102 protein-coding genes, 2 tRNA genes, 1 rRNA gene and 1 other RNA gene (1 of these 106 only partly in view) are annotated in these 114,549 nt (G+C 62.7%); 65 read left to right on the top strand and 41 right to left on the bottom strand.

Annotated features, from left to right (window positions below; all coding sequences use genetic code 11):
- From nuoL to nuoN, 3 genes are all read left to right on the top strand, one after another.
- Positions 1 to 1,308, top strand: partial view of an NADH-quinone oxidoreductase subunit L gene (nuoL, locus tag BLR92_RS13820; protein ID WP_089729743.1) — the 3' portion only. Its footprint begins 552 nt before the window's first position; the window shows 1,308 of its 1,860 coding nt (coding positions 553–1,860); the start codon falls outside the window, past its left edge; its stop codon occupies positions 1,306 to 1,308.
- Between the two features lie 98 nt (positions 1,309 to 1,406).
- Positions 1,407 to 2,963 carry an NADH-quinone oxidoreductase subunit M gene (gene nuoM / locus BLR92_RS13815; RefSeq protein ID WP_089729556.1) on the top strand — a complete coding sequence of 519 codons (1,557 nt, stop codon included), beginning with the start codon at positions 1,407 to 1,409 and terminating at the stop codon, positions 2,961 to 2,963.
- Entirely contained in the window at positions 2,964 to 4,406 is a 1,443-nt protein-coding gene (gene nuoN, locus BLR92_RS13810) for an NADH-quinone oxidoreductase subunit NuoN (protein ID WP_089729554.1), read from the top strand. It abuts the gene before it with no gap.
- An 87-nt stretch (positions 4,407 to 4,493) separates the two neighbouring features.
- Here the strand turns inward: nuoN and BLR92_RS13805 are convergent, their stop codons facing one another.
- From BLR92_RS13805 to BLR92_RS13780, 6 genes are all read right to left on the bottom strand, one after another.
- Positions 4,494 to 5,606 (bottom strand): TRAP transporter substrate-binding protein, encoded by a 1,113-nt coding sequence (locus tag BLR92_RS13805; protein ID WP_089729552.1) that lies wholly within the window; start codon positions 5,604 to 5,606, stop codon positions 4,494 to 4,496.
- A gap of 108 nt (positions 5,607 to 5,714) precedes the next feature.
- A complete protein-coding gene (locus tag BLR92_RS13800) occupies positions 5,715 to 7,121 on the bottom strand; it encodes a TRAP transporter large permease (RefSeq protein ID WP_089729550.1) in 1,407 nt (468 codons plus the stop codon).
- A complete protein-coding gene (locus tag BLR92_RS13795; protein ID WP_089729548.1) occupies positions 7,121 to 7,678 on the bottom strand; it encodes a TRAP transporter small permease subunit in 558 nt (185 codons plus the stop codon). The genes BLR92_RS13800 and BLR92_RS13795 overlap by 1 nt, the downstream gene beginning before the upstream one ends.
- 155 nt (positions 7,679 to 7,833) lie before the next feature.
- A complete protein-coding gene (locus tag BLR92_RS13790) occupies positions 7,834 to 8,643 on the bottom strand; it encodes an endonuclease/exonuclease/phosphatase family protein (RefSeq protein ID WP_089729545.1) in 810 nt (269 codons plus the stop codon).
- Between the two features lies 1 nt (position 8,644).
- A complete protein-coding gene (locus BLR92_RS13785; protein WP_089729544.1) occupies positions 8,645 to 9,277 on the bottom strand; it encodes a thiol:disulfide interchange protein DsbA/DsbL in 633 nt (210 codons plus the stop codon).
- Positions 9,278 to 9,456: 179 nt separating this feature from the next.
- Positions 9,457 to 10,071, bottom strand: a complete 615-nt coding sequence (locus BLR92_RS13780) for a c-type cytochrome (protein WP_089729542.1) — start codon at positions 10,069 to 10,071, stop codon at positions 9,457 to 9,459.
- Positions 10,072 to 10,368: 297 nt separating this feature from the next.
- Here BLR92_RS13780 and yihA point away from each other — a divergent pair, with 297 nt between their 5' ends.
- A complete protein-coding gene (gene yihA / locus BLR92_RS13775; RefSeq protein WP_089729540.1) occupies positions 10,369 to 10,980 on the top strand; it encodes a ribosome biogenesis GTP-binding protein YihA/YsxC in 612 nt (203 codons plus the stop codon).
- A gap of 160 nt (positions 10,981 to 11,140) precedes the next feature.
- Here the strand turns inward: yihA and BLR92_RS13770 are convergent, their stop codons facing one another.
- The 7 genes from BLR92_RS13770 to argH are packed head-to-tail and all read right to left on the bottom strand — an operon-like array spanning position 11,141 to position 17,321.
- Entirely contained in the window at positions 11,141 to 11,902 is a 762-nt protein-coding gene (locus tag BLR92_RS13770) for an HAD family hydrolase (protein ID WP_089729539.1), read from the bottom strand.
- Between the two features lie 2 nt (positions 11,903 to 11,904).
- Positions 11,905 to 12,837 carry a tyrosine recombinase XerC gene (locus tag BLR92_RS13765; RefSeq protein WP_370659227.1) on the bottom strand — a complete coding sequence of 311 codons (933 nt, stop codon included), beginning with the start codon at positions 12,835 to 12,837 and terminating at the stop codon, positions 11,905 to 11,907.
- Positions 12,821 to 13,537 (bottom strand): DUF484 family protein, encoded by a 717-nt coding sequence (locus tag BLR92_RS13760; RefSeq protein ID WP_089729535.1) that lies wholly within the window; start codon positions 13,535 to 13,537, stop codon positions 12,821 to 12,823. The genes BLR92_RS13765 and BLR92_RS13760 overlap by 17 nt, the downstream gene beginning before the upstream one ends.
- 26 nt (positions 13,538 to 13,563) lie before the next feature.
- Positions 13,564 to 14,397 (bottom strand): diaminopimelate epimerase, encoded by an 834-nt coding sequence (gene dapF, locus BLR92_RS13755; protein ID WP_089729533.1) that lies wholly within the window; start codon positions 14,395 to 14,397, stop codon positions 13,564 to 13,566.
- The gene (gene lysA / locus BLR92_RS13750) at positions 14,397 to 15,665 is read right to left on the bottom strand and encodes a diaminopimelate decarboxylase (protein ID WP_089729531.1); all 1,269 of its coding nucleotides are present in this window, start codon (positions 15,663 to 15,665) and stop codon (positions 14,397 to 14,399) included. Before lysA ends, dapF begins: the two co-directional genes overlap by 1 nt.
- Positions 15,666 to 15,667: 2 nt before the next feature.
- A complete protein-coding gene (lptM, locus tag BLR92_RS13745; RefSeq protein ID WP_089729529.1) occupies positions 15,668 to 15,904 on the bottom strand; it encodes an LPS translocon maturation chaperone LptM in 237 nt (78 codons plus the stop codon).
- 1 nt (position 15,905) lies between these two features.
- Positions 15,906 to 17,321: an argininosuccinate lyase gene (argH, locus tag BLR92_RS13740; protein ID WP_089729526.1), complete on the bottom strand. Its 1,416-nt coding sequence runs from the start codon at positions 17,319 to 17,321 to the stop codon at positions 15,906 to 15,908.
- 177 nt (positions 17,322 to 17,498) lie between these two features.
- On the opposite strand from argH, the gene hemC reads away from it, so the two are divergent.
- The 5 genes from hemC (at position 17,499) to BLR92_RS13715 (ending at position 23,520) form a co-directional block, all read left to right on the top strand.
- Positions 17,499 to 18,440: a hydroxymethylbilane synthase gene (gene hemC, locus BLR92_RS13735; RefSeq protein ID WP_089729740.1), complete on the top strand. Its 942-nt coding sequence runs from the start codon at positions 17,499 to 17,501 to the stop codon at positions 18,438 to 18,440.
- On the top strand, positions 18,440 to 19,228 hold the full coding sequence (locus BLR92_RS13730; RefSeq protein ID WP_089729524.1) for a uroporphyrinogen-III synthase: 789 nt from the start codon (positions 18,440 to 18,442) through the stop codon (positions 19,226 to 19,228). The genes hemC and BLR92_RS13730 overlap by 1 nt, the downstream gene beginning before the upstream one ends.
- A 6-nt stretch (positions 19,229 to 19,234) precedes the next feature.
- The gene (locus BLR92_RS13725) at positions 19,235 to 20,746 is read left to right on the top strand and encodes a uroporphyrinogen-III C-methyltransferase (protein WP_089729522.1); all 1,512 of its coding nucleotides are present in this window, start codon (positions 19,235 to 19,237) and stop codon (positions 20,744 to 20,746) included.
- A complete protein-coding gene (locus tag BLR92_RS13720) occupies positions 20,743 to 21,966 on the top strand; it encodes a heme biosynthesis HemY N-terminal domain-containing protein (protein ID WP_089729520.1) in 1,224 nt (407 codons plus the stop codon). The genes BLR92_RS13725 and BLR92_RS13720 overlap by 4 nt, the downstream gene beginning before the upstream one ends.
- 189 nt (positions 21,967 to 22,155) lie before the next feature.
- Positions 22,156 to 23,520, top strand: a complete 1,365-nt coding sequence (locus BLR92_RS13715; RefSeq protein ID WP_089729518.1) for an NCS2 family permease — start codon at positions 22,156 to 22,158, stop codon at positions 23,518 to 23,520.
- Positions 23,521 to 23,651: 131 nt separating this feature from the next.
- Here BLR92_RS13715 and ybiO read toward each other — a convergent pair whose 3' ends face one another.
- The 4 genes from ybiO to smpB form a co-directional block, all read right to left on the bottom strand.
- Positions 23,652 to 26,069, bottom strand: coding sequence for a mechanosensitive channel protein (ybiO, locus tag BLR92_RS13710; protein WP_245704213.1), 2,418 nt, complete (start codon positions 26,067 to 26,069; stop codon positions 23,652 to 23,654).
- Positions 26,070 to 26,384: 315 nt separating this feature from the next.
- Complete coding sequence (locus tag BLR92_RS13705; protein WP_089729516.1) at positions 26,385 to 26,600, bottom strand: hypothetical protein; 216 nt, start codon at positions 26,598 to 26,600, stop codon at positions 26,385 to 26,387.
- A gap of 535 nt (positions 26,601 to 27,135) precedes the next feature.
- Positions 27,136 to 27,515: a transfer-messenger RNA gene (gene ssrA / locus BLR92_RS13700) on the bottom strand.
- Positions 27,516 to 27,560: 45 nt separating this feature from the next.
- Positions 27,561 to 28,046 (bottom strand): SsrA-binding protein SmpB, encoded by a 486-nt coding sequence (gene smpB, locus BLR92_RS13695; protein ID WP_089729514.1) that lies wholly within the window; start codon positions 28,044 to 28,046, stop codon positions 27,561 to 27,563.
- 129 nt (positions 28,047 to 28,175) lie between these two features.
- Here smpB and BLR92_RS13690 point away from each other — a divergent pair, with 129 nt between their 5' ends.
- Together BLR92_RS13690 and BLR92_RS13685 are read left to right on the top strand one after the other, a co-directional pair.
- Positions 28,176 to 28,610 carry a type II toxin-antitoxin system RatA family toxin gene (locus tag BLR92_RS13690; protein WP_089729512.1) on the top strand — a complete coding sequence of 145 codons (435 nt, stop codon included), beginning with the start codon at positions 28,176 to 28,178 and terminating at the stop codon, positions 28,608 to 28,610.
- Between the two features lie 2 nt (positions 28,611 to 28,612).
- On the top strand, positions 28,613 to 28,936 hold the full coding sequence (locus BLR92_RS13685) for an RnfH family protein (RefSeq protein WP_089729510.1): 324 nt from the start codon (positions 28,613 to 28,615) through the stop codon (positions 28,934 to 28,936).
- 27 nt (positions 28,937 to 28,963) lie between these two features.
- Here BLR92_RS13685 and BLR92_RS13680 read toward each other — a convergent pair whose 3' ends face one another.
- Entirely contained in the window at positions 28,964 to 29,401 is a 438-nt protein-coding gene (locus tag BLR92_RS13680) for an outer membrane protein assembly factor BamE (RefSeq protein WP_089729736.1), read from the bottom strand.
- Between the two features lie 72 nt (positions 29,402 to 29,473).
- On the opposite strand from BLR92_RS13680, the gene fur reads away from it, so the two are divergent.
- The gene (gene fur / locus BLR92_RS13675) at positions 29,474 to 29,917 is read left to right on the top strand and encodes a ferric iron uptake transcriptional regulator (protein WP_089729508.1); all 444 of its coding nucleotides are present in this window, start codon (positions 29,474 to 29,476) and stop codon (positions 29,915 to 29,917) included.
- An 89-nt stretch (positions 29,918 to 30,006) separates the two neighbouring features.
- Here the strand turns inward: fur and recN are convergent, their stop codons facing one another.
- Entirely contained in the window at positions 30,007 to 31,680 is a 1,674-nt protein-coding gene (gene recN, locus BLR92_RS13670) for a DNA repair protein RecN (RefSeq protein WP_089729734.1), read from the bottom strand.
- A gap of 202 nt (positions 31,681 to 31,882) precedes the next feature.
- On the opposite strand from recN, the gene grpE reads away from it, so the two are divergent.
- From grpE to BLR92_RS13610, 12 genes are all read left to right on the top strand, one after another.
- The gene (gene grpE, locus BLR92_RS13665; RefSeq protein ID WP_089729506.1) at positions 31,883 to 32,506 is read left to right on the top strand and encodes a nucleotide exchange factor GrpE; all 624 of its coding nucleotides are present in this window, start codon (positions 31,883 to 31,885) and stop codon (positions 32,504 to 32,506) included.
- Positions 32,507 to 32,617: 111 nt separating this feature from the next.
- Positions 32,618 to 34,543 (top strand): molecular chaperone DnaK, encoded by a 1,926-nt coding sequence (gene dnaK / locus BLR92_RS13660; protein ID WP_089729504.1) that lies wholly within the window; start codon positions 32,618 to 32,620, stop codon positions 34,541 to 34,543.
- 94 nt (positions 34,544 to 34,637) lie between these two features.
- Complete coding sequence (gene dnaJ, locus BLR92_RS13655) at positions 34,638 to 35,777, top strand: molecular chaperone DnaJ (RefSeq protein ID WP_089729502.1); 1,140 nt, start codon at positions 34,638 to 34,640, stop codon at positions 35,775 to 35,777.
- Between the two features lie 191 nt (positions 35,778 to 35,968).
- A complete protein-coding gene (locus BLR92_RS13650) occupies positions 35,969 to 36,604 on the top strand; it encodes a glutathione S-transferase family protein (protein ID WP_217636591.1) in 636 nt (211 codons plus the stop codon).
- Between the two features lie 232 nt (positions 36,605 to 36,836).
- Positions 36,837 to 46,313, top strand: a complete 9,477-nt coding sequence (locus tag BLR92_RS13645; protein WP_175488819.1) for a scabin-related ADP-ribosyltransferase — start codon at positions 36,837 to 36,839, stop codon at positions 46,311 to 46,313.
- A gap of 283 nt (positions 46,314 to 46,596) precedes the next feature.
- Positions 46,597 to 46,797: a hypothetical protein gene (locus tag BLR92_RS13640; RefSeq protein ID WP_089729498.1), complete on the top strand. Its 201-nt coding sequence runs from the start codon at positions 46,597 to 46,599 to the stop codon at positions 46,795 to 46,797.
- A gap of 151 nt (positions 46,798 to 46,948) precedes the next feature.
- Positions 46,949 to 48,127 carry a SctD/MshK family protein gene (locus tag BLR92_RS13635; protein WP_175488818.1) on the top strand — a complete coding sequence of 393 codons (1,179 nt, stop codon included), beginning with the start codon at positions 46,949 to 46,951 and terminating at the stop codon, positions 48,125 to 48,127.
- A gap of 19 nt (positions 48,128 to 48,146) precedes the next feature.
- Positions 48,147 to 48,545 (top strand): hypothetical protein, encoded by a 399-nt coding sequence (locus BLR92_RS13630; protein WP_089729494.1) that lies wholly within the window; start codon positions 48,147 to 48,149, stop codon positions 48,543 to 48,545.
- Positions 48,542 to 48,874 carry a tetratricopeptide repeat protein gene (locus tag BLR92_RS13625; RefSeq protein WP_217636590.1) on the top strand — a complete coding sequence of 111 codons (333 nt, stop codon included), beginning with the start codon at positions 48,542 to 48,544 and terminating at the stop codon, positions 48,872 to 48,874. Before BLR92_RS13630 ends, BLR92_RS13625 begins: the two co-directional genes overlap by 4 nt.
- Complete coding sequence (gene sctV / locus BLR92_RS13620; RefSeq protein WP_089729492.1) at positions 48,871 to 51,060, top strand: type III secretion system export apparatus subunit SctV; 2,190 nt, start codon at positions 48,871 to 48,873, stop codon at positions 51,058 to 51,060. Before BLR92_RS13625 ends, sctV begins: the two co-directional genes overlap by 4 nt.
- Positions 51,061 to 51,127: 67 nt before the next feature.
- On the top strand, positions 51,128 to 52,480 hold the full coding sequence (locus BLR92_RS13615; RefSeq protein WP_089729490.1) for a type II and III secretion system protein family protein: 1,353 nt from the start codon (positions 51,128 to 51,130) through the stop codon (positions 52,478 to 52,480).
- 17 nt (positions 52,481 to 52,497) lie between these two features.
- A complete protein-coding gene (locus tag BLR92_RS13610; RefSeq protein ID WP_089729488.1) occupies positions 52,498 to 52,935 on the top strand; it encodes a hypothetical protein in 438 nt (145 codons plus the stop codon).
- Positions 52,936 to 52,968: 33 nt separating this feature from the next.
- On the opposite strand, the gene BLR92_RS13605 is transcribed toward BLR92_RS13610, so the two are convergent.
- Positions 52,969 to 53,766 carry a tetratricopeptide repeat protein gene (locus BLR92_RS13605; RefSeq protein WP_089729484.1) on the bottom strand — a complete coding sequence of 266 codons (798 nt, stop codon included), beginning with the start codon at positions 53,764 to 53,766 and terminating at the stop codon, positions 52,969 to 52,971.
- A gap of 318 nt (positions 53,767 to 54,084) precedes the next feature.
- Between BLR92_RS13605 and BLR92_RS13600 the strand changes: the two genes are divergently transcribed.
- The 15 genes from BLR92_RS13600 (at position 54,085) to BLR92_RS13535 (ending at position 64,859) form a co-directional block, all read left to right on the top strand.
- Positions 54,085 to 54,648 (top strand): hypothetical protein, encoded by a 564-nt coding sequence (locus tag BLR92_RS13600; protein ID WP_089729483.1) that lies wholly within the window; start codon positions 54,085 to 54,087, stop codon positions 54,646 to 54,648.
- Positions 54,649 to 54,754: 106 nt separating this feature from the next.
- Positions 54,755 to 54,964: a hypothetical protein gene (locus BLR92_RS13595; protein ID WP_089729481.1), complete on the top strand. Its 210-nt coding sequence runs from the start codon at positions 54,755 to 54,757 to the stop codon at positions 54,962 to 54,964.
- 84 nt (positions 54,965 to 55,048) lie between these two features.
- Positions 55,049 to 55,477: a hypothetical protein gene (locus tag BLR92_RS13590; RefSeq protein ID WP_217636589.1), complete on the top strand. Its 429-nt coding sequence runs from the start codon at positions 55,049 to 55,051 to the stop codon at positions 55,475 to 55,477.
- Positions 55,478 to 55,501: 24 nt separating this feature from the next.
- Positions 55,502 to 56,284: a type III secretion system inner membrane ring lipoprotein SctJ gene (sctJ, locus tag BLR92_RS13585; RefSeq protein WP_089729479.1), complete on the top strand. Its 783-nt coding sequence runs from the start codon at positions 55,502 to 55,504 to the stop codon at positions 56,282 to 56,284.
- The gene (locus BLR92_RS19770; RefSeq protein WP_175488817.1) at positions 56,281 to 56,955 is read left to right on the top strand and encodes a type III secretion protein; all 675 of its coding nucleotides are present in this window, start codon (positions 56,281 to 56,283) and stop codon (positions 56,953 to 56,955) included. Before sctJ ends, BLR92_RS19770 begins: the two co-directional genes overlap by 4 nt.
- Positions 56,952 to 57,542, top strand: coding sequence for a type III secretion system stator protein SctL (gene sctL, locus BLR92_RS13580; protein ID WP_175488816.1), 591 nt, complete (start codon positions 56,952 to 56,954; stop codon positions 57,540 to 57,542). The genes BLR92_RS19770 and sctL overlap by 4 nt, the downstream gene beginning before the upstream one ends.
- Positions 57,539 to 58,888 carry a FliI/YscN family ATPase gene (locus BLR92_RS13575; RefSeq protein ID WP_245704212.1) on the top strand — a complete coding sequence of 450 codons (1,350 nt, stop codon included), beginning with the start codon at positions 57,539 to 57,541 and terminating at the stop codon, positions 58,886 to 58,888. Before sctL ends, BLR92_RS13575 begins: the two co-directional genes overlap by 4 nt.
- On the top strand, positions 58,885 to 59,370 hold the full coding sequence (locus BLR92_RS13570; protein ID WP_089729475.1) for a hypothetical protein: 486 nt from the start codon (positions 58,885 to 58,887) through the stop codon (positions 59,368 to 59,370). The genes BLR92_RS13575 and BLR92_RS13570 overlap by 4 nt, the downstream gene beginning before the upstream one ends.
- A gap of 17 nt (positions 59,371 to 59,387) precedes the next feature.
- Positions 59,388 to 60,467: a type III secretion system cytoplasmic ring protein SctQ gene (gene sctQ, locus BLR92_RS13565; protein ID WP_175488815.1), complete on the top strand. Its 1,080-nt coding sequence runs from the start codon at positions 59,388 to 59,390 to the stop codon at positions 60,465 to 60,467.
- A complete protein-coding gene (gene sctR / locus BLR92_RS13560; protein ID WP_089729471.1) occupies positions 60,460 to 61,116 on the top strand; it encodes a type III secretion system export apparatus subunit SctR in 657 nt (218 codons plus the stop codon). Before sctQ ends, sctR begins: the two co-directional genes overlap by 8 nt.
- A gap of 6 nt (positions 61,117 to 61,122) precedes the next feature.
- Positions 61,123 to 61,392, top strand: coding sequence for a type III secretion system export apparatus subunit SctS (gene sctS, locus BLR92_RS13555; protein WP_089729470.1), 270 nt, complete (start codon positions 61,123 to 61,125; stop codon positions 61,390 to 61,392).
- Between the two features lie 15 nt (positions 61,393 to 61,407).
- Positions 61,408 to 62,223 carry a type III secretion system export apparatus subunit SctT gene (gene sctT, locus BLR92_RS13550; protein ID WP_089729468.1) on the top strand — a complete coding sequence of 272 codons (816 nt, stop codon included), beginning with the start codon at positions 61,408 to 61,410 and terminating at the stop codon, positions 62,221 to 62,223.
- An 18-nt stretch (positions 62,224 to 62,241) separates the two neighbouring features.
- The gene (locus BLR92_RS13545) at positions 62,242 to 63,291 is read left to right on the top strand and encodes an EscU/YscU/HrcU family type III secretion system export apparatus switch protein (RefSeq protein WP_089729466.1); all 1,050 of its coding nucleotides are present in this window, start codon (positions 62,242 to 62,244) and stop codon (positions 63,289 to 63,291) included.
- A gap of 94 nt (positions 63,292 to 63,385) precedes the next feature.
- Positions 63,386 to 63,904 (top strand): MarR family winged helix-turn-helix transcriptional regulator, encoded by a 519-nt coding sequence (locus tag BLR92_RS13540; protein WP_089729464.1) that lies wholly within the window; start codon positions 63,386 to 63,388, stop codon positions 63,902 to 63,904.
- Positions 63,897 to 64,859 carry a DMT family transporter gene (locus tag BLR92_RS13535; RefSeq protein ID WP_245704211.1) on the top strand — a complete coding sequence of 321 codons (963 nt, stop codon included), beginning with the start codon at positions 63,897 to 63,899 and terminating at the stop codon, positions 64,857 to 64,859. Before BLR92_RS13540 ends, BLR92_RS13535 begins: the two co-directional genes overlap by 8 nt.
- Here the strand turns inward: BLR92_RS13535 and BLR92_RS13530 are convergent.
- The gene (locus BLR92_RS13530) at positions 64,798 to 65,790 is read right to left on the bottom strand and encodes an esterase-like activity of phytase family protein (RefSeq protein WP_089729462.1); all 993 of its coding nucleotides are present in this window, start codon (positions 65,788 to 65,790) and stop codon (positions 64,798 to 64,800) included. The two genes, BLR92_RS13535 and BLR92_RS13530, sit on opposite strands and share 62 nt — an antisense overlap.
- Positions 65,791 to 65,914: 124 nt before the next feature.
- On the opposite strand from BLR92_RS13530, the gene dapB reads away from it, so the two are divergent.
- From dapB to greA, 4 genes are all read left to right on the top strand, one after another.
- The gene (gene dapB, locus BLR92_RS13525; RefSeq protein WP_089729460.1) at positions 65,915 to 66,736 is read left to right on the top strand and encodes a 4-hydroxy-tetrahydrodipicolinate reductase; all 822 of its coding nucleotides are present in this window, start codon (positions 65,915 to 65,917) and stop codon (positions 66,734 to 66,736) included.
- 156 nt (positions 66,737 to 66,892) lie between these two features.
- Positions 66,893 to 68,038, top strand: coding sequence for a glutamine-hydrolyzing carbamoyl-phosphate synthase small subunit (gene carA / locus BLR92_RS13520; RefSeq protein WP_089729458.1), 1,146 nt, complete (start codon positions 66,893 to 66,895; stop codon positions 68,036 to 68,038).
- A gap of 72 nt (positions 68,039 to 68,110) precedes the next feature.
- Complete coding sequence (gene carB / locus BLR92_RS13515) at positions 68,111 to 71,341, top strand: carbamoyl-phosphate synthase large subunit (RefSeq protein WP_089729456.1); 3,231 nt, start codon at positions 68,111 to 68,113, stop codon at positions 71,339 to 71,341.
- Entirely contained in the window at positions 71,338 to 71,814 is a 477-nt protein-coding gene (gene greA / locus BLR92_RS13510; RefSeq protein WP_089729454.1) for a transcription elongation factor GreA, read from the top strand. Before carB ends, greA begins: the two co-directional genes overlap by 4 nt.
- 160 nt (positions 71,815 to 71,974) lie before the next feature.
- On the opposite strand, the gene yhbY is transcribed toward greA, so the two are convergent.
- Entirely contained in the window at positions 71,975 to 72,301 is a 327-nt protein-coding gene (gene yhbY / locus BLR92_RS13505) for a ribosome assembly RNA-binding protein YhbY (RefSeq protein WP_089729725.1), read from the bottom strand.
- 233 nt (positions 72,302 to 72,534) lie between these two features.
- On the opposite strand from yhbY, the gene rlmE reads away from it, so the two are divergent.
- The 15 genes from rlmE (at position 72,535) to pnp (ending at position 87,917) form a co-directional block, all read left to right on the top strand.
- Complete coding sequence (rlmE, locus tag BLR92_RS13500; RefSeq protein ID WP_245704210.1) at positions 72,535 to 73,164, top strand: 23S rRNA (uridine(2552)-2'-O)-methyltransferase RlmE; 630 nt, start codon at positions 72,535 to 72,537, stop codon at positions 73,162 to 73,164.
- 90 nt (positions 73,165 to 73,254) lie between these two features.
- A complete protein-coding gene (gene ftsH / locus BLR92_RS13495) occupies positions 73,255 to 75,243 on the top strand; it encodes an ATP-dependent zinc metalloprotease FtsH (protein WP_089729450.1) in 1,989 nt (662 codons plus the stop codon).
- Between the two features lie 95 nt (positions 75,244 to 75,338).
- Positions 75,339 to 76,205, top strand: a complete 867-nt coding sequence (folP, locus tag BLR92_RS13490; RefSeq protein ID WP_245704209.1) for a dihydropteroate synthase — start codon at positions 75,339 to 75,341, stop codon at positions 76,203 to 76,205.
- Positions 76,202 to 77,551 (top strand): phosphoglucosamine mutase, encoded by a 1,350-nt coding sequence (gene glmM / locus BLR92_RS13485; RefSeq protein ID WP_089729447.1) that lies wholly within the window; start codon positions 76,202 to 76,204, stop codon positions 77,549 to 77,551. Before folP ends, glmM begins: the two co-directional genes overlap by 4 nt.
- Before the next feature lie 82 nt (positions 77,552 to 77,633).
- Positions 77,634 to 78,383 (top strand): triose-phosphate isomerase, encoded by a 750-nt coding sequence (gene tpiA / locus BLR92_RS13480; RefSeq protein ID WP_089729445.1) that lies wholly within the window; start codon positions 77,634 to 77,636, stop codon positions 78,381 to 78,383.
- 4 nt (positions 78,384 to 78,387) lie between these two features.
- Entirely contained in the window at positions 78,388 to 78,750 is a 363-nt protein-coding gene (secG, locus tag BLR92_RS13475; RefSeq protein WP_089729443.1) for a preprotein translocase subunit SecG, read from the top strand.
- 145 nt (positions 78,751 to 78,895) lie between these two features.
- A tRNA-Leu gene (locus BLR92_RS13470) sits at positions 78,896 to 78,982 on the top strand.
- A gap of 99 nt (positions 78,983 to 79,081) precedes the next feature.
- Positions 79,082 to 79,158 (top strand) — tRNA-Met (locus BLR92_RS13465).
- 168 nt (positions 79,159 to 79,326) lie between these two features.
- On the top strand, positions 79,327 to 79,788 hold the full coding sequence (gene rimP / locus BLR92_RS13460; protein ID WP_089729441.1) for a ribosome maturation factor RimP: 462 nt from the start codon (positions 79,327 to 79,329) through the stop codon (positions 79,786 to 79,788).
- Positions 79,789 to 79,815: 27 nt separating this feature from the next.
- Positions 79,816 to 81,309 carry a transcription termination factor NusA gene (gene nusA / locus BLR92_RS13455; protein WP_089729439.1) on the top strand — a complete coding sequence of 498 codons (1,494 nt, stop codon included), beginning with the start codon at positions 79,816 to 79,818 and terminating at the stop codon, positions 81,307 to 81,309.
- A gap of 27 nt (positions 81,310 to 81,336) precedes the next feature.
- Positions 81,337 to 83,871 (top strand): translation initiation factor IF-2, encoded by a 2,535-nt coding sequence (gene infB / locus BLR92_RS13450; protein WP_089729438.1) that lies wholly within the window; start codon positions 81,337 to 81,339, stop codon positions 83,869 to 83,871.
- Positions 83,872 to 83,892: 21 nt separating this feature from the next.
- The gene (gene rbfA / locus BLR92_RS13445) at positions 83,893 to 84,297 is read left to right on the top strand and encodes a 30S ribosome-binding factor RbfA (RefSeq protein ID WP_089729436.1); all 405 of its coding nucleotides are present in this window, start codon (positions 83,893 to 83,895) and stop codon (positions 84,295 to 84,297) included.
- Positions 84,297 to 85,211 (top strand): tRNA pseudouridine(55) synthase TruB, encoded by a 915-nt coding sequence (gene truB / locus BLR92_RS13440; RefSeq protein WP_089729434.1) that lies wholly within the window; start codon positions 84,297 to 84,299, stop codon positions 85,209 to 85,211. The genes rbfA and truB overlap by 1 nt, the downstream gene beginning before the upstream one ends.
- Before the next feature lie 107 nt (positions 85,212 to 85,318).
- Positions 85,319 to 85,588, top strand: coding sequence for a 30S ribosomal protein S15 (gene rpsO, locus BLR92_RS13435; RefSeq protein WP_089729432.1), 270 nt, complete (start codon positions 85,319 to 85,321; stop codon positions 85,586 to 85,588).
- Positions 85,589 to 85,793: 205 nt separating this feature from the next.
- Positions 85,794 to 87,917 carry a polyribonucleotide nucleotidyltransferase gene (pnp, locus tag BLR92_RS13430; RefSeq protein WP_089729430.1) on the top strand — a complete coding sequence of 708 codons (2,124 nt, stop codon included), beginning with the start codon at positions 85,794 to 85,796 and terminating at the stop codon, positions 87,915 to 87,917.
- Positions 87,918 to 88,014: 97 nt separating this feature from the next.
- On the opposite strand, the gene BLR92_RS13425 is transcribed toward pnp, so the two are convergent.
- The 12 genes from BLR92_RS13425 to dksA all read right to left on the bottom strand — a co-directional run bounded on the left by BLR92_RS13425 (position 88,015) and on the right by dksA (position 101,380).
- Positions 88,015 to 89,022 carry an acyltransferase family protein gene (locus BLR92_RS13425; protein ID WP_089729427.1) on the bottom strand — a complete coding sequence of 336 codons (1,008 nt, stop codon included), beginning with the start codon at positions 89,020 to 89,022 and terminating at the stop codon, positions 88,015 to 88,017.
- A gap of 173 nt (positions 89,023 to 89,195) precedes the next feature.
- A complete protein-coding gene (locus tag BLR92_RS13420) occupies positions 89,196 to 90,374 on the bottom strand; it encodes an acetyl-CoA C-acetyltransferase (RefSeq protein ID WP_089729426.1) in 1,179 nt (392 codons plus the stop codon).
- 95 nt (positions 90,375 to 90,469) lie between these two features.
- Complete coding sequence (panD, locus tag BLR92_RS13415; protein WP_089729424.1) at positions 90,470 to 90,850, bottom strand: aspartate 1-decarboxylase; 381 nt, start codon at positions 90,848 to 90,850, stop codon at positions 90,470 to 90,472.
- Positions 90,851 to 90,882: 32 nt separating this feature from the next.
- Positions 90,883 to 91,734, bottom strand: coding sequence for a pantoate--beta-alanine ligase (panC, locus tag BLR92_RS13410; protein ID WP_089729422.1), 852 nt, complete (start codon positions 91,732 to 91,734; stop codon positions 90,883 to 90,885).
- Complete coding sequence (panB, locus tag BLR92_RS13405) at positions 91,734 to 92,525, bottom strand: 3-methyl-2-oxobutanoate hydroxymethyltransferase (RefSeq protein WP_089729419.1); 792 nt, start codon at positions 92,523 to 92,525, stop codon at positions 91,734 to 91,736. Before panB ends, panC begins: the two co-directional genes overlap by 1 nt.
- 119 nt (positions 92,526 to 92,644) lie before the next feature.
- Positions 92,645 to 93,142: a 2-amino-4-hydroxy-6-hydroxymethyldihydropteridine diphosphokinase gene (gene folK, locus BLR92_RS13400; RefSeq protein ID WP_089729417.1), complete on the bottom strand. Its 498-nt coding sequence runs from the start codon at positions 93,140 to 93,142 to the stop codon at positions 92,645 to 92,647.
- Positions 93,135 to 94,556: a polynucleotide adenylyltransferase PcnB gene (gene pcnB / locus BLR92_RS13395; protein WP_089729415.1), complete on the bottom strand. Its 1,422-nt coding sequence runs from the start codon at positions 94,554 to 94,556 to the stop codon at positions 93,135 to 93,137. Before pcnB ends, folK begins: the two co-directional genes overlap by 8 nt.
- An 849-nt stretch (positions 94,557 to 95,405) precedes the next feature.
- Positions 95,406 to 96,785, bottom strand: a complete 1,380-nt coding sequence (locus BLR92_RS13390; protein WP_089729413.1) for a sigma-54-dependent transcriptional regulator — start codon at positions 96,783 to 96,785, stop codon at positions 95,406 to 95,408.
- Positions 96,763 to 99,723 (bottom strand): ATP-binding protein, encoded by a 2,961-nt coding sequence (locus tag BLR92_RS13385; protein WP_089729411.1) that lies wholly within the window; start codon positions 99,721 to 99,723, stop codon positions 96,763 to 96,765. The genes BLR92_RS13390 and BLR92_RS13385 overlap by 23 nt, the downstream gene beginning before the upstream one ends.
- A complete protein-coding gene (locus BLR92_RS19765) occupies positions 99,713 to 99,889 on the bottom strand; it encodes a hypothetical protein (RefSeq protein WP_175488814.1) in 177 nt (58 codons plus the stop codon). The genes BLR92_RS13385 and BLR92_RS19765 overlap by 11 nt, the downstream gene beginning before the upstream one ends.
- A gap of 83 nt (positions 99,890 to 99,972) precedes the next feature.
- Positions 99,973 to 100,866 (bottom strand): tRNA glutamyl-Q(34) synthetase GluQRS, encoded by an 894-nt coding sequence (gluQRS, locus tag BLR92_RS13380; protein WP_089729409.1) that lies wholly within the window; start codon positions 100,864 to 100,866, stop codon positions 99,973 to 99,975.
- Positions 100,867 to 100,942: 76 nt separating this feature from the next.
- Complete coding sequence (gene dksA, locus BLR92_RS13375) at positions 100,943 to 101,380, bottom strand: RNA polymerase-binding protein DksA (protein WP_089729407.1); 438 nt, start codon at positions 101,378 to 101,380, stop codon at positions 100,943 to 100,945.
- Positions 101,381 to 101,637: 257 nt separating this feature from the next.
- On the opposite strand from dksA, the gene BLR92_RS13370 reads away from it, so the two are divergent.
- The 3 genes from BLR92_RS13370 to BLR92_RS13360 are packed head-to-tail and all read left to right on the top strand — an operon-like array spanning position 101,638 to position 104,511.
- Complete coding sequence (locus BLR92_RS13370) at positions 101,638 to 102,798, top strand: aminotransferase class I/II-fold pyridoxal phosphate-dependent enzyme (protein WP_089729406.1); 1,161 nt, start codon at positions 101,638 to 101,640, stop codon at positions 102,796 to 102,798.
- Between the two features lie 13 nt (positions 102,799 to 102,811).
- Positions 102,812 to 103,615 (top strand): DNA/RNA nuclease SfsA, encoded by an 804-nt coding sequence (gene sfsA, locus BLR92_RS13365; protein WP_089729404.1) that lies wholly within the window; start codon positions 102,812 to 102,814, stop codon positions 103,613 to 103,615.
- A 2-nt stretch (positions 103,616 to 103,617) separates the two neighbouring features.
- A complete protein-coding gene (locus BLR92_RS13360) occupies positions 103,618 to 104,511 on the top strand; it encodes a ChaN family lipoprotein (RefSeq protein WP_089729401.1) in 894 nt (297 codons plus the stop codon).
- Positions 104,512 to 104,668: 157 nt separating this feature from the next.
- Here the strand turns inward: BLR92_RS13360 and BLR92_RS13355 are convergent, their stop codons facing one another.
- From BLR92_RS13355 to BLR92_RS13330, 6 genes are all read right to left on the bottom strand, one after another.
- Positions 104,669 to 105,112 carry a DUF4426 domain-containing protein gene (locus BLR92_RS13355; protein ID WP_089729399.1) on the bottom strand — a complete coding sequence of 148 codons (444 nt, stop codon included), beginning with the start codon at positions 105,110 to 105,112 and terminating at the stop codon, positions 104,669 to 104,671.
- Positions 105,109 to 105,747, bottom strand: a complete 639-nt coding sequence (metW, locus tag BLR92_RS13350) for a methionine biosynthesis protein MetW (RefSeq protein WP_089729723.1) — start codon at positions 105,745 to 105,747, stop codon at positions 105,109 to 105,111. Before metW ends, BLR92_RS13355 begins: the two co-directional genes overlap by 4 nt.
- Positions 105,747 to 106,904 carry a homoserine O-succinyltransferase MetX gene (gene metX / locus BLR92_RS13345; protein WP_089729398.1) on the bottom strand — a complete coding sequence of 386 codons (1,158 nt, stop codon included), beginning with the start codon at positions 106,902 to 106,904 and terminating at the stop codon, positions 105,747 to 105,749. The genes metW and metX overlap by 1 nt, the downstream gene beginning before the upstream one ends.
- A gap of 76 nt (positions 106,905 to 106,980) precedes the next feature.
- Entirely contained in the window at positions 106,981 to 107,571 is a 591-nt protein-coding gene (locus BLR92_RS13340; RefSeq protein ID WP_089729396.1) for a YggT family protein, read from the bottom strand.
- Positions 107,572 to 107,764: 193 nt separating this feature from the next.
- A complete protein-coding gene (gene proC, locus BLR92_RS13335) occupies positions 107,765 to 108,592 on the bottom strand; it encodes a pyrroline-5-carboxylate reductase (RefSeq protein ID WP_089729394.1) in 828 nt (275 codons plus the stop codon).
- A gap of 116 nt (positions 108,593 to 108,708) precedes the next feature.
- A complete protein-coding gene (locus BLR92_RS13330) occupies positions 108,709 to 109,407 on the bottom strand; it encodes a YggS family pyridoxal phosphate-dependent enzyme (RefSeq protein ID WP_089729392.1) in 699 nt (232 codons plus the stop codon).
- A 55-nt stretch (positions 109,408 to 109,462) separates the two neighbouring features.
- Between BLR92_RS13330 and BLR92_RS13325 the strand changes: the two genes are divergently transcribed.
- Positions 109,463 to 110,500: a type IV pilus twitching motility protein PilT gene (locus BLR92_RS13325; RefSeq protein ID WP_089729390.1), complete on the top strand. Its 1,038-nt coding sequence runs from the start codon at positions 109,463 to 109,465 to the stop codon at positions 110,498 to 110,500.
- A gap of 34 nt (positions 110,501 to 110,534) precedes the next feature.
- Complete coding sequence (locus tag BLR92_RS13320; protein ID WP_089729388.1) at positions 110,535 to 111,668, top strand: PilT/PilU family type 4a pilus ATPase; 1,134 nt, start codon at positions 110,535 to 110,537, stop codon at positions 111,666 to 111,668.
- A 21-nt stretch (positions 111,669 to 111,689) separates the two neighbouring features.
- On the opposite strand, the gene BLR92_RS13315 is transcribed toward BLR92_RS13320, so the two are convergent.
- Positions 111,690 to 112,823: an anhydro-N-acetylmuramic acid kinase gene (locus tag BLR92_RS13315; RefSeq protein ID WP_089729386.1), complete on the bottom strand. Its 1,134-nt coding sequence runs from the start codon at positions 112,821 to 112,823 to the stop codon at positions 111,690 to 111,692.
- A gap of 122 nt (positions 112,824 to 112,945) precedes the next feature.
- On the opposite strand from BLR92_RS13315, the gene tyrS reads away from it, so the two are divergent.
- Positions 112,946 to 114,145, top strand: coding sequence for a tyrosine--tRNA ligase (gene tyrS, locus BLR92_RS13310; protein ID WP_089729384.1), 1,200 nt, complete (start codon positions 112,946 to 112,948; stop codon positions 114,143 to 114,145).
- A 308-nt stretch (positions 114,146 to 114,453) separates the two neighbouring features.
- Positions 114,454 to 114,549 (top strand): 16S ribosomal RNA (locus tag BLR92_RS13305); the annotation flags it as partial.

Below are 114,549 nucleotides of genomic sequence, written 5' to 3'. Positions count from 1 at the left end.
GGCATGTTCTTGATCTTCCTCGAACTGGGCACGCTGAACATCGCCGAAATCCTCCAGCGTGCGCCCGAGGTCTGGGCGCGTGGCGACACCATGGTCGAGCTGGCCGCGCTGCTGATCCTGGGTGGGGCGATGGGTAAATCGGCGCAGTTGCCGTTGCATACCTGGTTGGCCGATGCCATGGCCGGCCCTACGCCGGTTTCGGCGCTGATCCATGCGGCAACCATGGTCACCGCCGGGGTTTATCTGATCGCGCGCATGAACGGCATCTTCACGCTGGCCCCGGACGTGCTCTACCTGGTCGGCGTGATCGGCGCGCTGACGCTGCTGATGGCCGGTTTCGCCGCGCTGGCGCAGACCGACATCAAGCGCGTACTGGCCTACTCGACGATGAGCCAGATCGGCTATATGTTCCTGGCGCTGGGCGTGGGCGCCTTCGATGCGGCGATCTTCCATCTGATGACCCATGCCTTCTTCAAGGCGCTGTTGTTCCTCTCCGCCGGCGCGGTGATCGTCAGCTGCCATCATGAGCAGGACATGAGCCGCCTGGGTGGGTTGTGGCGGCGCCTGCCGCTGGCCTACGCCGGTTTCGTGATCGGTGGCGCGGCCCTGGCGGCACTGCCGCTGATTACCGCCGGCTTCTACAGCAAGGACGAAATTCTCTGGCAGGCGCTGGCCTCGGGTAATGGTGGGCTGTTGCTGGCCGGTTTGATCGGGGCGTTCCTGACCTCGCTGTACACCCTGCGGCTGATCATCGGCACCTTCCATGGCGAAACGAAAAGCGACAACGCACGGCATGCCGAAGCGGGGCGCGGCTTGGTGCATGGCCTGCCGCTGGTCGTGCTGGCCGTGCTGTCGACGTTCCTCGGTGCCTGGCTGCAACCGCCGCTGGCGGACGTGCTCCCGGCGAGCCCCGGCGAAGGCGTGCACGCCTGGCATACCGCGTTGGAGATCATCGCCTCCGCGACCGCGCTGGCGGGTATCGCTCTTGGGGCCTGGCTGTTCCTGCGCCGGCGCGAGTGGCTGGCGCGCCTCGCCGGGCAGGGCTGGGGCGCGCGGCTGTGGACGCTATGGAATCACGCCTGGGGCTTCGATGCCTTCTTCGACCGGCTGCTGGTGCGTCCTTATCGTGGCCTGGTCAGGCTGCTGAGCGGCGACCCCCTCGATGGCTTGATTGGTCTTTCCACGCGCCTGGCCTGGCTATTCAACGCGGGGCTTACACGCACGCAGACCGGCAAGATGCGCATTTATGCCACCTCGATGGTGTTCGGCGCGACGCTGGTGCTGCTGGTGCTGGTCCTCGGGGCCTGACCACGCCATGAATAACGTATGACTAAGGGATTCGACATGACGAGACGTCGATCGAGGCAGGCGGTGACGCCGGAATATTCACAGGGAACGCAAGGCTTATGACGCTGGTCTGGTTGATCCTGATCCCATTTATCGGCGGGCTGTTGTGTTGGCAGGCGGAGCGTTGGGGAGAGATGGCCCCGCGTTGGATCGCACTCGGCACCATGCTGCTCGAACTTCTGATTACCCTGGGGCTATGGTGGAGCGGCGATTACCAGCTGCCGGCCGGCGCCATGGCTGGCGCGGCCGACGGCGCTGCCTGGGCCATGGAGTGGCGGGTGCCGTGGATCCCGCGCTTCGGCATCGACGTGCATCTGGCGCTCGACGGCCTGTCGCTGGTGCTGATCGCGTTGACCGGTTTCCTCGGCGCGCTGGCGGTGCTGTGTTCGTGGACCGAGATCGTGCGCCGGGTGGGCTTCTTCCACCTCAACCTGCTGTGGATTCTCGGCGGGGTGGTCGGGGTGTTCCTGGCCATCGACCTGTTCCTGTTCTTCTTCTTCTGGGAAATGATGCTGGTGCCGATGTACTTCCTGATCGCGCTGTGGGGGCACAGCGGTTCGGACGGCAAGACGCGCATCGCCACGGCGGCCAAGTTCTTCATCTACACCCAGGCCAGTGGCCTGTTGATGCTGGTGGCCATCCTGGGCCTGGTTTTCATTCATTACACCAATACCGGCGAGTACTCGTTCAGCTACGAGGTACTGCGTAACACGCCGCTTTCCGACGGCGTGGCGATGTGGTTGATGCTGGGCTTCTTCATTGCCTTCGCGGTCAAGCTGCCGGTGGTGCCGCTGCATGGCTGGCTGCCCGATGCGCATGCCCAGGCACCCACCGCGGGTAGCGTGGATCTGGCGGGTATTCTGCTCAAGACCGCGGCCTACGGCATGCTGCGCTTCGCGATCCCGCTGTTTCCCGAGGCGTCGCAGGCCTTCGCGCCGATCGCCATGGGCCTGGGGCTGGTGGGGATTTTCTACGGCGCGGTGATGGCTTGCGGCCAGCATGACATCAAGCGCCTGATCGCCTACACCAGTATTTCGCACATGGGCTTCGTGCTGATCGGCATCTACTCGGGTTCCAAGCTGGCTCTGCAGGGCGTGGTGGCGCTGATGGTCGCTCACGCCTTCTCGGCGGCCGCTCTGTTCATCCTCAGCGGTCAGATCTACGAGCGCCTGGGTAGCCGCGACATGCGCAAGATGGGCGGGCTATGGGGACGCATGGGCAGCCTGTCGGGCTTCTCGCTGTGTTTCGTCATGGCCTCGTTGGGCATGCCTGGAACGGCCAACTTCGTCGGCGAGTTCATGGTGCTGTTCGGCACCTTCGGCGTGGCGCCGTGGGTCGTGGTCATCGCCAGCGCCGGGCTGGTGCTGGCGGCAGTCTATTCGCTGATATTGATGCAACGAGCGCATTACGGGCCATCGCGGGATGAGCAGCGTTTCGCCGATTTCGACCGGCGTGAATACGCCATGATGCTGAGCCTGCTGGCCCTGGTGCTGTTCTTTGGGCTTTATCCCCAGCCGCTGCTGGATACCACGGCTTCAGCGATGAGCCAAGTGCAGCAGATATTCAGCGTGGCCGACGCCAACGCCGCGACCACTTTGCTGACGGGGGCTCGATAAATGCTGACCATGACGCACCTCGTGGCCCTCACGCCGCTGATCCTGGTTTGCATCACGGCGGTCGCGGTGATGCTGGGTATCGCCTGGCAACGCCACCATGCCGGAACGGCGATTGCCTCCGCCGCCGGCCTGAATATTGCGCTGCTGTCGGTACTGGTCATCTGGCAGATGGGCCCGGTCGAAACGCCACTGCTGGTCATCGACGGACTGGCACTGTTTGCCGCGATACTGATCCTGATCTCGACCTTGGTCTGCGTGACCCTGGCGCACGCTTACCTGGAGAAGTACCCCGGCCCCCGCGAGGAGTTTTATCTACTGCTGCTGTGCGCGGCGGCGGGCGGTATCGTGTTGGCGGCGAGCCGGCACCTGGCGACGCTGTTCTTCGGCCTCGAACTGCTGTCGATGCCGCTGTACGGCATGCTCGCCTACGCGTTTCGCGAGCGGCATTCCCTGGAAGCCGGCATCAAGTACCTGGTGCTATCGGCGGCGGCCACGGCCTTTCTGCTGTTCGGCATGGCATTGTTGTATGCCCAGACCGGACGACTGGATCTGGCCGGGCTGGCGGTGGCGCTTACCGAGGACCCCAACGCCTGGGCGCTGGCCGGTGCCGGGTTGATGCTCGTCGGCCTGGGCTTCAAGCTATCCATCGTACCCTTCCATCTGTGGACGCCGGATGTCTACGAGGGCGGCCCCGGGCCCGCCGCGACCTTCCTGGCGTCGGCGAGCAAGGTCGCGGTGTTCGTCGTGCTCCTGCGTCTGGTGCTGGTGGCGCCGGCCTTCCAGGGCGATTGGCTGCATGGCCTGCTGGCGGTGCTGGCGGTAGTCACCATGCTGGTCGGCAATCTGTTGGCACTCGCCCAGTCCAATCTCAAGCGCCTGCTCGGCTATTCGTCGATCGCGCACTTCGGCTACCTGATGGTGGCGCTGGTGATCGGCGACGGACTGGCGGTGGAAACCGTGGGTGTCTATCTGGTGACCTATCTGGTGACGACGCTGGGCGCCTTCGGCGTGGTTACGCTGTTGTCGACGCCCTACAGCGGCGAGGACGCAGCGGCGCTGCACCACTATCGCGGCCTGTTCTGGCGGCGGCCCTATCTCACGGCGGTGCTGACCGTATCGATGCTGTCGTTGGCCGGCATCCCCTTCACGGCGGGTTTCATCGGCAAGTTCTATATCATCGCGCTGGGCGTGGAGGCCGAGCGCTGGTGGCTGGTCGGCGGTATCATCATGGGCAGTGCCATCGGGCTCTTCTACTATCTGCGGGTGATGGTCACGCTGTTCCTGGTCGAACCGGGCATGCAGCGTCGCGACGCGCCCCATGATTGGGGCGTGCGCGCCGGTGGCGTGGTGGTGCTGGGTCTGGCGCTGCTGGTGCTGTTGCTGGGCGTTTACCCGTCGCCGATGATCGAATGGGTCAAGCTGATGGCGGTCGCCGGTAGTTGAGTCGGACTCTACGCCAGCGGTAATAGGGTAAAGGTATCGGTAAAAAACGGGCTCGCCAATGGCGAGCCCGTTTCGCATTACCGCGTGTTATTCCGCAGCGGTAGTGTCGCCCTCCGGGTTACGCGCATTGTAGTAGGCCTGTTCGGAGATGGCGTGGTAATTGACCACCTTGTCCTGGAAGGCACTGTAGGAGTCGTAGATCTTCTGCGCCATGGGGCTGGAGGCGGCCAGCTCCTGGGTGACCTTGGCGGAGATCTCCTTGGCGCGCGCCAGCACATCGTCGGGGTAACGCCGGAGCTTGACGCCGTGCTCGTCGATCAGCGTCTGCAGGGCGTCGTTGTTGCGCGCGGTGTACTCGTCGATGACATCCTGATTGACGTCGCGAGCGGCGGTCTTGACGATCGCCTGCAGATCCTCGGGCAGCGATGACCAGGCTTCGTCGTTGATGATCAGTTCGAACATCACCGTCGGCTCGTGCCAGCCCGGATAGTAGTAATACTCGGCGGCCTGGTGCAGGCCGAAGGCCAGGTCGTTGTACGGGCCGATCCAGTCGGTGGCATCGATGGCGCCGGACTGCAGCGAGGTGAAGATTTCACCGCCCGGCATGTTGACGATCGCCACGCCCATGCGGCTCATGACCTCGCCGCCGAGGCCCGGCATGCGCATCTTGAGACCTTCGAGATCGGCGACGGAGTTGATCTGCTTGTTGTACCAGCCACCCATCTGCACGCCGGTGGCGCCGGCCGCCATGACTTGCAGCCCGAACTGGTCGTAGAGCTCGTTCCATAGCTCGATACCGTCGCCATAGTGCAACCAGGCATTCATTTCCGTGGTGTTCATGCCAAACGGCACGGCAGCGAAGAACTGCGCGGCCGGCGCCTTGCCCTTCCAGTAGTAGGAGGCGGAATGGCCCATCTCGGCGGTGCCTGCGGAAACCGCGCCGAAGACCTCGAAGCCGGGAACCAGTTGACCGGCGCCATAGACCTTGATGGTCAGACGTCCATCGGACATCTTCTCGACCAGGTCGGCGAGGCGCTCGGGGCCCTGACCGACACCGGGGAAGTTCTTCGGCCACGAGGTGACCAGCTTCCATTCATAGGTTTCCTGAGCGTTAGCGGTATTATCGACCACCGTGGCAAGACCGAGGCCGGTAGCGGCGGTGGTCATGGCGATGGCTGCTGCAAGAGACTTGAATTGCATAGCGCGTTTCCCCTTGTTATGTAGTTGAGCGCTTAGGGTTACTGCTGCGTGATTCAGGCGGGCTTGTGGCCCGCCCTGAGCACCTGGTGAATCTGTCGAAGTCGTCGTTTATTTGAACTGCGCGGGCAGCCAGGTCGCGAGCTCGGGAAAGAAAGCCAGTGCGATGAGCATGCCAAGCTGGATGAGAATGAACGGAATCACCCCGCGATAGATCGCCGTGGTGGGTATCGAAGACGGAGCCACGCCGCGCAGGTAGAACAGCGCGAAACCGAATGGCGGCGTGAGGAACGAGGTCTGCAGGTTGATGGCGATCATGATGCCCAGCCAGACCGGATCGAGACCCATGGCCAGCAGCGCCGGGCCGACGATCGGCACCACCACGAAGATGATCTCGATGAAGTCGAGAATGAAACCGAGCAGGAAGATGACCAGCATGACGATGATCGTCGCGCCGATCACGCCGCCGGGCATCTTCTCGAACACGCTATTGACCAGTTCCTCGCCGCCATAGGCGCGGAAGACCAGCGAGAACAGCGCCGCGCCGATCAGGATCAGAAACACCATGGTGGTGACATGCGTGGTCGAGCGCACCGCGTCCCTGAGCATGGCGAAATTCAGTCTGCCGTAGGCCAGGGCGAGGATCATCGCGCCGAAGGCGCCCACCGCCGAAGCCTCGGTGGGCGTGGCGAAGCCACCGAGGATCGAGCCAAGCACCGCGATGATCAATATCAGCGGCGGCACCAGGCCCCTGAGCAGCAGCATGCCCAGGCCGCTCTTGTGGCCGAGTTCGGCCATCAATTCCTTGCGGTTGGCCGGCGGCGCCGAATCGGGCTTGAGCCAGGCGACAGCGGTCACGTAGGCGGTATACAAAAATACTAGCAACAGGCCGGGGATCATGGCGCCGATGAACAAATCGCCCACCGAGACGGTCTTGGGGCTGAAGATGCCCATCGAGAGCTGGGCCTGCTGGTAGGCCGAGGACAATACGTCGCCGAGCAGTACCAGCACGATGGAGGGCGGAATGATCTGGCCGAGCGTGCCGGTCGCGCAGATGGTGCCGGTGGCCAGCGCTGGGCTGTAACCGCGCTTGAGCATGGTCGGCAACGACAGCAGACCCATGGTGACCACGGTGGCGCCGACGATGCCCGTCGAGGCCGCCAGCAGCATGCCGACCAGGGTCACCGAAATGGCCAGCCCGCCGCGCAGCGAGCCGAACATCAACGCCATGGCGTCGAGCAGCGTTTCGGCGATCTTGGACTTCTCCAGCAGTACGCCCATCAGCACGAACAACGGCACGGCGAGCAGCGTGTTGTTGCTCATGATGCCGTAGAGGCGGTTAGGCAGCGCCGAGAGGAAACTGGCATCGAAATGCGCGTTGATACCCAGCGCCTCGAGGCCCATTCCGAGACCGGAAAACGCCAGGGCGGTGCCGGCTAGCGATAGCGCGACGGGGTAACCCAACATCAATACCAGACAGATAACGACGAACAGTACGAGGGGCATGTACTCCAGCATCAGAGAAGTTCCTCGGCATGATCGCTATCGCTGGGCGGTGCCAGGCGGCCGGAGATGATCAGGGCATTGCGAATGATTTCGGCAACCCCCTGCACGATCATCAGGATGGCAAAGGCGGGAATCAGGGTCTTCAGCAGGAAGATGGCGGGAATGCCGCCGGTTTCCGGCGACCCCTCGAGAATCGCCCAGGATCTCGCGACATAGCCCCAACTGGAGACGAGGATGAAGCTCATGAACGGAATCAGCAGTAGTAGGGTGCCGAGCAGGTCGGTCCAGGCCTTGCGACGTACCGATGCGGCCCGATAGAAGATGTCGACGCGTACATGGCCCTCGTGCTTGAGGGTATAGGAGGCGGCGAGCAGAAACACCGTCGCATGCATGTACATGATCGATTCCTGCATGGGGATGCTGTTGACGTTGAAGGCGTAACGCAGCACCACCACCAGGAATTGAATCAACATCATAACCAGGACCAGCCAGGCGACCGCCCTGCCCAGCCGTTCGGTGATGCTGTCGATCCAGGCCAGGGGTGCCGGCATGGACGAAGCATGTTTCATGGGAGTTCTCTCTCCAATAAGGCGTTTTGCGCCGTTCTTTTTTGTAACTCGCCACCATCGATTATCCGAAGCCTGGGGTATTGGCGGACTTCGATGGCGGTGTCTCATGTAAAAGCCACGTTAATCTGAACGTTTGCGGCGCGGGGGGCAATCGATCATTGGTCTGACAAACTTTCCATCGCTCGGTGACAAGCCGCGGGCAAATGCAGGTCCACCGCCAGCGGTAGGTGGTCGGAAAACAATTGCTCGAGCGTTTGCAGCTTGCCGGCCTTGAGCGAGGATGACAGCAGGATGTGATCCAGCGCTCGGCGAGGTTGCCAGGACGGATAGCTCAGCAGCGGACGCACCGGATGCAGGGGCAGCGACGTGCAAAAGCGCGAATGGGCGTGCAACTGATCGGGCGTGCAGTTCAGATCGCCCATCACCACCACGTGCCTGAGCGGCGCAATCAACTCGCTGAGATAGTCGAGTTGGCGTACCCGGCCACGATGGCTGAGTGCCAGATGCGCGACGAACACATGCAGTGCATCGGGGCCGTCGCCATAACGCGCATGGATGGCACCGCGTCCGGGCAGCGTGCCGGGTAGGCGATGCACCTGAACCTGGCCGGGGGCCGGACGCGAGAGCAGGCCGTTGCTGTGCTGGGCCACGCGGCCCAGGTTGCGGTTGAGCTGTTGGAAGTGATGCGTGAAGCCGGCGCTGCGCGCCAGGTATTCCACCTGGTTGACATTCCCCGAGCGGAAACTGCCGCCATCGACCTCCTGCAAGCCGACGATATCGAACTGGCTCAACACCTCGCCGATCATGTCCAGGCGCCCCTGGCGCCTGGGATGAGGCAAGAAATGCTGCCAACTGCGAGTCACGTAATGGCGGTAGGACGAGGTCTGTATGCCGACCTGCAAGTTGAAGGTCAGCAGCCGCAACGTGGCGGCGTGGGACTCAACGCCGGCGTGCGCGGTACTCACATCACTCGGCCTGTTCGCTGCGCACCTTTTCGATCAGCGCGCCGGCAATCTGCGGCATGTTGTCGAGGCTGCCGGCGCTACTCGGCGTGATCACGTAGCGCCCATCGACGATCAGCGCCGGCACCCCCATCAACTGATAGGCGCGCATCTTGGCATGGGCCTGGTTGATCTGGCTCTTGACGCCGAACGAGGTCAATGCCTCCTTGGCCTGTTCTTCGCTAACGCCATAGTTACTGAAGAAGGCCGCGATATCGTCGACATCGGTCAGTCGCTTGCCATCCTGGTGAATGGCATCGAAGAAGTCGCTATGCACTTCATCGAGAATGCCCAGTTGCTTGGCGGCGAAGAATGCCGTGGCATGATCGACCCAGGTCTGGCCCATGGTTGCCGGGATGCGCTGGAAGGTGACGTCCTCGGGCAGCTCGGCGACCCAGGCATTGAGCGGCTCTTCCAGGTTGTAGCAGTGCGGGCAGCCGTACCAGAAGACTTCGGTGACTTCGATCTGGCCCTCGTCCACGCTGGTTTCCACGGGCGTGTCGAGCACCGTGTAGTGTTCTCCCGCCACGGGTGGGGCGGCCATGGCCAGTGTCGACAGGCCAAGGCCGGCGGCAACGGCAATCCATTGTTTCAGCATGCGCCAATTCTCCTGGGAAGGTTGATTTCATGAAGTAAAGGTAACAGAAAAGCCCGCACGAGGCGGCTCTAGCGACGAGGCCTTTGAGCGCTCGCAGCGTCAGGGTTCCGCGCGGCCCCAATGACGCAAGGCGGCCGGGGCCGCCTTGCTTGCAGGTCGTATGCGGCAGGCGTCATCGCTCAATGCAGGCCGTAGACATAATTCGCCACGGCTTGCATTTGCTCGTCGCTCATCTTGGACGCGATATCGCGCATGATGGCGTTGGGATCGTTGCTGCGCGCGCCGGAAGCGAAGTCCTGCAGGGTGGCGACGGTATACTCGGGGTGCTGCCCCGATAATGCCGGGTATCCGGCGGTGCCGATACCCTGGCCAGTCGGGGTATGACAGGCTGTGCAGGCGGGGATGCCCTTGGCCAGGTCTCCCGCGCGGTAAAGCTTGCGGCCCTGCTCGGCAAGCGCGGGATCGGCCTGACCCAGGTTGGGGTCCAACTCGGCGTAATAGGCGGCCAGGTCGGCAAAGTCCTGATCGCTCATGTTGGCGACGATGCCGGCCATTTGTGGCACGGCGCGCGTGCCGTCGCGGATATCGATGAGCTGCTGGGTCAGGTAGCTGGCCTGCTGCCCCGCCAGGTTAGGGAACATCGGCACCGCGCTGATGCCGTTGGCGCCGTGGCAGGCGGCACAGACCTGCGCCTTCTCACGGCCGGCGGCCGGGTCGCCCTCGATTTCCTGTTGTGCGTGGGCCATGCCCGCGACACCCATGGTGATTGCCAAGCTTACCAGTAACTTTCTCATCGCTAATCCACTATCCCGTTTCGTTGTGTCTGGTGCGAAGCACCCGGGTGCCGGGGCTGCCGATAGGCAGGTTCACGCCGTTCATGCCAGCCATCGGTGCTTGGCCGGTTCGCTGTCGGCGAGAGCTGGGTGGTACACTAGCCTGCCTCGGGCGGAAGATAAACGTTTTCGCATTATATAGAATACCGCCAGTCGCGTGAATGTGGCCCTGACGCCGCAGCGTAAACGCGGCTTGCTTGACCGCCGTATGCCGCTTGCTACCCATGGCGCCGCCGCCATCGCCAGACGAGACCCGCCGTGACACGCCTCAATTACCATACCGCCCGTTTCATTATCAGCGCGCCGACCCTGGCGCTGTGCCCGCCCGATAATGGCCGGGAAGTCGCCTTCGCCGGTCGTTCCAACGCCGGCAAATCGAGCGCGATCAATGCCCTGACCCAGCAGAACGCCCTGGCGCGCACCTCCAAGACGCCCGGGCGTACCCAACTGATCAACTTCTTCAATGTGGGTGGTGACGATGGGCGACGGCTGGTGGACCTGCCCGGCTATGGCTTCGCCAAGGTGCCCGAGAAGGTCAAGCTCGAATGGCAGCGTCATCTCGCCGAGTACCTGCAGCGGCGCGCCTCGCTGCAGGGGCTGATGCTGATGATGGACGTGCGCCACCCGCTGAGCGAGTTCGACGAGATGATGCTGGGCTGGGCCGACGAGCAGGATATGGCGGTGCATATCCTGCTGACCAAGGCCGACAAGCTCAAGCCCGGCGCGGCCAAGAATAGCCTGCTCGAGGTGCGTCGGCGCCTGCGCGAATGGGAGGACCTAGTCAGCGTGCAGCTGTTCTCGGCGCTCAAGCGTCAAGGGTTGGACGAAGCCCAGGCCCGCCTGGATAGCTGGCTGGCCGAGCCAGCCTGAGAGGGTGTTTACAAATTGCTGCACTCGGCCATGCGGCGTTGAAAACTGCCTCGGGCGCGAGTCCGATCAAAATGCTCATTTACGTCATGTAAACTGCGCTTTTTTGGCCGATTTCGCCTTGCCTGACCGTCGCTCGCGACTTTTGTAAACACCCTCTGATCTAGGCCAGGCTATCCAGCAGCGCCGGCAGGTCGCGGATATGCGCCAGCCGATACACGCCCGCCGGTAGTGCGCTCGGTCGCTCGTCGTGCTTGTCGATCCACGCGACGCGCATACCCAGGCGCAGCGCCGGCAGCACATCCTCCTGCCAGGAATCACCGACATGCATGGCCCGCGCCGGCGTGCTGCCCAGGCGCGCCAGGGCGGCGAGGAAAGGGCGTGCGTCGGGCTTGGGCGCGAGCAACTCGCCAGCGGCAATCACCACCGGAAAATGACTGGCCAGTTCCAGCCGCTCGAGGTCGGCGTTGCCGTTGGTGATCGCCGCCAGCGCATAGCGCGGGCACAGCGCTTCGAGCAAATCCACGACCTCGGCATAGGGCGTCAATTCATGGCGCAGCGCCAGGAAGCGTTCGATAGCCGCTGCGGCCCACAGGAAGGCCGCGCTGCGCGGTAGGCCGAACTCCTCGAGTAGCTCGACCAGGGCGCGCTCGCGCAGCCAGGTGAAGTCGCCGCGTCGCAAGGGATGGCGCCGGGCCATCGCAAGACGCCGTTCGACATAGGCATCGAGCGGGAAGCGCTCCCCGTAACGCCCCAGATCGTCGCGCAGCTGCTCGACGATGCTGGCATCGAGCTCGCTTGCCAGCGCATCGTCGAGCCAGGTGTAGTGGCCCTGCTCGGCGTGCTCCATCACCGGGCGGTTGTCCCATAGGGTGTCGTCGAGGTCGAACGTCAGGGCGTCGATAGGCAGCCGCTGTAAAGACATGGTCAAGGCGTCGAGTCGTTGGCGCTGCCGCGATCACGGCGGCGTGCGCGAGGGTGGGAGGCATCGTAAGCGCTGGCCAGGTGCTGCCAGTCGAGACGGGTGTAGATCTGCGTGGTCGACAGGTTGGCGTGGCCGAGCAGTTCCTGCACCGCGCGCAGATCCTGGCTGGATTCCAGCAAATGACTGGCGAAGGAGTGGCGTAGACGGTGCGGGTGCAAGTGTTCAGGCAGGCCGCGAATTTTCGCGAGCTGCGCGAGGCGTAGCTGGATCGCGCGATGGCCCAGCCGCGCGCCCCGGTTGCCCACGAACAGCGCCGCTTGCCCTGCGCTGGCCAACTGGCCACGCACCGCCAGCCAGGCATCCAGCGCCTGGCGCGCGCGCCGGCCCACGGGAACCTGGCGTGGCTTGCTGCCCTTGCCGACCACGCGTACGCGGCGGCTATCGAGATTCGTCGTATCCAGCGCGGCCAGCTCGGCCAGGCGCAGGCCACACGAGTACAGCAATTCGAGTATCGCCTGATCGCGCAGCGCCAAGGGCGAGCCGTCATGCGGGGTGTCGAGAAAGCGCGCCAATTGGTCGATATCGACCGGGCGTGGCAGGTGCTGCGGTTGGCGTGGGGTGCGTATCAGCTTGACCGGGTTGTGGCTCAACACGCCCTGCTGAACCAGCGCTTCGGCGAAACGCGACAGCGCGGCACGCCGCCGCGCCAGGCTGCGTGACGCCAGACCACGGCTGCGCTCGCGGCCGAGAAAACGCCGCACCAGATCGCTGTCGAGGGCTTGCCAGCCAGCCACGGCGTGTTCGTCGGCAAAGGTCAGCAGCGCAGTGAGATCGCGACGGTAGGCTTCCACGGTGGCCGGGCTGGCGTGACGTGCCAGCTCCTGCAGGAAGCGCGTGACGCTGGCCTGCATGGCGGCTTCATTCGCGGTGGGCATGACGCACCAGCAGGCGGGCGACGACCTCGCCGAGATACTCGGTGAACAGGGTATCGAGACTGGCGCGAAAATGCTCGACATCGTGACTCGCCAGGATCAGATAGCCCAGTGGCTCACCCACGGTCAGCCGCGTCAGCGCGCAGGAGCCGGACTGCTTGGGCGGCTCGATATGCGGCAGCAGGCGCTGCCAGTCCTTGCGCGAGAGCCGCCGGCAGCGGCTGACGCGACCATCGAGCAAGGCACCCAGGCGCGCGCCGCTGGCCTCGTCGAGCACGAAGCGCGGCGCCTGGGGCGGGTGCGGCTCGACATCGGTCAGGCTCGGCGCGCACCACAGCGCGACCGCCTGGGTGCGAAAGCGCTCCGAAAGCTGAGTGACCAGCGCCTGGCCCAGCGCATCGCTGTCTTCGGCTTCGAGCAGCGCCAGCATCAGCTCGCGAGTGCGCCGGTACTGGGACTCATTGTGGCGCGCCGACTCCAGCAATTGCTCGAGGCGCCATTCGGCACTCTCGGCGCGTTCGCGCAGGTCGAGGACCAGGCGTTCGAGCAGCGAGATCGCGCCCTGGGCTTCGGGGTGCGGCACCTTGAGCTGTTGCAGAAGCCCCTCGCGGCCGACGAAGAAATCGGGGTGCCGGGCCAGCCAATGGGCGACCATTTCCGGGTCGAGGGTCTGGCGAGGTTCGGGGGCGGGAGCTTGGGACATGTTGTCTTCCTCTTGTCGCGCAACGATCAATTCAATGACACACGGCCATCGAAGACCCGCTCGGTGGGGCCGGTCATGAATAGCGGGGCGCCGTCGCCGGCCCACTCCAGAGTCAGCCGCCCACCGGGCAAGCGCACGGTCACCGGGCTTTGCAGCAACCCCTGGCGAATGCCGCTGGCCACCGCCGCGCAGGCGCCGGTACCGCAGGCCAGCGTTTCACCGGCGCCGCGTTCGAAGACGCGCAGGCGAATCTCATGCGCCGATATCACCTGCATGAAGCCGGCGTTGACCCCGCGCGCAAAGCGCGGGTGGCTCTCGATGGCCGGGCCCAGGCGTGCCACCGGGGCGCTGTCGATGTCATCGACACGCAGCACCGCGTGGGGGTTGCCCATCGATACCACGCCCACCTCGAGGTGCTCACCGGCGACGTCGAGGGCGTGCAGGGGCAGGTCGTGCTCGGCATCGAAGGGTACGTCTTGCGGGGCGAAGCGAGGCGCGCCCATGTCGACACGCACCCGGCCGTCGCCTTCGACGACCAGGTGCAATGGGCCACCCAGCGTCTCGACGCGAATCTCACGCTTGTGGGTCAGCCGCTGGTCGAGCACGAAGCGCGCGAAACAACGCGCGCCGTTGCCGCAATTTTCCACCTCGTTGCCATCGGCGTTGTAGATGCGATAGCGAAAGTCCATGTCGGGGTCGCGTGGCGGCTCCACGAGCAGTAGCTGATCGAAGCCGATGCCCAATTGGCGATGGGCCAGCGCGCGAACCCGCTCGACGTCGAAGCGCGCACGCTGGGTGACCAGGTCGACCACCAGGAAGTCGTTGCCCAGGCCATGCATCTTGGTGAAGTGCAGCAGCATCAGTGGCTCTCCGAGGCATCTTCCGGCAACAGCGACTCGCCGGCCCATAGCGCTTCGATGCCTTCACGGCGGCGCACCAGATGCACCCGGTCGCCATCGACCATGACCTCCGGCGGACGCGGGCGGCTGTTGTAATTCGAGGCCATGACGAAGCCGTAAGCGCCCGCCGAACGCACCGCCAGCAGGTCGCCGGGGGCCAGCGCCAGTTCGCGATCCTTGCCGAGAAAGTCGCCGGTCTCGCAGACCGGGCCGACCACATCGTAGCGGGCGGTGTCGCGGGGCTCGCGGGTGTCCACCGGAATGATCGCCTGCCAGGCCTGGTATAGCGAAGGGCGGATCAGGTCGTTCATGCCGGCGTCGACGATCGCGAAGTTCTTGGCTTCGCCGGGCTTTAAGTATTCGATGCGGGTCAGCAATACCCCGGCATTGGCGGCGATCGAGCGACCCGGCTCGAACAACAGGGTGAGGTTGCGCCCTTCGAGGCGCTCGAGCAATGCCCGCGCGTAATCGAACGGCGCCGGCGGGCGTTCGCCCTGATAGGGCACGCCGAGACCGCCGCCCAGATCGAGATGTTCGATATGGATGCCGTGTTCCTTGAGCCGGTCGAGCAGCACCAGCAGGCGGTCCAAGGCATCGAGAAACGGCGCGAGTTCGGTGAGTTGCGAGCCGATATGACAATCGATGCCCACCACGCGCACGTGGCTCATTTGCGCGGCGCGCGCATAGACGCCGAGAGCCTGCTCGACGGGAATGCCGAACTTGTTGTCCTTGAGTCCGGTAGAGATGTAGGGGTGCGTCCTGGCATCAACGTCGGGATTGACGCGCAGCGACACCGCGGCGACCTTGCCGAGCCGCCCGGCGGTGTCATCGAGGCGTTCGAGTTCGGGCAGCGATTCGACATTGAAGCACTTGATGCCGACATCCAGCGCGCGGGCCATTTCGTCGGCCTGCTTGGCGACGCCCGAGAACACCACCTTGGCCGGGTCGCCGCCGGCGGCCAGCACGCGCTCGAGCTCGCCGACCGAGACGATATCGAAACCCGCGCCCAAACGCGCCAGCAGGTTGAGCACCGCCAGGTTGGAATTGGCCTTGACCGCGTAGCAGATCAGGTGCGGATGACTGCCCAGCGCTTCGCTGTAGGCGCGATAGTGGCGCGCCAGGGTGGCCTTGGAATAGACGTAGCAGGGCGTGCCGAAACGTTCGGCGATTTGCGTCAGCGGCACGTCCTCGCCGTACAGCACGCCGTCACGGTAGTCGAAATGATCCATCGTCAGCCCTCGCCATCGGACGCCGGGGGCGGGGTCCCGGCGTCGTCGTCATTGCCATCCTGGGCGTCCTGGTCTTCATCACCGTCGTCGTCGGCTTGCTCGTCGGCATACTCATTGCCGGGGTCGTAGGTGGCGGCGGCTTCCTCATCACCGGGCAGATAAAGCGGGCCCTTCTGCCCACAGCCGGCGAGCATGGCGAGCATCAGCAGGGCGAGGCCTAGGTTCGTCAGGTGACGCATTTCAGTGGCCTCCTGCGGCGGTGCTCGTCAGCACGGCCAGCGCATCGCGGGCGCGCTGGGCGGCGGCGCGAACCTGATTGGGCGCGGTGCCGCCGATATGGTTGCGCGCGGCCACCGAGCCCTCCAGGGTCAACACCTCGAAAACGTCATCATCGATGGTGTCGGAGAACTGGCGCAACTCGTCGAGGCTCATCTCGGCAAGATCCTTCTTTTGTGCGATGCCGTAGGCCACCGACTGGCCGACGATCTCGTGGGCGTCGCGGAAGGCCACACCCTTGCGTACCAGGTAATCGGCCAGATCGGTGGCGGTGGAGAAACCGCGTCGCGCGGCTTCACGCATGTTGTCGGCCTTGGCCTCGATCGCCGGCACCATGTCGGCGAAGGCCTTGAGGCAGCCCTTGACGGTGTCGAGGGTGTCGAACAATGGCTCCTTGTCTTCCTGGTTGTCCTTGTTGTAGGCCAGCGGCTGCGATTTCATCAGCGTCAGCAGGGACATCAGGTGGCCATAGACACGCCCGGACTTGCCGCGCACCAGCTCGGGCACGTCGGGATTCTTCTTCTGCGGCATGATCGACGAGCCGGTGCAGAAACGATCGGGCAGGTCGATGAAGTCGAACTGGGCGCTGGTCCACAGTACCAGTTCCTCGCTCATGCGCGACAGGTGCATCGCAAGCAGGCTGGCGAAGGCGACGAACTCGATGGCGAAATCGCGATCGCTGACCGCGTCCAGCGAGTTCTCGGCGGGGCGCTCGAAACCCAGCAGCTCAGCGGTGACGTGGCGATCGATGGGATAGGTGGTGCCGGCCAAGGCGGCGGCACCCAGCGGCATCACGTTGACCCGCTTGCGGCAGTCGCGCAGGCGTTCGTGATCGCGGGCGAGCATCTCCTGCCAGGCCAGCAGGTGATGACCGAAGGTGACCGGCTGAGCGGTCTGCAGGTGCGTGAAGCCGGGCATGATGGTATCGGCCTCGTTGGCGGCCAGCTCGATCATGCCGCTGCGCAGGCGCGCGAGTTCGGCATCGACGACATCGATCTCGTCGCGCAGATAGAGGCGGATGTCGGTGGCCACCTGGTCGTTGCGCGAGCGCCCGGTGTGCAGTTTCTTGCCGGTGATGCCGATCTTCTCGGTCAGCCGCGCCTCGATGTTCATGTGCACGTCTTCGAGCTTGACCGACCACGGAAACTGGCCGGCTTCGATCTCGCGCTCGACTTCGGCGAGGCCGGTGACGATGGCGTCGCGCTCCTCGGCGCTCAACACGCCGATGCGCTCGAGCATGGTGGCGTGGGCGATCGAGCCGCGGATATCGTGATGATAAAGGCGGCGGTCGAAATCCACCGAGGCGGTGAACTTCTCGACGAAGGCGTCGGTGGGCTCGCTGAAGCGGCCTCCCCAGGACTGGTTGGTCTGCTGGCTCATCGGGCGAAGGCGTCCTGCATCGTAACGTTTAAAGGGTTGTCATGGAGTGTACCAGAGTCGGCGCCACGGGCGAGGCCGGCTTGAACCGATCGATGCGTGCACGGCGGCGATTTTTCCTGGCCCGGCGACTGCTTTATGATGGTGCCAACCCGCCCACTCCATCACTGGGAGAATCACGTGCCCGCCATTCATACCCTGCGCATCGCCACTCGCAAGAGCCTGCTCGCCCTGTGGCAGGCCGAACACGTGCGCGACCGACTGATGGCGCTGCACCCCGGGCTTACGGTGGAACTGGTGGCAATGGCCACCCGTGGCGACAAGATTCTCGACACGCCGCTGGCCAAGGTCGGCGGCAAGGGGCTGTTCGTCAAGGAGCTCGAAGAGGCGATGCTCGATGGCCGCGCGGATATCGCCGTGCACTCGATGAAAGACGTGCCCATGCATTTTCCCGAGGCCCTGGGGCTGTCGGTGATTCTCGAAGGCGCCGAAGCCACCGATGCCTTCGTCTCCAACGACTATGCCGGCCTCGATGCGCTGCCCGAAGGCGCTCGGGTGGGCACATCGAGTCTGCGCCGCGGTCTGCAAATCAGCGAGGCGCGCCCGGACCTACAGATACTCAACCTGCGCGGCAACGTGCAGACACGGCTGGGCAAGCTCGATGCCGGCGAGTTCGAGGCGATCATCCTCGCCACCTCGGGGCTGCGTCGCCTGGGGCTCGGCGAGCGGATTACCATGGAACTGCCGCCGGAGATCAGCCTGCCGGCCTGTGGCCAGGGCGCGCTGGGCATCGAATGCCGTACCGACGATCCGGCGTTGCTCGAGTTGCTGGCGCCGCTCGATCACGCCGAGACGGCCACCCGGGTGCGCGCCGAGCGCGCCATGAACACGCGTCTGGAGGGGGGCTGCCAGGTGCCCATCGCAGGCCATGCACTGCTTGAAGATGACGGACGCACGCTGTGGCTGCGCGGCCTGGTGGGCAACCCCGATGGCTCGCAGGTGCTGCGTGCCCAGGGGCGCGGCGCGGCCAGCGAGCCCGAATCGTTGGGGGTGCGCGTCGCCGAGGAGCTGCTCGATCAGGGTGCCGGCGAGATTCTGGCGCAGGTCTACGGCGACGTCTGATGGACGAGCGCCCCAGGGTGTTGATCACCCGGCCGGGCGAGCGTGCCGGGCCGTTGCGTGAAGCGCTCGAAGCGCTGGGTGCCGATGTCGTGACGCTCGAGGCGATGCGACTCGAAGTCTTGCCGGAAACGCCGGCAACGCGCCAGGCGTGGCTCGATTTCGATCGTTATCAGCGGGTCGTGGTGGTCAGCCCATTCGCCGCCGAGTGCCTGGCCGCAGGGCTCGAAAACTACTGGCCACAATTGCCGCTGGCGCCGCATTTTTACGCCGTCGGCGTGGGCACGGCGCAGGTATTGCACGATAGACTGGGCGTGCGCGTGCATCTGCCACCGGCCAGCCACGGCGATACCAGCGAGGCACTGCTACGCTTGGCTTCGCTGCAACGCCTCGATGAGCAGCGTGTATTATTGGTGGCGGGTGAAGGCGGACGCGCCCTGCTGGCCGAAAGCCTGGAGCATCGAGGCGCGCGGTTGACGCGCCTGGCGATTTATCGGCGCAAACTGCTGTCGCCGACAGGTATGCCAGCGGCTCATCTGGCGGACGGAAATTTTTCCGCGCTGGTGGTGACTAGCGGCGAACTGCTCGAACATCTGGCAGGATGGTGCTCCAAGGCGGCGTTGAACCAACCGCTAATCGTTTCAAGCCAGCGTTTGGCTACACTGGCCCAAACCCTGGGCTACTTGCGCCCTCTGGTAGCACAAGGCGCCACACCGCCTGCCCTGGCGGCGGTAGTGGCCGATGTTTGTGACCTCAATGGCGCCGATCATGACGATCTTGAAAAGGGCTAGCGACAGATGAGCAAGCAAGAACACGATCAGGACGAGCCGCGCGCGCCATCCGGCGCGGGCAAAAGCGACGCCCCGACCGATGCGTCGCAGGCTTCGACGACGGACGACGAGTCCCGTTCGACGGACCAGGATGCCGCGTCGCACCGCGCTGGCCAGAAAGCGGCGGATAGCGACAAGCGCGCAGCGCCGGGCGCCAAAGGCGAGGAAGACAGCGCTAAATCCACCGACGGCAACGCCGACAGGCCGGCGAGCAAGGGCGAGGCGGCGCCGGGCGGTGAGTCAGCGAGTGCGAGCAAGTCAACGACTCAGCCCGAGGCGCCACGCAGCGCGGCCAAGCGTGACAGCGCCCAGGGCAAGGACGATGCGCAAGGTAAAAAGGCTCAGGGTGATAAGCGGCAGGATAAGACGCCCTCTGCCGCGTCAGGTAGCGCCAAGTCGTCAACGACTACACCCGGTGTAACGAGCGGGAGTGGCGCGGCAAGCGCTGGCACCAGTACGACGCGTGGTGGCCAAGGCGACGGTGGCAAGGCCGGCAAGATTGCCCTGGTGCTGGTCGTACTGCTGGCGCTGGTGGTGCTGATCGGCGGCTGGTGGGGCTGGCAGATGCTGGCCGACCAGCGCCAACGCCTGGCGCAGGTCGAGAGCAATGCCAGTGCCATCGCCGAGATCGAATCGCAACTCGACCAGCGCGACCGGCAGCGTGAGCAGGCGCTGCAAGGCATGCGCGATGAGTTGCAGCAATACCGCGAAAGCGTCAACCAGACCCTCGACAAGGTGCTTGCCAAGCTCGCCAGCGAGCAGCAGGCCGACCCCAGCGACTGGATCTACGCCGAGGTCGAATACCTGCTGCGCCTGGCCAATCAGCGCCTACAGCTCGAGCGCGACGTGGAGGGCGCCGAGGCGCTGCTGCGCAGCGCCGATGAACGCCTGGCGCAAGCCGACAACCCGGCGCTGACCCCGGTGCGCCGCGCCATTCAATCCGAACTGGCGGCGCTGGCGTCGGTGCCGCGAGTGGATAGCACCGGGCTGTATCTGACACTCATGGCCCAGCAGGAGCAACTGGCGCAATTGCCGCTCGAGCAGGACGTCAAGCAAATTGCCGCCAAGGGTGGCGATACCTCGCCGGTCAGTGGCGGCTGGCGCGACCAACTGACGCGCTTCGGCCAGGAGCTCAAGGACCTGGTGGTGGTGCGCAAGCACGATCAGGCGCTGGAAGCGCTGTTGACGCCGGAGCAGGAAGCCTATCTGCGCCAGAATGTGCGGCTGCAACTCGAACAGGCACAGTTGGCGCTGCTCAATGCGAATCCCCAGCTCTATCGGGCCAGCCTGGAGAAGGCCGTCACCCTGATCGAGGATTACTACGATACCGACAACCAGGGCGTTGCCGAGTCGCTCGAACAGTTGAGAACGCTGGCCGACAAGACCATTCGCCCCGAGTTGCCGGATATCAGCGGCTCGCTGCAGGCGCTGCGTGACTTCATGGAGCGGCGGCGCGACGCCGGGAGCGCTGACGCATGAGAAAACTCATCCTCATCGTCGTTTTCGGGCTGGCCATCGGCGCGCTATTCGGCCAACTGATGCAATCGCTGCCCGGCTACTGGTTGGTGCGCGTCGGCGACACCTCGTACCAGACCTCGTTCTGGTTCGGCCTGATACTCCTGCTGGCCCTGTTCATGGTGGTGCATTTCGTGCTGCGCTTGTTGCTGCGCATGCGGCGCCCGGTCAGCCGACTGAAGGTATGGAATAGCCGCACGCGTAACCGTAACGCCATGCGGCGCACGGTGCGTGGGCTGGTAGCGCTGGCCGAGGGTCGCTGGAAGCGTGCCGAGAAGGCCCTGACCAAGGCCGCCGACGATTCCAGCACGCCGCTGGTCAATTACCTCTCGGCAGCGCTGGCGGCACATTACCAGGGCCGCTACGATCAGGCCGATACTCTGTTGCGCCGCGCGCATCTCAGCACCGAGGGTTCCGATACCGCGGTGGGCATGGTGCAGGCTCAGTTGATGCTCGACCGCCAGCAGTTCGAGGAGGCATTGGCCACCCTGACGCGGCTCGAAAAGCAATTGCCGGAACATCCCCAGGTACTCAAGCTGCTCAAGCAGGCCTACCTTAGCGTCAACGACTGGGACGGCCTGCGCCGGCTGATGCCACGGCTGGCCAAGCAGCAACTGGTCACCGAGGAAGAGCGTCACGAACTGGAGCAGCGCGCCTACCGTGAGCTGATCGTGCAGGCGGCACGCAACCCGGACGACGTCGAGCGCGTGCGTAACTTATGGGCGGACATGCCCGATCATCTGCGCGGCGATGTCGAACTGGTGGGCCTGTACACCGAATCGCTGGTGCGCGGTGGCGAGGAAGGCATCGCCGAGCGCCTGCTGCGCCACTCGCTCAAGGAGCGCTGGGACACCCGGCTGGTGTTGCGCTATGGGTTGCTCAATGTCGATGCCGGCCGCCAGCTGGCTTACGCCGAAAAGTGGCTGCAGGAACGCCCCAACGACCCCGATCTATTGCTGACACTGGGTCGTTTGTCGCTACGCAACGCTTATTGGGGCAAGGCGCAGGAGTACTTCGAGGCCAGTCAGCGCCAGCGGCCTAGCGGCGTGGTCTGCGCTGAACTGGCGCGGTTGTTCGCCAACCTCGGCGAGCATAACAAGAGCCAGCTCTATTACCGTCAGAGCGTGGAACTACTCGACAAATCGCTGCCAGCGCTGCCGCAACCCAGCGATCGCAACCTCTAACACCCACTATTCTTTTGCTCTCCTGGGCGCCCTGTGGGGTGCCCTTTTTTATTGGCGGACAAGTCGATATCCAGTTTTTCCATCTTTTGTATACATCAATGTGCCCAATAGGTTGTCCAATCGGTCAATTTTTGCATACTCTGTGGGTTGAGATTTGCAACTGCCCGACAACAACAATGGGACAACACCATGGAACAGACCTCCACGGAGCGCTTTGATGCGTCCACGACTGCCGAACGTGACGAATCCTGGCTAAGCCGTTACTTCGGCGTGCGTCGGCGCGGCTCGACGATGCGCACCGAAATACTCGCCGGGGTGGCGACCTTCCTCGCCGGCATGTACATCATCGTGGTCAACCCGGCCATCCTGAGCGACGCCGGCATTCCTTTCTCGGCGGCCCTGTCGGCCACCGTGCTGATCAGTTTCATGAGCAGCCTGGCGATGGGCCTATACGCCCGTAACCCGATCCTCGTCGCGCCGGGCATGGGCATGAATGCGCTGTTCACCTACACCCTGGTACAGGGCGCCGGCCTGCCCTGGCAGACCGCCCTGGGCTGTGTGTTCTGGTCCGGCGTGCTGTTCGCCGTGTTGGCGGTGCTCAACGTACGCAAGGCGATCATCGAGGCGATCCCCGACTCGCTGCGCTTCGCTATCACCTGTGGCATCGGCTTGTTCATCACCTTCATCGGCTTCAAGAACGCCGGCTTCGTCGTCGCCAATCCGGCCACGCTGGTGTCGTTGGGCACGATCGATCCGGCACTGGTGACGTTCTTCATCGGCCTGACGGCGACGGCGGTCTTCTCCATCCTGCGCATGAAGGGGGCGCTGATCATGGGTATCGCCCTGACCACGCTGCTGGCGCTACCCATGGGGCGGCTGTGGGGCGATGAGGTGATCGTACAGTGGAGCGGCCTGGCGGCCTGGCCCGATTTCAGCGCGGTCATGCAGATCGACGTCTGGGGAGCGCTGAAGGTCGCCTATCTGCCGTTCATCTTCGTCATGCTGTTCACCAACTTCTTCGACTCGCTGTCGTGCTTCCTCGGCCTGGCGGAAGCGGCGGATCTCAAGGACGAAGACGGCAGCCCGCGCAATCTCAAGCGTTCGATGACCGTCGATGCCTTCGCCTCGATGATCGCCGCGCCGTTGGGCACCAGTGCCGCCCAGACCTTCATCGAGTCCGGTGCCGGGGTCGCCCAGGGTGGGCGCACGGGGCTGGTGGCGGTGGTGATCGGGCTACTGTTCCTGCCGTTCCTGTTTCTGTCGCCGTTGTTGTCGCTGGTGCCGGGCATCGCCACGGCGCCGGCGCTGGTGCTGGTCGGGCTGTTCATGATGGCGCCGGTCGGACGTATCGACTGGAGCGACCTGAGTCAGGCGTTTCCGGCTTTTCTGGCGATCATCCTGATGCCGCTGACCTACTCGATCACCCTGGGTATCGCCTTCGGCTTCCTGAGCTTCGTATTGGTCAAGCTGTGTACCGGTCGCTTGGCCGAGATCAAACCGGCCATGTGGGTAACATCGGTGATGTGCGCGATCATGCTGGTGAGCACGCAGTAGGTCGAGAAAAGGACCGCGCTGATGCGAAAGGGGCTGCCGAGATGGCAGCCCCTTTGCTTTGTTAGCCCCTCTTGTTGCCAAGAATGGCTGACTTGTTGGAATGGCGCTGTCGTGGACGGCGCCGGTGATGCTTAACGTTCGTCAACCTCATCGCTGTCAGGCTGGGTATGCGCCTTGGGTATCGCGGTATCGTCGTGCGGGTCCAGCGCCTCGGGTGGCTCGATGTCCCGGGGCTTCGGCTGACCCGCCGGGCTGCCGTCGATGGTGAAGTCCTGTTGCATGATGCGCAGGTTGGCGGGCGGCGCGGAGCCGGTCTTGTCCTGGCCAAAGTACAGCGTGGTATGCGGGAACGGAATCTCGATCCCGGCGGCCTCGAAGTACATCTTGACCAGGCGATTGTAGGCTCGACCCACGCCCCATTGATCGCCCGGCGTGGTCTTGAGGATCACGCGGATATTGACCGAGTTGTCGGCGAGTGCAATCACGCCGGCCACGCTGAGCGGCTCCAGTAACTTGTGGCCATGCTCCTCGCTGGCCTTGAGCTCCTCGAAGGCCAGTTCGAGCTGGGCGATGGCTTCGTCGATATTCTCGCGGTAGGAAATGCCATATTCGCCGACGTGATTACCGAAGCCGCGCATGTAGTTGGAGACGGTATCCACGCTGGAGAACGGGATGATGTGGTAGGTGCCCGCCAGGTCGCGGATGCCCACCGAGCGAATGCTCAAGCGCTCCGCCGTGCCGGTAATACCAGCCAGGGTGACCACGTCGCCGGTATTCATGGCGTTTTCAACCTGTATGAATACGCCAGTGATAATGTCCTGAACCATTTTCTGGGCGCCGAAACCGATCGCCAGGCCCAGCACCCCGGCACCGGCGATCAATGGGCCGATATTGACGCCGATCTCGGCCAGCACGATCATCGCCGTGATGGTGATCAGGGCGATGGCCAGTGCATTGCGGAACAGGCTGAGCAGGGTCTTGGTGCGTGCGCTGGGTTCGCCGATGCCGGTTTCCGGACTGAGGCGGTGCTCGATAAGGCTGGCCAGGGCGATCCACAGCGCGGCGGCGACGATCAGGATCACCAGTACATCGATCAGCTTGCCGACCGTGGCGCTACCGGCTTCGGTGGCGTACCAGGCGGCCAGGTCGAAGGCCCCCCAGGCGTTCAACACCAACATGACCACGGCGATCAGGATGATCGCGCGAATCACCTTCAGGAAGGTGGGAATGTACGAATTGAGGCGTGTTTCGAGCTTGGGCAGCTTGCGTCGCAGGTCGTCGGATAGCCGAATGCGCTTGCCGATGACCTGCGTCAGCACGCCGGAGATCAGCAGCCCGACGCCGATGATGATCAGCGTTTGCAAGGTTGCCAGCATCACATAGGGCAGTGCTTCCTCAGGGCGCGTGACGCCGAGCACCAGCACCAGCAGAAAGTAGGCGATGGCCAGTAGATGCCAGCATTTGCCAAGCAGTACCAGCGCCATGCGCGAGGCGCTCATGCTGGCATTGGCCGCCCTGGCTTCCAGGGCACCGCGCAGCTTGAGGCGATTCTTGAGTACGAAGGTGGTGGCGTAGATGAACGCCAGTAGCATGACGACAAAGCCCGTGGCTTGGCCGAGGGCCGGTGATACGTTGAAGTTGACGATGGGCACCAACACCAGCATGCCATAGCCGACGAAGCCGGACAGGCTGGCTAGCCAGCGGTTCCAGGAAGCCGCTTCGTCGGCACTGATCGGTAGCAGGCGCAGGCCCTCGTAGCCTGACGAGAAGAGCATGCGAATCGCCGCCTTGAACAGCTCGACGATCAGGAAGGCGTTCAAGAACAATGCCGTGTAGGCAGGCAGCTCGCCGCTACCCCCGACGGCGAAGGTCGCGAGCAGGTTGCCGCCGATATAGGCCAAGGCAACGACGGCGACATCCACCGCCGCGGCCAGCGCCACGGCAACAATGACCCGTAGCAACGCACTGCGGCTGTCGCCATGCATCGACCAGTGACTGAGGCGGGTGAACAAGGGGCGGGCCAGGCGGCGCAATATGAAGAAGGCGACGAAGGTGGCGACGATGATCAGCGCTAGCTCGATGGCGGCGCTGGTGAAGGCGGTCATGTCGAACTCAGGGCCCGTTGCAGTGTCACCCTCGGTGGCTTCATCGGGAGCGACCAGCGCGCCTAGCACGCTCATCAGATTGGTGAATTGGCCGCCGATATTGCCGGCGATGTTGCTGGTGGCCGCGGCGAGGCGACGCGCCAGGGATACCTGCTCGGCACTCTGGCCGCTAGGAGCTTGCTCGGCGATGGTCGCCGGTGTTTCTTCACCGGCCAGGCCGAGTTCGCCTTCCTGGGGGGCGGCCAGGCTACGTAGTTCCTCGATCAAACGCTGGCGTGCCTGGTCATCCTCGAGCAGGTCCGCCAGCGTGGAGTAGGCTGGCGCCCCATCGGCGGTATCCTCTGGTGGGGTTTCACCCTGCTGGGCGAACACCGGTAGCGCGATCGTCATCAACATGATCGCAAGCCAGTAGCCCAACCAGGTATTCAGGCGCGATGTCAGCACTCTACGACCTCCCTGTTGTGGCGAGCGGGACTCCCGCCGTTGCCGAGTCGATTCAGGATAGCACCCGATAACATAGCGTGATCTTCAGCCACTAGGCGGATATTCATCACGTTTTCATGCATCGAGCCTATCGATACGCAGCATAGTTTGACGTTTTATGCGCGATGATGAAAGTTTGCTTGTACACGGATTGTACATAACTGGCACTTCTGGATAGCTATAACTCCACCATGCTAACGCTGCCCGGCTTGCAGGGAGAGCGATGGGCATGCTGGAGGCCGTCGGGCGAATGGTGTTCGGCTAGAGAAGTGGCGCTCAGCCGTCGGCGGGATCGGCGTCCTGCTTGCGATTTCTCTCGTTCAGGCCTTCGACGTCGGAGCGATTCATGCTCTCCACCTCGGCTTGTGCGGCTTCTCGACTATCATAAATGCCGAGCGAGGTTCCCGTATCGCTATCGTAAACCTCGAACTGGGAGCGGGACGTGTCCTTGGGATCCGGCACTTCGCGTAACGTGATCGTCTGCTTGAGCATGCCTGACTCCTTGCTGGTTGGGGCGCACAGCTAGGCAGTGTGGCACATATCGCAAGGCAGCATGAACCAGCCGAGGCGAGATGTAAGACGATTCTGGCGGGAGAAAATGGGTTCGCGGGTCATTCGTACGGCTGGTTTTTTTCATGTGGACGATTAGATAAAGCGAGTGACAAGCTATCGACTGGACGCAGTGACGACTGCTGGGAAAGGGACTTCCATTTCGATGAGGTGGTGAGATGTCTGAAAAGAATCGGGCGCTGTATGTTTGCCGCCATTGTCAGACGATGGTCTATGTGGAGATAGCCTCGGCAACGAAGCCGCCTTGCCCGAGATGCTTGCACAAGGAATACGAGAGCGTAAGCGTGCCGGTCTATGCGCAGGCCGCTCAGGTCGTACGTTACATGCTGGGGGCGCGAGCGGGCTGACGCCAAGGTGGCAGGCGAGGCCGCCGGGAAACGCAAGAACACAAAAAAGGGCCGTGAGGCCCTTTTCAGTGCGATATCAGGAAATATGCGTAACACCTGAAGTCGCTTGTTGGTGGAGGCGGGGGGAATTGAACCCCCGTCCGCCGATACTCGCTCTTCGGCTCTACATGCTTAGGTCCGTTTTTTGATCTAACGCTACTGGCTCCAACGGGCAGGATCCAGCAGCGCGATTCCTCGAAGGTTTAGCGATTGACGTGAGGACGCCGCCAACCGCGATCCCATCAGCTTTCGCTCATATCCCCGCCGCGATGAATGGGCACATCGCTTTGGGGCCAGGCTAACTGCTAACAGCGTTTAAGCTGCCAGAGCGCCCTGAGCGTAGTTGTCGTCGTTTGCGACTATTTAGTCGTGATGTTGGATTTACGAGATACATCACGCTCTCGGCATGCACCTAGGAGGTTGTCACCGGCGTCGAAGCCATGTCGCCCCCGTAAAACGCGTTCAGAATACCAGATAAGGCCTGGCGGGCGCTAGTTCAAGCCTTGTTCTGATCGCGCATGATGCGCCCTTTCTGGCGTTCCCAGTCGCGGTTCTTCTCGGTGGCGCGCTTGTCGTGTTGTTTCTTGCCGCTGACCAGCGCCAGTTCGCACTTGATCAGGTTTTTCTGCCAGTAGAGCTTGAGCGGCACGCAAGTGTGGCCCTTGTCCTGGGTGCGCGAGAAGATCTTGGCGATTTCCTTGCGATGCAGCAGCAGTTTGCGCGTGCGCGTGGGGTCGGCCACCACATGGGTGCTGGCGGTCTGCAGGGGAATGATATGACTGCCCAGCAGCCACGCCTCGCCCTGCTTGATCAGGATGTACGTATCGGTGAGCTGGGCCTTGCCGGCACGCAGGCTTTTTACCTCCCAGCCCGCCAGGGCCAGTCCGGCTTCGAAGGTTTCTTCGATGTGGTATTCGAAGCGCGCCTTCTTGTTCTGGGCGATGACGCCACCGCCTGCCTTGTTGGCTTTTTTCGTAGCCATGAATCCTCGTATCTTTATACTGCCGTGTCGCTAGCACGCCGATATGGGGTGAGGCGTGATACCATTCAAGGCGTTGGCGAATAACCCGCCATGATACGCCCCTAGCCCAGTGAAGTCAGCGGAGAGTCAATGCCGACGGTTAATCGGTCCGCCCTGGTGCGGCATACCAATCAAGCCATGTTCGACCTAGTCAACGATTTCGAGCGTTACCCCGAATTTCTGCCGGGATGTCGGCGGGCGCGACTACTGGAATACGATGAGCATCATTTGGTGGGCGAGTTGACGTTGGCCAAGGCCGGTGTCGAGCAGAGCTTCACCACTCGCAACGAGCTTTACGCGCCGGATCGCATCGAGTTGTCGCTGGTCAGTGGCCCGTTCAAGCGCTTGCAGGGGCAGTGGCTGTTCACGCCGATGGGCGAGACGACCTGCAAGGTCAGCCTGGAAATGAACTTCGAGTTCTCCAATCGCCTGCTGGGCATGGCCTTCGGCAGGTTGTTCAGCCAGGTGGCGGGGCAGCTGGTGAGTTCCTTCTCGAAGCGGGCCGACGAGGTTTATGGGCGCTAGCCATGGGCCGCGATGAGCAAGTTCCCCCCGAACTGACGATCGAAGTCGCCTTTGCGCTGCCCGAGCGTCAGAAGATCGTCACCCTGGCGGTCCCGCCGGGGACCACCGCGCGCCAGGCGGTGCGCCAGGCGCGCCTCGATGAGCATTTTCCCGAACTTCCCGCCGCAAGCTTCGAAGACGCCGAACTGGGCATCTTCGGCAAGCGCCTGCCTGCCCCCGAGCGCCACGTGCTGCGCACGGGCGATCGGGTCGAAGTCTATCGGCCGTTGCGCATCGACCCCAAGCAGGCGCGGATCGAACGTGCCGCCAGAAGATCGCGTGACTAAACCCGTAGCGCCGCGCTCGATGCGCTATTAGCGTGGCGTATCGGGTCCGCGCCGTGGCGTGGTATCGAGAAGATTGCCGGGCAGCGGCTCGACCTGAGGCGTCGGGCCGATCTGCGCGTCGGTCTCGAGCTCGATATCGGCGTCGATATCGCCCGAGGTCTGGATATCGGCTAGCCTGTCGTTGGCAAAGGTCAGGGTCAGGCGCTTGTAGACCTCACCGCCATAGGCTTCATCGAGATAGAAGACATAATCCCATTGGTTTGGATTGAAGGGCGCCTGAAGCAACGGGCTGCCCATCACGTATTCGACCTGCTCGCGGGTCATGCCGGTTTCGAGCTGAGCGACCATCTCCGGCTTGATCAGGTTGCCTTGGGGTAGATCGCGCTTGTAGACGCCGAAATAGCTGCAGCCGGAGACGAGTGTCAGGGCGAGCGAAAAGGTGACTGTTTTGATCAGGTTTTGCATTTGGTCCCGTTCTTCACTATCGTTGCTTTGGTCGATCATAACCGACCTAACACGATACTGCGAAGAGCAACCATGGCCGATCAGAACCATGAACTACGCAGGGCGGGACTGAAAGTCACACTGCCTCGCGTCAAGATACTGCAAATCCTCGAGAACGCCACCGGTCAGCATCACCTGAGTGCCGAGGATGTCTACAAGGCCTTGCTGGATGCCGGCGAAGACGTTGGGCTTGCGACCGTTTACCGTGTGCTGACTCAATTTGAGTCCGCCGGGTTGGTGATCCGCCACAATTTCGATGGCGGGCATGCTGTGTTCGAGATGTCCCAAGAAGAGCATCACGACCATATGGTGTGTCTGGAGAGCGGCGAGATCACTGAGTTCTTCGATTCGACCATCGAGCACCGTCAGCAGGAGATTGCCGAGGAGCACGGTTATGAGCTCGTCGACCACGCATTGGTGCTCTATGTTCGTCCCAGAGGCTCCAAGGCGACCCGCCAGGAAGGCATCAAGAAATAACGCGCTCTGCTGACCGAATCCATGACGCCGGCCCGGTTCAACTCGGGCCGGCGTCGTCGTTTGCGATGTCGCTTGTGGCGAATGAAAGTCTAGTGGTGCGCGCCTTGGCTGGCGCTAAGCATCTCGCGGGCATGTGCCAGCGTACGGTTGGATAGATGCACGCCGCCCAGCATGCGTGCCAACTCGCGTACGCGCCCGGCTTCGTCGAGCAACGCCATCTGCGTCAAGGTCACGTCTTCCTCGGCCTGCTTTGCGATATGCAGATGCTGGTGGGCCTGGGCTGCCACTTGTGGCAGGTGGGTCACGGTCATCACCTGACCGGACTGTCCAAGGCGCCGCAATAACTGGCCGACGATCTCCGCCGTGGCGCCGGAAACGCCGACGTCCACTTCGTCGAAGACCAGCGTGGCGATGGTGCTATGGCTGGCGGCGACGACCTGGATCGCCAGGCTGATGCGCGACAGTTCGCCGCCCGAGGCGACCTTGGTCAGCGGCCGGGCCGGCTGACCGGGGTTGGCGCTGATCAAGAAGCGCACCGCATCCATGCCATCGGCCTGCGGTGTGTCGCGCCCCGTGACCTCGACCTCGAAGCGTGCCTTGTCCATCGCCAGAAAGCCCAGTTGATCCTGAACTTCCTTGCCGAAGGCGTCGGCTGCCTGGCGACGTGCCTCGCCGATGGATCGCGCGCATGAGCGATAAGCGTCGCGCGTGGACTCCACCTCGGCGGTCAGCGCCTCGAGATCGTTCTCGCCGCCCTCCAGCGAATCGAGTTCTGCGCGCAGGCGGGCGTGAAGGTCGATCAGTTCCTCGGGCATGACGTGATGCTTGCGGGCGATACGGTGCACCTCGCCCAAGCGTGCTTCGACCTCGGCCAGGCGCTCGGGGTCGAGTTCGGTGTGCTCGGCGAAGTGATGCAGCTCGCGCGCCGCTTCCTCGATCTGGATTTGCGCCTCGCCGAGCATGCCGCGCGCTTCGGCCAACGGGCCATGGTTTGCCCCCGGCAGATTGCCGAGTCGTGCCAGCGCCTGATGCAACAGGCCGAGCGCGCCGCCTTCGTCGCTATCGCAGCAATCGGCGGCGAATTGGGTTTCTTGCAGTGTCTCCTCGGCGTGCGCCAGCGCCTCCTGTTCCTGCTCCAGCGACTGGAGTTCGCCGTCGGCCAGCGCCAGTTGGTCGAGCTCCTCGACTTGATAACGCAACAACTGGCGGCGCGCCTGGATCTCGTCGCCGCTGTCGGCAAGGCGCTTGAGGCGCCGACGCAAGCCTTGCCAGTGGCGAAACATTTCGCCCAGCTCGGCGATCGCCTGGCCCTGGCCGGCGAAATCGTCGAGCAGGCGCAGGTGGGTATCCTCGCGCAGCAGCGCCTGGTGGGCATGCTGGCCATGAATCTCGATCAAATGCTCGCCGAGTGCCTTGAGGTCGCTCACCGTGCAGGGCTGGCCGTTGATCCAGGCCTTGGAGCGACCGTTGGCGGCAATCACCCGGCGCAGCAGGCAATCGTCGCTGGGCAGCTCGCGGGATTCCAGCCAGGCGCGGGCGGTGGGCAAGGAGGCGATATCGAAGCGCGCGCTAAGATCGGCACGCTTGGCTTCGTGGCGCACGCTGCCAGCATCGCCACGCTCGCCCAGGCACAGGGCGAGTGCGCCGAGCAGGATCGACTTGCCCGCCCCGGTCTCGCCGGTAATGGCGGTCATGCCGCCATGCAGATCCAGGTCGAGGCTATCGACGATAGCGAAGTCGCGAATCGCAAGCTGTACCAGCATGACCACCTCCAGATGTGCTTGGCCTTGAGCGGTGACATTCTTCATTCTGTGTGTTTATACAGTAGTCGACATCGACTCTTCAATCCTCTTTGCACGGCATGCGTCAACGCATGACTTGAGATCGCTCGCGATATCCCCATATAGGGTGCAAACCGCCAACCATCGCGGCCTGTGGGCCGTTCGACGATTCAGGAGAGCGACAATGGCCAAAGAGCCACAGACCCCGCTGGAGGAAGAGATGGAGCGCGCCGAGCACGACGCCGAGCCGCAGCAGGAGCCCATCGAAGGCCAGCTCGACGAGGCCGATGCGGCCGAAATGGCGGAAGCCGAAGCGGATGCCGAGAATCTGGACAACCCCGAGGCCGAGGTGCTGGCCGCCAGGGTGGAAGAACTCGAGCAGGCCGTGGCCGAAGCCAAGGATCAGGCGCTGCGCGCCGCCGCCGAAGTGCAGAACGTGCGCCGGCGCGCCGAGCAGGACGTCGACAAGGCGCGCAAGTTCGCCCTCGAGAAGTTCGTCAAGGAGCTACTGCCGGTGATCGACAGCCTGGAGAAGGCGTTGGATGCCATGGGCGAAGATGCCAGCGAGGTGCACCGCGAAGGGGTATCGATGACGCTCAAGCTGCAACTCGACACCCTGGGCAAATTCGGCGTCGAGGCGGTCGAGCCGCAGGGTGAACCGTTCGACCCGCAGTATCACGAAGCCATGGCCATGGTGCCCAATCCCGAGCTCGAGCCCAACACCGTCATGGATGTGATGCAGAAAGGCTACCTGCTCAACGGACGCCTGGTGCGCCCGGCCATGGTGGTGGTCAGTCAGGCGGCGTGAACCATCCGGGCACCTAGCCCTTGAAAGGCGCGGCGCTGCCCCAAGATAGACGACAAAGACGCGGCGCGAGCCGCAATGTATAGACTAGCAACGATTCTTAGAGGTATTCACATGGGACGCATCATCGGTATTGACCTGGGGACGACCAACTCCTGTGTTGCCGTGCTCGACGGCGACAAGCCGAAAGTCATCGAGAACGCCGAAGGCGCTCGTACCACGCCGTCGATCATCGCCTACACCGATGACGGCGAAACGCTGGTTGGCCAGGCGGCCAAACGCCAGGCGGTGACCAACCCGAACAACACACTATATGCGATCAAGCGCCTGATCGGTCGTCGCTTCAAGGACGATGTCGTGCAGAAGGACATCAAGATGGTGCCTTACACCATCACCGAGGCCGACAATGGCGACGCCTGGGTCCAGGTCAATGGCAAGAAGCTGGCACCGCCGCAGGTCAGCGCCGAGATTCTGAAGAAGATGAAGAAGACCGCCGAGGACTACCTGGGTGAGACCGTCACCGAGGCAGTCATCACCGTGCCGGCCTACTTCAACGATTCCCAGCGTCAGGCCACCAAGGATGCCGGGCGTATCGCCGGTCTCGAGGTCAAGCGCATCATCAACGAGCCGACCGCGGCCGCGCTGGCCTACGGCATGGACAAGTCGCGTGGCGACAAGACCATCGCCGTCTATGACCTGGGCGGCGGTACCTTCGATATCTCGATCATCGAGGTGGCCGATGTCGACGGCGAGACCCAGTTCGAAGTGCTGGCCACCAATGGCGACACCTTCCTGGGCGGCGAAGACTTCGATCTCAAGCTGATCAATTACCTCGTCGATCAGTTCAAGGCCGACAGCGGGATCGACCTCTCCGGCGACAACCTGGCCATGCAGCGCCTCAAGGAAGCCGCCGAGAAGGCCAAGATCGAGCTGTCCAGCGCGCAGCAGACCGAGGTCAACCTGCCGTATATCACCGCCGACAACACCGGTCCCAAGCACCTCAACGTCAAGATCACCCGTGCCAAGCTCGAATCGCTGGTCGAAGATCTGGTCAAGAAGTCGCTGGGGCCGTGCAAGACCGCGCTGGCCGATGCCGGGCTGTCCAACTCCGAGATCGACGACGTGATTCTGGTCGGTGGCCAGACGCGCATGCCGCTGGTGCAATCCAAGGTTGCCGAGTTCTTCGGCAAGGATGCCCGTAAGGACGTCAACCCGGACGAGGCCGTGGCCGTCGGCGCGGCGATTCAGGGCGGCGTGTTGGGCGGCGACGTCAAGGACGTGCTGCTGCTCGACGTAACTCCGTTGACCCTGGGCATCGAGACGCTGGGTGGCGTGATGACTCCGCTGATCGAGAAGAACACCACCATCCCGACCAAGAAGACCCAGACCTTCTCGACCGCGGATGACAACCAGACCGCCGTGACCATCCACGTGCTGCAGGGCGAGCGCAAGCAGTCGGCGCAGAACAAGTCGCTGGGGCGTTTCGACCTCGCCGACATTCCGCCGGCGCCGCGCGGCGTGCCGCAGGTCGAAGTCGCCTTCGATCTCGATGCCAACGGCATCCTGCACGTGTCCGCTAAGGACAAGGCCACCAACAAGGAACAGTCGATCATCATCAAGGCCTCCAGTGGCCTGAGCGATGAAGAGATCGAGCAGATGGTTCAGGACGCCGAGGCGCATGCCGCCGAGGACAAGAAGTTCGAGGAAATGGTGCAACTGCGCAATCAGGCCGATGGCATGATTCACGCCGCACGCAAGACCCTTTCCGAAGCGGGCGACAAGGCCTCCGCCGAGGACAAGGAGAAGATCGAGAGCGCCATCGGCGAACTCGAGGAAGCGCTGCAGGGCGACGATCAGGAAGCCATTCAGGCCAAGCTCGATGCCCTGACCGAGGCATCCGGTGGCCTGGCGCAGAAGATGTACGCCGAGCAGGCCGACGCTGCCCAGGGCGGCGAACAGGCCGAGAGCGACACCAAGCAGGAAGACGACGTGGTTGACGCCGAGTACGAGGAAGTCAACGACGACCAGAAGAAGCAATAACCACGACGTCTGACACGGACGGCGGCGGCGCGGGGGCGTAACACGACTCCCGCGTTGCTGTTTCCGTGGACTCGACACGGAGGCGGACAGATCCATGTCCAAGCGTGACTATTACGAGGTGCTGGGCGTCGAGCGCGGGGCCGACCAGAAGGACATCAAGAAGGCCTATCGCCGGCTTGCCCAGAAATACCATCCCGACCGCAATCCGGATGACGAAACCTCGGCGGCTAAATTTCGCGAGGTATCCGAAGCCTATGAAGTCCTGACCGACGGCGAGAAGCGCGCGGCCTACGACCAGTTCGGCCATGCCGGCGTCGATGGCCAGGCCGGCGGCTTCGGTGGCGCGGGTGCCGGTGCGGGCGGATTCAGCGACATCTTCGGCGATGTCTTCGGCGACATCTTCGGCGGTGCCGGCGGCGGTCGGCGCAATCCCAACGCCCCGCAGCGCGGCTCCGACCTGCGTTACAACCTCGAGCTCGATCTCGAGGACGCCGTGGCGGGTACGTCGGTCGACATTCGCGTGCCACGCCATGTGGAATGCGGCCACTGCGACGGCAACGGCGCCGAGCCCGGTTCCAGCAAGGATACCTGCCCGACCTGCCAGGGCATGGGCCAGGTACGCATGCAGCAGGGCTTCTTCGCCGTGCAGCAGACCTGCCCGACCTGTCACGGCCGCGGCGAAGTCATCAAGGTGCCGTGCCGCGAGTGTCACGGCGAAGGCCGTGTGCGCGAGACGCGCACGCTATCGGTGAAGATTCCCGCTGGCGTCGACACCGGCGATCGCATTCGCCTCAACAACGAGGGCGAAGCGGGTGCCAATGGCGGCCCACCGGGCGATCTCTACGTTCAGGTGGCGATCAAGGCGCACTCGATCTTCGAGCGCGATGGCCGCCACCTGCATTGCGAAGTGCCGATCAACTTCGTCGATGCCGCGCTCGGTGGCGAGCTAGAGGTGCCGACCCTGGAAGGCCGGGTCAAGCTCAAGATTCCGCCCGAGACGCAGACCGGCAAGCTGTTCCGGCTGCGCGGCAAGGGCGTCAAGCCGGTGCGCGGCGGCCCACCTGGCGATCTGCTGTGCAAGGTCGCGCTGGAGACCCCGGTCAACCTGACCGAGCACCAGAAGGAGTTGTTGCGCCAGTTCCAGGACAGCCTGGGCGATAGCAACAGCCACTCGCCGAAGAAAGAGCACTGGTTCAGCGGCGTGAAGAAATTCTTCGAGGACATGAAGCCGTAACGGGTGGATTGTCTTGCAAGATCAGAAATCCCGGCACCGCAAGGCGCCGGGATTTTTTTCGCCGCAACGTATCTCACCACTAAAACCATGGCGTGGATTCATGCCCGCCTGGCGCCGCCATGTCGGGGTAACTACGCTGGAGTATCCCAGCGTATTACATCGCTCACGGCTTGCTTCAGGAGGAGATGACCATGCACAAGCCGGTACTCTACGGATTCGACGGCAGTACCTATGTGCGCACCGTGCGCATGCTGCTTGCGGAAAAGAACGCCACCTACGACCAGGTGCCCGTCGATGTGCTGGCCGGAGAGCCGCGCCAGCCGGAGCACCTTGCACGTCACCCCTTCGGTAAGGTTCCCGTGCTCGACCACGACGGCATGCGATTGCTCGAGACCAGCGCCATCACGCGTTATCTCGATGCAGTGCTTCCGGGCCCTTCGTTCATTCCCGGCAATGCCCGGGATCGCGCTCGCATGGATATGGCCATCGGCTTGATCGACGCCTACGGCTATGGCTGCCTGATTGGCGCCGTCGCTGCCTATCATCTGTTTCCCGATCTGGTGGGCGGTGTAGGCGAGCAGGCACGCGAGGAGGGCATTGCGCGCTCGAAGCTCGTACTCGGCGAGTTGATGAAGATTCGCGATGGCTCGCCTTTCATCGCCGGAGACGGCCTCAGCCTGGCCGATTTCTTCCTGGCGCCCATCTGCTTCTACATCGCCCTGACACCGGACGCGAATGCTGTGTTCGACGTGCCGGCGTTCGGCGATTGGTGGCAGTGTGTGCAAGGCTTGCCTTCCTACAAGAGTACCGAGCCGGATCTGGGTTGAAGTCCGGCTGTAATCGGCCCTTCGAATTAGGCTTAGGAAAACAAGCAGACGCTCATTACAAATTTATTGAAATCTTAATGAAAGCTGCTAAACCAAGATATGCGGGTTTTCTCAAGCTCTCGTTGGAGCCGTGCGTTTGATAGCAATCCCGCGTTGCTCGTGCCCTTCAGAATAATACGGAGTCGCGTTCTCGCTGGCCATGGAGGCCGTGACGGATAAGGAGGTCGACTGGGTGAAGCTGTTCAATATCCAACGTTTTGTCCGCGAGTATTCGTCCCAGACCGACCGTCTCGGGGGGGCTTTTGCCGTGGCTCTGAAAATCGCCCAGAACATCGAGCCCCCACCGCCACCTCCCCCTCCGCCACCACCCGAGCCCGAGCCGCAGCCCGAGGCGAATAATGACGAGCCCGTCATCGTCCACGAGATCAAGCACGACGACACGACCGTGGAAATCGGCGAGGGCTATGGCTATACGCTGGAAAGCCTGGAGTTGATGAACCCGGACCTGAAGCTGGACGACAATCCCAACGTCAGCGTGAATGGCAACACGTTGAGGATCGACGACGAAAAATTGTTTCAGGACGTCAAGGAAACGGTCGAGCCGTGGGACGATTTCATCGAGGCCGATGATATTGCTCAAGACGTCGCCGATGGCAATAGCATCGATCTTGTTGCCGAAGAACGTGGGCTGACCAGGCGGGAGGTTCTCGATCAGCTCGAGGCAGGTGGCATGGAAGTCGAGGTCTCGGAGTCGACACGCGTCAGCGACGACAAGCGCACCACGGAAATCACCAATCCGGAAACCGGCGAGACGGTGACCGTGCACTACGACGAGGTCGAGAATACCTATCGAGTAGCCGTGGAGGATGGAGAAGACTACTCCACTTCGCCCTTGCGTGACAGCCAAGGACGCAAGGTCACAACAGAAGAGAATCCCGAGACCGGCGCCACGACGACGCGTTACGAAGATGATCTGGGTGACGGCACGATTCTCGAGAAAACCGAGCTACCCGGCGGTGTGACGGTTGAGAGAACCACCGATGCCGATGGCCAGGTCATCACGGTCGTAATCGATGAGGAAGGTACCCGAACGACGCTCGAGGAGAACCAGGAGACGACCCGCGAAGGCATCGATGGTATTGCCGAGGATGTTTCGGAGGGTAAAAGCATCGCTGAGATCGCCGAGGAACGTGGAGTGACCCAGGAGCAGGTGGCGGCTCAGTTGGAGGCGGCCGGGTTCACGTTGGTGCAGAACTCGGACGAACTCAACCATCACTCGAATCGTATTCTAGATGCACAGAGCGGACAGGAGATAGCCGGCTATAGCTTCACGTTAAAGTCGAACATTACCACTTCCCATTATATCGACCCCAATGGTGTTGAGGTTCGCACGGTCGAATATGGCAACGACGACAGGCATACCGAGACCGTCACCGAAGCGAATGGCCGCGAAACCACAACGACCGAGGATGCCGATGGGGAAAAGACGGTCACGATCACTCACAACGGCTATACGCTGACTACGCCGCCGGATGGCGACCTGACCCTGCGGGATAACGAAAAGGGCACGGAGGTAGAGATCGAGCGAGGCACGCCGCTTGAATCACTTGTCGTGACCATGCTGGAGACCAATCCTCAGAGTAGCGATCCACAGGAGGCCAAGGAAGCCGAGATCATCCAGACGGTAGTGGAAGGTATGCTGGCGGGGGAAAGCCTTTCGGAGTTGAGAGAGGCTGCTCAGAATCTACAAGGAGAATCCCCAAAGGCTAGTGACCAGGGGGTCCCGCCTAGTACCAATGTGACCTACGAAGATCCTTATGGAGACCCGCCACCTGGGCAGGCTCCCTCGGGTGGAGACTGGGTGCCGATTAACGGGGTTTGGATGGACCCTGAAGTTGCCCAAGCCATTGCCGCTGAGAATACCGCGCTTGCCGAACTGGTCGAAGCGCAGGCGATCCTCCAGCAGAGCCAGGCGCAACTGGATGTTTATGCTCTTGATCCTGATTATGCTGAAGCCTTGGGCAATGCCGGTGCCACCCTCGACGAGGCACTAGCGCCTCATGGCCTGCAATGGAAACGTCCTGAAGCGGACGGGTCGCTCGAGGATGCTCAGGCGCGCCTGGAGGGCGCAAATACCCAGCTTGAGGATGCCAGCGAAGCAAAGGGTGAATACGAGCAGGCTCAGGAACTGCTAGATGAGGCTATTACCGAGCAGGAAGAGATGCCGTTTTATCCGGATGGCACGACTCCGGTGCTCACTGATCCCGACAGCGATTACAACTACCAGGAGGAAGTCGAAAAAGGCGAGGCGGCCCAGGCTCAAGTCGATGCACTATTTTATGAGGCCGCGTTGCATAGCAGTAAAGGCGATAACTTGCTGTCGGGTTACACGGTAAACCAACTTGAGCGGCAGCTCGAGGCCGCCGAGCCCGGCACCAAGCAACATACTGAGTTGGAAGCGGCGCTCGAACAAGCCGAAGCAGTTCACGACAATGCGGGGAGCCAACTGGAAGCGTCCCAAGCCTATTACGACTTCTACGTCGCCAAGGGTGAAGTGGGCCAGCTCACGCTCCAAGGCTTGGGTTTGGAGGAACAGCTGCTTGATGACTATAACGCTCGGAATGAATTTCTGTTCGAAGAGGGTAAAAAGCACAGCACCATCGGTGGCGACTATTTGGGTGAGTTTACCGGTCAGGAAGTCGTCGAGCGAGAGGGGCAGCTTTGGGTCGTCAACCATTTCGAGGACGGAACCACGGAGCAGCAGCTCACGATTTCTCCCAGTGAGGTGACAGCCTGGTGGGAAGAAAATCGCAATCTCGAGCTCAACAAGCAGTGGCATGAGCTTGCCACTGGCTCGGATCCAAATCTGTGCGGTGCGGATGGCCTTAGTAGTGCCCAAAGGCAAGAGCTGGTTGCTGGCAGGGAGCTCAATGAATTTCTGAAAGAGCAGCTCGACGTTCAGATCGAGGATCTCGACACCAGTATCGGTGAGCTCGAGGATGAGTATAACGAGTTATTCGAACGGCATGGCCCGGGGACCGTCGAGGCGCCTCAGGGCATTGATCAGACCGAGTCGATCACCATCGGTGATCAACAAATCGAAGTTTCTCCAGAGGTCAAGGATGCATATGAGCAGCAGGGATTGGATGCACTTACTGAAAGCGGCGAACCGGTAAGGGTAGAGATCGATGGTGAGTGGCGCTGGGTTCATCCAGAACTGGCGGTGACCAGTATCGCTCTGGATACGGCGGAAGAGCAGCGCGAAGCGGCTAAGCAGTCCAGGCAGCAACTGGATGCCAACATAGAAATGTATGATTATCGGCTAACCCAGCCGATCAAGCTACTTCCGGATTCTGAGTCGGCCGAGCATGAAGCGAGCCTGCAATATAACTATCTCGACGATAACGAAGCCGAGGCACTGGATGGTCAATACCAGTTACGCTTCCAGGGACTTATTGAAGGCAACGAATATACCGAGGATTTCACGGCGCTCAGCGCTAACGAACTGGAAGCGCAAGTTATCGATGCGCTTAACCTGAATGAAGGGACTACGCAAGGACGCGAGACACTCGATAAGGTAACCGAAGAGGTCCACGATCTCGGCGGCGAAAATGCCGAAGTTCGGATCGTCCCGATTATCTATGTCGATGCTGCTGCAGGCCAAATGCCGAGTGCATTGTTTGCCGTAAAGAACGAAGATGGCGATACCCGTTATGTCGACGCAACCGGGAAACATTTCGAGGATCTCGAGGATTTCCAGGATAACAATGAGAAATTCCGTGAAGACGGAAAGCTCGTCGTACCGGCCGGCCTCAACATAACACGCGATGATGACGGGACCATTGCGCTTGATGTGGTCCAGGCAAGCAATGTCTCGGTACTCGAAAAAGCCATTGATCCGGTCATCGGCATCGGTACCGGGCTGGCTTCGGTAGGCATGATCATTCCCAACCCGCTTTCCCCGGTGTTTGCGGGGATAACGTATGCCGGGGCCACCTATCTCGGTGGCCGAGCCGCCTACCATCAATGGGAGCATATCCAGCATGGTGGCGAGTGGAACGACAAGCAATCGGTGATGAATACGCTTTCGGTCGCTACCACCATAATGCCCATGGGATCGAGTGGCCTGCGTACTATTGGCATGGCGAGATACTTTGATGATGTGTCGAGAGGCCAAGCCTTCCTTGCCAGCATCGGCGCGGTCAAGCCAGGGGCTGAGCTTGCCGAACTATCGTTTAGATACATGAAAAGTTCTGCAGGGCTTAATCGCGCCGCACGTGGTCTTGATTGGTCGGCCATCGGCACTGGTGTGCCGATGATGGCAGTATCCGCTTATGATCTGGCCTTGCATGGCGATCAGATGTCCGGCCTCGATATCGCCAATGCATTGGTCGGCGCTGGAACGGGGCTTGCGGGCACGGGGCTCGGTGTGCATGGACTCAGGATGACAAGGCCTGGCCAAACCGAGATAAACCAGAGCTCGGTGAATCCCGGTTCCGGGCAGGATAGTGGCCCGCATACATTATCGGCCGCCTATCACCCGGAGGGCGCGCCCTTCCCCGAACAGTCTTCGTCCATTCCAGCGGCGTTCCGCAAACCACAGCAGATCGAACTTCCCGCCATCACTAGTGGTTCTGCCTGGCGATTGCCCGGAGAGCTCAATACGATTGCGGCGCTTAATCCGACACCTGACATGCTAGGTCTTCGAAATTCCGAGCCTTCGAACGTCAGTTATTCTCGTCAAGCATTAGAGCAACTTTTTGGTGCCACCATTCTTGGACGGCCTCCTAAGAGTCCTGAATCCGTTTACATTCAAGAAACTACAGAACCTTTTCTGCGTAGCAAAGAATTGCAGAATAAGACACATATTCTCCAGCGTGATGAAGAAGCAGGGGAGACATTTATTACACCTTGGATACGTGGCGGTGCGGAGCCCGTTATTAGGCAAAAGAGTGACGAGAGACTCCCTTCTATTTTTTATGAGTATGATGAGCGAGGTTTTTGGGCCCATAGCTCAAGTGACCCTGAGATCGACCTTAAAGTGTTACCCATCGATTCAGGCGAGGTCGGGAGAGGTCCAATAATAACTGACTCGATTGTAGTTACGCATTTTGATCGAGGAGGGCTACCACCTGGCGATGGTAGCCTTATGCTTGCCGATTTGTTGCGCGCCTATGAGATCCGGCCTATAAGGCGTCTTGTCTTCGAGGACGTCATTAATGCCAGTACTCTCCACGAATATGAGATCAATGGCGACCCAGCGCAGACAGTACTTGGACGCTCTGGTGAGCGTGCTTTACAGGAACTAGGGCTCGAACCAGCTGCCTATTATTTCGAGCGCACTGATAAAGGAAGGCTGAACCTTGTTATTGATATTGCGCAGGAAGCCAGAGCATCTGAGCTGGGGTTAGGTGCTGAGCGATCGCCACGAGCCAATGCACTAAAAGGATACGATACCGAAAATTCTGCGACGCCGCGAGTTATTTACCGGCTCGATTCAAGAAGCCCCGATACCGTTTTTCAACAAGGCTTTTCGCCAAGATTCGGGAATTGGAGTAGAAAGTACAATCATCTAGAGGAAGCTGTAGAGGCCCATGTCTGGGCTGACGATTCAGTATTCGTTTCCACTTCCAGTGAGCTGCAGTTTTCGAAAGGCGCTGGTGTGAAAGATGAATGGGTGTATGTCGTTGTCGATCCTAAAACAGGTATTAACGTAGATGAATTTCTGGGTAGTCATGAGTTTGAGGGTGCTTCGGAAATTCTTTATGACTTTATACCTGGCGAATATATTATCGGTGCCCGCCAGCTTGGTGAAACGAGTGAATTGAGATCACGAGGCAGGCATGGTGGCGAAAACACTGCTCCGACTTGGGCGCATACGTACACTGGAGAATTCATCAGAAACCCAAGCTTTGATTCCTCATTGTGGTCCAGTAATCGGATTAACGCCGAAGATAGGTCAGTTATCTCGGCAGAGCCCAGTACTGCCAGAGGCGAGGAATTGGCTCGGCTCTCGGCGGCCCGAGTGTTGGGGCATCCCCCCGAGAGCGCCGAACAGGTCTACGTGTCACCGGATAATGCCGCGCCAGTTAGCGGAGATAGTGCGGCACTATCGGGCAAGACCCATATTCTTGTCCGTGATCCCGATACCGGTGAGCCGGTTGTCATGCCCTGGATACGTGGTGCGTCCGAAGATCATATATTGACCGAGGCGCAGCAAGCGGCACGGCTTGAAACACTGGATTCTTTTCTTGACGGCGTCACTGTGCGCCCCGGCGCTTCGGGAAGCGCGGTGCATATTCCGATTGAAATAGCCGGCCCTGGGCGTTTCCGAGTTTTTGGCGAAGAAATGTCGCCCCACGAATTGCTGCTCTCCAACAGGCTGAAACAAGAGGCAATTGGCGATGGCCGCCCTGTCGTCCTCGATATCAAGAATCCCAGCTCGGACGCTACGGCCCTGGCCCAGCGATTGTCGAACATTGCCAGTGCAGAGGTTGTCGTGCCACGAGCCGATGACCCGTTGCAATGGCAGGTTTTGCGCCCGACACATGGCCCGAACGAGCACCGTCCCGGGGCAGTCGAGCTGGTGGACGGAAAGCTTGTCCTGACGCAAGGGGCGCAGCGCCAGGTGATCGAGCCTGATGGCGATCACCTGGGGCCCATGCTTGGGGCTGGTGGTTCAAAAACGGCCTTTCGCATATACGACAAGGTGGTCGTCATACACCGTGGCGAGGCGCAGGGTAAACTTTATGGGCAGGTCGAAGATACACAAACGCTTATTGATCGAGGTGCCCCTTACATAGCCCCTATTCATGGCGTCACGCAAGTATACGGTCGAAAAGCGTTAGTCATGGATTTTTATACGACGCAGAATCGTAAAATAGAGCACGGTTTCCTTTCTACAAGGGATAGAGCATCACTTACTGATGTGAGTCTTCTTAATCGGAATAGTGTATCTAGTCTTCGTGAAATGAGGGAGTTTTACATGAGGGAGGGGATCGGAGTTGGTGATCCTCAATTCCTGATCGACAGTGAAGGATTCTTCTACCTGCACGATTTTGAAGATATCTATAGTATTTGGGAAAATCCTAGACTGGTTGCGTTGATCGACGAGCACATTGCACTCGCTGAAAATGCCATTAATGGCAGAGGCGCCCTAGGCCCACGCTCTCTATCGGCCGCCTATCACCCAGAGGGCGCACCTTATCCCGAACAGCCTTCGCCCATTCCAGCGGCGTTCCGCAAGCCGCAGCAGCCCGGTCTGTCCGAGAACACTAGCGACTCTCCTTGGCGGTTGCCCAATGATTTCACCACGGCATTGGCGCGCTACCCAACATCCGGTGTGCATGAGGCCATGGCGGCTATCGATCCGGCCATGCTTCAGTCTAGTTTGATAGATAAAGGAGTAAGCCCAGAAACGGCACAAGCCATCGCGGCGGAATTCGATCACTCGAATAGCTCCACTACTGTCCATCAGACGGCTACAATTCCGGCACCGGCGGCCGAGCCGATGCCAAATTTCGCCTCGGAAGATGTGGCTGGTTACAGGCCGGTGCAGCTTAAGTCGATTTCCGAAACACAGATTCCGACCATCGCTCCCGAGCATTTGGCGCAGATTCCGCCCGGCCGGTTGACCCATTTCACGCCCGAGCAAGTTGCCGCTTTTACAAAGGATCAGCTAGCAGCGCTTAGCATCGAGCAAGTTCGCAAGCTCACGCCCCCGCAGCTCAAGGCACTGAGTCCAGAGCAGATCACGTTCTTTACTCGCGAGCAGTTGGGCGCCTTCAGGTTGAAACAGGTCGCGGCGCTCGACGGTGAGCAGATGAACGCGCTCGGTGCCTGGAAGTTGCGCGCGTTGTCCGATGTTCAGTTGCAGGCCATTCGACCCGAGACCCTGGCACAGATCAAGCCCAATCGTTTGATGTGGCTATGGCCCGAGCAGATTTCGCCGCTGACGACCGAACAGATCAAAGCACTGACCAACAAACAAATAGCAGGTTTAACACCCGGCCAGGTTGCGGCACTGACTCGAAATCAGGCGAAGGCGCTTTCCACCGAGCAGTGGCAAGCATTCAAGCCGGCTCAGATCAAGAGATTCGATAGCGAACGATTGCAACTGGCACCGCAACGTATCCTGGAGCGTGAAGCACGACCCGGGACCATATCGATATCCCTCGATGCAGAAGGCCCGGTCATCCAACTCCATGGCGTGAATAGGGAAGGCCTGGGTGCGTTGATACCGCTTAGCGGTACTAAACATGCCGAGAACGCTGCGGAGAAAACAGTAACACTCGCCATCGACCGGAATGCCTTGTCGGGATTCTTGAACCCGGTGGCCAGAGGCATGCTCCCTGACGGTCCGCAATTACGTGTGCGGGTAGAGAGCAGTTTGCCGGCAGAGCGAAATGCTACCGGGCAGAAAGCCTTGATCGGTACTGGGTTAGGCTTTCTCGCTGCCGCCGGGTATGCGCTATCATCTTCTCCCACCGCGAATGTATTGGCCTATGGATGGCGTGGCGCTAGTTTTATTTATAGAGCGCATAGACCAGATGCGACTGCCGCCAACACGATACAGGGGCGCGTTCTCCGAGGGGTAGAGTTTTTTACCACCACCATAAATACGCCTGGCACCGTTATGGCGACGGCTCAAGGCCAGGACCCTCTTATCAACGGGCCCTACGCAGTTGGCAACATAGCTTACGGGTCTAAAACCTTCATGGAGACCGTGACGGGCAAGGATCAATTTCCCTATGCCGACGACGTGGGGCTTCCCGCCTATTTAATCGGCAGCATGCCTTACACAGCCGACAGTGCCTCGGCTGTCCTTGGTGGTGACCCTTGGGCATATGTCGACGTCGCCGCAGGGGGGTTATTCGGCTATGGGTCGGCCTATCTATGGTTCAGAGACACCGCCTCATGGAAGAAGGGGGTTAGGCCCACGCTAGCCAGGTTCCTACCGATTGATATGAGCAAGCCGCTCATGGTGGAGCCTCAGAGCAGCGAATTGATACAGCCATTGGGCGAGCCGACTCCGAGAAAGCGTGACATTGCCTTTGCCATCACCATCGGCGGTGGATTGATTGCCACCAGTATGTCTGCTTTCGGTAAATTGTTTGAGCCGGATGAAACCGATCCTGAATCGGATGAATCGCCTTCTCCGGATCAACCAAGCGCCCCCCCCTCTCCTGAGCAATCCGATCAACCCGATCAACCGGACGAACCAACACCGGAGCCGACCACGACGCAGTTTGTCGTGTTGCCGGCGGATGGCCTTAATCTGCGCGCCCGGCCATCTGACGAGGCCAGGATCGTGATGACTTTCACCCACGGTACCTTCCTCGAGGAAACCGGGCCGCGAGAAGCCGATGCCGATGGCAACGCCTGGGTTCCCGTTCGCGGCATGAGCCAGGCTGGCAAGGAGCAGGCCGGCTGGGTGATGGCGCGTTATGTCGATGAGAACGCCAGCGGTGCCATGATTGAGAGTGGACGCGTCAATCCCGAGCTCGAGGAGGAGAATTACGTCTCGGTCGACGTTTACCCGAAGGAGACACTGGCAAGCATCGCGGTGGCTCACGATCGCGATATCGCCGAAGTGGTGTCACTGAACAATCACATCGTCGATCCTGAAATCCTCTATCCGGGGGACCGTATCTATCTACCGAAGGTGACTCAAGCATCGCCGCGCGAGGGGCAACTCGTGCCTGGGTGAGCGATAGGCCAGTTGATACATTCCCTGTAACCGGCCGTTGAGGCCGGTTTTTTGTCGCCATTATCGTCAACAAGTTTCTGTCGCTTTTTGGCGTCGCAAAGTTTCATTTCAATTCAAAGCGTTTCATTTTACTTACAATGTAGCGAAAAATTATGCCCTACGCTTAATTTGCTTTTATAAGCGAACCGTCAAGAAGCAATGTTGTAACAAAGACACGGTAAAAACGGCGGTGTTGGCTCCGCTCGAATGTTCTCAATTTCCAGGATCGGCGAAGGAGGATGCCATGGGGCTGTTCAATCTGAAACATAGAAAGGAAGAGGGAGGCGGAACAGAAGCCGTTTCCGGGGGCGGAGGCGGCGGTGATTCCATCGCGCGCATGGAAGCCGCCTTCGACAAGGCAATCGAAAAATCCGCCAGGATTACCGAGATCACCACCGAGAAAAAGGCGGATCTCGACGCCTCCAAGCAGCGACCGCAGAACTGACGCGTGGCGTTCGGCGGTGGCTTGGTTCCACCAACACCGCGACGCACTCGCTTACAGTGCGTCGCGGTGTTCGGTCTTTCTGCCTGAACGGCGCTGGATATGACGACCTAGCAACATGGCGCCAACAGGTTCGTAGATGGCAGGGAAGCTCATGAAATCAGCACTGACAACATCCATAAGCTCGCTCTTCTTGCCGACAACGACCGTTTTTTCGACGCTGGGGGTAACCGGTGGCCTTCATCGCGGCGTGGTCATCGCGCTCGAGCAGCCTGTCTGCCGTATCGGTTCCTCCCCGCAGGCCGATGTCATCCTGAGTGATGGCGGTATCGCCGCCGAGCATGTCACCCTGCGCTTTCATGCGCGAATGGTCGCCATCGAAGCGCAGGGAGGCGACGTCGAGGTCGGCGACAGATGCGTGATGCAAGGCACCGGCTGGCGCACCAATCTGCCGACGACGATCGCCTTTGGCGACGTTCGCCTGCAACTTTCCCAACCCGCGCTTGCCGGACCTCCTGTCTTGCAAGCCATTCAGAAGGCGAGTGCTGGCGCTCTGCAATCTGCTCGAAATTCCGGCCTTTCCGTGCTGCAGTCCATGCGCAAAACGGGGTCGCCCGCTCTTGAGTCGCTGCGCGAAGCCGGTTCTCCGGTCTTTCGCTCCATAGGGAAGTTCTGCTCCCCGGTTCTTCAACCGGTTCGAAAATTCAGTGCTCCCGCATTCCACGCCATCGGCAAGCGGATGCCCGAGTTACCGGAGCCTCTGCGCTCGCGCCTGAACCGCCGGACCGCTGTCACGGCGCTGGGTGCGACGATGTTCGCGACCATGAGCATGGCGGGTGTCTATCCGTTTATCAGTACCGACAATGGCGGGGTCGTTGGGTCCGCCTATGCCTTGCGTTCCTCGGCGAATTCCCAGGCAGCCGAGGCGGCTCTGGCCGCGTCGAGCGCCACGCCCGGCGAGGCGCTGCGCCAGCAGTTGTCCCAGGCGAACCTCGACGGTCTGCAAGTGCAGGATTCCGGCAGTCACCTGATCGTTTCCGGCGAATTCGCCCCCGAGCGCTACGCTGACTGGACCGATGTGCAACGCTGGTTCGACCGGCATTACGGCAGCAGCCATGTGCTGATCAGCAACGCCCAGCCGAGTCTCGCTGCCGATAAGCCGGCGTTCGAGTTTCGCGCCGTATGGCTCGGCGACAACCCTTATGTCATCGGCCCTAGTGGCAGGCGTCTTTATCCGGGCGCGACCCTGCGCGAGGGTTGGGTGCTTTCCGAGATCAGTGACAAAGGCGTCATGCTGCGTCGCGGCGATGACGAGTTCACCCTGACCCTATGACCGGCGCTGACGATTTCGCATGAAGATTGCCGCCGACCGCAACGTCGAAAACGATCGCCTTCGCGATCCGAGCGTAGCCGCACGTGTCGATAAGTCCGCTACCAGTCAGGCGATCGATCCTGACCGTCAAATCGATTTCACGCGTGCGGTCGAGAACAGTCGCTCGCGGCGTGCGCGTGGTTCCCTGCTCCGGCAGTTGGCGCGCTTGTTGCTGCCCACTGCCAGCGATCCATCGCTGTATGGCAACGAGCGTAGCATCGAGCTGTTGCAGCATGTCGTCGATAACGTGCTGCCGCGCCTGGGTACCGAGAGCGACGTCACCGAACTGGCCGCCCAGGTGCTCAACGAAGAGATCGATCAGCGCCTGCAATGGGAAGAGGCGCGTCGTAACGCCGAGGCAGAGGAAAGCGATAGGTGAGTGAAAGCGACCGCAACGCCGCCGACCTGCTGCATATGCTGGGCCATCTTTACATGAAGAGCGGCAACCACAAGCGCGGTCTGGTGCTGCTGCTGCTCGCCGAGCGCGCCGCGCCCGGTCATCCCGGTATCCTGCGCACGCTGACTCAGGCCTTCACCACGACCGGTGACGCCCAGCGCGCGCTGAACACGATCGATCATCTCGAATACCTGGAAGGCCCTTCGCCGACGCTGTCGTTGTTGCAGAGCCGGGCACTATGGACCGCCGGTCGCCACGCCGATGCCCGGCATTGTTTTCGCGACTATCTGCAACGCCGGAGTGACGCATGACCGCCGTGCTCGCCAAGCTCAACGCCATCGCCCTGCGTGCCTCGCAGCGTAGCGACATAGTGATCGCCGCCTTCATGGTGCTGGCGGTCATGATGATGATCATTCCGCTGCCCACCGCGCTGGTGGATGTGCTGATCGGCCTGAACATCGGCTGCAGCCTGCTGATTCTGATGGTGGCGTTCTATATCTCGCACCCGGTCGAGTTTTCGTCGCTGCCACCGATCATCCTGCTGGCCACGCTGTTTCGCCTGGCATTGTCGATTACCACCACGCGCCTGATCCTCCTCGAGGGCGATGCCGGCCAGATCGTCTCGGCCTTCGGCGGGCTGGTCATCGGCGGCGAGGTGGTGGTTGGCCTGGTGGTGTTCCTGATCATCGCCATCGCCCAGTTCCTGGTCATTACCAAGGGCGCCGAGCGGGTCGCCGAGGTGGCCGCCCGTTTTATCCTGGACGCCATGCCGGGCAAGCAGATGAGCATCGACAACGATCTGCGCAACGGCGACATCGATCAGGCCGAGGCGCATTTCAGGCGCGTGCGTCTGGAGCGGGAAAGCCAGCTCTACGGCGCGATGGACGGCGCGATGAAGTTCGTCAAGGGTGATGCCATCGCTACCCTGGTCATTCTCTTCATCAATCTGCTTGGCGGCCTGCTGATCGGCATGCTCAAGCTCGATATGGCGTTTGGCGAGGCAGTGGACGTCTACTCGGTGTTGACCGTCGGTGACGGCCTGATCGCGCAGATTCCCGCGCTGCTGATCGCCGTCGCCGCCGGCACTGTGGTGACGCGGGTCGGCTCCGACCGCTCGGGGAGTCTCGGCACAGAGATCGTCGGGCAGTTGGGCAATAACTCCCGGGCGCTGGGGCTGACCGCCGTCATCCTGTTATGCCTGGCGCTCATCCCGGGTTTCGCCACTCTGGTGTTCCTGGGGCTTGCGGCAGGGCTCGGCCTGGCGGCCTGGCTGATCAAGCGTCGCGAGCAGCGTCGCCAGGCCGAGGAGCAGGCCGCGCCGGACTCGGCGGCTGGCGCCGACGGTTTGACACAGGGCGCGCCCGGTTCGTCAGGAGCGGATGCAGCGGCGCCCGAGAAAGCCACGGCGTCGGCGCTACAGGACTCGCCGCAGAGCCACCACCGCGTGGTGCTGTCGCTGGGCCCCTCGCTCGCCGAAGCGCTGACGCTCGATATCCTGCGCGACGGGCTCGACGACGCGCGGCGTCAGGCCGGGCAAGACCTGGGCATCGACATGCCCAGTGTCGGCCTGCGCGTCGAACCGGCCATGGAAGGGCAACATTTCGGCATCGAACTCGATGAAGTGCCGGTCATGAAAGGCGAGATACCCGCCGACCGGCTGTTGCTCGATGACGACCCGATGCATCTCGACCTGCTCGAGGTCGACTATGTCGACCAGCCACCGCTGATGGGGCGGCGCGTGGCGCACTGGGTCGCGACGCGGGACGTCGAGCGCCTCGACGATGCCGGTATCGGCTACCGGACGGTCGACCAGGTGCTGTGCGGTTGCCTGCAACGGATTCTGATTCGCTACGCCGGCGAGTTCATCGGCATTCAGGAGACCCGTGGCCTGCTGTCGCGGATGGAGCAGGATTATGCGGAACTGGTCGGCGAGGCGGTGCGCGTGGTGTCGTTACAGAAGATGTCGGACATCCTGCGGCGCCTGGTCGATGAAGGCGTGCCGCTGCGCGCCTTGCGCACCATCCTCGAGGCGATGGTCACCTGGGGGCCGCAGGAGCAGAACGTTGCCCGTCTGGTCGAGCGCATCCGCGCTGCCTTGGCACGCCAGATCTGCCATCGCCACGCCCGCGCGGATCGCATCCTGCCGGCCTGGGTGATGACGCGCCCGCTCGAGGAGACGATTCGCGGCACGTTGCGTGGCACTGAAGGCGGCGCCCCCAGGGGCGGCTTGCCCGCGCCACTATCACGCACGCTGCATGCTTGGTTCCAGCAGCAACTGGATAAACTGGATGCCGACATGGCGCCAGTGGTCATCGCTTCCAGCGATGTGCGCCCGGTTCTGCAACAGTGGTCGAAGCGCCACGAACTCGACTTGCCGGTCATGGCCTGGCAAGAAGTGGCGCCGGAGTTCAGCCTGCAATCGCTGGCCCAGGTGAGGCTGCCCAGGCCCTCCGTGCCAGGGAGCGTCAAGGAGTCGTCTGGCTCCCCCCAAGAGTAAGTCGTGTCGATCAATAACAATACATTTTTCTGCAAGGAGTAGGTTCCGTGACAAGGCGACATCATTCATGACTCCCAGTACGCTCTCTCGTTATCCAATGGCCGCAAGCCCACCCATGGGTTGGTTGACTTATCTTCTGGCGCTCGTGTTGATCCTGCTGGCGTCGCCGGCCCGAGCCGAGGTGACGGTCGATGCAACTGGTGAGCGAGCCGTTACCCTGGAAACCGGCCAGGGTCGTATCGTGCGCTTCGATCAGGCGGTGGCCTCGGTGTTCGTGGCCAATCCCAAGGTCGCCGACGTACAGGTGGTGTCGCCCGGCGTCATCTATCTGTTCGGCAAGAGCCAGGGCGATACCAACCTGATCGCGCTGGACACCGACGAGCGGAATCAGGCGTCGATACGCCTGCAGGTACGCGATGGCGACCGGGTGGCCAACCAGGCACTGCGTGGCATCGACGACGACAGTCCGATTCGCCTGCGCATGGCTGGCAATCAACTGGTCGCGACCGGCGAAAGCCAGGATATCGACGGCACCATTGCCACGCAGTCGACCCTCGCAAGCCAGACCCCCGAGGGCGCCACGGCGCTTAATAACACCACCTATGGCGGCGCGACCCAGATCAACCTGCGCGTGCGTTTCGCCGAGGTATCGCGGGATGAGCTCCTGCAATACGGGGTCAGCTGGAGCGCGCTGATCAATAATGGCTCGTTCTCGCTCGGGGTCTTTCCCGGCTCGGCGGCCAACGCCGGGTTCGGCACCATCGCCAGCGGTGTCGACAGCGTCGATGGCCTGCTCCAGGCGTTGCAGCGCAACGACCTGCTGAAGATTCTCGCCGAGCCCAACATCACCGCCGTCACCGGTCAGACCGCCAGCTTCCTGGCGGGCGGCGAGATTCCGATCCCGGTGCCGGTCAGCGCTGATCTGATCGGTATCGAGTACAAGCAGTTCGGCGTCTCGCTGCTGTTTACGCCGACCCTGCTGCCCAATGGACGCATTTCGCTGCACGTGCGCCCCGAGGTGAGCAGCCTGACTAGTAGCGGCGTCGAGATCGGCGGCATCAGCGTGCCCGGTTTGCAGGTACGCCGCGCCGATACGGTGGTCGAGGTCGGCAGCGGCCAGACCTTCGCGATCGCCGGCCTGTTCCAGCGCAGCGCGTCGAACAATATCGAGCGTATCCCGGTGCTGGGCGATATCCCGATCCTCGGCAACCTGTTTCGTTCGCGACGCTTTCAGCGCAACGAGACCGAGCTGGTGATCCTGATCACGCCCTACATCGTTTCGCCTGCCTCGTCGCCGACCCCGAGAACGCCGTTGGACCAGGCACGGGTCAGCACCGGCACCCGCCTGGCCGACAGCCGTGCTCGCTACGTGGAGTCGGCGGGGCTACGCGATGATCCGTTCGGTTTCTATCTGCAATGAGCGCGGGAGCGATGGCAATGAAACAGCATCTCGACAAGCCGTTGTGGCGACTGCTCCCCTTGCTGGCGCTACTGACCGGCTGCCAGTCGGCGCTTGGGCCGATGTCGTGGGAAACCGGCTACCGTCAGGTCGGCGCAGTGGGTGGGCCGCTACCGGGCAGCGAAGGCATGCAGCGCCAGCTCATCGTGCCCAATACCTGCCAGGCCGAGCCCGACCAGTCGGGCATCATCGAGTTACCGCCTGGCTGCGCCAACGATCTCAATCTGCAACTGATGGTCGAGCACCCTGGCGATCTGTTGCACGGCCAGGAAATGGGTCCGGCCCGGGCGGGGCCCGTAGCGCGCGCCGCCCACGAACAGCTCAATGGCCGCAAGCGTGCCAACGAGCGCCGCCGTCGGCTCGAGGAGGAAGCCAGCGGCTCGATGAGCGGATACGCCACCACGGGTGACTTGTAAGCGTGGCGGCCGGCGTTCCGGCGGCCGCCGGATTCAAGGCGCCAGGTTGAGGCCCATCATCCGGGCGCGCTGGGCCGGGTCGGCGACGTCGCGAATGCGCTGGGCCTGCTCGATCAGCGACTGCCGGCGCGCCTGGGGCATGTCGGGAATGTCGACGGTTGTCGCCTGCTGCGTCTGTCCGGCCAGGACCAGTACCAGCAGCAGGTTGCGGAAGTGGCGATCCTCGGCCAATGGCGAGGCGCTGACCTGGCGCATCTGGGACACCGCCTCGGCATCGTCGCCGGCCAGCGACTGGGCCAAGGCCAGGTTGGTGCGCTCATCGAGCGAGTTCTTGGGGGCTAGCGACACGGCATGGGTAAAGGCGCGTTGCGCGGCCTGGCCATGGCCCAGCAGGGCCTGGGCGACGCCCAACCGACTCCAGGCGGGTACCGTGTCGAGTTCGGGCGCCGCCTTCTGCAGGTTGCGAACCGCGCGTTCGACGTTGCCGAGGCGCAGTTGGGTCGACCCCAACCCGAGCAAGGCCTTGGGATGGGTGATGTCAAGGGCGAGTGCGTCGCGGTAGGCCTGGGCCGCGCCTTCCAGGTCGCCGGCGGCGAGCAGGGCATCGCCGAGCCGAACGTGAATCTCGGGGGTGTCGCTGGACATTTCGAGGGCGCGCTCGTACATGCTGGCGGCAGTGGCATGATCGCCGTGCCGGGCGACGTCATCCGCCAGGGCCAGCAGATGCGACTGCTCATCCTGTTGAGCGGTGGTCGCGCAGGCGGTCAGTGTCAGGCAGGACACCAGGAAAACCAGGCGAATGCCGTTACGAAGCAGGCGGTAACGGAGCATGATGAGTCTCCTTGCTAGCGGTTGTATGAAGCCTGGTTGAGCGATTTGGCAGGGTGTGTCAAAGCGTTTATTGGCAGAGATACCTTACGTTTCGGTTGGTGACAAAAAATGCACAAAAAAGTGGGTCGATTCGTTAAAACTTTATTCAAGAGTTCTACTATTGGTACATCGATTCAAGAAAACGTCAACGGCTCGAAGGGGCGAATCATCGGCGTGCGCCAGACTCGACATAGCCTGAGCCAAGGTGGCTGGGAAAGGCTGCGACACGCTGTTGCGATAAGGCTATCTCATGTGCCCGGTTGCGCGGCAAGGACGTTGATGGTCGGTATTGGCATGGTGGTGTGGCCGGCAGTGGCATTAGCTGTCGATGAGTCCGCTTCGCAGCGCGCCGAATGGCTTGAGAAAGAGTATCGCTATGTGGTCATCGAGCAGGATGTGCGTGACGTATTGACGGAATTCGGACGCAACCTGTCGCTGCCGATGGATATTTCCAGCGAGGTGGAAGGTCGCGTGCGCGGCGATATTCCGAGCGGCAGCGCCGGCGAATTCCTCGATCGGGTGGCCGCGGCCAACGGCTTGGTCTGGTACTTCGATGGCTCGGTGATCCACGTCGCCACACGTGGGGAAATCACCCAGCGTACCTTCGATCTGCGCGGTATCGATTCGACTCGGCTGATGAAAAGTCTCGATCGGCGCGTCGGCGAACCGTTATCGGCCCAGCTGGTCGACGATGGCTCGGCGCTTCAGGTGGTGGGCCCGCCGGCCTGGATCGATAGCGTGGCGCGGCGTGTCGACCGCTTGCGCCAGCCGGCTGCGTCGGGATATGCCGGGGTCACCGTGTTTCGCGGCAGCGTGGTAACGAACACGCAAGCCACCGAGTGAGCGAGGCCCGGTTCAGAGGCTCGTTCCATTCGGCTAGACCGTCAACGTCGTAGCGTCTGAGCAGACAGACTTACCCAGGCAAGCTTACCAAGGAGAGGAGGGCAACATGGCTATCGAATCCGTCAATGCCGCCAGCGCCAACAACACTGCGGGGCCTAACGAGCAGGCCTTCGATGAGGCCGTCAATCAGGCCAAGGCCAATCAAAACGGTTCCGAAATCAGCGGTCAGCTGATTGAGGGCGCCATGGCATCCTTCGCCCCGATGCTGCTGATGCCGCTGGCCAGCAAGGTCTTGAGTCAAGCGTTATCCGAGTAACGACCGCGGTGCTTGCCATGGGCGGCGCGTACGTCCCGGCATCGCGGCCCATGAATCGCGATTAGTTAATTGGATGGGCAAGCCATGACTCCCACGACACCGATCGGCGCGGGCGCCGTGCCGGCCAATACTCCCGACATGGGATCGCTGGCATCGCAGAACCTGTTCGAGCATATGGCACATACATCGAGCGCCTCCTCGCAGGGTCTGTCTCCCGCCGAGGTGGGCGCCAACCTCATGAACAACCTCGATGGCTCCATCGAACGGTTGCAGAGCTTCTCTAGCCGGATCGGCGATGTCGGCGTCGATTCGCCGTCGGCGGGCGATGGTGCCGAGTACGCGCAGGCGACACCCCAGGGCGCGGAAGCGGTCGGTAGCCCCGATGACAAACACTTCGACCGCATCATCGAGTCGCTGGGCTCGGTGTTCGATCATGCGATCGAGACCCAGATGGTGGTCCGTGGTACGACGCAGTTCTCCGGCGCCGCCAATACTCTGTTGAAGGGACAATAATCCTTGCCGCCTCGTCACCGCCCCATGCGGGCACGCCGAGCCCTTGGCAAGTCGTTGGTGGTTCTGGTCATGGCGCTGCTGCTACAGGCCTGCGGCGATAGCGATCTATATACCGATCTGAGCGAGCGCGAGGCCAATGTCATGGTGGCCACGCTGGCGCGTCATGGGATTTCCGCCAGTCGGGTCGCTCAGGACGAGGGCCTGATGACCGTCACCGTCGATGAGGACCGCTTCGCCGAGGCGGTCGATATTCTCGATCGCCTCGGCCTGCCGGAACACGATTTCGCCAATCTCGGCGAAGTGTTCGAGAGCAACAGCCTGGTGTCGTCGCCGGTTCAAGAGCGCGCGCAGATGATCTACGCGCTCAGCCAGGAGCTCTCGCACACGGTGTCGCAGATCGATGGCGTGCTTACCGCCCGGGTCCACGTGGTGTTGCCCGACAACGATCTCATGGCGAAAAACAGTACGCCTTCATCGGCGGCGGTATTCATTCGCCACACGCCGACGCTCGACGTCAATCCGCTGATTCCCCAGATCAAGACCCTGGTCGCCAATAGCATTTCGGGGCTCGCCTACGACAATATCTCGGTGGTTCCCGTCGCCGCGAGGGCGCCGAAAATACCCCAAGCGGCGCCGCAGTCACTGGATTCGTTCCTGGGTATCGCCATGCCGGCCAGCAGCGTGGCCCGCGCCGGCTGGATCTTCGGCATCCTGCTGGTGCTCGTGTTGGGCTTGGCCGGCGCACTGGGCTGGATGATCTGGCGTCATTATTATCGACGCAGCTACGATCTGGCGCCGCCGTCATGAGTATCGGCGAGCCGCTTCATCCAACCACGGGCGCCGATTGGCGAGCCTTCGTCGACGCGCCGATGCGCTTCGTCTCCCGGCGCTGGCTTGGCGATTGCTTGGGTGACATGGCGGATGAAGCCACACTGACGGCGCTTGCCCAGCACCCCCGTTTTCAAGGCCGGCTGACCCAGCGACTGGTTCAGCGTCATGCGCTGGCCCCGCCCGAGGCGCTACCCGCGCCCCAGGCGGATGACTTGCCGGTGTACCTGCTGCCGCCCGATGGTGGCGACAGCCTGGCGCATTATTGTGGCGCCATTTGCCATGCCACGGCCTTCGTGCGCGAGATTCGCGCGCCCCGGGTCATTGAGCTCAAGGCGCGTTTCGGCGAAGCGGCGTTTGCCACTGCGCTGGCCCATCGTGAACTGGCGATTGCCGACACCGCCCATGCCGACGATGACGCCCTGGAGCACGCCATCGCGCGTGATGGCGCCGCCTGCCTGGCCATATGGGTGGCGCAACAGCCCGCCGAATTGGCCGCTTGGTTGCGTCTGAGGCTGGCCGGCGATGTGCCCTCGGCCACCGACGGGATCGCCGCCGAGATACACCAGCGCGGTGCCGCCATCGTCCGTCGGGCGGCGGCCATCATCGCAACCATGCCGAGCGATTCCGCGCCGCAGGAGCCGACATGAACGAGATGCCGACACGCCCTGGCAAGGTCATTTTGCGTGGCGAGGAGGCGGCGGCCTGGGTCGACGGCTATGCCTTTCTCGAGCGCGCCCGGCAGCGTGCCGGGGAACAGGATGCCGAGACCCGGCGTGCCGTCGCCGCGGCGCGTGCCGAAGGCTTCGAAGCGGGGCGCCGCGAAGGCGAGGCCCAGGCAGCCGAACTGCTGACCCGAACGACAGATCGCGTGGAGCGCTATCTGGGTGGCCTGGATCAATCCCTGGCCGAGTTGAGCCTGCAGATCGTGCGGCGTGTGCTCGGTGAGTTCGACGATGCCGAATTGATCAGCCGCTGCGTGCATCAGGCACTGCGCGAGTATCGCCACGATATGGCCGTGACCGTGCGCGTCGCGCCCGAACGGGTGGCGCGGGTCGAAGCCTTGCTGGCCGCCGACGAAAGCGAGCGCTCCCTTTGCCGCGTCGAGGGCGACGCCCAGCTCGGCGCTGGCCAGTGCCTGCTGGTCAGCCCGGTCGCGGTCGTCGATGTGGGGCTGGATTCGCAGTTGAATGTGCTGCGCCGTGCATTGGCTGCCAAGTCGGAGAAGGCGCCATGAGCGATCGCGACGCCATGACCGATAGCGACCTCACGGCGCTGCTGCCGCGTCTTGGCGAACGCGCCGCGCAGGCCGAATTGCGTCCCGTGCACGGCCGCGTGCGGCGGATTCGTGGGCTGCTGGTACATGCCAGAGTCGACGGCACCGGTATCGGCGAGCTGTGCTATTTGCGCGACCCGTTGAGCGGTCGGCGTGTCGCCGCCGAGGTCATCGGCTTCGAGGACGAGGACGTCATCCTCTCACCGATCGGCGATCTGCAGGGCATGTCGACCCGTGCCGAGGTCATCGCCACCGGCGCTCCCCAGGGCGTTCCCGTGGGCGAGGCGCTGCTCGGCCGGGTCATCAGCCCGCTGGGCACGTTTATCGATGCCGCGCCGGATACCGGCGATGGCGCATTGAGTGAATACCCCGTTCATGCCGAGCCGCCCGAACCGCTAGCGCGGCAATTGATCCAACACCCCCTGGCGCTGGGCATTCGCGCCATCGATGGGTTGATGACCGTCGCCCGTGGCCAGCGCCTGGGTATCTTCGGCGAGCCCGGCGTGGGCAAGTCGTCGCTGCTTTCCGCCATCGTGCGGGGTAGCGAGGCGGATGTCATCGTGCTGGGGCTGATCGGCGAGCGCGGGCGCGAGGTGCGTGAGTTGCTCGACGTGCAACTGGGCGCCGAGGCGCGCCAGCGCACGGTCTGCGTGGTCGCCACCTCCGACCGCCCGGCCATCGAGCGCGCCCGCGCGGCACTGGTCGCCACCAGCGTGGCCGAGTATTTCCGCGATCAGGGCCGCGATGTGCTGCTGCTGGTCGACAGCATCACCCGCTTCGCCCGCGCGCAGCGCGAGATCGGCCTGGCCGCCGGCGAGCCACCGACTCGGCGCGGCTATCCGCCGTCGTTCTTCGCCGCGCTGCCGCGGCTGCTGGAGCGCGCCGGCCCCGGCCCCAGCGGTAGCATCACGGCGCTGTACACCGTGCTCACCGAGGGCGATGGCACCCTCGACCCGGTGGCCGAGGAGACGCGCGCGATCCTCGATGGGCATATCATGCTCAGCGCCGATCTGGCCCGTCGCGATCACTTTCCGGCGATCGACGTGCTGGCCAGCCGCAGCCGGCTGATGGAGGTGGTGGCCCCCGAGGCCCACCGTAACGACGCCGGTCGGATGCGCGATCTGCTGGCGCGCTACAGCGATGTCGAACTGCTCCTGCAGGTCGGCGAATACCAGGAGGGCAGCGACGCCCGCAGCGACGAGGCGGTGAAGAAACACGCGGCCATCGAGGCATTCCTGCGCCAGCCGAGAGACGAGCGCTGTGGGCTCGAGGAAACCCAGCGGCGCATGAGCGAGATCGTGTCATGAATCCACGCCAGCAACTCGAGCGTCTGCTCGCGCTGCGCGAACGTCGCCAGCGCAGGGCCGAAGCCGCCCTGGCCGAGCAGCGCCGGCAGTGCCGGGCCGAGGCCGAACGTATCGCCAGGCTGGACGCCGAGCGCGCCACGCAATGTCGGAATTTCGATCGCCAGGAGCGTGAGTGGTTCGATACCGCGCAGGGCGCGCCGCTGTCGGCGCAGGCATTGGAGCAGGCCAGGCAGGACATCGACGGCCATTACCAGCGCCAGGCCGAGCTTGACGCGCAGCGCCGGACCGCCGACCGCGAGCATCAGCGACAACTCGCCGAGTGCGACCGGCGCGCCAGCGAATGGGCGCAGCGCGTGCGCGCGCGCCAGGCGCTGGAGACACTGTTGGAGCGTAAACGCGGCGGCGAGCGACGTGCCGACGAAGGCCGCGCGGAGTTGGAACTCGAGGATATCGCTTCGCCCACCCCACGAGGAGGGCGCTAATGGGGGGCGGCTTGTCCATGGATGGTAACTGTCGCGTGACCGGAGATAACGCCGGCGAGGCCGCGCCGGTACGGTTGACGCGCATCGCCGCAGATAGCGTGGCGATCCTCAATGCGCTGCGTCGGCCACGTCGGCCGCTGACGCTATCGCTCGATGGCCACGCGCTGACCTGGTATTTCGCACATGAGGCGAAGTCGGCACCGCCGCTCCCGTTAGCGCTCGGCCTCACCCTCGGTACGGCGCCGGCGACGCTGGAAGCCAGCCCGGAGGCCCTGGCGGCGCTGACCGCGCATCTGGGGCTGCAACGCCCGCTGGCGCAAGGCGACGCCGAGTTGCGTGCCCTGTGGCTGGAATACGCGCTACTCGAATGGCTCGAGCCCCTGGAAGCGCAACTCGGCGTGGCGATTCACCTGCTCGGTGACGCCACCCAGCCGGCGGATACGCTGCCCATTCGCCTGCCGCTGCGCCTGGAAGCCGGTGGCCGGACCCATGACCTGAGACTATGCCTGGCCACCGCGACCGCCCAGCGGCTGCTGCCAGCGTTCGACACGCATTGCCCAGCGAGGCTCAAGGCCTACTCGACGGTGCCGTTGCCGCTGCAATGGATCGTCGGCCATCAGGATCTGATACTCGCCGAGCTGCGTCGCCTGGTTCCGGGCGACGTGGTCATGCTCGAGCGGCCGGCGCGGGGCATGGCCGCGGTGATTGCCGGTCGGATTGTCGCCGACGTGGCCATTCACGATGGCCAGTTGCGCCTGCTCTGCCCGCCTTACGCCCTGACCCATGGAGACTTCAATATGGCCCAGACACCTTCGGACGCCGACAATGCACAGGGGCACGGCAACGGCGACCCACCGAGCCTGGATGATGCCACGCTGGATCAACTGCCGGTGCGCCTGGTGTGCGAGGTCGGTCGGCTCGAGCTTTCCCTCGGTGAGTTGAGAAAGCTGGACGAGGGCAGCCTGCTAACCATGTCGCGGCCGGTGGAGGCGGCCGTGGACCTGGTGGTCAACGGGCGCTCCATGGGGCGCGGCCGGCTGGTCGAGATCGGCGATGGCCTGGGCGTGCAGATCGTGAGACTGGCTAGCGATGAATGAGTTTGAGCCCAACCTGATCGGCATCATCATCGTCGTATCGGCGATTGGCCTGATACCGCTGGCGGTGGTGACAATGACCGGGTTCCTCAAGATATCCATTGTACTGTTTCTGATCCGCAACGCGCTGGGCGTGCAGCAGACGCCACCTAACCTGGTGCTCTACGGTATTGCGCTGATCCTGACGGTCTACGTTACCTCGCCGCTGATCGGTGAAATCGTCCACCAGTTCGAGAGCAGTCCGGTAAGCCTGGAGAGCTTGGACGATATAAAGCAGGCCGGCGAAACATTGAGCAGACCGCTGCAGGAGTATCTGGCGCGCTATGCCAGCGAGCGGGAGCGCGCCTTCTTCATCGATGCCACGCAGAACATCTGGTCGCAGGAGGCGCGCGAGAATCTCCAGAACGACGATCTAATCGTTCTCATCCCGGCCTTCGTCGCCTCCGAACTCGCGCGCGCCTTCGAGATCGGTTTCCTGCTCTACATCCCGTTTCTGGTCATCGACCTGATCGTCGCCAACGTGCTGATGGCAATGGGCATGGTCATGGTATCGCCGCCGCTGATCTCGATTCCCTTGAAGATATTCCTGTTCGTTGCCGTCGATGGCTGGTCGCGATTGATGCATGGCTTGATTCTGAGCTACGGGGGGTAGCCGCCGATGACGGATGAGAGTTACCTGACGCTGATGGAGGACGCCCTGTGGACGGTGCTGCTGGTCTCGGCGCCGGCGCTGCTGATCGCTATCGTGATCGGCTTCGGCGTCGGCCTGCTGCAGGCGTTGACGCAAATTCAGGATCAGACCCTGCCGCAAGGGGTCAAGCTGATCGCGGTGCTGCTGGTGATGATCCTGGCGGGCCCGCTATTGGCGGGTCAGATCGTCGATCTGGCCAATCAGGTGTTGGACAATTTCCCCGTCTGGTCGCGCTAGTCCGGGGTTCCGGCCATGATCTTCGCTGACGTCGCCGCCGCGCTGACCGAGCTGGGCTACCCCTTGATCATGGCGGCGGCCATCGGCATGGCGCGGGCGCTGGGCATGGTGCTGATCACGCCGGCGTTCAACCGGCTCGGGATGACCGGCATTTTGCGCTCCGCCGTCGCCGTGACGCTCTCGCTGCCGCTGATCGTGCCGACCTTCGAAGCACTGTCGACGATGGAGCCGCTATCGGCCTTTACCATCGCCGCCCTGCTGATCAAGGAGCTGTTGATCGGCGTGTTGATCGGCTTGGTATTCGGCATTCCGTTCTGGGCGGCGGAGGTCGCCGGCGAACTGGTCGACCTGCAACGCGGCTCGACGATGGCGCAGTTGCTCGACCCCATGGGCAGCACCGAGTCCGGTGTCACCAGTACCCTGCTGAGCGTCATGCTGGTAGCGATGTTCTTCATTACCGGTGGCTTTCTGCTATTGCTCGATGGCTTCTATCAGAGCTATGCGCTGTGGCCGGTGGGCGAACTCATGCCGCAAATGGAGGCGCGCACCGCGTTGGCGGCACTCGGCCTGCTCGACCAGATCATGGGCATCGGCGTGCTGATGATCGCGCCGCTGGTCATCGCCATTCTGGTTGCCGACCTGATGATGGCCTATCTGGCACGTATGGCGCCCAACCTGCACGTGTTCGACTTGTCGCTGCCGATCAAGAACCTGCTGTTCACCGTTCTGATGCTGATTTACCTGGTCTTCCTGGTACCGCAGATGCTCGGTATGTTGGGGGCGATGAGCGAGAATTATCAGCGCTTCGAAGCGCTGATCGGCACGTTGTAACCGCGAAACGGAGCCGCCATGAGCGACGAGACCAGTGAAGAGAAATCGCTGCCGCCCTCGGAGAAGAAGCTTCGCGACGCGCGCGAAAAGGGCCAGGTGGACAAGAGCGCCGACATGGACACCGCCATCGTCATGCTCGGCTGTACGCTGTATATCGCCATCAGCGCCACGGCGATCGAGAGCCGCGTGCGCGATCTGATCAATCTCACCACGCGTCTCTACCACGAGCCCTTCGATACGCTGTGGCCGCGCCTGATGGCACTGGGTACGGAGGTCGTGCTGCTGTCGGTGCTGCCGCTGGTGGTCATCACCATCGTTGCCGTGGTGCTGACCAACATCGTCGTCATGCGCGGCCTGGTGTTCTCCGCCGACCCGGTGATTCCCAAGTTCGAGCACATCAATCCCGTCGAAGGCTTCAAACGCGTATTCTCGGTGCGAGGGGTGGTCGAGTTCATCAAGTCGCTGATCAAGGTGGTGGCCCTGGCGGTGGCCTTTATCGTGGTTTACCGACTCGGGTTGCAGTCGCTGATGGAGGCGCCGCGCTGCGGTCCGGGCTGCCTCGAAGGCATCTTCCTGGCGCTGCTCAAGCCGCTGGTCATCACCGCGCTGGTGGCCTTCGTGGCGGTCGGGGCGATCGACGTGATGATGCAGCGCTGGCTGTTCCGACGCGACCAGCGCATGACCGAGACCGAATTGAAGCGCGAGCGCAAGGACATGGACGGCGACCCGGAGATCAAGCGCGAACGCCAGAAACAGCGCCGCAACATGCATGCCCTGTCGTCGCAGGTGGGTTTGCAGCATGCCTCGCTGATGATCGGCGCCGCCGGCGGTTGGTTGGTAGGTATCCGTTATGTGCGCGGTGAAACGCCGGTGCCGGTGATTACCTGCAAGGCCAATCCGGAGCGTTCGACCGAACTGCTTCAGGCTGCCACCGAGCGCCACATCCCGATGGTCGGGAACCCTGAGCTGGCGTTGCGGATCGCCAGGCGCGCCGGTAATGGCGACCCGGTGCCCGACGAGGCCTTCCAGCCGGTCGCCGATGCGTTGGTGGCGGCCGGGCTGATCTAGCCTGGCCGACTCGTCTCGGCATCATTAAATAGACGTTGCCAATTCCTTGTCGAGCAATTAACTTTATATAAAGATTCTTTTTGTGGAGCTAAAAATGTCGCTGGCAGCACCCGGCAAGGACCATGTCGATGGCGTACTCGAGCAGTGGCGCGACGTGTATCCCGAATGCGATGCCTCGCCGATGGCCGTGTTCACGCGTCTGTATCGGCTTTCCAAGTACGTCGACCGGCGCGTGGCGGCGGTGTTTCGGCGTCATGGCCTGCACGAGGGTGAATTCGACCTGCTCGCCACGCTGTATCGCAGCGGTCAGCCGCAGGGCTTGACGCCAAACTCGCTGCGCGAGGCGGCGGTGCTCAGCTCCGGGGCAATGACCAACCGTCTTGACCGCCTGGAGGGCGCCGGGCTGATTCAGCGCGTGCCCAATCCCGAGGATCGGCGCAGCGTACTGATTCGCCTGAGCGAGGCCGGTCAGGCGCTGCTGCTGGAGCTATTGGACGACTATCTGGCGACACTGCATACGCTACAGGCGCCGCTCGACGACCAGCAAAAAACCGAGCTGGCCGGCGCGCTACGTACGCTGCTGCTGACCCTGGAGGCCGGCGACAATGATTAATGCCACGCAAGGCGTGACGCGCGCTCACCTGGGCATGTTGCTGTGGGCGCTGTTCGTGGGGTTGTCATTCCCGGCGGTGGGGCTGATGAGCGAAGGATTGCCGCCGCTGTTGCTGACAGCGATTCGCTTCGCCATCGCCGCGCTGGCGGTGTGGCCGCTGGCGTGGCGCAATCCGGATCGCTGGCCGAACCTGCCGGGACTGGCGTTGTACGCCTTCATGGGGCTGTGCCTGGCCGGGTTCTTCGGCACCATGTTCTGGGCCGCGCACCGCACCACCGCACTGTCGATGGCCACGCTCTATGTCAGCGTGCCGCTGCTGGCCTACTGCCTGGGTCGCGGGCTCGGCGTGGAACGCCGCGCCTGGCGCCTGCTGGGTATTCTGCTGTTGGGGGCGCTCGGCGCGCTAGGGCTGGCCTGGGCCGAGTCCGGCGGTCAGTTCGGCGAGCTCGGGTTCGGCATCGGCGAGGCGGCGTTTTTCGTCGGCTGCCTGGCTTCGGCGCTGTACCCGGTATTGAGCAAGTGGGGGCTGGGTCGCGGCTGGCTGTCGCCGCGCTCGGCGCTGCGCACCTTCTGGAGCTTGCTGACGGGTGGCGTGCTGATCGGCCTGCTCGGATTGACCTGGGAGTCGCCCGGCGCCTTGGTCGGCATGACCTGGTCCGATGCCCTGCTACTGGCCTACCTCGGCGTATTCTCCAGTGGCATGACCTTCTGGCTGCAACAGCGCGCCACCGCAGTGCTTACGCCTGGCGCGGTAATGGCCTATAGCTATCTGGTGCCGTTCGTATCGATGCTGCTGTTGTTCATCGATCAGCCGCAGCGCATCGGTTGGCACTGGCTGCCGGGCAGCCTGCTGGTGCTGGCGGCGATAGCGCTGCTGCTGCGCCGTGATGCAATCAAGCGTCACGCGGCGGCGGCAGCTCGAAGCAACTCAGCAACGTCTGCTGAATCAGGCTGAAGTTGTCATCGCTGACCATCAGGTAGCGGTTGCCGCCGAGCCGCGTCAGGCCCTCGAAGTTATCGAGACGCCAGCCGTCGCCGCTGGAAAGTCGCGCTAGCGTCTCCACCTCGATTTCGGCATCGTCGCCCAGACTCACCCGGCGCAGGCTGATCACCAGCGGCGCCGGCGGAGCGAAGGCGCGCTCCAGCGCCAGTAGATCGTCGCCGTAGGTTTCCAGTGCGGTCAGCGCACTGCCGGCGGCGCCGGCCAATGGGTAATGCCACTCGTCGCCGGTCTTCAGCGAGAACAGCCGGGTGGTGCCCGCGATGGCGCCAGCCGGCGTGCTTTCCAGGCCGACGATGATGCCCTTATCGACATGCCGGCCCATCGCCTCGGCGCCGGTGTTGGGCTTGGCGCGGCGCAGCCCTTTGGGGGTTAGTGGCTCGTCGATTGGCAAGCCGTTGGGGTAAAAACGTTGCAGGCGATGGTCGCGTTCGAAGCCGATCAGCAGCGTGGTATCGCCGCGCAGGCCATTGTCGGCGTGTCGTAATACCAGCGACTCGGCGTCGGCGGCGTCTTCGTCGAGGGCGTTGCCGTCGTCATCGCGCAGCACGTAGGTCTTGAGTGGTTCGAGGCCGCTCAGCTTGCCATCCTCGAAGCCGGCTTCGACGCTGTCTTCGAAACGTAGCCGCGCCCGATGCAGCCAGCCGCGATCCGAAATCAGGTAGAGCAGCGATTCGTCGCGATCCCAGCCCAGCGCGGAAAGTCCGCCCACCGGTGTGTCGTCCTGCCATTGGCCGGGCAGCGCGAGTGAGCCGCACCACTCGATGGCGGATGGCGAAGTCTGGGTCGTCGATGTCATGAGTCGAGTCTGGGTGGCTTCGCGTGCGCAGCCACTCAGTAATATGACCAAGGCAAGCAGGCAGGCGATGATTGGCGAGCGTGGCATGGCGGCTCCTGAAGGCGGGACGACTCCTTGAGCCTACGCCAACGTCATGCCGGCTGCATGACAGACGTCCAACCCCGGCATTGGTATACTTCCAGCGTTTTCACGCTATTTTTCAGGAGTCCGCATGAGCCGTAACGCCCCCCGCATTGCCATCGTCGGCGTGGCCGGCCGCATGGGCCGCACTCTGGTCGCCGCCGTCGAGCAGGAGCCGCAGGCCGAACTCGCCGCCGGCATCGTCGAGCCGGGCAGTTCGCTGACTGGCGTCGATATCGGCGAGCTGGCCGGGCTCGGCAGGCTGGGCGTGGCGGCAGTCGATTCGCTCGCGGCGGCCAAGGACGATTTCGATGTGCTGATCGACTTCACCCAGCCGCGGGTCACGCTGGCCAACCTGGCGTTCTGCGCCGAGCACGGCAAGGCCATCGTCATCGGCACCACCGGTCTCGATGACGACGAGTTGGCCCAGCTCGACGGCTATCGCGACCGCGTGGCGATTCTCTTCGCGCCGAACATGAGCGTCGGCGTCAACCTGACGCTCAAGCTGCTCGAGACCGCCGCCAGGGCGCTGGGCGATGAAGGCTACGATATCGAGGTCATCGAGGCGCACCACCGCCACAAGGTCGATTCACCCTCCGGCACCGCGCTGAAGATGGGCGAGGTGGTCGCCGAGTCGTTGGGGCGCTCGCTCAAGGAGCACGGCGTCTTCGCCCGCGAGGGCCAGTGCGGGCCACGCAGCGACAAGGAAATCGGCTTCGCGACGGTGCGCGCCGGCGATATCGTCGGCGAGCATACGGTGATGTTCGCAACCGAAGGCGAGCGCATCGAAATCACCCACAAGGCGTCGAGCCGCATGACCTTCGCCAAGGGCGCGGTGCGCGCGGCGCGCTGGGTGGTCGGGCGGGACGCGGGGTGTTATGACATGCAGGATGTATTGGGTCTTAAAGGGTAGCCCGGATACGTCGAATCCTGTACAATCTGGCAAATTTTGCCGAGCTTCGGTAATCAGCAGGGCCACGGTGTGCCGAGTGAATGACAACAAGCGGGATGAAACCGGTAGTTATCGGGTTTCGTCCCGCTTTTTTACGACTTGGGGGAGGACGTTGCATTGAATAGACCCGCGATACTGGCCTTGGAAGATGGCAGCGTATTTCACGGCATTGCCATCGGCGCCGATGGGCAGACGAGTGGCGAGGTGGTATTCAATACCGCCATGACCGGTTATCAGGAAATTCTTACCGACCCCTCCTACACCCGCCAGATCGTCACCTTGACTTATCCGCATATCGGCAATACCGGCGTCAATGCCGAGGATGTCGAGTCCGTGTGCATTCGCGCCGCGGGCCTGGTGATTCGCGACCTGCCGCTCATGGCCAGCAGCTTTCGCAGCGAGCAGTCGCTGGACGCTTATCTGAAGAGCCAGAACGTGTTGGGCATCGCCGATATCGACACCCGCCGCCTGACCCGCATCCTGCGTGACAAGGGCGCGCAGAACGGTGCAATTCTGGCCGGGCCGGAGGCCGAGGGCGATGACGCCGTCGAGCGCGCGTTGGCGGCGGCCAAGGCGTTCCCCGGCCTCAAGGGCATGGACCTGGCTAAAGAGGTCTCGTGCACGCGCGCTTATGAATGGAGCGAAGGCGAGTGGACGCTGGGCGCCGGCTATGCCGATACTTCCGTGGCAGAGCGCCCGTACCATGTCGTCGCCTACGACTACGGCGTCAAGCACAACATCCTGCGCATGCTCGCCTCGCGCGGCTGCCGGCTGACCGTGGTGCCCGCCCAAACGCCGGCCAGCGAGGTCATGGCGCTGAGCCCGGACGGCGTATTCCTGTCCAACGGCCCGGGCGACCCCGAGCCCTGCGACTACGCGATCAGCGCGATTCGCAAGATCCTCGACACCGACACGCCGGTATTCGGTATCTGCCTGGGTCATCAGTTGCTGGCGCTGGCTTCCGGCGGCCGTACCGTGAAGATGAACCATGGCCATCACGGCGCCAACCACCCGGTTCAGGATCTCGACAGCGGGCAGGTGATGATCACCAGTCAGAACCACGGCTTCGCCACCGACGAGACTAGCCTGTCGGAAACCCTGCGCGCCACGCACCGCTCGCTGTTCGATGGCACGCTGCAGGGCGTCGAGCGCACCGATCGTCCGGCGTTCAGTTTTCAGGGCCACCCCGAGGCGAGTCCTGGCCCGCGCGACGTGGCGCCGCTGTTCGATCGCTTCGTCGCGATGATGCGCGAGCGCCGCTAGGCGCCGCGCGCCACCAGCCGTCGTCGAGCCTCGTCTCTCGAGTTGTCATTCGTCTTTTTTGCGGGAACCGTCATGCCCAAACGTAACGACATCCACAGCATCCTGATCATCGGCGCCGGCCCCATCGTCATCGGCCAGGCGTGCGAGTTCGACTACTCCGGCGCCCAGGCCTGCAAGGCCCTGCGCGAGGAGGGCTATCGGGTCATTCTGGTCAATTCCAACCCGGCGACCATCATGACCGACCCGGTGATGGCCGACGCCACCTACATCGAGCCGATCAACTGGCAGGCGCTGGAGAAGATCATCGACAAGGAGCGTCCCGACGCGCTGCTGCCGACCATGGGCGGCCAGACCGCGCTCAATTGCGCGCTGGACCTCGACAAGCACGGCGTGCTGGCCAAGTATGGCGTGGAGATGATCGGTGCCAACGCCGACGCCATCAACAAGGCCGAAGACCGCGATCTATTCGACAAGGCCATGAAGAACATCGGCCTCGAGTGCCCTAGGGCCAAGGTGGCGCATACCTTGGAAGAGGCTTGGGAGATCCAGGCCGAGCTGGGTTTTCCGACCATCATCCGTCCCTCCTATACCATGGGTGGCTCCGGCGGCGGCGTGGCCTACAACAAGGAAGAATTCGACGAGATCTGCCAGCGCGGCTTCGAGCTCTCCAACAACCATGAGTTGCTGATCGATGAGTCGCTGCTGGGCTGGAAGGAATACGAGATGGAGGTCGTTCGCGACAGGAACGACAACTGCATCATCGTCTGCGCGATCGAGAACTTCGACCCGATGGGCGTGCATACCGGCGATTCGATTACCGTGGCGCCGGCGCAGACGCTGACCGACAAGGAATACCAGATCATGCGCGACGCCTCCCTGGCGGTGCTGCGCGAGATCGGCGTCGAGACCGGCGGTTCCAACGTGCAGTTCGGCGTCGACCCGGACACGGGTCGCATGGTGGTCATCGAGATGAACCCGCGGGTCAGCCGTTCGTCGGCGCTGGCCTCCAAGGCCACCGGCTTCCCGATCGCCAAGATCGCCGCCAAGCTGGCGGTGGGCTATACCCTCGACGAGTTGCAAAACGACATCACCGGCGGCAAGACCCCGGCGTCCTTCGAGCCGTCGATCGACTACGTGGTCACCAAGATTCCGCGCTTCACCTTCGAAAAATTCCCCCAGGCCAACGACCGGCTGACTACGCAGATGAAGTCGGTGGGCGAAGTCATGGCCATCGGTCGCACCTTCCAGGAGTCGCTGCACAAGGCGCTGCGCGGCATGGAGACCGGCAACGATGGCCTCGACCCCAAGGTCGGCGATTTCTCGGATGCCAACATGGCGCTGATCAAGGGCGAGTTGCAGGCCGCCGGCGCCGAGCGCATCTTCTTCATCGCCGACGCCATGCGCGCCGGCATGAGCGTCGACGAGATATTCGCACTGACCAACATCGACCGCTGGTATCTGGTGCAGATCGAGGACCTGGTGCGTAGCGAGGCCGAGCTTGCCACGCGTTCGCTGAATGAGTTGGATGGCCGCGCGCTGTTCGGCTTGAAACGCAAGGGTTTCGGCGATGCGCGTCTGGCCAAGCTGCTCGGCGTCTCCGAGGACGAGTTCCGCAAGCATCGTCACAGGCACGGCATTCGCCCGGTCTACAAGCGCGTCGATACCTGCGCCGCCGAGTTCGCCTCGCACACCGCCTACATGTACTCCACCTACGAGGAAGAGTGCGAAGCGGATGTCAGCGAGCGCCAGAAGATCATGGTGCTGGGTGGCGGACCCAATCGTATCGGCCAGGGCATCGAGTTCGATTATTGCTGCGTGCACGCGGCGCTGGCGATGCGCGAGGATGGATTTGAGACCATCATGGTCAACTGCAATCCGGAAACCGTCTCCACCGATTACGACACCTCGGACCGCTTGTATTTCGAGCCGGTGACCCTGGAGGACGTGCTCGAGATCGCCGACAAGGAGAAGCCGGCCGGGGTGATCGTGCAGTTCGGCGGCCAGACGCCGCTCAAGCTGGCGCGCGCGCTGGAAGCCGCCGGCGTGCCGATCATCGGTACCACGCCGGACGCCATCGACCGCGCCGAGGATCGCGAGCGCTTCCAGCAGATGATCGACAAGCTGGGCCTCAGGCAGCCACCCAACGCCACCGCGCGCGGCTTCGACGAGGCCTTCGCCAAGGCCGAGGCGATCGGCTACCCGTTGGTGGTGCGCCCGTCCTACGTGCTCGGCGGCCGGGCCATGGAGATCGTCTACGACGCCTCGGAGCTGGAAAACTACATGACCCATGCGGTCAAGGTCTCCAACGATTCGCCGGTGCTGCTCGATCACTTCCTCAATGCCGCCATCGAAATCGACATCGATGCGGTTTCCGATGGCCAGCAGGTAGTGATCGGCGGCATTATGCAGCACATCGAGCAAGCCGGTGTGCACTCCGGCGACTCGGCGTGCTCGCTGCCGCCTTACTCGCTGCCTGCCGAGGTGCAGGACGCGATGCGCGATCAGGTCAAGCGCATGGCGGTGGAGCTCAACGTGGTCGGCCTGATGAACGTGCAACTGGCCTGGCAGGACGACGAGATCTACGTCATCGAGGTCAATCCGCGTGCCTCGCGTACCGTGCCGTTCGTCTCCAAGTGCATCGGTACCTCGCTGGCCCAGATTGCCGCGCGTTGCATGGCTGGCACGACGCTCGCCGAGCAGGGCTTCGAGCTTGAAATCGTGCCGCACTTCCATAGCGTCAAGGAAGCGGTGTTCCCGTTCAACAAGTTCCCCGGGGTCGACCCGATCCTCGCGCCGGAGATGAAGTCCACCGGCGAGGTGATGGGCAGCGGCGCGACCTTCGCCGAAGCGTTCTACAAGGCCCAGTTGGGTGCCGGCGAGGCGATCCCCGCGCTCGAGGGCGAGCGCACGGCGTTTCTCTCGGTGCGCGACCCGGACAAGGCCGGCGTTATCGAGGTCGCGCAAACTCTGCTAGCATTGGGATTTGACTTGATCGCCACTCGCGGCACCGCCCAGGCGCTCGATGAAGCCGGGCTGCCGGTCAAGGCCGTCAACAAGGTCTTCGAGGGGCGTCCGCATATCGTCGATATGATCAAGAACGACGATGTGGCCTATATCGTCAATACCACCGAAGGCCGCCAGGCAATCAACGATTCTTCGGTGATCCGCCGCACTGCACTCGCCCACAAGGTACCCTACGCCACCACGCTGGCCGGGGCGCGCGCCGTTTGCATGGCGCTCGAGTATGGTGATGAAATCACCGTGCGGCGGCTTCAGGAACTGCATGCAGGAGCAAGATCATGAACAAGGTCCCGATGACTGTCGTAGGCGAGCAGCGCCTGCGCGATGAGCTCAAGCAGCTCAAGGGTGTGGAGCGTCCTCGGGTGATCACCGCCATCGCCGAGGCGCGTGAGCATGGCGATCTCAAGGAAAACGCCGAGTATCACGCGGCACGCGAACAGCAGGGCTTTATCGAAGGCCGCATTCAGGAAATCGAATCCAAGCTGTCGATGGCGCAGGTCATCGACGTCGCCAGAATGCCGCAGACCGGCAAGGTCATCTTCGGTGTTACCGTGGGGCTGCTCAATCTCGACAATGACGAGGAAGTTCGCTACCAGATCGTCGGCGAGGACGAGGCCGACATCAAGGTAAGCAAGATATCGGTGACCTCGCCGATCGCACGCGCGCTGATCGGCAAGGAAGAGGGTGACGTGGTGGTGGTCAGAACGCCCGGCGGTGAGGTCGAGTACGAGGTCAGCGAGGTGCAGTATCTTTAGCTAGAAGCTAGAAGCTAGAAGCTAGAAGAGGCGGGAACGATTCTATTTTCTTGGTTCTTTCTTCCAGGCGCGGAGCACCGCTCTTATCTCTTCGAGGCGCGTAGCGTCGTTCTTCCAGCTTCCAGCCGCGGAGCGGCGCTCTTCCGGCTTGCTTAAGTCTTTAGTGCCGACCGTGATGGTTCTCGAACCGTTTGATATTGGAGAGTTTGGGGTTGGCCTTGGGGTTGTGGCGATACAGTAACGCCACCTTGCCGATGATTTGCACCACCTCGGCACGCGAATTGGCAGCCAGCTCTTCCACCGCCTGGCGACGCGTCTCGCGCTCGCCGACCGCTATCTTGACCTTGATCAGCTCATGATCGGCCAGGGCGCGCTCGAGTTCCGCCATCACCCCTTCCGAGAGCCCGTTTTCCGACACCGTGACGACCGGATTCAAATGGTGGCCAATGCTGCGGAATGCTTTCTTTTGTGCCTGTGACAAGCTCATGGTATCGTGGCTTTCCCCGGTTGGCATGCGTTCTGGCTGCGATGATTCGCTCATTGCAGTGGCTGAGCGCGCCATGGTACGGCGAAAGCCGTGCTTTGCAAAGCGCCGCCGAGTACAGGCCGGTGCCTGTATCGATGCGCTGAGATTGGGAATTCTCAAGCGTACCGGGTCGTCTTCTTTTCATGCCTTTCCAGCGACCGGCGGTGAGCTGCCCCAACGATTCAGGTGACTGCGTGGCCCGATCCTCGCCCAGCAAGAGCAGTGCCGGCTGGCTCAAGGAACATTTCGATGACCGCTATGTGCAGCGTTCCTGGCAGGAGGGCTATCGCTCGCGCGCCAGTTACAAGCTGCTCGAGATCGACGCCAAGGATCGGCTGTTCAAGCCCGGCATGACGGTAATCGACCTGGGTGCGGCGCCGGGCGGCTGGAGCCAGATCGCCGCCGAGAAGGTCGGTCCGCGAGGCGTGGTGATCGCCTCGGACATTCTCGAGATGGATGCATTGGCCGGGGTCGATTTCGTGCATGGCGACTTTACCGAGGACGAGGTGTTGGCCGACATCATGCGGCTGCTCGACGAGCGGCCGGTGGATTTGATCATCTCGGACATGGCGCCCAACATGAGTGGTATGGCGGCAATCGATCAGCCTCAGGCGATGTACCTGGTCGAGTTGGCTCTGGAGCTGGCGCGCCAGACGTTGTCGCCCGGCGGGCAGTTCCTGGCCAAGGTCTTCCAGGGCGAAGGATTCGACGATTATCTCAAGGAGCTGCGTGGCAGCTTTGCGAAGGTGGTGACTCGCAAGCCGGAAGCTTCCCGCGCACGTTCGCGCGAAGTCTATCTGCTGGCGGAAGGATTCAAGGGCTGAGCTTGCAACCGTGGTTGAACACCCCCATGTGGTGTAGTGTCCAATCATGGACAAGCTTGGCAGACAGATTCATGCAATGAGGGTGTTCCCTTGAACGACATGGCGAAGAACCTGATTCTCTGGTTGGTCATCGCGGCGGTGTTGCTGACGGTGTTCAACAACTTTAGCGTCGATAGCGCGCCGCAGACGATGAACTATTCCCAGTTCGTCGAGCAGGTGCAAAATGGCGAGGTGCGCTCGGTGACCATCGATGGTTATACCATCGCAGGTGAGCGAGAAGACGGTTCGCAATTCCAGACCATCCGGCCGGCGGCTCAAGACCCCAAGCTGATGGACGATCTGTTGGCCAATGACGTCACCGTGATCGGCAAGAAGCCCGAGGAGCAGAGCATCTGGACCCGGCTGCTGATCGCCAGCTTCCCGATTCTGATCATCCTGGCCATCTTCGTGTTCTTCATGCGCCAGATGCAGGGTGGTGGCGGCGGCAAGGGCGGGCCGATGAGTTTTGGCAAGTCCAAGGCCAAGCTGCTGACCCAGGACCAGATCAAGACCACCTTCACTGATGTCGCCGGTTGCGACGAGGCCAAGGAAGAAGTCGAGGAGCTCGTCGACTTCCTCAAGGACCCCAGCAAGTTTCAGCGCCTGGGCGGACAGATTCCACGCGGCGTATTGATGGTGGGTCCGCCGGGTACCGGCAAGACGCTGCTCGCCAAGGCGATATCCGGTGAGGCCAAGGTGCCGTTCTTCAGTATTTCCGGTTCCGACTTCGTCGAAATGTTCGTCGGTGTCGGCGCCTCGCGCGTACGTGACATGTTCGAGCAGGCCAAGAAGCAGGCGCCGTGCATCATCTTTATCGACGAGATCGACGCCGTCGGCCGTCATCGCGGCTCCGGCATGGGCGGCGGTCACGATGAGCGCGAGCAGACCCTCAACCAGTTGCTGGTCGAGATGGACGGCTTCGAGGCCAACGATGGCATCATCGTCATCGCCGCGACCAACCGCCCCGACGTGCTCGACCCCGCGCTGCTGCGCCCGGGCCGCTTCGACCGCCAGGTCACCGTACCACTCCCCGATATCCGTGGCCGCGAGCACATTCTCGGCGTTCACCTGCGCAAGGTGCCGCTGGGCGAGGACGTCAAGCCGAGCTTGATCGCGCGCGGCACGCCGGGCTTTTCCGGCGCCGACCTGGCCAACCTGGTCAACGAGGCGGCGCTGTTCGCCGCGCGGCGTAACCGTCGCCTGGTGGGCATGGAGGAGCTGGAGCTGGCCAAGGACAAGATCATGATGGGCTCCGAGCGCAAGTCCATGGTCATGAGCGAGAAGGAAAAGCTCAACACGGCGTATCACGAGTCCGGCCACGCCATCATCGGCCTGTTGATGCCCGAGCACGATCCGGTCTACAAGGTCACCATCATTCCGCGCGGACGTGCGCTGGGTGTGACCATGTTCCTGCCGGAAGAGGATCGCTATAGTCTTTCGCGTCAGCAGATCATCAGTCAGATATGTTCGCTGTTCGGCGGACGCCTGGCCGAAGAAATGACGCTAGGGCCGAACGGCGTCACCACCGGTGCCTCCAACGACATCAAGCGTGCCACTGAGCTGGCGCATAGCATGGTCGCCAAGTGGGGGCTGTCCGAGGAGATGGGGCCGCTGATGTACGATGAGGACGAGTCGCACCAGTTCCTGGGTATGCCCGGGCAGGGGGGCGGCAAGTTGAAGTCTGGTGAAACCACCACGCGGCTCGACAAGGAAGTGCGGCGGATCATCGACGACTGCTATACCCAGGCCAAGCAGTTGCTGGAAGACAACCGTGACAAGCTGGACATGATGGCCGAAGCACTAATGCAGTACGAAACCATCGATGCCGATCAGCTCAAGGATATCATGGCCGGTCGCCAGCCGCGTCCGCCCAAGGATTGGGATGACGGTGGCGATTCCGGCAAGGGCTCGCGGGTTAGCGACGCTCCCGATACCCGCAAGCGGGCGAGTGGCGACGCGGAGGCCGACGGTGGCGACGACGAAGACGACGAGCCGTCTCGTCGCCCCTCCGATCCCTTGGGTGGGCCGGCCGGTCATTGAAACGAATAATCTATGCCTGCAGGGCGCCCAAGGGGCGCCTTGTGCCTTATCGGACACGTGACTAGAGTGGCCTTTTTGCCAGACGGGTCCACGCCATGAAAGTACCCTTGCCAAGCACTGTTCTGCTGCAGTGCGGTCGGCATCGCCTCGACCTTTCCTATCCCCGTGTCATGGGGATTCTCAATGTCACTCCCGATTCCTTCTCCGATGGCGGCCGACATGCGGCGGTCGACGAGGCGCTGCGCCATGCCGAAGCCATGCTGGCCGAGGGAGCGGCGATCGTCGATGTCGGCGGTGAGTCGACCCGACCGGGGGCGGCGGCGGTGCCGGTGCAGCAGGAACTGGATCGCGTCGTGCCGGTGGTGGAGCGGCTGGTGCGTGAGCTGGATGCGCTGGTGTCGGTGGATACCAGTTCGCCGGAAGTGATTCGCGAGGTCGCCGCCCACGGAGCTGGCATCATCAACGATGTGCGCTCCCTGCGTCGCCCCGGCGCGCTGGAGGCGGCGGCAAGCAGCGGCCTGCCGGTATGCCTGATGCACATGCTCGGCGAGCCGGGCGACATGCAGCGCGCGCCCCACTATGCTGAGCCTGTGGAGCGGGCGGTGGCGGCATTCCTCGAACAGCGCATCGCTAGCTGTGAAGCCGCCGGCATTCGTCGCGAACGGTTGATTCTCGATCCCGGTTTCGGCTTCGCCAAGACGGTCGAGCATAATCTGCGGCTGCTCAATCGCATGGCCGAGCTGAATGCTTTCGGGCTGCCGATATTGGCGGGCATGTCGCGCAAGAGCATGATCGGAAAAGTGCTCGAGCGCCCGGTGGAAGAGCGCCTTCCGGGCGGCCTGGCCTTGACGGCGCTGGCCGTCGAGCGCGGTGCGCGCCTGCTGCGCGTTCACGATGTGGGGCCCAGCGTGGACGCGGTAAACATGACCTGGGCCGTGCTACAGGAAGGCACCGACACATGACTCGACGTTACTTTGGCACCGACGGCATTCGTGGCACTGTCGGCGAATATCCCATCACCGCCGATTTCATGCTCAAGCTGGGCTGGGCGGTGGGTCGCGTACTCGATAAACCGCATGGCAATGCCAAGGTATTGATCGGCAAGGATACGCGCATCTCCGGTTATATGTTCGAGTCGGCGCTCGAGGCCGGCTTGTCGGCCGCGGGGGTGGACGTCTCCTTGCTCGGGCCGATGCCGACACCGGGTATCGCCTACCTGACTCGGACATTCCGCGCCGATGCCGGCATCGTCATCTCCGCCTCGCACAATCCGTTTCAGGACAACGGCATCAAGTTCTTCTCGGCGCAGGGCACCAAGCTGCCCGACGAGATCGAGGCGCGTATCGAGGAGGAACTCGAGAAGCCGCTGGAAACGGTCTGTGCCGATCGTCTCGGCAAGGCCGTACGTATCAGCGATGCCGCCGGGCGCTACATTGAGTTCTGCAAATCGACGGTGCCCCATCGCCTGACCCTGCATGGGCTGAAGATCGTGCTCGACTGCGCTCACGGCGCTACCTACCATATCGCACCCAGCGTGTTTCGCGAGTTGGGCGCCCAGGTCAGCCTAGTCGGGGTCGACCCGGATGGCTTGAATATCAACCAGCAGGTCGGTTCCACCTACCCGGCCTCGCTGCGCGCGGCGGTGATCGAGCGCGGCGCCGACCTGGGCGTGGCTTTCGATGGCGATGGCGACCGCGTGGTGCTGGTCGACGCCGATGGCCGCGAGATCGATGGCGACGACATCCTCTATCTGATCGCCCGCGACCGTCACGGGCGCGGTGAACTGGGCGGCGGCGTGGTCGGTACGCTGATGAGCAACTTCGGCCTGGCCGCTGCGTTGGAAGCGCTCGATGTGCCCTTCGAGCGTGCCAAGGTGGGCGACCGCTACGTGATGGAGCGCCTGGCCGCCAACGGCTGGCAATTGGGCGGCGAGTCCTCGGGGCATATCGTTTGTGGTCACGTACAGAGCACCGGCGATGGCATTGTTTCGGCGTTGCAGGTGTTGGCGATCATGGTCAACGAGAATCAGCCCATCGCGGCCTTGCTCAAGGGTTTCGAGAAGGCGCCGCAGGCGCTGATCAACGTGCGCCTGCTGCCGGGTACCGACAAGCAGGCGCTACTTGAAAGCGAGGCGCTGCGCGAGTCGGTGGCCTCGGTCGAGGATGAGCTTGGCGATGAGGGTCGCGTGTTGTTGCGGCCGTCGGGCACCGAGCCGCTGATTCGAGTGATGGTCGAGGGCCGGCCGCGCTTCGATGTCGCTGCGTTGGCGAGGCGTATCGCCGCGGACGTCGAGACATTGATGACGTGAGCGGCATACGACGACGTCTCTCGGTTGTCTTGGTCGCGCGGCTCCTATACCATTTCGCACCACTTCGAGAAAGGGACAGTTCATGCGCATGCCGCTGATCGCCGGCAACTGGAAGATGAACGGGACGCTGGCGCTGATCGAGCGTTTCGGTCAGGCCTTCGCCGAGACGGGATTGGCGCCATCGGTGGAAGTGGCGTTGATGCCTCCCGCACCCTATCTGGCCGCCGCGCAGGACGCCTTGGGCGCGACGCCGGTAATGCTGGGCGCGCAGACACTCAATCCCGAGCCCTCGGGTGCCCACACCGGCGAGGTGAGCGGCGCAATGCTGGCCGAGTTCGGCGTACGCTACGTACTGGTCGGGCACAGTGAGCGGCGCTCGCTGTATCATGAGGACGATGTCGCCGTGCTGGCCCGTGTACGTGCGGCACACGGCGCCGGGTTGACCCCGGTCCTGTGCCTCGGCGAGACGCTTGCCGAGCGTGAATCCGGGCACAGCGAGGCGGTCGTGCTGAGCCAGCTCGAGGCGGTATTCGATAGCCTCGATTACGATGCTCGTGGGTGTGTCGTGATTGCCTATGAACCAGTTTGGGCGATCGGTACCGGGCGTACTGCCACACCGGCGCAGGCTCAGGCCATGCACGCGGCGATTCGTACCCGGCTCGGCGATTACGACGTCGATCTGGCGGCGAGGCTGCGCTTGTTGTATGGCGGCAGCATGAAGGCCGATAACGCCGCCGAGCTGCTTGCCCAGCCGGATATCGACGGCGGCCTGGTGGGCGGTGCTTCGCTCAAGGTCGACGATTTTTTAGCCATTTGTCAGTCAGCAGGTTGATACCATGCAAGTTGCCATTCTCATGATCCATGTGGCGATCGCCATCGCCCTGGTGGTTCTCATCCTGTTGCAGCAGGGTAAAGGCGCCGAAGCCGGCGCGGCCTTCGGGGGCGGTTCCTCGCAGACCGTGTTCGGCTCGCAGGGAAGCGGCGGCTTCCTGGCCAAGTTGACGGCCGTGCTGGCGGCGGCCTTCTTCGCCACCTCGTTGGCGCTGGCTTATTTTGCCTCCTCTCAAGCCGGCGATGTGCCGGATGTGGGCATTCCCGATGCGCAGGTGATAGAGCAGCAGCAATCGGTGCCGACGCTTGACGAAGGCGCGGGTAGCATGGATAATGCTGCGCCAGTGCTAGAGGATAGCGGAGAGTGATCTCCACCCTTGGCAGTGGTATGGGTTTGAAAAGCAGTACGAGTTTGGAAGATGCGATTTAAACCGGGTGAGAGTAGGTCGTCTATCCGGTTACGGGCAGGACAGACAGTACGAAAACGACTGACTGGCATGCTCGCCCCCTGATGCCGAAGTGGTGGAATTGGTAGACACGCTATCTTGAGGGGGTAGTGGCCTTATGGTCGTGGGGGTTCAAGTCCCCCCTTCGGCACCATCTGAATAAAGCCCGTGGGGTGTGATTCAGAAGCAAGATCGTGGCGGTGCGCTGTTCCTTGATCGAGGGAAAGCGGGTGTTATCATCGCCAAGCTATGATGCGGGGTGGAGCAGTCTGGTAGCTCGTCGGGCTCATAACCCGAAGGTCGTCGGTTCAAATCCGGCCCCCGCTACCAAGTTTCTTGTGAAAGGCCCCTTCCATCGAAGGGGCTTTTTGTTAGTAGCCGATGTTAGCAACCTGCGTTTTGATACGTATGCTGCCGACGCTAACGCCCATCAGCACCTAGCTTTTCTCTTTACTCCCGGTCAGGTGCCTGATGCAACTGCTGTAGGAGCCTTCGTCTGTGGCAACCAAGGACGCTGTGCTGAACGCGCTTATCGAGCCGGTGGTAACGGCCATGGGCTTCGAGCTGTGGGGCATCGAACGGATGGCCCAGGGCAAGCACTCCCGAGTGGTGGTGTATATCGATAGCCCCGATGGCATTACGGTCGAACATTGTGCTGATGTCAGCCGACAGATCAGCGGAGTTCTCGATGTCGAGGATCCGATCCCTGGCCAGTACCAGCTCGAGGTTTCCTCTCCGGGCATGGACCGGCCGCTATTCACCCTCGATCAGTTCGAGCGCTACAAGGGCAATAACGTGGCGCTGCGTCTGAGCGCGCCCTTCAATGGTCGACGCAAGTTCAAGGGCTTGCTGGCCGGCATCGAGGGCGACGAGGTGTTGCTGCATCTCGACGGCGAGGAATATTGCTTTCCCATCGACGGCATCGATCAGGCGCGGGTGGTCCCGCAGTTCGATGCATAAGAACTGGTTTTCTGGCGAGGCTAAGGCATGAGCAAAGAGATTCTGATGGTCGTTGACGCGATCTCGAACGAAAAGGGCGTGCCCCGTGATGTGATTTTCGGTGCCGTCGAGGCGGCGCTGGCCAGTGCGTCGCGCAAGCGCTTCGAGGGTCAGGAAGCGAGTGTACAGGTCAAGATCGATCGCGCCACTGGCGACTACGAAACGTTTCGCCGCTGGGTGGTGGTCGAAGACGATGAGTTCGAAAACCCCGATGCCGAGATCAAGCAGTCGTTCGCCGAGCAGCGCGATCCACCGCTGACATTGGGCGACGTGGTCGAGGAACATATCGAGAACGCCGCCTTCGGGCGCATCGCTGCGCAGACCGCCAAGCAGGTCATCGTGCAGAAGGTGCGCGAGGCCGAGCGCGCCGAGATCGTGCGCCAATACGCCGAGCGCGAGGGCGAACTGGTCGCGGGTATCGTCAAGAAAACGACACGCGAGGGTCTGATCATCGATCTCGGCGACAATGCCGAGGGCTTCCTGCCGCGTGGCGACATGATTCCCGGCGAGCGCTATCGCATGAACGAGCGCGTGCGGGCGCTGTTGTGGAAGGTCGACCCCGAGGCGCGGGGTTCGCAACTGATCCTGACCCGTACGCGTCCCGAGCTGATCATCGAGCTGTTCAAGATCGAAGTGCCTGAAATCGCCGAACAGCTGATCGAGATCAAGGGCGCGGCCCGCGACCCGGGTTCGCGGGCCAAGATCGCGGTCAAGACCAATGACAAGCGCATCGACCCCGTCGGCGCCTGCGTCGGCATGCGCGGGTCGCGTGTGCAAGCGGTGTCCAACGAGCTGGGTAACGAGCGCGTGGACATCATTTTGTGGGACGACAACCCCGCGCAATTGGTGATCAACGCCATGGCGCCGGCCGATGTCGCTTCCATTCTCGTCGACGAAGATGCCCATTCCATGGATGTCGCCGTCGCCGAGGACAATCTCGCCCAGGCCATCGGCCGCAGCGGCCAGAACGTGCGACTCGCCAGTGAATTGACCGGCTGGGCGCTCAACGTGATGACCGAGGACGAAGCCGAGGGCAAGCGCGATCAAGAGATCGACAGCCTGGTAGAGCACTTCATCAACCACCTCGAAATCGACGAGGAAGTGGCCAGAATACTGGTCGATGAGGGCTTCACCTCACTCGAGGAGTTGGCCTATGTGCCGCTCGAGGAAATGCTGGAAATCGAAGAATTCGACGAAGACCTGGTAGAAGAGTTGCGCGCACGCGCCAAGGACGAGCTTTTGAATTTGGCAATCGCCTCCGAGGAGGAGCTGGACGGCGCTCAACCCGCCGACGATCTCCTCGAAATGGACGGCATGGACCGTCACCTGGCCTTTATCCTGGCCAGTCGTGGCATCGTCACCATGGAAGATCTTGCCGAGCAGGCCATCGATGATCTCAGGGACATCGAGGACGTCAACGAAGAGCGCGCCGCGGCACTGATCATGACCGCCCGTGCGCCCTGGTTCGCGAGCGAAGAGTAACTAGGTCACGGGCTCAGGAGGGTCATAATGTCAGAAATGACGGTTAAAGATTTCGCAGTCAAGGTAGGGCGTGATACGTCTCGTCTACTGGAACAGATGAAAGACGCGGGTCTTCCGCACAAGGCCGAAGCCGATGCGGTTTCCGAGGAGGACAAGCAGCGTCTGCTCGATCACCTCACCAAAAGCCATGGCGGCGGACGCGGGCCCAAGAATCGGGTCACCCTGACGCGCCAGACCAAGAGCCGGATTCGTTCCGGCGATGGGCGTGGCAAGACCATCGAGGTCTCGGTGCGCAAGAAGCGTACCTACGTCAAGCGTGCCGAAGACGAAGCCCCCGAGGTGCAGCCGGAAGCGGCCGATCAGGGACCACGTCAGTTGGTCGGCGACATGGCCAATGCCACTCAGGCACGTGCCCAGGCAGAGAGCGACGCCAAGGCGGCTGAGGCCGCCGAAGCGGCTAAACAGGAAACCGCCAAGGCGGATGCCACGGAGCCGGCACCGGCCGGGGCCAAGCAGCCCCAGCCGGCAGTCGATATTCCGACCGAGCCACAGGTGAGCAGCGACGACGCTCCGGCCGAGCCCGAGGTCAATGCGCCGCCCAAGGAGCCGCGTAGCGACAGCCGCCGCGCGCCCAAGAAGGCGGCGGCCAAGAAGGGACGTCACGAGCCGAGCCGCAACGAGGATCGCGAAGAGCGCAGCGAGCGGCGCCGTGGTGGCAAGAAGGTCAAGCGCGCCGAGCGTCGCGGCACCCGTCGTGGTGGACGCGAGAGCGGCGGTCAGCACGCCTTCCAGAAGCCGACGCAGCCGATCGTGCGCGAAGTGGCGATCCCCGAGTCGATCAGCATCGCCGATCTGGCCGACAAGATGGCGATCAAGGCCAATGAGGTCATCAAGGCCATGTTCACCATGGGCGCGGCGGTGACCATCAACCAGACCATCGACCAGGACACTGCGGCGATCGTCGTCGAGGAAATGGGCCACACGCCCAAGCTGGTCAAGGACGATGCGCTGGAGACCGCGGTGCTGGAAGGCATCTCCTACGAAGGCGACGAGATCACCCGCTCGCCGGTCGTCACGGTGATGGGTCACGTCGACCACGGCAAGACCTCGCTGCTCGACTTCATCCGTCGCACCAAGGTGGCGACCGGGGAGGCCGGTGGCATCACCCAGCATATCGGCGCCTATCACGTCGAGGACGAGCACGGTGGCGTGACCTTCCTCGATACGCCGGGCCATGCGGCGTTTACCGCCATGCGTGCGCGCGGCGCCCAGGCCACCGACGTGGTCATCCTGGTGGTCGCGGCCGACGATGGCGTCATGCCGCAGACCATCGAGGCCGTCGAGCACGCCAAGGCCGCCGAGGTACCGCTGGTGGTCGCGGTCAACAAGATCGACAAGCAGGGCGCCGACCCCGATCGGGTCAAGAACGAGCTGTCGCAGCACGGTGTGATCTCCGAGGAATGGGGTGGCGACACCCAGTTCGTGCACGTCTCGGCCAAGACCGGCGAAGGCATCGATGCGCTGCTCGAAGCGGTGCTGCTGGTCTCCGAAGTGCTCGAACTCAAGGCCGTGCCGGATGCCCCGGGCAAGGGCGTGGTGGTCGAGTCGCGTCTCGACAAGGGGCGTGGTCCGGTAGCCACCGTGCTGGTTCAGAACGGCACGCTGCGGCGTGGCGATATCGTCCTCGCCGGCCTGCATTACGGCCGCGTGCGGGCGCTGACCAACGAACTCGGCCAGCAGGTCGAGGAAGTCGGTCCCTCGATGCCGGTGGAAATCCAGGGCCTTGATGGTACTCCCGAGGCCGGCGAGGACTTCATGGTCCTCGCCGACGAGAAGAAGGCTCGCGAGATCGCCAATTTCCGCCAGGGCAAGTACCGCGAAGTGCGTCTGGCGCGCCAGCAGAAAGCCAAGCTCGAGAACATGTTCAGCCAGATGGGCAAGGACGAAGTGGCCAAGGTCAATATCGTCCTCAAGGCCGACGTGCAGGGCTCACTGGAAGCCATTCGCGGCGCGCTCGAAGAATTGTCCACCGGCGAGGTCGAAGTTGCCGTGGTGTCTTCCGGGGTCGGTGGTATCACCGGCACCGATGCCAACCTGGCGCTGGCGTCGGATGCCATCGTGGTCGGTTTCAACGTCCGCGCCGATGTCGCCGCGCGCGAGATCGTCGAGCGTGAAGGGCTGGATCTGCGCTACTACAGCGTCATCTACCAGCTGATCGACGAGGTCAAGCAGGCCATGAGCGGCATGCTGGCGCCGGAATGGAAGGAACAGATCGTCGGTATCGCCGAAGTGCGCGATGTCTTCAAGGCGCCGAAGATCGGCGCGGTGGCCGGCTGTATGGTCGTCGAGGGCAACGTGCATCGTAACAAGCGGATCCGTGTACTGCGTGACAACGTGGTCATCTACGAGGGCGAGCTCGAATCGCTGCGCCGCTTCAAGGATGACGTCAACGAAGTGCGTAACGGCATGGAGTGCGGTATCGGCGTCAAGAACTACAACGATGTCCAGGTCGGCGACAAGATCGAGGTCTTCGACCAGATCAAGGTCGAGCGCAGCCTGTAAGGCATCGAAGGAGAGTCACGGATGCGCGAGTTCAAGCGTACCGACCGGGTCGCCGACCAGCTCCAGCAGGAGTTGGCGGTGCTCATCCAGCGCGAGGTCAAGGATCCGCGCCTGGGCATGGTGACCGTCAGCGGCGTGAATGTCAGTCGCGACCTGGGTTATGCCGATGCGTATATCACGCTGTTGGGTGACGACGACCCGGCGCGTATCAAGGAGAATCTGGCGGTGCTCAAGCGCGCCTCCGGTTTCCTGCGTAGCCAGATCGCACGGCGGATCAAACTGCGTCATGTGCCGGAGCTGCGCTTTCACTACGACGAGAGCGTATCGCGTGGGCACAAGCTGTCGTCGCTGATCGATCAGGCCGTCGAAGCCGACCGCGAACGCAACGAAGGCGATGAGAGTACATCGTCCGGAGATGAACGTTAATGGCGCGACGGCGTCGCGGTCTGCCGGTCGATGGGGTATTGCTGCTCGACAAGCCGCAAGGCATGTCGAGCAATCATGCCCTGCAACGCGCCAGGCGGTTATTGCAGGCGCAGAAGGCCGGACATACCGGCACCCTGGACCCCATGGCTACCGGCCTGTTGCCGGTGTGTCTGGGAGAGGCGACCAAGTTTTCGTCGCACCTTCTCGAGGCCGATAAGGTCTACCGCACGCGTGTGCGGTTGGGCGAGATCACCGCGACCGGCGATGCCGAGGGCGAGGTGATCGAGCGCCGCGCGGTGAAGTCCTTCGATGACGACGAGATCGAAAGCGTGCTAGCACGCTTTCGCGGTGACATCGAGCAGGTACCGCCGATGTACTCGGCCTTGAAGCATCGAGGACGACCGCTCTATCAATTGGCCCGTGAGGGCAAGACGATTGAGCGTGCGCCACGCCGCGTGACGGTTTATGATACGCGGCTTCTCGGGCGCGACGAGGCGGGTTTCGAACTCGAGGTTACCTGCAGCAAGGGGACCTATATTCGTACCCTGGCCGAGGACATTGGCCAGGCGCTCGAGTGCGGTGCGCATATCACCGCGTTGCGGCGGCTCAGAACCGGGCCCTTCGCGGACGACGCCATGCTGACCCTGGAAGCGCTCGAAGCGCGTGGCGGTCAGGCCGAACGCGAGGCGGCGCTGCTGCCGGCGGACGTGCTGGTCGCACATCTGCCGTGTTTCGAAGTCGACGATATGAGCGCCGGTCGGCTGTTGCAGGGCCAGCAGGCACTAACGGATACCGCCGGGCTGTCCGAGGACAGCCCGGCCCGACTGTATCGTGACGGGGTCTTTCTGGGCCTGGTCACGGTCATTGCGGCGGGGGTCATCGCCCCGCGCCGCCTGGTCGCCTCCACTCACTAGTGTGGCGTGCGACCTTCACCGCTCGACGGGAGCGGTGAACGTGGGACTGCAAATATGCGTGGTCCCCGACATTCATCATTCAGGCATATTGCTTACTGGAGACATAGATGGCACTCACCGCTGAGAAGAAGTCCGAAATCGTCACCGAATACGGTCGTGGCGACAACGACACCGGCTCCCCCGAAGTTCAGGTGGCCCTGCTGACCGCCAATATCGACGGCCTGCAGTCTCACTTCAAGACCAACAAGCAGGATCACCACTCGCGTCGTGGCCTGATCCGCATGGTCAACCAGCGCCGCAAGCTGCTCGACTACCTGAAGCGCAAGGATTTCGAACGCTATCAGTCGCTGATCCAGCGTCTGGGCCTGCGTCGCTAATCCGGCGTGCGGTCGTGCAAGACTCGGTTTTCATGGCCTGGTTTTGCAGGGCCTGCTCTGGTTTTACAAGGCCTGCTACCGCAGGATCCTGGAACAAGCAACCCCTCGGGGTTGCTTGTTCTTTTATTGTCTAGCGGTACCTTCTATCATGGCCGCCGAGTACAAACGAATTGCAAGCGAACCTAAATAGGCGAAGGAAGTCATCGTGAATCCGGTCAAGAAAACATTCCAGTACGGTCAAAGCACCGTCACTCTCGAAACCGGGCGTATCGCCCGTCAAGCCACTGGCGCCGTGCAGGTCACCATGGACGACACCGTGGTGCTATGTACCGTGGTTGCCAGAAAGGAACCCAAGCCGGGCCAGGACTTTTTCCCGCTTTCCGTTCACTACCAGGAAAAGACCTATGCGGTCGGCAAGATTCCCGGTGGCTTCTTCAAGCGCGAAGGGCGTCCGACCGAGAAGGAAACCCTCACGTCGCGGCTCATCGACCGGCCGATCCGTCCGCTGTTCCCCAAGGGCTTCATGAACGAAGTCCAGGTCATCTGTAACGTGTTGTCTGCCGATCGCAATCAGAACCCCGACATTGCCGCGATGATCGGCACCTCGGCGGCGCTGGCGATTTCCGGCGTTCCCTTCAGCGGTCCGATCAGCGCCGCCCGCGTGGCGTTCACCGAGGAACGTGGTTACTTCCTCAACCCCAGCGTCGAGGAGCTCGTCGATTCCGAGCTCGACATGGTGGTTGCCGGTACCGAGAAAGCGGTACTGATGGTCGAGTCCGAGGCCAAGGAGCTACTCGAAGACGAGATGCTCGGCGCGGTGCTCTATGGTCACCAGGAAATGCAGGTAGTGATCGGCGCGATCAACGAGTTGGTCGCCGAAGCCGGTAAAACCAAGTGGGACTGGCAACCGGCGGCGGAAAACTCCGCGCTCAAGGACGCCCTGGCCAGTGGCTTCGAGGCCAAGGTCGGCGACGCTTATCGCATCACCGACAAGATGGCCCGCCAGGATGCGATCGCCGCACTCAAGGCCGAGGCCGTCGAGCAGTTGGCGAGCGGCGATAATACCGCGTTCAGTGCCGACGAAATCGCTGGTGCCTTCGCCGGCCTCGAGAAGCGCGTGGTACGCAGCCGGGTGATCGACGGCGAGCCGCGTATCGACGGCCGCGATCACAAGACCGTGCGTCCGCTCGATATCGAAATCGGCGTGCTGCCCAAGACCCATGGCTCCGCGGTGTTCACGCGCGGCGAGACCCAGGCCATCGTCATCGCCACGCTGGGCACCCTGCGCGATGCGCAGTTGATCGAATCGCTGGAAGGCGAGCGCAAGGACCGCTTCCTGTTGCACTACAATTTTCCGCCGTACTGCGTGGGCGAGGCCGGTTTCATGGGTGGCCCCAAGCGCCGCGAGATTGGTCACGGCCGTCTGGCGCGGCGCGGCATCCAGGCCATGTTGCCCAGCGATGAGGCGTTCCCCTACACCATCCGCGTGGTCTCCGAGATCACCGAATCCAACGGCTCGAGCTCGATGGCTTCGGTGTGCGGTACCTCCCTGGCGCTGATGGATGCCGGTGTGCCGCTCAAGGCGCCGGTGGCGGGTATCGCCATGGGTCTGGTCAAGAACGACGACAGATTCGCCGTGCTGACCGATATCCTCGGTGACGAGGATCATCTCGGCGACATGGACTTCAAGGTCGCCGGCAGTGCCGAAGGTGTTACCGCGCTGCAGATGGACATCAAGATCGAGGGCATCAACGAAGAGATCATGGAGACCGCGCTACAGCAGGCCCATGAGGCTCGCCAGAGCATCCTCGCACAGATGAATCAGGTGATCGCGCAGAGCCGTGAGGACGTCTCCGAGAACGCGCCCTCGATGGCCACCATCAAGATCGCCCCGGACAAGATCCGCGACGTGATCGGCAAGGGCGGCGCGACCATCCGCAAGATCTGCGAAGACACCGGCGCCTCCATCGATCTCGACGACGACGGCACCGTGCGTATCTACGCCGAGGACAAGGCCGCGGCCAAGCGTGCTATCGATACCGTGCTCGGCATCACCGCCGAAGCCGAGATCGGCAAGCTGTATCGCGGCAAGGTCGTGCGGATCGCCGACTTCGGCGCTTTCGTCAATATCATGCCCGGCACCGATGGCCTGGTACACATCTCGCAGATCGTCTCCGAGCGGGTCAACGACGTGCGTGATTTCCTCAACGAGGGCGATGAGGCGACGGTCAAGGTTCTCGATATCGACAACCGTAACCGCGTGAAGCTCACCATCAAGGAAATCACCGCCGAGGAGAAGGCCGCGTTCGAGGCCGAGCTGGCTGAGTGACCGCTGCGTAGCACCGGCTTGTATCATCGAGAACCCCGTCGAGAGACGGGGTTCTTGCGTTCATACGCCAGCGGGCTTGCAAAGAGAATTGCTTGACCTAGGCGAGGGCGGTCAAGCGGCGTTTGATGTGTCGCGATAAACGCTTTTCGAGGTACTCGTAACTGAACCACGATAACAAGCCAATTAACGGTAGGCATAAGGCCAGGACGAGATAAGGAGCAAGCCCAAGGGCTTCACCGAGTGCATAGTGGGCCGTCCACAACACGATGACGTGTACAAGATAGGTCGAGTAGGACCAGTCGCCTAGCAGCTTGCACGCGTGGTTGCCATTGAAGTGGGGCTCCAAGGCAATGCAGGCGGCGATCAATACGGCGCTGGGCAGGCCCCAGGCAACGAAGCGAAGTGGCCCCTGAGGGTTATCGAACTGCATCAGTACCACGAAGGCGGCAACTGCCAGGATAGCTGGCATCATACCCCCTCGGGACAACCAGCCACGGCGATAGACGACGGCTACACCAGTCCCGAGAAGAAATTCATAGAGAATCGGATTGGCATAGAACTCGCTGAGTATCGGACGATGAGCCAGCCAACCATTGATGACGATCAGGATGAATGCGACCAGCCATAGGCGCAGGCGGTGTTTGACCAACAGCGACAGGGCGAATACTAGATAGAACAGCATCTCGAAGTTGAGAGTCCAGCCGACAGGAAGGGTTGGGTAGTAGCCGTAGCCGGCGGGAGTCTCGTTGGGAATGAAGGCTAACGATAACAACAGGCTCGGTAGGTCGGTCTGGTAGACGGGCATCACATCGCTGGTGGTGAAGATGATGGCAGCGGTAACCAGCGTATGTACCCAGTAGGCTGGGACGATGCGCGCCGCGCGATGCAGCAAGAATTCTCCTGTCGATGGCTCGCGCGTGGCGGTAGAGACATAGATGACGAAACCACTCAGGATAAAAAAGATATCCACACCCACCTGGCCGCGCGTCGCAAGCAAATACTCGAATGTGTTGTGGGTTTCGAAGTTGAAGAAGACTTGAATGAAGTGATGAAAAACGACAATCCATGCAGCGAAGGCGCGTAGCGCTTGAATCGAGAACAGCATGTATCCATTCCTGCGACAATGACAAAAATAACGGCGCCATGGGCGCCGTAAAATGGAAAATTATCAGGAGGAAAAGTTCAACCTACCCTCTGGAACTTACAAAACACTGTTTTCTTTTACGTTGTGAAATTACCGTCATCGCGTGGCGGGCGACTCACCAACAGTTGATGAAGTCACCGCTCTATGGCCAAAGCGACCCCCTGTCCGCCGCCGATGCATAGTGTCGCCAGCCCCTTCCTAGCGTCGCGGGCGATCATCTCGTGCAGCAGGCTGACCAGCACGCGGCAGCCGGAGGCGCCGATGGGGTGCCCCAGCGCGATGGCGCCGCCATTGGGGTTCACCTTGGCCATGTCCCAGCCCAACTCCTTGTTGACCGACAGCGCCTGAGCGGCGAACGCTTCGTTGGCTTCGACCAGGTCGAGATCGTCGAGCGTCCAGCCGGCTTTTTCCAGGCAGCGGCGAGTGGCCGGGGCGGGGCCTATGCCCATGATGGCCGGGTCGACACCGGCGTTGGCGTAGGCCTTGATGCGCGCCAGCGGCTCCAGACCCAGTTCGCGGGCCTTGGCCTCAGAGCACAGCATGGCCACCGCCGCCCCATCGTTGAGCGACGACGCATTGCCGGCGGTAATGCTGCCGTCCTTCTTGAAGGCTGGCTTCATGGCGGCGAGCTTTTCGGCGGTGGTGCCGGCACGCGGGCCTTCGTCGGTATCGAAAACCACCGGGTCGCCCTTGCGCTGCGGTATCTCGATCGGCACGATCTGGCTCTTGAAGCGACCCGACTCGATGGCGGCGACGGCGTTGCGCTGCGAAGCCGCAGCGAATTCATCCATCTGCTCGCGGGTAATGCCGTACTTCTCGGCCAGATTCTCGGCGGTGATGCCCATATGATAATGATTGAAGGCGTCCCATAGCCCGTCGTGGACCATGGTGTCGATGGCCTTCCAGTCGCCCATGCGCTGGCCGGTGCGGGAGTTGGGCAGTACGTGGGGCGACAGCGACATGTTTTCCTGGCCACCGGCGAGGATCAACTCGGCATCGCCGCAGCGAATTGCCTGAGTCGCCAGGTGCAGCGCCTTGAGCCCCGAGCCGCAGACCTTGTTGATGGTCATGGCCGGTACCGTGTCGGGCAGGCCGGCGAGAATCGATGCCTGGCGGGCCGGGTTCTGACCGCAGCCGGCGGTCAGCACCTGGCCGAGCAGGACTTCATCGACCTGATCGGGGGCAACGCCGGTGCCGGCGAGGATATCCTTGATGACCCGGGCGCCCAACTCGGTGGCGGGCAGGCTGGCGAGCGCACCGCCGAAGGTACCGATAGCGGTGCGGCGTGCCGCGACGATGACCACATCTTGCATGCGAGACTCCTTGGCAGGGAATAGACGACTGCCTACAGCATAGGAGACTTTTGTGCGCTGCGGCAATCGCTAATGCGTGGTATTGCCGAGCATGCTCAGGCTACCTGCACGGGGATGGCGTGGCTGGTGTGACTGACCACGTTGGCTTCCTTGAGATAGATCAGCGCCGGCTGGTGAGCGTCCAGCTCGGCCGCGCTGTAGTGGCCGTAGCTGCAGATGATCACCCGATCGGCGACATTGGCCAGGTGCGCGGCGGCGCCATTCACCGAGATCAGGCGTGAGCCCTCTTCGCCGCGAATGGCATAGGTAGTGAAGCGTTGGCCGTTCTCGACGTTGTAGATCTGTATCTGCTCGTTCTCGCGAATGCCGGCCATGTCGAGCAGTTCGCCATCGATGGCGCAGGATCCCTCGTAATTGAGCACGGCATGGGTGACGCGGGCCATGTGCAGCTTGGCTTTGAGCATGACGGTGTACATGTTAGTCCTCTGTTTTGTGGGCGTGCCGCGCTTCAACGTGGCAGCGAGACCGTGAGATTGTCGATCAGGCGCGCCGGGCCGAGATGCACGGCGGCAAGCAACACGGCGTCACGGGTAGCGTCGGTGACCGGGCTCAGATCGTCAGCGCGGCGTAGCTCGAGATAGTCGGGAGCCAGGCCGCCAGCGCTGAGCCGGGCCAGCGTGTCGCGCAATACCGTGTCGTGGGGTTCGCCGGCTTGCAGGGCGTCGCGTGCCTGACACAGGTTGCGATACAGCGCCGGGGCCTGGGCGCGCTGGCGCGCGTCGAGATAGCCATTGCGCGATGACAGGGCCAGGCCATCGTCGGCACGCACGATGGGTACGCCGACGATGTCGATCGGGAAATGCAGGTCGGCGGTCAGCTTGCGGATCACCGCCAACTGCTGGCGGTCCTTTTCGCCGAAACAGGCCAGGTCCGGCTGGAACAGATTGAACAGCATGGCCACCACCGTCGCGACACCATCGAAGTGGCCCGGACGGCTGGCGCCACACAGACCCTCGGAAACCACCGGCACATGCACGCGGGTCTGCGCCTCGAGTCCTTGTGGATAAAGTGTCGTGCTGGTGGGGGTGAACAACAGGTCGCAGCCGGCGGCCGCGAGTTTGGCCTGGTCATCGGCCAGCGTGCGCGGGTAGGCATCGAGATCCTCGCCCGCGCCGAACTGCAGCGGGTTGACGAAGATGCTCGCGACGACCACGTCGGTACGGGCACGAGCCGCCTCGACCAGGGCAATATGGCCTGGGTGCAGATTACCCATGGTCGGCACCAGGCCGATACGCTGGCCTTGGCGGCGGGCCTGTCCGAGCGCCTGGCGCAACTCGGCGATATCGCTCAGGGTACGCATCAGAAGCTATGCTCGGCGGCCGGGAAGTGACGTGCCTTGACCGCTTCATGATAGGCGCGGAAGGCATTCTCGATGGAGTCGGCCTCGGCGAGAAAATTCTTGACGAAGCGCGGGGTGCGCCCGAGGCTCACGCCTAGCACATCATGCATGACCAGAATCTGGCCGTCGACATCGGGGCCGGCGCCGATACCGATCACCGGTACGTCGAGCGCCTCGCGCATGGCGCGGCCCAGGCTCGCCGGCACGCATTCGAGTAGAATTACCGAGGCGCCGGCCGCGACCAGCTCATGAGCGTCGGCGATCATTTGCTCGGCGCGCACGGCGTCACGCCCCTGCACCTTGTACCCGCCCAATTGATATACTGTCTGGGGCGTCAGACCCATATGTGCACAAACCGGTACGCCGCGCCGGGTCAGCTCGCGAATGCCATCGGCTAGCCATGCCTCACCTTCTATCTTGATCATCTCGGCACCGGCGCGCATCAGCGCGCCGGCATCCTGCAGCAAGCGCTCCTGACTCGCGTTGCTCATGAACGGCAGGTCGGCCATCAATAGGCTCGTACCCTTGGCGCGGGCCACGCTACGGGTGTGATAGCAGATGTCGTCGAGCGTCACCGGCAGGGTGCTGGCGTGGCCCTGCAGGACCATGCCCAGCGAATCACCGACCAGCAATACCTCGATACCGGCCTGGCTGGCGACATGCGCGAAGGAGGCGTCGTAGGCGGTCAGGCAACTGAACGTTTCACCGGCGCGTTTGCTGGCCTGCAGCGTGCTCAGAGTGACGGTTTTCATGGGCTTGCGATCTCGTCTTTACATAGCGGCTCAAGAAGGCGCCGGGTTGGCGTGGTGTTACTTTTAACTGTTACCGAAGCATGACGGAAGTGTGAAACGGTAACAAAAAACCTGCAACCCTACCTTTCGGGTGACAAACAACGTAACCCCGTATGCTCGAGACGCGACGCCAGCCAGTCGATACGCTTGCCATCGATCCGTTCTTGCGGGGCGATGTCGGCTAGCGGAACCAACACGAAGGCGCGCTCGCACATGGCCGGATGAGGTACGCGCAGGCGTGGCAAGTCGAGGTGACGATCGTCGAACAACAGTAGGTCCAGGTCCAGTGTTCGAGGCCCCCAGTGACGCTCGCGCAAGCGTCGCTGAGCTTGCTCCAATGCCTGTAACTGGTCGAGTAGCGCCAGCGGTGACAGGTGCGTTGCCAGCAGGGCCACCACATTGACGAAATCGGGCTGATCCTGAGGGCCGACTGGCTTGCTGGCGTAGAGCGGTGAATGCGTTGTCAGGCGAGTCAGCGGCAAACCATCGAGCGCCGCCAAGGCCTGCTCGATACGCCGTTGCGGGCCATCGAGGTTGCTGCCCAGGCCGATATAGGCGCGATGCTCGAAGTCAGTCATTCGACTCGTTGTGCGATGCTTGATTCGGCCCCTTGCTGCGTCGGCGCTTGCGGGGGCGACGCTTGCGACCCTCGGAGGTGCTGGCCGGGTCGGCGTCCACCTTGCCTAGCAAACGGCGTTGCTGGTGCTCGTCGCCCTCCTGAAAGGCGGTCCACCAGTCGCCCAGGCCCGGTGGAATCTCACCGGCGGCCTCGCGTAGCAGCAGAAAATCGTAGGCGGCACGAAAGCGCGGATGCTCGCGGGTCAGGAAGGCGCGTTTGCCGCGACGCTTGGGCAGGCGCTGCTGTAAATCCCAGATATCGCGCATCGGCAGGCTGAAGCGCTTGGGAATCGAGATATGCTGTAACTGCCGTGACACCGCCTGTTGCGCAGCGGTCTGTTGCGCGGGGATCGGTGGCATGCCGTCGGCCAGCAGCTTCTGGGTACGCAGGTGAACGCCGGGCCAGAGTAACGCGGCAAACAGGAACGCCGGAGTGACCGGGCGTTCCTGGCGTATCCGCGTGTCGGTGCTGGTCAATGCTTCAAGGAACAGCGGCTCGGCCCAGGGCAGTTCATCCATGGCTTCCTGCGCCTCGGGGAACAGCATGGCGAACAGACCATAGTCGCGCAGCCGATGGAATGTCGCCACGGCGTCACCGCACAGAAATAGCTTGAGGACTTCCTCGAACAGCCGCGCCGGCGGAATTTGCAGCAGCAATGGCGCCAACTCGGCAATCGGCGCTTCGCTGGCCGGGGCGATGGTGAAGTCCAGCTTGGCGGCGAATCGTACGGCACGCAGCATGCGCACCGGGTCTTCGCGATAGCGGGTGGCGGGGTCGCCGATCAACCGCAGGGTGCGGCTTTCGATATCGCGGACCCCATTTGCCCAGTCGTGCAGCGAGAAGTCGGCGATATTGTAGTAGAGTGCGTTGACGGTGAAATCACGTCGCAGGGCATCTTCCTCGATGTTGCCCCAGACGTTATCGCGCAGTAGCAGGCCGTGCTCAGACTGTTGCGCCAGATGCTCGCCATGATCGTCACCGGGGCGTCCGCGAAAGGTGGTGACTTCGATGATTTCGCGGCCGAAGCGCACATGCACGATACGAAAGCGCCGCCCGATGATGCGCGAATTGCGAAACAGGTCGCGCAGTTCTTCCGGGGTTGCGTTGGTGGCGACGTCGAAATCCTTGGGTATCCTGCCCAGTAGCGCATCGCGTAGGCAACCACCGACCAGGTAGGCATCAAAGCCGGCATTGTGCAGTCGGTAGAGCACCTTCAGCGCGCCGTCGCTGAACGACCGACGCGAAATGCTGTGCTCATCTCGGGGAATGATGCGTAGCCCGGGCAGCGCATCGCCAGAGCCTTCATTGTTGCCGAACAGGGTCTTCAAACGTTCACCGGGACGTTGGAGAAAGCGGGTAAATCCTTTGAACATGCCGCGATATCGACTCGCAGTGTGCGGGTGGCCAGTGTAGCCGAGCCCGGATGCCTTGCAAAGCACTGCCAGGCAAAGGGCCAATGCATAGGTGCCAAACGTAGAAAGGGGAGACCTGTCGGTCTCCCCTGAAGCAGTCGTTCAGCATCCGTGCTGATGATTCTTCTTCGTGATGGCGCATCGCCTTGAATACGCACCACAGTCACCAATCGGACTCATCAGGCAAGCAGTATTCTTATTGTTGTTGGTCTTCCTGGTGGCGACCGTCTCGTATTCAAAACAATAATCCAACCACGACGGCAGGGTTGCTGCCTTCCTTCGACCTATTGTTCTTATTGCCGAAGGCGCGCCTCTGACGGGATGTTGTTCTTGTTGAGCCCGTTCGCGGTGCGTCGCGTTCCGATACATCTACCGATACCGGATAGTCGATCCTGTTGTGTTTGTTGTGATCGACGTGCCTCTCGTGACGATTGTTGTTGTTAAGCCAAGAGAAACCGAACCTTGCCCGGAGCGTTGTTATTGTTGGTGCGCCGGTAACATCACCATCGATTCGCGCTCTTGTTGTTGTTCGCGTCGATGACGTTCGGTTGTTGTTTTTCTTGCCAATAGAAGTTGCAGGCTATGTGCCACCTCTATTTTTTTTCTGTGAAATTAATAAGTTATTGTGATGCGATCGCAGCGTCGCATAGGCCTCTCGGCAATGTGTTACCGCGAGCGGCATGTTGCAGGGTGTAGGCTGTGTGAGAAGGTAACAAATGACCCAAGTTAGCGTTGTGAAGCCGGCAAACGCTTAACGCGCTATGGACTTTTGCGCTTTATACCATGGTCGAGTGGACGCAAATGCTGCTGCTATGCAGTGCGACTGCGCGGGCTCTTCTTGCGCGGAATGCCTAGCCGCTGGCGTCGCTCCCACAGGCATTTGCGGCTGATACCCAGCTTCTGGGCCAGTTCGGTTTCGCTCATCTGATCCTGGTGTTCGAGCACGAAATGCTGGAAATAGTCCTCCAGCGACAGGTCTTCCTCGTTATTCTCGGCGTTTTCCGTGGACACGGAGGGCGTGGTCAGCCTGACTGCGGCAGGCCGGGTAACGGCCGTGGAAGGCCTGAGCCCCAGGTCGTCGGGGTGGATCAGGTGCCCCTCGGCAAGAATCACCCCGCGTTCGAGGGCATTCTCCAACTCGCGGACATTACCGGGCCACGGGTAGTCGCGAATATCACGGCGCGCCGCGCGGGAGAGCTTGAGCCCATCACGGGAATGACGCCGGCAGGCGCCTTCGAGCAGCACATCGGCGATCTTGAGGATGTCACCCTCGCGCTCGCGCAGCGGTGGCAGATCGATCTGCATGACATTGAGGCGGTAATACAGATCGAGACGAAACTCGCCGCTTTTCGACATGCCATGCAAGTCGCGATGCGTGGCGGCGATCAACCGTACATCGACGTGGCGCGTCTCGACCGAGCCGATCTTGCGGATCTCGCCTTCCTGTAGCACGCGCAACAGGCGTGCCTGGGCATCTAGCGGCAATTCGCCGATTTCATCGAGAAACAGCGTACCGCCATCGGCGGCCTCGACCAGACCGGTGCGGGCGGCGCTGGCGCCAGTAAAGGCGCCTTTTTCATGGCCGAACAGCTCGGACTCGATCAGCGTTTCGGGAATCGCCGCGCAATTGACGCAGATCAGTGGCGCGCGTGCACGCTGACTCTGGCGATGAATGGCGCGGGCCACCAGTTCCTTGCCGGTGCCTGATTCGCCCTGGATGAGCACCGTGACGTCCGCCGGCGCGGTCTTGCGGATGCGGCTGTAGACCACCTGCATGCCAGGGCACTCGCCGATCATTTCCTGCGGCGCGACGCTATTGGCGTTGGTGGGCAGTGCCGTGGGCGCGTGGGTGCTGAGCGCCTTGGCCACGGTATCGAGCAGTTCGTCGTGATCGAATGGCTTGGCGATATAATCCACGGCGCCCTGTTTCAGGGCATCCACCGCCGAGCGCATGCTGGCGTAGCTGGTCATGATCAGCACCGGCACCGGCGCCGCGGCGTCGATCAGCGCCGTGCCAGGATCGTTGGGCAGGCGCAGGTCGCTGATTACCAGGTCGAAGCGCTGCGGGTCCAGCTCGAGGGCTTCGGCAACCGTTCCCGCCTCGCTGATCTGGTGGTCGTGGCGCTCCAGCAGGCGACGCAACGCGGTGCGAATAATGGTTTCATCTTCAACGATCAGAATCCGGCTCATCGTGGTCTTCGCCGTCCTCTTGTGGTCTGGGCAGCCACATCGCGATGCGGGTGCCATGTTGTTGCCCTGGCGGGGGTGAGTCGATCTGGATGTGTCCATGATGCTCGCGGATGATGCTGTAGACCAGCGGCAACCCGAGACCGGTTCCTTCTCCGGGGGGCTTGGTGGTGGAGAAGGGTTCGAATAAATGGTCGCGGACCGAGGCATCGATGCCGTGCCCGGCGTCGCTGACGCTCAACTCCACGCCGCTGCCCTGTGGCTTGGCCTCGATGACGATTTCATCGCCGGGCTGGCTGGCATCACGGGCATTGCCAATCAGGTTGACCAGCACCTGCACCAGTCGCTGGGCGTCGCCCTGAACCCGTAGGCCCATGGGGCAAAGGTTACTGTAAACCACATCCTGACCCGAGCGGGCCAGGCGGATCAAGTGCAACGCCTCTTCGCCGACCTGATATAGCTCCACGGCAGTGAGTCGGGTCTGCTCTACATGGCGCCCGCCATGCGCGAAACTGACCAGCGAGCCGACGATGCGCGACACGCGCTCAGTCAGTTGCTGAATCTGATCGGCGGTTTCCAGCAGTTGCGGGTCGTCGGTATCGTAGCGCAGATTCTGAGCCAGCGACGAGATGCCGGTGATCGGGTTGCCGATCTCGTGGGCGACGCCGGCCGCCAGCCGGCCGATGGAGGCCAGCCGCTCGGAGTGGACCAGTTCATCCTCGAGCCACTTCATCTCGCTGTGGTCCTCGATCAGGATCACCGTGCCGCCGCGCTCGCCTTGCTCGGCGGCCAGCGTCGCCTTGTGCAGGGTCAGGTAGCGAAGTCCGCTTTCCAATGTCACCGCCTGCTTGTAAAGATAGCTGCCGGGCTCGTCGAAGATACGCCCCAGCAGCTCGGCCCAGGGCGCCGGCAGGCTGTCGCGCCGCGCGCCGATGACGCTGTCGCCTTCGATGCCCGAGAGTTGCGCTAGGGCATCGTTCCACATCAACAGTTCGCTGTCGTCACCGAAGGCGCACAGGCCGATCGGCAATTGCGTCAGGGTACGGCGGTGGTAGCGGCGCAGGCCGTCGAGTTCACGGGCCAGCCCGGTGAGTCGCGAGCGATAGGCTTCCAAGCGGCTCTCGACGAAGTGAATGTCATCGGTCGGGGCCAGGCCGTCGTACTGATAGGGCAGGAAACGATCGACGATATCCTGGGCGACCGACGGGCCCATCAACCCCGACAGATTGGCCTGGATGCGATCGCGCAGCCGGCGCAGCGCGTAAGGGCGACCATCGTGAGGCGACAGCCCCAGCGCCGCCAGCGCATTATCGACCTCGCGTTCGGCGACCTCGCGGCCGAGCGCTTCGGCCAGGTAGGGCTTGAAATCCTCCCCGGTGCGCGCCGCCAGCGGCAGGCGTTTGGGGCGAATCACCGCATCCACCGAGCAGGCCTCGGCGGCTGCACGCTCGCCCTCCGAGGTGCGCGTGATCAGCGATACCGTAATGAAGATGATGATGTTGGCGGCCAACGCAACCAGGGTGATTGCGTACCAGGCGGGTTCATCCTCCAGCGCTTCGAGCCCCGGTGGAATGAACACCAACGGCGCCTGGTCGGTGAGTAACGGCAGCCACAGACCGAGTAGCCACACCGCGCAGCCAGCGGCCAGGCCGCAGAGCATGCCCTTGCGATTGGCGCCGGGCCAGTACAGCACTGCGAGCATGCCGGGCAGGCACTGCGCCATGCCGACGAAAGAGGTCAGTCCCAGGGTGGTGAGGTCGTGCTTGATGCCCACGGTGCGATAAAACAGCCAGCCGCCGAGGATCACCGCGACGATCAGCGCCCGGCGTAGCCAGAGTAGCCAGCGGTAGAGATCAGGCTGATTGTCCGGCGGGCGGGCGACCAGCACCAGATGATTGAGCACCATGCCGGCCAGGGCGATGGCGATGATGATCATGGTGCCGCTGGCCGCGGCCAGGCCGGCGATGAAGACCAGTGCATCGACCCACGGATTGGCCGATAGAGCGAAAGCCAGGTAGGCCGAGCCCAGCGCCGAAGCGTCGACTCCCAGGCGCTGAGTGGCCCATACGATCAGCGGCACCGGCAGCGCCATCAGCAGCAGATACAGCGGCAAGCTCCAACTGGCCTGCAACAGTGCTCGGCGTGACGGCGTTTCGGTGAAGGTCATATGGAACATGTGCGGCATCAGAAACGCCGCGGCGAAGAACAGTAACAGCAGGGTGCGCCACTGGCCGGGATCGAGACGCAGCGTCGACGATTGTGCTGCCAGGCCGGGCCCGTTAAGCCAGCTCTGCAGGTCGGTGGGACCATCGAAGACGCCGTACAGCGCGACACCGCCGAGCGCCAGCATGACCGCCAGTTTGACCAGCGACTCCAGGGCGATCACCGCCAGCAGGGTGTCATGACGCGCTTGCAGGTGGGTGTGGCGCGCGCCGAACAGGATCGCCAACAAGCCGATCAATACGCAGAAACCGAGCGCCAGCAGGGCCGGCGAGACGGCACCGGTGAGCAGGTGAACGGCATCGCCCATGGTCTGAACCTGTAGCGCCAGCAGGGGCATTACCGACAGCAACGTCACCAGCGTGATCAACGTGCCGACCCAACGGCTGCGAAAGCGAAAGGCGAACAGATCGGCCAGCGAGGCCAACTGGTAGGTGCGCGTCATGCGCTGAATCGGCACCAGCAGCACCGGCACCAGCAGAAAGGCGCCGGCGACGCCCAGATAGTAGGCCAGGTAGCCATAACCGACCTCGGTGGCCAGCTCGACGCTGCCATAGACCGCCCAGGCACTCGCATAGACACCCAGTGCCAGCGAGTAGACGGCCGGATGACGCACGAGGCGCGTCGGTACCCAGCCGCGCTCTACCGCTAGCGCGCAGAGGAACAGCAGCAGCAGGTAGCCGGCACCCAGCGTAAAGACTCCAGCGAGGCTAGTGCTCATCGAGTTTTCTCTTCTGCTCCAGCCACATGGAGAGCGCGATCAGGATGCCCCAGATAACGAACGGTCGGTACCAGGCCATGCCCGGCGTGGCCCAGCCGCTCATCAGCATGGGCGAGAGCAGGTAGCCGCCGAAGACCAGAAACAACATGATGCGATAGACGTACATAAAGACGGCCTTGCATGCGGGTCGAAGAAACGAGTCTAGGGCGCGGGGTGGTAAGCCTCAAGCCGGCAGGTTTTCAGCGGCTATCAAGGCGTATCGACGGGCTGCGGACGATACGGTTGCGCTCGCAGTCGGCTCGCGTCCCAGCCGGCGATGGCGGCGTTCAATTGCTCATCGACCGGCGCCTGGGCCAGCGTGGCGTCGGGTGCCTGATCCAGGGCAATCAGTGCCCGATGCAATAACCCCCGCACCTCGGCGTCGGCGGTCGGTAGCGCCGGGGCCAGGTTCTGCTTGGAGAGCTTCTGGCCGTTGGCGGCGACGATCAGTGGCAAGTGCAGGTAGCGCGGCGCGGGTAGCCCCAGCGTGTCCTGCAACTGGCGTTGCCAGGGGGTGTTGTCGAGCAGGTCGAAGCCGCGCACCACCTCACTGATGGCCTGATCGGCATCGTCGATCACCACCGCTAGCTGATATGCCCACAGGCCCTCCTTGCGTTTCAGGACCACGTCGCCGAGTTCGGCCGGGTCGAAGGCCTGCCTGCCGAACAGCCGGTCGCACCAAGTCACCGGGCGCATGGCGAGATCGCTGCGCAGGCGCCAGGCGATGGGGCGTCCGGGGTGCCGCAGGCCCTCGCGACACCAGCCGGGGTAGACGGCATGCTCGCGCCACTCCTTGCGCGAACAACTGCACGGGTAAGCCAGCCCGAGCGTGGCGAGGCGCTCGAGGGCGGCCTGGTAGGCGGCATCGCGATCGCTCTGGTAGCGCACCTCTTCGTCCCAATGCAGGCCGAAGGCCTCGAGCTGGCGCAGAATCAGCGCATCCGCGCCCGCTGGGCTGCGCGGGGGATCGATATCCTCGATGCGCACCAGCCATTTCCCTTGGGCGTGGCGGGCATCGAGATAGCTTGCCAGCGCGGCGATCAGCGAACCGAAGTGCAGGGGGCCGGACGGCGTGGGGGCGAAGCGGCCGCGATAGCCGGGCATAAGCGACTTCCACAGGGGCGGGCGTAAAACGCAAGCGGGCGCCCAATGGCGCCCGTTGGCTTACTCGGTCGGGCACTCAGCCGCCGAGTTGCTTTTCCTTCAGCTCGGCCAGTGTCTTGCAGTCGACGCACAAGGTGGCTGTTGGGCGTGCCTCGAGACGGCGAATGCCTATCTCGACACCACAGGCTTCGCAGAAGCCGTAATCGTCCTCATCGATCTTGTCGATGGTCTCGTTGATCTTCTTGAGCAGCTTGCGCTCACGATCACGGGTGCGCAATTCCAGGCTGAAACCTTCCTCCTGGGTGGCGCGGTCTGCTGGGTCGGCGTAGTTATTGGCCTCTTCCTGCAGGTGACGCACCGTGCGGTCGACCTCTTCCATGAGTTCCTGTTTCCAGCCGAGCAGGATCTGGCGAAAATGCTCGAGCTGCTTTTCGTTCATGTACTCTTCGCCCTGCGCCGGCTCGTACGGAGTGAATTTCTTCGGCGCTTCCGTTTTCTTTTCTGCTACTGGCATGGGGCTGCCTCATTACTCAAGTGACTGGGGCCGATGCCCGGCCGGTCAGGCCGCGAGTCGACGATGGCCGACGCGACCCGCAGGGAGGGTATACCCACCCGAAGCCTTGCTTATTTAGCGAAAAAGCCCGCACTTTGCAACCACTGTGAAATGCAGGGCGCTGCCGATGTCGCATCCAGTAGGCTAACATGGCCGATTGTACCGCGTTGTCGTGTGCTTTCGATATCGAAAACGCACCCTTTGTAGAGGAGTAGATAATGAGCTGGAGTGTGCGGGTCGAGAGAGTACAGCCTTTTCGCGTGATGCGTCTGCTGGAAGAGGCCCAGGCTCGCGAGGCCGCGGGTTACGACGTGATTCACCTGGAAATCGGCGAGCCGGACTTCCCCACTCCCGAGTCGGTGATCGCCGCCGGCCAGCAGGCATTGGCAGCCGGCCATACGCGCTATACGCCGGCGTGTGGCCTACCGGCACTGCGCGAGGCGATCGCCGGCCATTACGCCGAACACTTCGGCGCGCGGGTCGATCCGGCGCGAATTCTCATCACCCCCGGTGCCTCGGGCGCGCTGTTGCTGGCCAGCCAGTTACTGGTGCAGCGCGGCGATCGCGTGCTAATGGCTGACCCGACCTACCCGTGCAATCGTCACTTCATGGCGCTGGCCGAGGCCGATATCGATTGTGTGACGGTAGGGCCGGAAAGCGGCTGGCAGCTCGATGCTTCACTGATCGAGCGCCATTGGCGCGATACCACGCGCCTGGCCATGCTGGCTACGCCATCGAATCCGACCGGGCATATGCTCGATGCCGAGCGGCTCGGCGCCGTCGCCGAGGCGGTCGGGTCGCGCGGGGGTGAGCTGTTGGTCGATGAAATCTATCAGGGACTGACGTTCGATGCGGCGCCGGTTTCCGCCACGGCACTGACGCCGGATGCCTTCGTGATCAACAGCTTCTCGAAGTACTTCGGCATGACCGGTTGGCGACTGGGTTGGCTGGTCGCGCCCGAGGCGGCGGTCGAACCGTTGACTCGCCTGGCGCAGAACGTCTTTCTCGCCGCGCCGACGCCCTCGCAGCATGCCGCGCTGGCCGCGTTTACCCCCGAGTGCCGGGATGAGCTGGAGCGCCGGCGCCGCGAACTGCACCGCCGTCGCGACGTGCTGTTGGCTGGCCTGGAACGCTTGGGGCTGGCGCCGTCGTTGCCGCCGCAGGGTGCGTTCTATGTGTGGCTAGACGTGTCGCGGCATACTCGCGATAGCCAGGACTTCTGCCGGCGACTGCTGGAAGAGGAGAACGTCGCCATCACGCCGGGGATCGATTTCGCCGTGCGTGGCGGCGAGCATCATGTGCGCATTGCCTTTACCAACGATTGTGCGAGGCTCGAGGAGGCCGTGATGCGCCTCGAACGCTTCCTCGCCAGACTGTAAGTACCGCTACGCAATGGACTACCCCCAACTGACGCTGGGCATTCTGCGCCGGCGCTACAAGCGTTTTCTTGCCGATGTCGAATTGGCCAGCGGCGAAACGGTGGTGGCGCATTGCCCCAACACCGGCTCGATGCGCGCGGTCAGCGTGCCGGGCTGTCGTGTGTGGCTGGCGCCGAGCACCAACCCGGCGCGCAAGCTGGCCTGGACCTGGGAGCTTATCGAATTGCCCCAGCCCGAGGGGCACATGGCACTGGCATCCGTGCATACCGGGCGTACCAATGCGATTGTCGAGGAGGCGCTACGTGCCGGGCGCATCGCCGAGTTGGCCGGCTACGCCACGCTCAAGCGTGAGGTGAAGGTCGATGGCGCCCGACGCAGCGGCGCCCGACTCGATTTTCGCCTCGACGATCCGCGACTGGGCAGCGCCTACGTCGAGGTCAAGCAGGTCACGCTCAGGGAACATGACGGCCACGGCTATTTTCCCGATGCGGTCAGTGCGCGCGGCACCCGGCATCTGCAGGCGCTGGCGCGTCTGGCTGGCGAGGACCAGCGTGCGGTGCTGTTGTTTTGCGTGGCGCATACGGGCATTGCCGATGTGGCGCCGGCGGCACATCTCGACCCGGTTTATGCCGCGATGCTGCAGCGTGTCGCCGGTGAGGGCGTCGAGGTGCTGGCCTACGCTTGCGACGTCGCCGTGATTGACGGGGCGCCACGCAGTATCTGCCTGGGAAGACGCTTGCCGGTGTCGCTGACCCGCGAGATAGCGCATTCGGGCTCGATAGCCGGGACTGAACTCGTTGACGCGCGAGGGAAATAGCCATGCAACGTCGAGATTGCCTGCGAGGGTTTGCCGTGTTGGCGGCGCTGGGTCTGGTTGCCGGCCTGCCGAACGCGGTTGGCGCCGAACCCTCGGCGATACACCGCGTACGCGATCTGCGCCACGACGCGTGGCTCGATTCGGCGGAGCTGTTCGAGCGACTGGCCCGTGCGCCATCAATCGTGATTGGCGAGCGCCACGACAATCCCGAGCATCATCGCCTGGAACGCTGGTTGATCGCGTGCCTGGCCGAACGCAGCATGCTCGGTGGCGTGGCCATGGAAATGCTCGATACCCGGCAGCAGATGCGACTCGCGCGGATTTCTCACCAGCGGCTGCTGCAGATGAACGACGCCGAACTGCGCCATGCGTTCGACTGGCAGGGGAGAGGCTGGGACTGGTCGGCCTACGGGCCGATCCTGCGTCTGACGCTAAGCCTCGGGCTGCCACTCGGCGCCGCCAATCTGCCACATGAGCGAATCGCCGAGATCGTCAGCGCCGGCCGGGTGCCCGATCTGCCACCCGCTGTGGCGAGAGCGCAACGCCGCGCACTAATCGAGGGTCATTGCGGGCTGCTCCCGGAGTCGATACTCGACGGCATGCTGGCCGCGCAGGTGGCGCGTGACCGGGTGATGGCCGAGGCGCTCGCCGAACTGCCGCCGTCGGCGTTGCTAATCTGCGGTAGCGGTCATGCGCGGCGCGATATCGGCGTGGCGCTGCATGCCGAGGAGAAGCCGCTATGTGTGGGGTTGGTGGAGGTCGGTCACGACCAGAATTGGCGAGACGCCCTGCCGGCCAGTGTCGATGCGGGCCCACCTTTCGACTTGGCCTGGTTCACCGCGCCAGCAGCCGAGCGCGGCGATGTGTGCGCCGCGTTGCGTAAGCGTTTTAGCTAGGAATCGCTGAATAAATCGTCGAACGGAATGATGCCGGCGCCGTTGCGTCGCAAGGAGCCCGGAGCACAGAAGAAGAGACATAACATGAAGTTAGGCTGTTCTTCGAGCACCGCGTGACACAGCGATTCGTCCGTGCAGGCATTTAGGCAGTGATTCCTTAGTCGATGTAGAAGCGCTGCATAAAGGCAACCTCAGCCGGCTCGGCGTTGCGATCGTAACGCACGTCGAGCGTGAAGCGCAGCGGCTCGTCGGGCAGGATGCGAAAGGTCGCCAATTGGTAGATGGAATCGCCCTCGCGGACGGTGCGAAACGCCAGCGGCTGGGATTGCCCGGTGAGATTGGCGACTCGGCCGTTTACCACGGCAGGCACGGGCTCGGTGCTGCCGTCCGGCTGCTCTTCGAGGACGCTGACGCTGAGCAGCGCGATGACCTTGCTGCGCGGGATATCGTAGGCGGCGGCCACTTCCGGGGCGAGGAAACGGGTATTCACCGCGCTGTAGTGAATCTGGTAATTGCCGACGCGCTCGAACTGCTCCGCCTGCACCGACCCACAGATCAGCAGCAACCAGGCGAGGCCCATCACCTGCAATGCCCTTTTCATGGCTCGCTTCCCCCTTGGCCGTTTGCCTGGCGGCTGACCCGGTCGCGGCGACTGACACGGAACACCGCAGTTTCACCGAACAGGTTGGGCCACAGCCGTGAACTCCAATGCCCTTCATGGTCACCATTGCCGACCGCCCTGTCAGTGATGACCAAGCCCTTGTCGCGGCACAGTCGTTCGAAGTCGTTGAACGTCGACAGGTGGATGTTGGGCGTATCGTACCAGGCATGCGGCAGCGACTTGGAAACCGGCATGTAGCCCTTGAAACCAAGATAGAAGCGGTGCCGCCAATAGGCGAAGTTGGGAAAGGTGATGATGCACTCGCCGGCGACTCGCAGCATCTCGTCGAGCATGCGATCGGGGCGTCGCAGGGCCTGCAGGGCCTGGGTCATGATCACCATGTCGCAGGCATCGTCGTCGAAGTTGGCCAGGCCCTGATCGAGGTCCTGTTCGATGACGTTGACGCCTTTCTCGAGGCAGGCGGTGATGCCGTCCAGGTCGATCTCCAGGCCGTAGCCGGACACGCCCTTGTCGCGCGCCAGGGCATCGAGCAGGGTGCCGTCGCCGCAGCCCAGGTCGAGAACGCGGGCGCCGTTGGGCACCCAGGCATAGATCAGCTCGAGATCGGCACGCATCATTTGCCCTCCAGACGTAAATCGCGCACCACGCGCTTCATGAAACCGCTGAATACCGCTTGATAGCGCTCATCCGGCAGCAGGAAGGCATCGTGGCCGTACAGCGAGTCGATCTCGGCGTAGCTGACCGACTTGCCGGCACGTACCAGGGCATCGACCAGTTCGCGTGAGCGCTCGGGGGCGAAGCGCCAATCGGTGGAGAAACTCACCACCAGGAACGGGCACTGGGCCGGGGCCAGCGCGGCGGCCAGGTCGCCGCCATGAGCGCCGGCGGGGTCGAAGTAGTCCAGCGCCTTTGTCATCAGCAGATAGGTATTGGCATCGAAGGCGGTGGAGAACATGTCGCCCTGGTAGCGCAGGTAGGACTCGACCTGGAACTCGACGTCGTAACCGAAGTTGAGTTCATCACTGCGCAGGTCGCGGCCGAACTTGGCGCCCATCGAGTGCTCGGAAAGATAGGTGATATGGCCGACCATGCGCGCCAGCTTCAGGCCGCGCTTGGGCAGCGTGCCGTGCTCGTCGTACCAGCCGTCATGGAAGTCGGGGTCCGAGCGAATGGCTTGGCGAGCGACTTCGTTGAAGGCGATGTTCTGCGCCGAGAGACGCGGCGTGGCGGCGATGACCACCGCGTTGGCGATGCGCTGGGGATAATCCAGCGTCCATTGCAATACCTGCATGCCACCGAGGCTGCCGCCGATCACCGCGGCGAAGCGCTCGATACCGAGCCGATCGGCCAGGCGTGCCTGGCTGTGCACCCAGTCGGCGACCGTTATCACCGGGAACTCCGGTCCCCATTGGCGATCGGTCTCGGGATTGATACTGCAAGGACCGGTGGTGCCATGACAGCCACCGAGGTTGTTCAGCGAGACGACGAAGAAGCGATTGGTATCGATGGTTTTGCCAGGTCCGATATGCGCGTCCCACCAGCCGGGTTTGCGTTCTTGCGTGCCGTGATAGCCAGCGGCGTGATGATTCCCCGATAAGGCATGGCAGATCAACACCGCGTTGCTGCCCGCGGCATTGAGTTCGCCATAGGTTTCGTAGACCAGCTCGTAGGCCGGTAGCGTCTTGCCGCAGGCCAACGCGAGTGGATCGTCGAAGTGCGCTGTTTGCGGCGTCACCAAGCCGACCGAATCGGCGGGAAGCGTCTCGGGCATTGTCGTCGGTTATCCAGTATCCAGCGCGAGGCTCGAACGAGCCCCGCTTATCCGCATGTCGTTGACAGGCCTGCCGCTACAGGCCGACCAGGGCGCCGGAAATGCCGGCGGCCCGGGTCAGTGAGCCGACCACGATACCATCGATCAGGTTGATGGCGATGAACACGATGATCGGCGAGAGGTCGATCATGCCCAGCGGCGGGATGACCTTGCGTACCGGCGCCATGATCGGCTCGACCAGTTGAAAGATCAGCAGCGCCCCGGGGTGGCTGGCCTGCGGTGCGACCCAGCTCAGGATGATCATGGCGATCAGCGCGAAGAAGTAGATCTTGAGAATCGCGCTGGCCAGTGCCGCCAGCGAGGCGATGGCGATCCCACCGATGGGTGGCATGACACCGATGGCGAGCTGCATGATGGCGATGATGCTGATCGCCTTGATGATGAACCCGGCACCCAGCGTGGCCAGGTCGAAACGCCCAACCGGGCGCAGGAAGCCTTGCAGTGGCTTGACCACCGGCTGAGTCACCTTGACCACCGACTGGCTGAGCGGGTTGTAGTAGTCGGCGCGCGATGCCTGCAGCAGGAAACGCAGCATCAGCAGGAACAAGTAAATGTTGATCAGGGTGTTGACCAGCATCAGGCCGGCACTTCCCAGTTGGCTGCCCATGGGGCTCCTCCGTGTTAAATCGATAAACTACGCTGACCAGGCACTGTCTGAAAACTGTCTGCGCTCGACCATACGGCGTTAAAAATCAGCTCGGGCGCGAGTCCGATCAAAGTACTCATTTACTTCAGTAAACTCCGCCTTTTCGCTTTTTTTGCCTTGTCTGATCATTGCTCGCCGACTTTTCAGACAGCGCCTAACTTTTCTTGCCGAGTTCTTCGGCCATTTCCCGGGCGCGTAGCGCGCAGGCCTGGGTGGCATTCTCGAACAACTGGCGCAGGCCGCCATCCTCGAAACTCTGGATGGCGCGTTCGGTGGTGCCGCCGGGCGACATCACGTTGCGCTTGAGCTGTGCCGGGTCGAACTCACTCTGCTGGGCCATCCTGGCGGCACCGAAGGCGGTCTGCAGTGCCAGGCGTCGAGCGCTCTGTGGCGGCAGGCCGAGACGCTTTCCGGCGTCTTCCAGTGCCTCGAAAATCAGGAAGAAGTAAGCCGGGCCGCTACCCGAGACGGCGGTAACGGCTTCCAGCAATGCTTCGTCGTCGACCCATTCCACCAGACCCACGGCTTCGAGCAGCGTAGTGGCAAGCGAGCGCTGATCATCGCTGACGCGGGCGTTGGCGTACAGCCCCGAAGCGCCGGCACCGACCAACGAGGGTGTGTTGGGCATACAGCGAATCACCGCCAGGCCGCCGCCCAGCCAGTCGTCAAGGGTCTCGGCGGTCAGCCCGGCGGCGACCGAGACGATCAGCGGTTTGCGCGTCTGCACGGCATCGCGCATGGCCTCGCAGACCGCGCGCATGACCTGCGGCTTGACCGCCAGCACCACCACGTCGGCGTTAGCCACGGCGGCGTCGTTGTCGGTCGTGGCATGAATGCCGTAACGGCTGCGCAGCGGGGCGAGCCGATTGTCGTCACGGGCGGTGGCTGTGATCGCGTCGGCCGGGTATCCGCCGTCGATCATGCCTCCGAAGATGGCGCTGGCCATATTCCCGGCGCCGATGAAGGTAACTTGGCTTGCCATTGCAATGTGTCCTTTGTAGCCAGGGTAGTAAGGACCGGAGAGCCGGTGAGTGTCAGTTGCGCATGTTCGGGCGCTAGAGCCAGTTGCGTATGTTTGGGCGCCTTAAAAGTCGGCGATCAGGCGCGAGCGCCGAAAATGGCGGTGCCCAGGCGCACCAGGGTAGCGCCTTCCTGTATCGCTGCCTCCAGATCGTCGCTCATGCCCATCGAGAGTGTATCGAGCGGTGCTTGCGGCAAGCGTTGGCGTAGCGCTTCCTGCAGTTGACGCAGGCGTGCCAACGGCTGGCGCTGCGCGACCGGGTCGCTTGCCGGTGCGGGTATCGCCATCAGCCCGCGCAGGCGCAAATTGGGCAGCGCGACGACCTCATCGGCCAGGGCGTCGAGGTCATGCGGCGCCACGCCGGCCTTGCTGGCCTCGCCACTGATATTGACTTGCAGGCAGACGTTCAACGGCTCCAGACCGCTGGGGCGCTGCCGCGACAGGCGGCGAGCCACCTTGGCGCGGTCGATGCTATGCACCCAGGCGAAATGTTCGGCGACATCGCGCGTCTTGTTCGATTGCAATGGGCCGATGAAATGCCAGACGATAGCGTCGAGGTCGGCGAGTTCAGCTTGTTTGTCGAGCGCTTCCTGAAGGTAGTTCTCGCCAAATTCGCGTTGTCCGCAGGCGTAGGCTTCGCGGATCAGGGCAGCGGGCTTGGTCTTGCTGACAGCCAGCAGGCGCGCATGCCCAGCCGGGCGATCGGCGTCTCGTAATGCCTGGGCCAAGCGTTGGCGCGCATTATCGAGAGTTTCGCTAACCTGAGCGTCTGGCATGATGGTAAAACCTTGAAGTGGGCAGAACCTTAATAAGAAAGCGCAGGGGAACCGCATGGATATTACCGAACTGCTGGCATTCTCGGCAAAGCAGAAGGCGTCGGATCTGCACCTGTCCGCCGGTTTGCCGCCGATGATTCGCGTCGACGGTGACATTCGCCGCCTTAACGTACCGGCGATGGAGGACCGCGAGGTCCGCAAGCTGATTTACGACATCATGGGCGACCTTCAGCGTCGTGACTACGAAGAATTTCTGGAAACCGACTTCTCCTTCGAGGTTCCCGGCGTCGCACGTTTTCGTGTCAACGTCTTCAACCATGGCCGTGGGGCCGGCGCGGTGTTCCGCACCATCCCTTCCGAGGTGCTGACCATGGAGGACCTGGAGCTGGGCGACGTGTTTCGCAGCCTGGCCTCTCTGCCGCGCGGGCTTGTGCTGGTGACCGGCCCGACCGGGTCGGGCAAGTCGACCACCCTGGCGGCGTTGATCGATTACATCAACGCGACGCGCTACGACCATATCCTGACCATCGAGGATCCGGTCGAATTCGTTCACGTCAGCAAGCGCAGCCTGGTCAATCAGCGCGAGGTACACCGCGATACCCAAGGTTTTACCCAGGCACTGCGCTCGGCGCTGCGCGAAGACCCCGACGTGATTCTGCTCGGCGAGATGCGTGACCTGGAAACCATTCGACTGGCGTTGACGGCCGCTGAAACCGGCCACCTGGTGTTCGGCACGCTGCACACCACGTCGGCGGCGAAGACCGTGGACAGGATCGTCGACGTCTTTCCCGGCGATGAAAAAGCCATGGTACGTTCGATGCTCTCCGAATCGTTGCAGGGCGTGATCTCGCAGACGCTGCTCAAGCGTCAGGGCGGCGGGCGAGTGGCGGCTCACGAGATTCTGGTGGCGACCTCGGCGATACGCAATCTGATCCGCGAGGACAAGGTCGCGCAAATCTATTCGGCAATCCAGACCGGTGGGGGCCAAGGCATGCAGACGCTCGATGCGGCGCTGGCCAGGCTGGTCAACGAGAACGTGGTATCGCGCCAGGAAGCTCAATCGAAGGCGAAGAGCATACTGCCCGAGGCGTGAGGCAATCATACAGAGACCACGCAGGTGATGGATCATGACTCCGGGTGAATGGTTACAGCAGTTACTGAGCATCATGATCGAGAAGCAGGCTTCGGATCTGCTGATCTCGACCAATGCCCCGCCCAATCTCAAGATCAGTGGCCAGTTGGTGCCGCTGGGGGGCAAGGCGCTATCGGTAAAACAGGTGCGCGAACTGGTCATGGCGACGCTGCCTGAAGGGCAGCGCGAGCGCTTCGAGGCCGAGCACGAGGCCAACTTCGCGCTGAGCCTGCAAGGCAAGGGGCGCTTTCGCGTCAGCGCCTTCTATCAGCGTAGTCAGATGGCGATGGTGATCCGCCGCATCGCCTTCGATATTCCCCGCCTCGATGCGTTGTCCCTGCCACCGGCGCTCGGCGAGCTGGCAACGCTCAAGCGCGGACTGGTGTTCGTGGTGGGTGGCTCGGGGGTCGGCAAATCGACGACATTGGCATCGATGATCCAGCATCGCAACGAGACGCAGGGCGGTCATATCATCTGTATCGAGGACCCCATCGAGTATATCCATTCGCACCACCGCGCGATCATCAGTCAGCGTGAGGTGGGCATCGATACCGAGTCGTTCGAGGTCGCGCTGAAGAATGCCCTGCGCCAGTCGCCGGATGTGATCATGATCGGCGAGGTGCGCAGCCGCGAGACCATGGAGCATGCCCTGGCCTTCGCCGAGACGGGGCAGCTGTGCCTGGCGACGCTGCATGCCAATAACGCCAACCAGGCGCTGGAACGCATCATTCACTTCTTTCCCGCGGAGCGCCATGGGCAAGTCTGGTTGGATCTGTCGCTCAACCTCAAGGCCATCGTCGCCCAGCAATTGCTACCGACGATCGACGCGGAAGGACGCTGCGTGGCGACCGAGGTGCTGTTGCGCTCGCCGTTGGTCAGCGATTTGATTCGCAAAGGCAGCGTGGCCGAGATCAAGGATGTCATGGCGCGCTCGCGCGAACTGGGCATGCAGACTTTCGACCAGGCACTCTATGCGCTTTATTGCGATGGACGGGTCAGCGAGGACGTGGCGCTGGTGCATGCCGACTCCGCCAACGATCTGCGGGTCATGATCAAGTATGGCGGTATTCAGGATGGCGCCGCCAATGCCGACAGCCATCTTTCCTTGCGCGACGGGGACGATTTTTAGCGCTCCGCTGCTTGCATCAACTCAGGCGCTATACATTCCGCCGAGCACCCGCGCTCCCACGGCGCCGGTGACCGAGGCCAGGTTGCCGGGCAGGCGCTCGATACGCCGCCACGCCAGCCAGGCGAAGGCGCCGGCTTCCAGCCAGTCGGGCGACCAGCCGAAACTATCGCAGTTGGCAATGGCGACGCCGGGCAGCCGCCGCGCCAAGCGCTTCATCAGATCGGCATTATGTGCTCCGCCACCACACGGGATCAGCGTCATTGCGCCGCTGGCGGAGTGCTGTCGCATGGCCTGGTCGACACCGAGCGCGACACTGGCGGCGGTCAGTTCGGCGAGTGTCGCCTGAACGTCTTGCGGTGCTTCATCGCCGCTGAGCCGAGCCTCGAGCCAGTCGCGATGAAACCGTTCGCGTCCGGTGCTCTTGGGCGGCAGGCGACGAAAGAAATCATCATCCAACAGGCGGGCAAGCAGGGTCTGGTCGACCTGGCCGCTGGCGGCCCACCGGCCATTGGCATCGTAGCGGCCGGTGTGGTGGCTGGCATGCCAGTCATCCAGCAAGGCGTTGGCCGGGCCGGTGTCGAAGCCGATCACCGGCGCATCGAGAGAAACCGGTGGCAACAGCGTCAAGTTGGCGAAGCCGCCGAGATTCAGCACCAATCGCCATTCGCCGGGCGCGGCGAACAGCGCGGCATGAAAGGCCGGTGCCAACGGCGCCGCCTGGCCGCCGGCCGCCAGGTCGCGGCGACGGAAGTCTGCAACGACATCGATGCCGCAGAGTTCGGCGAGCAGGCTGGGGTTGTCCAGTTGGCAGGTATACGCAGGCTCGCCGCCGGGTTGGAAGCCATAAGGCGCATGCTCGATGGTCTGGCCGTGGCTGCCGATCGCCGTTATCGCTTCGCGCGGGGTATCGCTTTTGTCGAGGAGTTTGGCGACGGCTTCGGCCTGGAGTCGGCAGAACGCCGTCTCGGCAGCGGCCAGTTCGCTGAACGAGACGTTGCGTGCCTGACATAACGCCAACAGCCGCTGACGCAATTCCTCGGGCATGCTTACGCCCACGGCCTCAAGCAGTTGGGGAGCACCTTCGCCGCAGCGCACCAGCGCGGCATCGACGCCGTCAAGACTGGTGCCGGACATCAAGCCGACAAATAAAGGCATCCTCAACTCTCCTGTAAGATTCGGGCGCTCAACCGTCGCGTCAAGACATGCTAACATCCTGCACCATTCGTCCAGGCAACTCGTTTTCAGTGGCCAGAAACCATTTTTGAGAGAGGGATACGATGACCGACGTCGCCGATGCGCTGGCGCTGCTCAAGCGCGGCGCCCACGAGATTCTGCTCGAGGATGAGTTGAAAGAGAAGCTCGCCTCGGGGCGCAAGCTGCGTATCAAGGCCGGTTTCGATCCCACGGCGCCCGACCTGCATCTCGGGCATAGCGTGCTGCTGACCAAGATGCGCCAGTTCCAGGACCTGGGTCATGAGGTCATCTTTCTGATTGGCGATTTCACCGGGCGCATCGGCGACCCGACCGGCAAGAACGTCACCCGCAAGCCGCTCACTGAAGGCGAGGTCAAGGCTAACGCCCAGACCTACAAGGAGCAGGTGTTCAAGATACTCGACCCAGCCAGGACCGAGGTGCGCTTCAATGCCGAGTGGTTCAGCAAGCTTGGCGCTGCCGACATGATCGAGCTGGCGGCCCAGAGTACCGTGGCGCGCATGCTCGAGCGCGACGACTTCGATAAGCGCTACAAGGCGAATCAATCGATTTCCATCCACGAGTTCCTCTACCCGCTGGTACAGGGCTACGACTCCGTGGCACTCGAAGCGGATGTCGAGTTGGGCGGTACCGACCAGAAGTTCAATTTGTTGATGGGGCGCGAAGTTCAGAAGCACTTCGGCCAGACGCCGCAGGTCGTCATCACCATGCCACTGCTCGAAGGGCTCGATGGCGTGCAGAAGATGTCCAAGTCACTGGATAACTATGTCGGTCTCGACGAGGCACCGGGTGCGATGTTCAACAAGCTGGTATCGATGCCCGACAGCTTGATGTGGCGCTATTTCGAACTGCTCTCGCTCAAATCCAACGACGAAATCGACACGCTGCGCCGTGATATCGATAGCGGAGGCAATCCGCGCGATATCAAGATGGCGCTGGCGCGTGAGCTGATCGCGCGCTATCACGACGATGAAGCCGCCGCCAACGCCCATCGCTCGGCCGGCAATCAGTTAGCCGAGGGCGAATTGCCGGCAGACATGCCGGAAGTCAGCATCGATTTCGAAGGCAGTGGCCAGGTGCCGATCGCGGCGGTGCTCAATCGCGCCAACCTGGCCAACAACAGCGCCCAGGCCAAGGATATGCTCGGCAATGGCCGGGTCAAGGTCGATGGCGAAGTGGTGGCGCGCGATCACATGCTCGATACCGGCAGCAGTTATGTGATCCAGGCGGGCAAGAAGCGCTATGCGCGAGTCACGCTAAGCTGATTCTCGTCGTGAATATGACCACCTGATGACCCAGATAAACTTTTTTCGCGCCAAGGGCTTGTCAGGCCGCGCGGGATCGGTAGAATACGCCTCTCTCGCAGCGAGGCAGTCAGGGTTTTAGTCCTGGCGCAGACGCAAGTTGCGACGCTCTTTAACAATCGATCAGGTAATTCATGTGGGCGCTTGTCGACGATGCGGTGATCAGTCACCGACGATCGAGACAAGCGACTCGTCAAGTTTGAGACGTTTGAGCTCGAGCCAAGCTTGATCCGCTTTCTTCTTCGGAAGGGCAAGGATCACAATGATTGCAACTGAAGAGTTTGATCATGGCTCAGATTGAACGCTGGCGGCAGGCCTAACACATGCAAGTCGAGCGGCAGCACGGGAAGCTTGCTTCCTGGTGG

It is taken from the genome of Modicisalibacter muralis, assembly GCF_900102945.1.
In the GTDB taxonomy this organism is placed as follows: Bacteria; Pseudomonadota; Gammaproteobacteria; order Pseudomonadales; family Halomonadaceae; genus Modicisalibacter; species Modicisalibacter muralis.
The sequence above is the reverse complement of the archived record's forward strand: the minus strand, read 5'-3'. Positions and strand labels throughout refer to the sequence as shown.

Excerpts from the sequence above, each read along its gene's own strand:
- nuoM (WP_089729556.1), top strand. The coding sequence starts at position 1,407 with ATGACGCTGGTCTGGTTGATCCTGATCCCATTTATCGGCGGGCTGTTG.
- nuoN (WP_089729554.1), top strand. The coding sequence starts at position 2,964 with ATGCTGACCATGACGCACCTCGTGGCCCTCACGCCGCTGATCCTGGTT.
- BLR92_RS13805 (WP_089729552.1), bottom strand. The coding sequence starts at position 5,606 with ATGCAATTCAAGTCTCTTGCAGCAGCCATCGCCATGACCACCGCCGCT.
- BLR92_RS13800 (WP_089729550.1), bottom strand. The coding sequence starts at position 7,121 with ATGCTGGAGTACATGCCCCTCGTACTGTTCGTCGTTATCTGTCTGGTA.
- BLR92_RS13795 (WP_089729548.1), bottom strand. The coding sequence starts at position 7,678 with ATGAAACATGCTTCGTCCATGCCGGCACCCCTGGCCTGGATCGACAGC.
- BLR92_RS13785 (WP_089729544.1), bottom strand. The coding sequence starts at position 9,277 with ATGCTGAAACAATGGATTGCCGTTGCCGCCGGCCTTGGCCTGTCGACA.
- BLR92_RS13780 (WP_089729542.1), bottom strand. The coding sequence starts at position 10,071 with ATGAGAAAGTTACTGGTAAGCTTGGCAATCACCATGGGTGTCGCGGGC.
- BLR92_RS13770 (WP_089729539.1), bottom strand. The coding sequence starts at position 11,902 with ATGTCTTTACAGCGGCTGCCTATCGACGCCCTGACGTTCGACCTCGAC.
- BLR92_RS13765 (WP_370659227.1), bottom strand. The coding sequence starts at position 12,837 with ATGCCCACCGCGAATGAAGCCGCCATGCAGGCCAGCGTCACGCGCTTC.
- BLR92_RS13760 (WP_089729535.1), bottom strand. The coding sequence starts at position 13,537 with ATGTCCCAAGCTCCCGCCCCCGAACCTCGCCAGACCCTCGACCCGGAA.
- dapF (WP_089729533.1), bottom strand. The coding sequence starts at position 14,397 with ATGCTGCTGCACTTCACCAAGATGCATGGCCTGGGCAACGACTTCCTG.
- lysA (WP_089729531.1), bottom strand. The coding sequence starts at position 15,665 with ATGGATCATTTCGACTACCGTGACGGCGTGCTGTACGGCGAGGACGTG.
- lptM (WP_089729529.1), bottom strand. The coding sequence starts at position 15,904 with ATGCGTCACCTGACGAACCTAGGCCTCGCCCTGCTGATGCTCGCCATG.
- argH (WP_089729526.1), bottom strand. The coding sequence starts at position 17,321 with ATGAGCCAGCAGACCAACCAGTCCTGGGGAGGCCGCTTCAGCGAGCCC.
- BLR92_RS13730 (WP_089729524.1), top strand. The coding sequence starts at position 18,440 with ATGGACGAGCGCCCCAGGGTGTTGATCACCCGGCCGGGCGAGCGTGCC.
- BLR92_RS13725 (WP_089729522.1), top strand. The coding sequence starts at position 19,235 with ATGAGCAAGCAAGAACACGATCAGGACGAGCCGCGCGCGCCATCCGGC.
- BLR92_RS13720 (WP_089729520.1), top strand. The coding sequence starts at position 20,743 with ATGAGAAAACTCATCCTCATCGTCGTTTTCGGGCTGGCCATCGGCGCG.
- BLR92_RS13715 (WP_089729518.1), top strand. The coding sequence starts at position 22,156 with ATGGAACAGACCTCCACGGAGCGCTTTGATGCGTCCACGACTGCCGAA.
- BLR92_RS13705 (WP_089729516.1), bottom strand. The coding sequence starts at position 26,600 with ATGCTCAAGCAGACGATCACGTTACGCGAAGTGCCGGATCCCAAGGAC.
- smpB (WP_089729514.1), bottom strand. The coding sequence starts at position 28,046 with ATGGCTACGAAAAAAGCCAACAAGGCAGGCGGTGGCGTCATCGCCCAG.
- BLR92_RS13690 (WP_089729512.1), top strand. The coding sequence starts at position 28,176 with ATGCCGACGGTTAATCGGTCCGCCCTGGTGCGGCATACCAATCAAGCC.
- BLR92_RS13685 (WP_089729510.1), top strand. The coding sequence starts at position 28,613 with ATGGGCCGCGATGAGCAAGTTCCCCCCGAACTGACGATCGAAGTCGCC.
- BLR92_RS13680 (WP_089729736.1), bottom strand. The coding sequence starts at position 29,401 with ATGCAAAACCTGATCAAAACAGTCACCTTTTCGCTCGCCCTGACACTC.
- fur (WP_089729508.1), top strand. The coding sequence starts at position 29,474 with ATGGCCGATCAGAACCATGAACTACGCAGGGCGGGACTGAAAGTCACA.
- recN (WP_089729734.1), bottom strand. The coding sequence starts at position 31,680 with ATGCTGGTACAGCTTGCGATTCGCGACTTCGCTATCGTCGATAGCCTC.
- grpE (WP_089729506.1), top strand. The coding sequence starts at position 31,883 with ATGGCCAAAGAGCCACAGACCCCGCTGGAGGAAGAGATGGAGCGCGCC.
- dnaK (WP_089729504.1), top strand. The coding sequence starts at position 32,618 with ATGGGACGCATCATCGGTATTGACCTGGGGACGACCAACTCCTGTGTT.
- dnaJ (WP_089729502.1), top strand. The coding sequence starts at position 34,638 with ATGTCCAAGCGTGACTATTACGAGGTGCTGGGCGTCGAGCGCGGGGCC.
- BLR92_RS13650 (WP_217636591.1), top strand. The coding sequence starts at position 35,969 with ATGCACAAGCCGGTACTCTACGGATTCGACGGCAGTACCTATGTGCGC.
- BLR92_RS13640 (WP_089729498.1), top strand. The coding sequence starts at position 46,597 with ATGGGGCTGTTCAATCTGAAACATAGAAAGGAAGAGGGAGGCGGAACA.
- BLR92_RS13635 (WP_175488818.1), top strand. The coding sequence starts at position 46,949 with ATGAAATCAGCACTGACAACATCCATAAGCTCGCTCTTCTTGCCGACA.
- BLR92_RS13630 (WP_089729494.1), top strand. The coding sequence starts at position 48,147 with ATGAAGATTGCCGCCGACCGCAACGTCGAAAACGATCGCCTTCGCGAT.
- sctV (WP_089729492.1), top strand. The coding sequence starts at position 48,871 with ATGACCGCCGTGCTCGCCAAGCTCAACGCCATCGCCCTGCGTGCCTCG.
- BLR92_RS13615 (WP_089729490.1), top strand. The coding sequence starts at position 51,128 with ATGACTCCCAGTACGCTCTCTCGTTATCCAATGGCCGCAAGCCCACCC.
- BLR92_RS13610 (WP_089729488.1), top strand. The coding sequence starts at position 52,498 with ATGAAACAGCATCTCGACAAGCCGTTGTGGCGACTGCTCCCCTTGCTG.
- BLR92_RS13605 (WP_089729484.1), bottom strand. The coding sequence starts at position 53,766 with ATGCTCCGTTACCGCCTGCTTCGTAACGGCATTCGCCTGGTTTTCCTG.
- BLR92_RS13600 (WP_089729483.1), top strand. The coding sequence starts at position 54,085 with ATGGTCGGTATTGGCATGGTGGTGTGGCCGGCAGTGGCATTAGCTGTC.
- BLR92_RS13595 (WP_089729481.1), top strand. The coding sequence starts at position 54,755 with ATGGCTATCGAATCCGTCAATGCCGCCAGCGCCAACAACACTGCGGGG.
- BLR92_RS13590 (WP_217636589.1), top strand. The coding sequence starts at position 55,049 with ATGACTCCCACGACACCGATCGGCGCGGGCGCCGTGCCGGCCAATACT.
- sctJ (WP_089729479.1), top strand. The coding sequence starts at position 55,502 with ATGCGGGCACGCCGAGCCCTTGGCAAGTCGTTGGTGGTTCTGGTCATG.
- BLR92_RS19770 (WP_175488817.1), top strand. The coding sequence starts at position 56,281 with ATGAGTATCGGCGAGCCGCTTCATCCAACCACGGGCGCCGATTGGCGA.
- sctL (WP_175488816.1), top strand. The coding sequence starts at position 56,952 with ATGAACGAGATGCCGACACGCCCTGGCAAGGTCATTTTGCGTGGCGAG.
- BLR92_RS13575 (WP_245704212.1), top strand. The coding sequence starts at position 57,539 with ATGAGCGATCGCGACGCCATGACCGATAGCGACCTCACGGCGCTGCTG.
- BLR92_RS13570 (WP_089729475.1), top strand. The coding sequence starts at position 58,885 with ATGAATCCACGCCAGCAACTCGAGCGTCTGCTCGCGCTGCGCGAACGT.
- sctQ (WP_175488815.1), top strand. The coding sequence starts at position 59,388 with ATGGATGGTAACTGTCGCGTGACCGGAGATAACGCCGGCGAGGCCGCG.
- sctR (WP_089729471.1), top strand. The coding sequence starts at position 60,460 with ATGAATGAGTTTGAGCCCAACCTGATCGGCATCATCATCGTCGTATCG.
- sctS (WP_089729470.1), top strand. The coding sequence starts at position 61,123 with ATGACGGATGAGAGTTACCTGACGCTGATGGAGGACGCCCTGTGGACG.
- sctT (WP_089729468.1), top strand. The coding sequence starts at position 61,408 with ATGATCTTCGCTGACGTCGCCGCCGCGCTGACCGAGCTGGGCTACCCC.
- BLR92_RS13545 (WP_089729466.1), top strand. The coding sequence starts at position 62,242 with ATGAGCGACGAGACCAGTGAAGAGAAATCGCTGCCGCCCTCGGAGAAG.
- BLR92_RS13540 (WP_089729464.1), top strand. The coding sequence starts at position 63,386 with ATGTCGCTGGCAGCACCCGGCAAGGACCATGTCGATGGCGTACTCGAG.
- BLR92_RS13535 (WP_245704211.1), top strand. The coding sequence starts at position 63,897 with ATGATTAATGCCACGCAAGGCGTGACGCGCGCTCACCTGGGCATGTTG.
- BLR92_RS13530 (WP_089729462.1), bottom strand. The coding sequence starts at position 65,790 with ATGCCACGCTCGCCAATCATCGCCTGCCTGCTTGCCTTGGTCATATTA.
- dapB (WP_089729460.1), top strand. The coding sequence starts at position 65,915 with ATGAGCCGTAACGCCCCCCGCATTGCCATCGTCGGCGTGGCCGGCCGC.
- carB (WP_089729456.1), top strand. The coding sequence starts at position 68,111 with ATGCCCAAACGTAACGACATCCACAGCATCCTGATCATCGGCGCCGGC.
- greA (WP_089729454.1), top strand. The coding sequence starts at position 71,338 with ATGAACAAGGTCCCGATGACTGTCGTAGGCGAGCAGCGCCTGCGCGAT.
- yhbY (WP_089729725.1), bottom strand. The coding sequence starts at position 72,301 with ATGAGCTTGTCACAGGCACAAAAGAAAGCATTCCGCAGCATTGGCCAC.
- folP (WP_245704209.1), top strand. The coding sequence starts at position 75,339 with ATGAAAGTACCCTTGCCAAGCACTGTTCTGCTGCAGTGCGGTCGGCAT.
- glmM (WP_089729447.1), top strand. The coding sequence starts at position 76,202 with ATGACTCGACGTTACTTTGGCACCGACGGCATTCGTGGCACTGTCGGC.
- tpiA (WP_089729445.1), top strand. The coding sequence starts at position 77,634 with ATGCGCATGCCGCTGATCGCCGGCAACTGGAAGATGAACGGGACGCTG.
- secG (WP_089729443.1), top strand. The coding sequence starts at position 78,388 with ATGCAAGTTGCCATTCTCATGATCCATGTGGCGATCGCCATCGCCCTG.
- nusA (WP_089729439.1), top strand. The coding sequence starts at position 79,816 with ATGAGCAAAGAGATTCTGATGGTCGTTGACGCGATCTCGAACGAAAAG.
- infB (WP_089729438.1), top strand. The coding sequence starts at position 81,337 with ATGTCAGAAATGACGGTTAAAGATTTCGCAGTCAAGGTAGGGCGTGAT.
- rbfA (WP_089729436.1), top strand. The coding sequence starts at position 83,893 with ATGCGCGAGTTCAAGCGTACCGACCGGGTCGCCGACCAGCTCCAGCAG.
- truB (WP_089729434.1), top strand. The coding sequence starts at position 84,297 with ATGGCGCGACGGCGTCGCGGTCTGCCGGTCGATGGGGTATTGCTGCTC.
- rpsO (WP_089729432.1), top strand. The coding sequence starts at position 85,319 with ATGGCACTCACCGCTGAGAAGAAGTCCGAAATCGTCACCGAATACGGT.
- BLR92_RS13425 (WP_089729427.1), bottom strand. The coding sequence starts at position 89,022 with ATGCTGTTCTCGATTCAAGCGCTACGCGCCTTCGCTGCATGGATTGTC.
- BLR92_RS13420 (WP_089729426.1), bottom strand. The coding sequence starts at position 90,374 with ATGCAAGATGTGGTCATCGTCGCGGCACGCCGCACCGCTATCGGTACC.
- panD (WP_089729424.1), bottom strand. The coding sequence starts at position 90,850 with ATGTACACCGTCATGCTCAAAGCCAAGCTGCACATGGCCCGCGTCACC.
- panC (WP_089729422.1), bottom strand. The coding sequence starts at position 91,734 with ATGCGTACCCTGAGCGATATCGCCGAGTTGCGCCAGGCGCTCGGACAG.
- panB (WP_089729419.1), bottom strand. The coding sequence starts at position 92,525 with ATGAAAACCGTCACTCTGAGCACGCTGCAGGCCAGCAAACGCGCCGGT.
- folK (WP_089729417.1), bottom strand. The coding sequence starts at position 93,142 with ATGACTGACTTCGAGCATCGCGCCTATATCGGCCTGGGCAGCAACCTC.
- pcnB (WP_089729415.1), bottom strand. The coding sequence starts at position 94,556 with ATGTTCAAAGGATTTACCCGCTTTCTCCAACGTCCCGGTGAACGTTTG.
- BLR92_RS13390 (WP_089729413.1), bottom strand. The coding sequence starts at position 96,785 with ATGAGCCGGATTCTGATCGTTGAAGATGAAACCATTATTCGCACCGCG.
- BLR92_RS13385 (WP_089729411.1), bottom strand. The coding sequence starts at position 99,723 with ATGAGCACTAGCCTCGCTGGAGTCTTTACGCTGGGTGCCGGCTACCTG.
- BLR92_RS19765 (WP_175488814.1), bottom strand. The coding sequence starts at position 99,889 with ATGTACGTCTATCGCATCATGTTGTTTCTGGTCTTCGGCGGCTACCTG.
- gluQRS (WP_089729409.1), bottom strand. The coding sequence starts at position 100,866 with ATGCCCGGCTATCGCGGCCGCTTCGCCCCCACGCCGTCCGGCCCCCTG.
- dksA (WP_089729407.1), bottom strand. The coding sequence starts at position 101,380 with ATGCCAGTAGCAGAAAAGAAAACGGAAGCGCCGAAGAAATTCACTCCG.
- BLR92_RS13370 (WP_089729406.1), top strand. The coding sequence starts at position 101,638 with ATGAGCTGGAGTGTGCGGGTCGAGAGAGTACAGCCTTTTCGCGTGATG.
- sfsA (WP_089729404.1), top strand. The coding sequence starts at position 102,812 with ATGGACTACCCCCAACTGACGCTGGGCATTCTGCGCCGGCGCTACAAG.
- BLR92_RS13360 (WP_089729401.1), top strand. The coding sequence starts at position 103,618 with ATGCAACGTCGAGATTGCCTGCGAGGGTTTGCCGTGTTGGCGGCGCTG.
- BLR92_RS13355 (WP_089729399.1), bottom strand. The coding sequence starts at position 105,112 with ATGAAAAGGGCATTGCAGGTGATGGGCCTCGCCTGGTTGCTGCTGATC.
- metW (WP_089729723.1), bottom strand. The coding sequence starts at position 105,747 with ATGCGTGCCGATCTCGAGCTGATCTATGCCTGGGTGCCCAACGGCGCC.
- metX (WP_089729398.1), bottom strand. The coding sequence starts at position 106,904 with ATGCCCGAGACGCTTCCCGCCGATTCGGTCGGCTTGGTGACGCCGCAA.
- BLR92_RS13340 (WP_089729396.1), bottom strand. The coding sequence starts at position 107,571 with ATGGGCAGCCAACTGGGAAGTGCCGGCCTGATGCTGGTCAACACCCTG.
- proC (WP_089729394.1), bottom strand. The coding sequence starts at position 108,592 with ATGGCAAGCCAAGTTACCTTCATCGGCGCCGGGAATATGGCCAGCGCC.
- BLR92_RS13330 (WP_089729392.1), bottom strand. The coding sequence starts at position 109,407 with ATGCCAGACGCTCAGGTTAGCGAAACTCTCGATAATGCGCGCCAACGC.
- BLR92_RS13325 (WP_089729390.1), top strand. The coding sequence starts at position 109,463 with ATGGATATTACCGAACTGCTGGCATTCTCGGCAAAGCAGAAGGCGTCG.
- BLR92_RS13320 (WP_089729388.1), top strand. The coding sequence starts at position 110,535 with ATGACTCCGGGTGAATGGTTACAGCAGTTACTGAGCATCATGATCGAG.
- BLR92_RS13315 (WP_089729386.1), bottom strand. The coding sequence starts at position 112,823 with ATGCCTTTATTTGTCGGCTTGATGTCCGGCACCAGTCTTGACGGCGTC.
- tyrS (WP_089729384.1), top strand. The coding sequence starts at position 112,946 with ATGACCGACGTCGCCGATGCGCTGGCGCTGCTCAAGCGCGGCGCCCAC.